The 113,013-nt window shown below is 73.9% G+C and carries 97 protein-coding genes and 3 tRNA genes (2 of these 100 running past the window's edge); 49 read left to right on the top strand and 51 right to left on the bottom strand.

Going from position 1 to position 113,013, the window contains the following annotated elements; genetic code table 11:
* From ACZ514_RS18880 to ACZ514_RS18865, 4 genes are all read right to left on the bottom strand, one after another.
* A protein-coding gene (locus ACZ514_RS18880) for an ABC transporter ATP-binding protein (RefSeq protein ID WP_468172114.1) crosses the window boundary here: on the bottom strand, positions 1–1,885 show its 5' portion. Its footprint begins 38 nt before the window's first position; 1,885 of the gene's 1,923 nt are visible here — the first part of the coding sequence; the start codon lies at positions 1,883–1,885; its stop codon lies off the left edge, out of view.
* A complete protein-coding gene (locus ACZ514_RS18875) occupies positions 1,882–3,615 on the bottom strand; it encodes an ABC transporter ATP-binding protein (protein WP_468700490.1) in 1,734 nt (577 codons plus the stop codon). Before ACZ514_RS18875 ends, ACZ514_RS18880 begins: the two co-directional genes overlap by 4 nt.
* Positions 3,616–3,737: 122 nt before the next feature.
* Positions 3,738–5,183 carry an FGGY family carbohydrate kinase gene (locus ACZ514_RS18870; protein ID WP_468172108.1) on the bottom strand — a complete coding sequence of 482 codons (1,446 nt, stop codon included), beginning with the start codon at positions 5,181–5,183 and terminating at the stop codon, positions 3,738–3,740.
* 40 nt (positions 5,184–5,223) lie between these two features.
* A complete protein-coding gene (locus ACZ514_RS18865; RefSeq protein ID WP_468172105.1) occupies positions 5,224–5,523 on the bottom strand; it encodes a YtxH domain-containing protein in 300 nt (99 codons plus the stop codon).
* A gap of 146 nt (positions 5,524–5,669) precedes the next feature.
* On the opposite strand from ACZ514_RS18865, the gene ACZ514_RS18860 reads away from it, so the two are divergent.
* The 3 genes from ACZ514_RS18860 to ACZ514_RS18850 all read left to right on the top strand — a co-directional run bounded on the left by ACZ514_RS18860 (position 5,670) and on the right by ACZ514_RS18850 (position 6,078).
* Positions 5,670–5,742: transfer RNA gene (locus tag ACZ514_RS18860), tRNA-Asn, on the top strand.
* Between the two features lie 5 nt (positions 5,743–5,747).
* Positions 5,748–5,820 (top strand) — tRNA-Asn (locus ACZ514_RS18855).
* 184 nt (positions 5,821–6,004) lie between these two features.
* A tRNA-Ile gene (locus ACZ514_RS18850) sits at positions 6,005–6,078 on the top strand.
* 86 nt (positions 6,079–6,164) lie between these two features.
* On the opposite strand, the gene ACZ514_RS18845 is transcribed toward ACZ514_RS18850, so the two are convergent.
* Positions 6,165–6,431 (bottom strand): hypothetical protein, encoded by a 267-nt coding sequence (locus ACZ514_RS18845; protein WP_469125192.1) that lies wholly within the window; start codon positions 6,429–6,431, stop codon positions 6,165–6,167.
* A gap of 426 nt (positions 6,432–6,857) precedes the next feature.
* On the opposite strand from ACZ514_RS18845, the gene ACZ514_RS18840 reads away from it, so the two are divergent.
* The gene (locus ACZ514_RS18840; RefSeq protein WP_468172099.1) at positions 6,858–7,844 is read left to right on the top strand and encodes a helix-turn-helix transcriptional regulator; all 987 of its coding nucleotides are present in this window, start codon (positions 6,858–6,860) and stop codon (positions 7,842–7,844) included.
* A 63-nt stretch (positions 7,845–7,907) separates the two neighbouring features.
* On the opposite strand, the gene ACZ514_RS18835 is transcribed toward ACZ514_RS18840, so the two are convergent.
* Positions 7,908–9,017: a carboxylate-amine ligase gene (locus tag ACZ514_RS18835; protein WP_469125191.1), complete on the bottom strand. Its 1,110-nt coding sequence runs from the start codon at positions 9,015–9,017 to the stop codon at positions 7,908–7,910.
* 250 nt (positions 9,018–9,267) lie between these two features.
* Here ACZ514_RS18835 and ACZ514_RS18830 point away from each other — a divergent pair, with 250 nt between their 5' ends.
* Positions 9,268–10,527 (top strand): MFS transporter, encoded by a 1,260-nt coding sequence (locus ACZ514_RS18830; RefSeq protein ID WP_468172093.1) that lies wholly within the window; start codon positions 9,268–9,270, stop codon positions 10,525–10,527.
* A 97-nt stretch (positions 10,528–10,624) separates the two neighbouring features.
* Here the strand turns inward: ACZ514_RS18830 and ACZ514_RS18825 are convergent, their stop codons facing one another.
* Positions 10,625–11,968, bottom strand: coding sequence for a carboxyl transferase domain-containing protein (locus tag ACZ514_RS18825; RefSeq protein ID WP_469125190.1), 1,344 nt, complete (start codon positions 11,966–11,968; stop codon positions 10,625–10,627).
* A gap of 1,494 nt (positions 11,969–13,462) precedes the next feature.
* On the opposite strand from ACZ514_RS18825, the gene ACZ514_RS18820 reads away from it, so the two are divergent.
* On the top strand, positions 13,463–14,104 hold the full coding sequence (locus ACZ514_RS18820) for an HAD family hydrolase (RefSeq protein WP_468701393.1): 642 nt from the start codon (positions 13,463–13,465) through the stop codon (positions 14,102–14,104).
* 77 nt (positions 14,105–14,181) lie between these two features.
* Here ACZ514_RS18820 and ACZ514_RS18815 read toward each other — a convergent pair whose 3' ends face one another.
* Positions 14,182–14,436, bottom strand: a complete 255-nt coding sequence (locus tag ACZ514_RS18815; protein WP_468175105.1) for a hypothetical protein — start codon at positions 14,434–14,436, stop codon at positions 14,182–14,184.
* A gap of 177 nt (positions 14,437–14,613) precedes the next feature.
* On the opposite strand from ACZ514_RS18815, the gene ACZ514_RS18810 reads away from it, so the two are divergent.
* Positions 14,614–14,997 (top strand): cold-shock protein, encoded by a 384-nt coding sequence (locus tag ACZ514_RS18810; protein ID WP_361603696.1) that lies wholly within the window; start codon positions 14,614–14,616, stop codon positions 14,995–14,997.
* A gap of 149 nt (positions 14,998–15,146) precedes the next feature.
* Here ACZ514_RS18810 and ACZ514_RS18805 read toward each other — a convergent pair whose 3' ends face one another.
* The 4 genes from ACZ514_RS18805 to ACZ514_RS18790 all read right to left on the bottom strand — a co-directional run bounded on the left by ACZ514_RS18805 (position 15,147) and on the right by ACZ514_RS18790 (position 18,743).
* Positions 15,147–15,998 carry a 1,4-dihydroxy-6-naphthoate synthase gene (locus ACZ514_RS18805; protein ID WP_468175108.1) on the bottom strand — a complete coding sequence of 284 codons (852 nt, stop codon included), beginning with the start codon at positions 15,996–15,998 and terminating at the stop codon, positions 15,147–15,149.
* On the bottom strand, positions 15,985–16,710 hold the full coding sequence (locus ACZ514_RS18800) for a futalosine hydrolase (RefSeq protein ID WP_468175111.1): 726 nt from the start codon (positions 16,708–16,710) through the stop codon (positions 15,985–15,987). Before ACZ514_RS18800 ends, ACZ514_RS18805 begins: the two co-directional genes overlap by 14 nt.
* 22 nt (positions 16,711–16,732) lie before the next feature.
* Positions 16,733–17,224, bottom strand: a complete 492-nt coding sequence (locus tag ACZ514_RS18795) for a DUF2771 domain-containing protein (RefSeq protein WP_468175114.1) — start codon at positions 17,222–17,224, stop codon at positions 16,733–16,735.
* A 145-nt stretch (positions 17,225–17,369) separates the two neighbouring features.
* Positions 17,370–18,743, bottom strand: a complete 1,374-nt coding sequence (locus ACZ514_RS18790; protein ID WP_469125189.1) for an MFS transporter — start codon at positions 18,741–18,743, stop codon at positions 17,370–17,372.
* Between the two features lie 372 nt (positions 18,744–19,115).
* Between ACZ514_RS18790 and ACZ514_RS18785 the strand changes: the two genes are divergently transcribed.
* Positions 19,116–20,048, top strand: coding sequence for a DUF3027 domain-containing protein (locus tag ACZ514_RS18785; RefSeq protein ID WP_468175120.1), 933 nt, complete (start codon positions 19,116–19,118; stop codon positions 20,046–20,048).
* Positions 20,049–20,105: 57 nt separating this feature from the next.
* On the opposite strand, the gene ACZ514_RS18780 is transcribed toward ACZ514_RS18785, so the two are convergent.
* The 3 genes from ACZ514_RS18780 to ACZ514_RS18770 all read right to left on the bottom strand — a co-directional run bounded on the left by ACZ514_RS18780 (position 20,106) and on the right by ACZ514_RS18770 (position 23,510).
* Positions 20,106–21,020: an RNA polymerase sigma-70 factor gene (locus ACZ514_RS18780; protein WP_468175195.1), complete on the bottom strand. Its 915-nt coding sequence runs from the start codon at positions 21,018–21,020 to the stop codon at positions 20,106–20,108.
* A 110-nt stretch (positions 21,021–21,130) separates the two neighbouring features.
* Entirely contained in the window at positions 21,131–22,324 is a 1,194-nt protein-coding gene (locus ACZ514_RS18775; RefSeq protein WP_469125188.1) for an NAD(P)/FAD-dependent oxidoreductase, read from the bottom strand.
* 139 nt (positions 22,325–22,463) lie between these two features.
* Positions 22,464–23,510, bottom strand: a complete 1,047-nt coding sequence (locus tag ACZ514_RS18770) for a WD40 repeat domain-containing protein (RefSeq protein ID WP_469125187.1) — start codon at positions 23,508–23,510, stop codon at positions 22,464–22,466.
* Between the two features lie 76 nt (positions 23,511–23,586).
* Here ACZ514_RS18770 and ACZ514_RS18765 point away from each other — a divergent pair, with 76 nt between their 5' ends.
* Entirely contained in the window at positions 23,587–24,282 is a 696-nt protein-coding gene (locus ACZ514_RS18765; protein ID WP_468701380.1) for a GDSL-type esterase/lipase family protein, read from the top strand.
* A gap of 60 nt (positions 24,283–24,342) precedes the next feature.
* Positions 24,343–25,332, top strand: a complete 990-nt coding sequence (locus ACZ514_RS18760; protein ID WP_469125186.1) for an aldo/keto reductase — start codon at positions 24,343–24,345, stop codon at positions 25,330–25,332.
* Between the two features lie 314 nt (positions 25,333–25,646).
* Here the strand turns inward: ACZ514_RS18760 and ACZ514_RS18755 are convergent, their stop codons facing one another.
* The 5 genes from ACZ514_RS18755 to ACZ514_RS18735 form a co-directional block, all read right to left on the bottom strand.
* Positions 25,647–26,222 (bottom strand): YbaK/EbsC family protein, encoded by a 576-nt coding sequence (locus ACZ514_RS18755; protein WP_469125185.1) that lies wholly within the window; start codon positions 26,220–26,222, stop codon positions 25,647–25,649.
* A gap of 34 nt (positions 26,223–26,256) precedes the next feature.
* Positions 26,257–27,129, bottom strand: coding sequence for a dimethylargininase (gene ddaH, locus ACZ514_RS18750; protein ID WP_468175138.1), 873 nt, complete (start codon positions 27,127–27,129; stop codon positions 26,257–26,259).
* A gap of 220 nt (positions 27,130–27,349) precedes the next feature.
* Entirely contained in the window at positions 27,350–27,904 is a 555-nt protein-coding gene (gene thpR, locus ACZ514_RS18745) for an RNA 2',3'-cyclic phosphodiesterase (RefSeq protein WP_468175141.1), read from the bottom strand.
* Positions 27,905–28,058: 154 nt separating this feature from the next.
* Positions 28,059–29,420 (bottom strand): MFS transporter, encoded by a 1,362-nt coding sequence (locus tag ACZ514_RS18740; RefSeq protein WP_469125184.1) that lies wholly within the window; start codon positions 29,418–29,420, stop codon positions 28,059–28,061.
* Between the two features lie 25 nt (positions 29,421–29,445).
* Positions 29,446–29,883: a MarR family winged helix-turn-helix transcriptional regulator gene (locus tag ACZ514_RS18735; protein WP_361602399.1), complete on the bottom strand. Its 438-nt coding sequence runs from the start codon at positions 29,881–29,883 to the stop codon at positions 29,446–29,448.
* A 128-nt stretch (positions 29,884–30,011) separates the two neighbouring features.
* On the opposite strand from ACZ514_RS18735, the gene ACZ514_RS18730 reads away from it, so the two are divergent.
* On the top strand, positions 30,012–30,194 hold the full coding sequence (locus tag ACZ514_RS18730; protein ID WP_249767154.1) for a BrnA antitoxin family protein: 183 nt from the start codon (positions 30,012–30,014) through the stop codon (positions 30,192–30,194).
* Here the strand turns inward: ACZ514_RS18730 and ACZ514_RS18725 are convergent.
* Positions 30,187–31,614 carry an NCS2 family permease gene (locus ACZ514_RS18725; protein WP_468175147.1) on the bottom strand — a complete coding sequence of 476 codons (1,428 nt, stop codon included), beginning with the start codon at positions 31,612–31,614 and terminating at the stop codon, positions 30,187–30,189. The two genes, ACZ514_RS18730 and ACZ514_RS18725, sit on opposite strands and share 8 nt — an antisense overlap.
* Positions 31,615–31,752: 138 nt before the next feature.
* On the opposite strand from ACZ514_RS18725, the gene ACZ514_RS18720 reads away from it, so the two are divergent.
* Together ACZ514_RS18720 and ACZ514_RS18715 are read left to right on the top strand one after the other, a co-directional pair.
* Complete coding sequence (locus ACZ514_RS18720; RefSeq protein WP_469125183.1) at positions 31,753–32,118, top strand: DUF2530 domain-containing protein; 366 nt, start codon at positions 31,753–31,755, stop codon at positions 32,116–32,118.
* A gap of 94 nt (positions 32,119–32,212) precedes the next feature.
* The gene (locus ACZ514_RS18715) at positions 32,213–34,669 is read left to right on the top strand and encodes a cation-translocating P-type ATPase (RefSeq protein ID WP_468175153.1); all 2,457 of its coding nucleotides are present in this window, start codon (positions 32,213–32,215) and stop codon (positions 34,667–34,669) included.
* A gap of 113 nt (positions 34,670–34,782) precedes the next feature.
* Here ACZ514_RS18715 and ACZ514_RS18710 read toward each other — a convergent pair whose 3' ends face one another.
* Together ACZ514_RS18710 and serC are read right to left on the bottom strand one after the other, a co-directional pair.
* Positions 34,783–37,893 carry a sacsin N-terminal ATP-binding-like domain-containing protein gene (locus ACZ514_RS18710; protein WP_469125182.1) on the bottom strand — a complete coding sequence of 1,037 codons (3,111 nt, stop codon included), beginning with the start codon at positions 37,891–37,893 and terminating at the stop codon, positions 34,783–34,785.
* 315 nt (positions 37,894–38,208) lie between these two features.
* The gene (serC, locus tag ACZ514_RS18705) at positions 38,209–39,327 is read right to left on the bottom strand and encodes a phosphoserine transaminase (protein ID WP_469125181.1); all 1,119 of its coding nucleotides are present in this window, start codon (positions 39,325–39,327) and stop codon (positions 38,209–38,211) included.
* Here serC and ACZ514_RS18700 point away from each other — a divergent pair.
* A complete protein-coding gene (locus ACZ514_RS18700) occupies positions 39,299–42,244 on the top strand; it encodes an FAD-binding and (Fe-S)-binding domain-containing protein (protein WP_469125180.1) in 2,946 nt (981 codons plus the stop codon). The genes serC and ACZ514_RS18700 overlap by 29 nt on opposite strands.
* Before the next feature lie 73 nt (positions 42,245–42,317).
* A complete protein-coding gene (locus tag ACZ514_RS18695) occupies positions 42,318–43,322 on the top strand; it encodes an EamA family transporter (RefSeq protein WP_469125179.1) in 1,005 nt (334 codons plus the stop codon).
* Between the two features lie 601 nt (positions 43,323–43,923).
* Here the strand turns inward: ACZ514_RS18695 and nadE are convergent.
* The gene (gene nadE, locus ACZ514_RS18690) at positions 43,924–44,745 is read right to left on the bottom strand and encodes an ammonia-dependent NAD(+) synthetase (RefSeq protein ID WP_468175167.1); all 822 of its coding nucleotides are present in this window, start codon (positions 44,743–44,745) and stop codon (positions 43,924–43,926) included.
* 70 nt (positions 44,746–44,815) lie between these two features.
* Here nadE and ACZ514_RS18685 point away from each other — a divergent pair, with 70 nt between their 5' ends.
* The gene (locus ACZ514_RS18685) at positions 44,816–45,079 is read left to right on the top strand and encodes a hypothetical protein (protein WP_469125178.1); all 264 of its coding nucleotides are present in this window, start codon (positions 44,816–44,818) and stop codon (positions 45,077–45,079) included.
* 184 nt (positions 45,080–45,263) lie between these two features.
* On the opposite strand, the gene ACZ514_RS18680 is transcribed toward ACZ514_RS18685, so the two are convergent.
* Both ACZ514_RS18680 and ACZ514_RS18675 read right to left on the bottom strand, forming a co-directional pair.
* Positions 45,264–46,502: an alpha/beta fold hydrolase gene (locus tag ACZ514_RS18680; protein WP_469125177.1), complete on the bottom strand. Its 1,239-nt coding sequence runs from the start codon at positions 46,500–46,502 to the stop codon at positions 45,264–45,266.
* Positions 46,503–46,595: 93 nt separating this feature from the next.
* Positions 46,596–48,329, bottom strand: a complete 1,734-nt coding sequence (locus ACZ514_RS18675) for an alpha/beta fold hydrolase (RefSeq protein ID WP_469125176.1) — start codon at positions 48,327–48,329, stop codon at positions 46,596–46,598.
* Between the two features lie 350 nt (positions 48,330–48,679).
* Here ACZ514_RS18675 and ACZ514_RS18670 point away from each other — a divergent pair, with 350 nt between their 5' ends.
* The 7 genes from ACZ514_RS18670 to ACZ514_RS18640 all read left to right on the top strand — a co-directional run bounded on the left by ACZ514_RS18670 (position 48,680) and on the right by ACZ514_RS18640 (position 57,950).
* On the top strand, positions 48,680–49,570 hold the full coding sequence (locus tag ACZ514_RS18670; RefSeq protein ID WP_469125175.1) for a TIGR03084 family metal-binding protein: 891 nt from the start codon (positions 48,680–48,682) through the stop codon (positions 49,568–49,570).
* 68 nt (positions 49,571–49,638) lie between these two features.
* Positions 49,639–51,342 carry an acyclic terpene utilization AtuA family protein gene (locus ACZ514_RS18665; protein ID WP_469125222.1) on the top strand — a complete coding sequence of 568 codons (1,704 nt, stop codon included), beginning with the start codon at positions 49,639–49,641 and terminating at the stop codon, positions 51,340–51,342.
* Complete coding sequence (locus tag ACZ514_RS18660; protein ID WP_468175179.1) at positions 51,339–52,937, top strand: acyl-CoA carboxylase subunit beta; 1,599 nt, start codon at positions 51,339–51,341, stop codon at positions 52,935–52,937. The genes ACZ514_RS18665 and ACZ514_RS18660 overlap by 4 nt, the downstream gene beginning before the upstream one ends.
* 8 nt (positions 52,938–52,945) lie before the next feature.
* Positions 52,946–54,853 (top strand): acetyl/propionyl/methylcrotonyl-CoA carboxylase subunit alpha, encoded by a 1,908-nt coding sequence (locus tag ACZ514_RS18655; protein ID WP_469125174.1) that lies wholly within the window; start codon positions 52,946–52,948, stop codon positions 54,851–54,853.
* A complete protein-coding gene (locus ACZ514_RS18650; protein WP_469125173.1) occupies positions 54,850–56,001 on the top strand; it encodes an acyl-CoA dehydrogenase family protein in 1,152 nt (383 codons plus the stop codon). The genes ACZ514_RS18655 and ACZ514_RS18650 overlap by 4 nt, the downstream gene beginning before the upstream one ends.
* Positions 56,002–56,619: 618 nt before the next feature.
* Positions 56,620–57,363, top strand: coding sequence for an enoyl-CoA hydratase family protein (locus ACZ514_RS18645; RefSeq protein ID WP_468175188.1), 744 nt, complete (start codon positions 56,620–56,622; stop codon positions 57,361–57,363).
* Positions 57,351–57,950, top strand: coding sequence for a TetR/AcrR family transcriptional regulator (locus ACZ514_RS18640; RefSeq protein WP_468702204.1), 600 nt, complete (start codon positions 57,351–57,353; stop codon positions 57,948–57,950). The genes ACZ514_RS18645 and ACZ514_RS18640 overlap by 13 nt, the downstream gene beginning before the upstream one ends.
* 67 nt (positions 57,951–58,017) lie before the next feature.
* Here the strand turns inward: ACZ514_RS18640 and ACZ514_RS18635 are convergent, their stop codons facing one another.
* A complete protein-coding gene (locus tag ACZ514_RS18635; protein WP_467892470.1) occupies positions 58,018–59,133 on the bottom strand; it encodes a citrate synthase 2 in 1,116 nt (371 codons plus the stop codon).
* 238 nt (positions 59,134–59,371) lie between these two features.
* Between ACZ514_RS18635 and pdxH the strand changes: the two genes are divergently transcribed.
* Both pdxH and ACZ514_RS18625 read left to right on the top strand, forming a co-directional pair.
* Positions 59,372–60,037: a pyridoxamine 5'-phosphate oxidase gene (gene pdxH, locus ACZ514_RS18630; protein WP_469125221.1), complete on the top strand. Its 666-nt coding sequence runs from the start codon at positions 59,372–59,374 to the stop codon at positions 60,035–60,037.
* Positions 60,038–60,495: 458 nt separating this feature from the next.
* Positions 60,496–61,824, top strand: coding sequence for a PAS domain-containing protein (locus tag ACZ514_RS18625; RefSeq protein WP_468702206.1), 1,329 nt, complete (start codon positions 60,496–60,498; stop codon positions 61,822–61,824).
* 438 nt (positions 61,825–62,262) lie between these two features.
* On the opposite strand, the gene ACZ514_RS18620 is transcribed toward ACZ514_RS18625, so the two are convergent.
* On the bottom strand, positions 62,263–63,018 hold the full coding sequence (locus ACZ514_RS18620; RefSeq protein ID WP_468171048.1) for an SIS domain-containing protein: 756 nt from the start codon (positions 63,016–63,018) through the stop codon (positions 62,263–62,265).
* Between the two features lie 227 nt (positions 63,019–63,245).
* On the opposite strand from ACZ514_RS18620, the gene ACZ514_RS18615 reads away from it, so the two are divergent.
* Together ACZ514_RS18615 and ACZ514_RS18610 are read left to right on the top strand one after the other, a co-directional pair.
* Positions 63,246–63,938, top strand: a complete 693-nt coding sequence (locus ACZ514_RS18615) for a metal-dependent transcriptional regulator (protein ID WP_468171051.1) — start codon at positions 63,246–63,248, stop codon at positions 63,936–63,938.
* Between the two features lie 300 nt (positions 63,939–64,238).
* Positions 64,239–65,105 (top strand): alpha/beta fold hydrolase, encoded by an 867-nt coding sequence (locus ACZ514_RS18610; RefSeq protein ID WP_468171054.1) that lies wholly within the window; start codon positions 64,239–64,241, stop codon positions 65,103–65,105.
* Positions 65,106–65,190: 85 nt separating this feature from the next.
* Here the strand turns inward: ACZ514_RS18610 and ACZ514_RS18605 are convergent, their stop codons facing one another.
* Positions 65,191–66,123 carry an NADP-dependent oxidoreductase gene (locus ACZ514_RS18605; protein ID WP_468171057.1) on the bottom strand — a complete coding sequence of 311 codons (933 nt, stop codon included), beginning with the start codon at positions 66,121–66,123 and terminating at the stop codon, positions 65,191–65,193.
* 114 nt (positions 66,124–66,237) lie between these two features.
* Here ACZ514_RS18605 and ACZ514_RS18600 point away from each other — a divergent pair, with 114 nt between their 5' ends.
* Complete coding sequence (locus tag ACZ514_RS18600) at positions 66,238–67,278, top strand: GlxA family transcriptional regulator (protein ID WP_468699808.1); 1,041 nt, start codon at positions 66,238–66,240, stop codon at positions 67,276–67,278.
* Between the two features lie 155 nt (positions 67,279–67,433).
* Here ACZ514_RS18600 and ACZ514_RS18595 read toward each other — a convergent pair whose 3' ends face one another.
* The 3 genes from ACZ514_RS18595 to ACZ514_RS18585 form a co-directional block, all read right to left on the bottom strand.
* Complete coding sequence (locus ACZ514_RS18595) at positions 67,434–69,053, bottom strand: transporter (protein WP_468699809.1); 1,620 nt, start codon at positions 69,051–69,053, stop codon at positions 67,434–67,436.
* Complete coding sequence (locus tag ACZ514_RS18590) at positions 69,050–69,883, bottom strand: ABC transporter ATP-binding protein (RefSeq protein ID WP_469125172.1); 834 nt, start codon at positions 69,881–69,883, stop codon at positions 69,050–69,052. Before ACZ514_RS18590 ends, ACZ514_RS18595 begins: the two co-directional genes overlap by 4 nt.
* 134 nt (positions 69,884–70,017) lie before the next feature.
* Positions 70,018–70,704 carry a bifunctional DNA primase/polymerase gene (locus tag ACZ514_RS18585; protein ID WP_468699811.1) on the bottom strand — a complete coding sequence of 229 codons (687 nt, stop codon included), beginning with the start codon at positions 70,702–70,704 and terminating at the stop codon, positions 70,018–70,020.
* Between the two features lie 214 nt (positions 70,705–70,918).
* On the opposite strand from ACZ514_RS18585, the gene ACZ514_RS18580 reads away from it, so the two are divergent.
* On the top strand, positions 70,919–72,301 hold the full coding sequence (locus ACZ514_RS18580; protein WP_468171070.1) for a transcriptional regulator: 1,383 nt from the start codon (positions 70,919–70,921) through the stop codon (positions 72,299–72,301).
* Between the two features lie 80 nt (positions 72,302–72,381).
* Positions 72,382–74,022: a hypothetical protein gene (locus ACZ514_RS18575; RefSeq protein ID WP_469125171.1), complete on the top strand. Its 1,641-nt coding sequence runs from the start codon at positions 72,382–72,384 to the stop codon at positions 74,020–74,022.
* A gap of 29 nt (positions 74,023–74,051) precedes the next feature.
* Here the strand turns inward: ACZ514_RS18575 and ACZ514_RS18570 are convergent, their stop codons facing one another.
* On the bottom strand, positions 74,052–75,458 hold the full coding sequence (locus tag ACZ514_RS18570; protein WP_468171076.1) for an ABC transporter substrate-binding protein: 1,407 nt from the start codon (positions 75,456–75,458) through the stop codon (positions 74,052–74,054).
* A 196-nt stretch (positions 75,459–75,654) separates the two neighbouring features.
* Between ACZ514_RS18570 and ACZ514_RS18565 the strand changes: the two genes are divergently transcribed.
* Entirely contained in the window at positions 75,655–76,101 is a 447-nt protein-coding gene (locus ACZ514_RS18565; RefSeq protein ID WP_468171552.1) for an SCO4402 family protein, read from the top strand.
* 14 nt (positions 76,102–76,115) lie between these two features.
* Positions 76,116–76,997, top strand: a complete 882-nt coding sequence (purU, locus tag ACZ514_RS18560) for a formyltetrahydrofolate deformylase (RefSeq protein ID WP_468171079.1) — start codon at positions 76,116–76,118, stop codon at positions 76,995–76,997.
* Positions 76,998–77,163: 166 nt separating this feature from the next.
* On the opposite strand, the gene ACZ514_RS18555 is transcribed toward purU, so the two are convergent.
* Entirely contained in the window at positions 77,164–77,679 is a 516-nt protein-coding gene (locus tag ACZ514_RS18555; protein WP_468171082.1) for an EF-hand domain-containing protein, read from the bottom strand.
* Between the two features lie 278 nt (positions 77,680–77,957).
* On the opposite strand from ACZ514_RS18555, the gene ACZ514_RS18550 reads away from it, so the two are divergent.
* On the top strand, positions 77,958–78,536 hold the full coding sequence (locus tag ACZ514_RS18550) for a sigma-70 family RNA polymerase sigma factor (RefSeq protein ID WP_468171086.1): 579 nt from the start codon (positions 77,958–77,960) through the stop codon (positions 78,534–78,536).
* The gene (locus tag ACZ514_RS18545; protein ID WP_468171089.1) at positions 78,533–79,759 is read left to right on the top strand and encodes a maleylpyruvate isomerase N-terminal domain-containing protein; all 1,227 of its coding nucleotides are present in this window, start codon (positions 78,533–78,535) and stop codon (positions 79,757–79,759) included. Before ACZ514_RS18550 ends, ACZ514_RS18545 begins: the two co-directional genes overlap by 4 nt.
* Positions 79,760–79,832: 73 nt before the next feature.
* On the opposite strand, the gene ACZ514_RS18540 is transcribed toward ACZ514_RS18545, so the two are convergent.
* The 4 genes from ACZ514_RS18540 to ACZ514_RS18525 form a co-directional block, all read right to left on the bottom strand.
* A complete protein-coding gene (locus ACZ514_RS18540; protein WP_469125170.1) occupies positions 79,833–81,122 on the bottom strand; it encodes a transglycosylase family protein in 1,290 nt (429 codons plus the stop codon).
* 95 nt (positions 81,123–81,217) lie between these two features.
* A complete protein-coding gene (locus tag ACZ514_RS18535) occupies positions 81,218–82,672 on the bottom strand; it encodes a CHAP domain-containing protein (protein WP_469125169.1) in 1,455 nt (484 codons plus the stop codon).
* A 207-nt stretch (positions 82,673–82,879) separates the two neighbouring features.
* Positions 82,880–83,173: a hypothetical protein gene (locus ACZ514_RS18530; RefSeq protein ID WP_468171095.1), complete on the bottom strand. Its 294-nt coding sequence runs from the start codon at positions 83,171–83,173 to the stop codon at positions 82,880–82,882.
* 271 nt (positions 83,174–83,444) lie between these two features.
* Positions 83,445–85,268, bottom strand: coding sequence for a class I adenylate-forming enzyme family protein (locus ACZ514_RS18525; RefSeq protein WP_469125168.1), 1,824 nt, complete (start codon positions 85,266–85,268; stop codon positions 83,445–83,447).
* A 152-nt stretch (positions 85,269–85,420) separates the two neighbouring features.
* On the opposite strand from ACZ514_RS18525, the gene ACZ514_RS18520 reads away from it, so the two are divergent.
* From ACZ514_RS18520 to ACZ514_RS18505, 4 genes are all read left to right on the top strand, one after another.
* Positions 85,421–86,623 (top strand): amidohydrolase family protein, encoded by a 1,203-nt coding sequence (locus ACZ514_RS18520; protein ID WP_469125220.1) that lies wholly within the window; start codon positions 85,421–85,423, stop codon positions 86,621–86,623.
* Entirely contained in the window at positions 86,623–87,777 is a 1,155-nt protein-coding gene (locus ACZ514_RS18515; protein ID WP_469125167.1) for an acyl-CoA dehydrogenase, read from the top strand. The genes ACZ514_RS18520 and ACZ514_RS18515 overlap by 1 nt, the downstream gene beginning before the upstream one ends.
* Before the next feature lie 6 nt (positions 87,778–87,783).
* Positions 87,784–88,698, top strand: coding sequence for an acyl-CoA dehydrogenase family protein (locus tag ACZ514_RS18510; protein ID WP_469125166.1), 915 nt, complete (start codon positions 87,784–87,786; stop codon positions 88,696–88,698).
* Positions 88,699–89,127: 429 nt separating this feature from the next.
* Positions 89,128–89,580: an ATP-binding protein gene (locus ACZ514_RS18505; RefSeq protein ID WP_468171109.1), complete on the top strand. Its 453-nt coding sequence runs from the start codon at positions 89,128–89,130 to the stop codon at positions 89,578–89,580.
* 168 nt (positions 89,581–89,748) lie between these two features.
* On the opposite strand, the gene ACZ514_RS18500 is transcribed toward ACZ514_RS18505, so the two are convergent.
* Both ACZ514_RS18500 and ACZ514_RS18495 read right to left on the bottom strand, forming a co-directional pair.
* Positions 89,749–91,140, bottom strand: a complete 1,392-nt coding sequence (locus ACZ514_RS18500; RefSeq protein WP_469125165.1) for a pentapeptide repeat-containing protein — start codon at positions 91,138–91,140, stop codon at positions 89,749–89,751.
* Positions 91,137–91,811: a TetR/AcrR family transcriptional regulator gene (locus tag ACZ514_RS18495; RefSeq protein WP_469125164.1), complete on the bottom strand. Its 675-nt coding sequence runs from the start codon at positions 91,809–91,811 to the stop codon at positions 91,137–91,139. The genes ACZ514_RS18500 and ACZ514_RS18495 overlap by 4 nt, the downstream gene beginning before the upstream one ends.
* 68 nt (positions 91,812–91,879) lie before the next feature.
* Between ACZ514_RS18495 and ACZ514_RS18490 the strand changes: the two genes are divergently transcribed.
* Complete coding sequence (locus ACZ514_RS18490) at positions 91,880–93,316, top strand: FAD-dependent monooxygenase (RefSeq protein WP_469125163.1); 1,437 nt, start codon at positions 91,880–91,882, stop codon at positions 93,314–93,316.
* Between the two features lie 165 nt (positions 93,317–93,481).
* A complete protein-coding gene (locus ACZ514_RS18485; protein ID WP_469125162.1) occupies positions 93,482–94,303 on the top strand; it encodes a MerR family transcriptional regulator in 822 nt (273 codons plus the stop codon).
* A 31-nt stretch (positions 94,304–94,334) separates the two neighbouring features.
* On the opposite strand, the gene ACZ514_RS18480 is transcribed toward ACZ514_RS18485, so the two are convergent.
* The 3 genes from ACZ514_RS18480 to ACZ514_RS18470 form a co-directional block, all read right to left on the bottom strand.
* A complete protein-coding gene (locus ACZ514_RS18480) occupies positions 94,335–95,009 on the bottom strand; it encodes a DNA alkylation repair protein (protein WP_469125161.1) in 675 nt (224 codons plus the stop codon).
* A gap of 371 nt (positions 95,010–95,380) precedes the next feature.
* Positions 95,381–95,908 carry a hypothetical protein gene (locus ACZ514_RS18475; RefSeq protein ID WP_469125160.1) on the bottom strand — a complete coding sequence of 176 codons (528 nt, stop codon included), beginning with the start codon at positions 95,906–95,908 and terminating at the stop codon, positions 95,381–95,383.
* Positions 95,909–96,173: 265 nt separating this feature from the next.
* Entirely contained in the window at positions 96,174–97,100 is a 927-nt protein-coding gene (locus ACZ514_RS18470; RefSeq protein ID WP_469125159.1) for a cyclase family protein, read from the bottom strand.
* A gap of 96 nt (positions 97,101–97,196) precedes the next feature.
* On the opposite strand from ACZ514_RS18470, the gene ACZ514_RS18465 reads away from it, so the two are divergent.
* Genes ACZ514_RS18465 through ACZ514_RS18455 form a run of 3 tightly spaced genes read left to right on the top strand, consistent with a single transcriptional unit; the run spans position 97,197 to position 100,413 of the window.
* Positions 97,197–98,108: an SDR family oxidoreductase gene (locus tag ACZ514_RS18465; protein WP_468171126.1), complete on the top strand. Its 912-nt coding sequence runs from the start codon at positions 97,197–97,199 to the stop codon at positions 98,106–98,108.
* 11 nt (positions 98,109–98,119) lie between these two features.
* Positions 98,120–99,349 carry an acyl-CoA dehydrogenase family protein gene (locus tag ACZ514_RS18460; protein ID WP_469125158.1) on the top strand — a complete coding sequence of 410 codons (1,230 nt, stop codon included), beginning with the start codon at positions 98,120–98,122 and terminating at the stop codon, positions 99,347–99,349.
* Entirely contained in the window at positions 99,346–100,413 is a 1,068-nt protein-coding gene (locus tag ACZ514_RS18455) for a Zn-dependent alcohol dehydrogenase (protein ID WP_469125157.1), read from the top strand. Before ACZ514_RS18460 ends, ACZ514_RS18455 begins: the two co-directional genes overlap by 4 nt.
* A gap of 109 nt (positions 100,414–100,522) precedes the next feature.
* Here the strand turns inward: ACZ514_RS18455 and ACZ514_RS18450 are convergent, their stop codons facing one another.
* Both ACZ514_RS18450 and ACZ514_RS18445 read right to left on the bottom strand, forming a co-directional pair.
* Entirely contained in the window at positions 100,523–101,425 is a 903-nt protein-coding gene (locus tag ACZ514_RS18450; protein ID WP_468171135.1) for a hypothetical protein, read from the bottom strand.
* Positions 101,426–101,479: 54 nt separating this feature from the next.
* Positions 101,480–102,106, bottom strand: a complete 627-nt coding sequence (locus tag ACZ514_RS18445) for a flavin reductase family protein (RefSeq protein WP_468171558.1) — start codon at positions 102,104–102,106, stop codon at positions 101,480–101,482.
* Between the two features lie 152 nt (positions 102,107–102,258).
* Between ACZ514_RS18445 and ACZ514_RS18440 the strand changes: the two genes are divergently transcribed.
* Both ACZ514_RS18440 and ACZ514_RS18435 read left to right on the top strand, forming a co-directional pair.
* Complete coding sequence (locus tag ACZ514_RS18440; protein ID WP_469125156.1) at positions 102,259–102,870, top strand: hypothetical protein; 612 nt, start codon at positions 102,259–102,261, stop codon at positions 102,868–102,870.
* A gap of 123 nt (positions 102,871–102,993) precedes the next feature.
* Complete coding sequence (locus ACZ514_RS18435; RefSeq protein WP_468171561.1) at positions 102,994–103,788, top strand: VOC family protein; 795 nt, start codon at positions 102,994–102,996, stop codon at positions 103,786–103,788.
* A gap of 64 nt (positions 103,789–103,852) precedes the next feature.
* Here the strand turns inward: ACZ514_RS18435 and ACZ514_RS18430 are convergent, their stop codons facing one another.
* The 4 genes from ACZ514_RS18430 to ACZ514_RS18415 all read right to left on the bottom strand — a co-directional run bounded on the left by ACZ514_RS18430 (position 103,853) and on the right by ACZ514_RS18415 (position 109,099).
* Positions 103,853–104,638, bottom strand: a complete 786-nt coding sequence (locus ACZ514_RS18430; RefSeq protein WP_469125155.1) for an enoyl-CoA hydratase/isomerase family protein — start codon at positions 104,636–104,638, stop codon at positions 103,853–103,855.
* 231 nt (positions 104,639–104,869) lie between these two features.
* Positions 104,870–107,098 (bottom strand): acetate--CoA ligase family protein, encoded by a 2,229-nt coding sequence (locus ACZ514_RS18425; protein ID WP_468699827.1) that lies wholly within the window; start codon positions 107,096–107,098, stop codon positions 104,870–104,872.
* A 238-nt stretch (positions 107,099–107,336) separates the two neighbouring features.
* Positions 107,337–107,867 carry a GNAT family N-acetyltransferase gene (locus tag ACZ514_RS18420; protein ID WP_469125154.1) on the bottom strand — a complete coding sequence of 177 codons (531 nt, stop codon included), beginning with the start codon at positions 107,865–107,867 and terminating at the stop codon, positions 107,337–107,339.
* Positions 107,868–107,947: 80 nt separating this feature from the next.
* Positions 107,948–109,099 carry a flavin-containing monooxygenase gene (locus ACZ514_RS18415; protein ID WP_468171150.1) on the bottom strand — a complete coding sequence of 384 codons (1,152 nt, stop codon included), beginning with the start codon at positions 109,097–109,099 and terminating at the stop codon, positions 107,948–107,950.
* A gap of 163 nt (positions 109,100–109,262) precedes the next feature.
* Here ACZ514_RS18415 and ACZ514_RS18410 point away from each other — a divergent pair, with 163 nt between their 5' ends.
* The 3 genes from ACZ514_RS18410 (at position 109,263) to ACZ514_RS18400 (ending at position 111,030) form a co-directional block, all read left to right on the top strand.
* On the top strand, positions 109,263–110,033 hold the full coding sequence (locus ACZ514_RS18410) for a maleate cis-trans isomerase family protein (protein ID WP_469125153.1): 771 nt from the start codon (positions 109,263–109,265) through the stop codon (positions 110,031–110,033).
* 74 nt (positions 110,034–110,107) lie between these two features.
* The gene (locus ACZ514_RS18405) at positions 110,108–110,560 is read left to right on the top strand and encodes a DoxX family protein (protein ID WP_469125152.1); all 453 of its coding nucleotides are present in this window, start codon (positions 110,108–110,110) and stop codon (positions 110,558–110,560) included.
* Complete coding sequence (locus tag ACZ514_RS18400) at positions 110,557–111,030, top strand: Zn-ribbon domain-containing OB-fold protein (protein WP_468171159.1); 474 nt, start codon at positions 110,557–110,559, stop codon at positions 111,028–111,030. Before ACZ514_RS18405 ends, ACZ514_RS18400 begins: the two co-directional genes overlap by 4 nt.
* On the opposite strand, the gene ACZ514_RS18395 is transcribed toward ACZ514_RS18400, so the two are convergent.
* Positions 110,979–111,647, bottom strand: coding sequence for a pyridoxal 5'-phosphate synthase (locus ACZ514_RS18395; protein ID WP_469125151.1), 669 nt, complete (start codon positions 111,645–111,647; stop codon positions 110,979–110,981). The two genes, ACZ514_RS18400 and ACZ514_RS18395, sit on opposite strands and share 52 nt — an antisense overlap.
* Positions 111,648–111,785: 138 nt before the next feature.
* Between ACZ514_RS18395 and ACZ514_RS18390 the strand changes: the two genes are divergently transcribed.
* Positions 111,786–112,256, top strand: a complete 471-nt coding sequence (locus ACZ514_RS18390; RefSeq protein ID WP_468171165.1) for a RidA family protein — start codon at positions 111,786–111,788, stop codon at positions 112,254–112,256.
* A 93-nt stretch (positions 112,257–112,349) separates the two neighbouring features.
* Here ACZ514_RS18390 and ACZ514_RS18385 read toward each other — a convergent pair whose 3' ends face one another.
* Positions 112,350–113,013, bottom strand: partial view of a PhzF family phenazine biosynthesis protein gene (locus ACZ514_RS18385; RefSeq protein ID WP_468171168.1) — the 3' portion only. Its footprint extends 176 nt past the window's final position; 664 of the gene's 840 nt are visible here — the last part of the coding sequence; the start codon falls outside the window, past its right edge; its stop codon occupies positions 112,350–112,352.

Raw genomic sequence — 113,013 nt, 5'->3', positions numbered from 1 at the left:
CGTACAGCCGCGCGTACGCGCCGTCCGCCGCCAGCAGCTCCTCGTGCGTGCCCTGCTCCACGATCGAGCCGCTCTCCATCACCAGGATCACGTCGGCGTCACGGATCGTGGACAGCCGGTGCGCGATCACGAAGGACGTACGGCCGTGCGCCAGGCGCGCCATCGCCTTCTGGATCAGCACCTCCGTACGGGTGTCCACCGAGCTCGTCGCCTCGTCGAGCACCAGGATCACCGGGTCCGACAGGAACGCCCGCGCGATGGTGATCAGCTGCTTCTCACCCGCGCTGACCCCCGCGCCCTCGTCGTCCAGCACCGTGTCGTAACCGTCCGGCAGGGTGCGGACGAAGCGGTCCGCGTGCGCCGCCCGCGCGGCCTCCTCGATCTCGGCGCGCGTCACCTCGCGCGCGGCACCGTAGGCGATGTTCTCCGCGATCGTGCCGCCGAACAGCCAGGTGTCCTGGAGCACCATGCCGATCCCGGCGCGCAGCTCCTCGCGGGTCATCTTCGCGATGTCCACCCCGTCCAGGGCGATCTCCCCGCCCGTGACCTCGTAGAACCGCATCAGCAGGTTGACCAGCGTCGTCTTGCCGGCGCCCGTCGGGCCGACGATGGCGACCGTCTGGCCCGGCTCCACCGACAGCGAGAGGTTCTCGATGAGCGGCTTGTCCGGCTCGTAGCGGAAGGCCACCTTGTCGAGGGTGACCCGGCCGCGCAGCTTCTCCGGACGCTCCGGAACCTCGACGTCCGGCTCCTGCTCCGGCGCGTCCAGCAGCTCGTACACCCGCTCCGCCGAGGCGACGCCCGACTGCACGAGGTTCGCCATCGACGCCACCTGCGACAGCGGCATCGAGAACTGGCGCGAGTACTGGATGAAGGCCTGCACGTCACCGATCGACAGGCTGCCCGAGGCCACCCGCAGACCGCCGACGACCGCGACCAGCACGTAGTTGATGTTCGAGATGAAGAACATCACCGGCTGCATGATGCCGCTGACCAGCTGTGCCCTGAAGGAGGCCCGGTACAGCTCCTCGTTCTGCTCGGCGAAGACCGCCGCCGACTCCTTCTGCCGCCCGAAGACCTTCACCAGCGCGTGGCCGGAGTACATCTCCTCGATGTGGGCGTTCAGCGCGCCCGTGCTCTTCCACTGCGCCACGAACTGCGGCTGCGACTTCTTGCCGATCTTCGCCGCGACCACCACCGACAGCGGCACGGTCACCAGCGCGACCAGCGCCAGCAGCGGCGAGATCCAGAACATCATCACCAGCACGCCGACGATCGTGAGCAGCGAGTTCATCAGCTGGCCCATCGTCTGCTGGAGGGTCTGGCCGATGTTGTCGATGTCGTTCGTCGCCCGGCTCAGCACCTCGCCCCGCTTCTGCTGGTCGAAGTACGACAGCGGCAGCCGCGACAGCTTCGCCTGGAGCTCCTCGCGCATCCGGTACACGGTGCCGTTCATCACGTGGTTCGACAGCCGCGTGGCGACCAGCATCAGCAGGCCCGCGAGGGTGAACACCAGCAGCGCCCACAGCGCCATCACCCCGACGGCACCGAAGTCGATGCCCCGCCCCGGGGTGAAGTCGGTGCCGGACAGCATGTCCGCCATGCCGCCCTGGCCCCGGTCGCGCAGCCCGTCCAGCGCCTGCTGCTTGGTCTGGCCGTCCGCCATCTGCCGGCCGACGATCCCCGCGAACACCAGGTCGGTGGCCTCCCCGAGGATCTTCGGCCCGACCACCGCGCAGCCGACGCTGCCGACCACGGCCGCGACCATGCCGCCCAGCTTGGCCCGGTCCTGCGCGAGCTGGCCCAGCAGGCGCTTGCCGGACCCCTTGAAGTCCATGGACCGCTGGCCCGGCCCCATCATCATCCGTCCTCCGGGCCCGCTCATGCGGCCTCCGCCTCCGTCAGCTGGGAGAGCACGATCTCCCGGTAGGTCTCGTTGCCGGCCATCAGCTCGTGGTGGCGCCCCTCGCCCACCACCTGGCCCTCGTCGAGGACGATGATCCGGTCGGCGTCGCGGATCGTGGAGACCCGCTGGGCGACGATGACCACCGTCGCGTCCTCGGTCTCCAGGGCGAGCGCCGCACGCAGCGCCGCGTCCGTGGCGTAGTCCAGGGCCGAGAAGGAGTCGTCGAAGAGATAGATCTCGGGGCGCTGGACGAGCGTCCGGGCGATCGCCAGACGCTGGCGCTGGCCGCCGGAGACGTTCGTCCCGCCCTGGGTGACGGGCGCCTCCAGCCCCCCTTCCAGCGCGGACACGAAGTCCTTGGCCTGCGCCACCTCCAGGGCCCGCCACAGTTCCTCGTCGGTCGCGTCCGGGCGCCCGTAGCGCAGGTTGGAGGCGATGGTCCCGGAGAAGAGGTACGGCTTCTGCGGGACCATGCCGACCGTCCGGGCCAGCAGCTCCGGATCGATCCGGCGTACGTCCTCCCCGTCGACCAGCACCTCGCCGCCGGTCGCGTCGAACAGCCGGGGCACCAGCCCCAGCAGCGTGGACTTGCCGCTGCCGGTGGATCCGATCACCGCGGTGGTCTCGCCGGGGCGGGCCACCAGGTCCACCCCGCGCAGCACCGGGGCCTCGGCGCCCGGGTAGCGGAAGTCGGCGCCGCGCAGCTCCAGCCGCCCGCGCCGGGCGAGCGTACGCACCGGCTCGGCGGGCGGGACCACGCTGGACTCGGTGTCCAGGACCTCCTGGATGCGCTCGGCGCACACCTCCGCGCGCGGCACCATCATGAACATGAAGGTCGCCATCATGACGGCCATCACGATCTGCATCAGGTAGGCGAGGAAGGCCGTCAGCTGGCCGATCTCCATGTCGCCGCCGTCCACGCGCATCGCGCCGAACCAGATGACGGCGACGCTGGAGATGTTCACGACCAGGATGACCACCGGGAACATCAGGGCGAGCAGCCTGCCGGAGGCCAGCGAGACGTCCGTCAGCCCGGTGTTCGCCCGGCGGAAACGCTCCTCCTCGTAGCCGTCGCGGACGAAGGCGCGGATGACGCGGTTGCCGGTGATCTGCTCCCGCAGCACGCGGTTGACGACGTCGAGGCGGTCCTGCATCAGGCGGAACAGGGGCCGCGTCTTCCAGACGATCGCCCCGACCGAGACGCCCAGCACGGGCACCACCGCGAGCAGGACGCCCGACAGCTTCACGTCGAGCGAGAGTGCCATGGCGATACCGCCGACGCACATGATCGGCGCCGAGACCATCAGGGTGAACGTCATCAGGACCAGCATCTGGACCTGCTGGACGTCGTTCGTCGTACGGGTGATCAGCGACGGGGCGCCGAACTGGCCCATCTCCCGCGCGGAGAAGCTCTGCACCCGGTCGAAGACGGAGGCCCGGACGTCGCGGCCGAGAGCGGCCGCGGTGCGCGCCCCGTAGTAGACGGCCCCGGCGTTGCAGACGAGCTGGACGAGGGAGACCGCGAGCATCAGCGCGCCGAAGCGCAGGATGTATCCGGTGTCCCCGTGGACGACACCGTTGTCAATGATGTCCGCGTTGAGCGTGGGCAGGTAGAGGCTCGCACTGGTCTGCAGGAGTTGCAGCAGCACCAGTGCGGCGATGGGTTTCTTGTACGGACCCAGATGGGTCCGCAGCAGTCGTATGAGCACGCGCAGGCTCCGGTAGGCAAGATCGAGGGGGGTTCACTCCATCTTGTGCCAACCGGTGGCCCGATCCCCACCGTTTTTCGCAAAGCCGGGTCAAAAGGATGACGCCACCGTGCGGCGACGGCCTAGAACCCGAACGCCCCCGGGTGGAGCTGCTCGCGCGTCGTCACGTACTGCTGACGGACGGCCTGCCAGGCCGGGTAGTCCTCGCCCGGCTCGAACACCTGGGCCGGCGGGGCCGGCCACAGCGGCGGGACGTGCGGGGCCAGCGTGCCCTGCCGCACCCCCAGCGCCCACGCCGCCTGACGGGCCGCGCCCAGCGCCGCGTAGTCCGCCGGAGCGGGCACGACGACCTGCGTCCCGAACAGCCCCGGCGCGGCGGCCTGTACGGCGGGCAGCTCGGCGGCGGCCCCGAGCAGGAACACCCGGCGGATCTGGGCGCCCCGGTGCCGCAGCACGTCGAGGGCGTCGACCAGCCCGCACAGCATGCCCTCGAAGGCGGCCCGCGCGAGGTGCTCGGGCTTCATCGAGTCCCGGCGCAGCCCGGACAGGGTCCCGGCGGCGTGCGGCAGGTTCGGGGTCCGCTCGCCCTCCAGGTAGGGCAGGAGCACGAGCCCGTGTGCACCCGGGGTCGACTTCAGCGCGAGCGCGCTCAGCCCCTCCAGGTCGGTGCCCAGCATGTCGGCGGTGCCGCGCAGGGCCCGCACGGCGTTGGACGTGTTCACCACCGGCAGGTGCATGCCGGCCGCGTCGGCGAGCGAGGTGATCAGACCCCCCGGGTCGGACAGCGCCTCGTGGTGCACGGCCATCACCGAACCGGAGGCCCCCAGCGAGACCACCGCGTCCCCCGGGCCGACGCCCAGCCCGAGCGCGGCGGCCGTGGTCTCCCCGGTACCGGCGGAGATCAGCAGCCCCTCGGGCGTCATCCCGGCGGCGTCGGCGGGGCCGAGCACCTCGGGCAGCAGCGCCCGGTGCCCGAGCGCCAGCTCGACCAGGTCGGGGCGGTAGGAGCCGGTGGCCGCCGACCAGTAGCCGGTGCCCGAGGCACCCGCCCGGTCGGTGGTGCGGCGCGCGGGCCGGCCGAGCAGCTGCCAGACGAGCCAGTCGTGCGGGGACAGCACCACCGCGACCCGGCGCGCGGCCTCCGGCTCGTTACGGGCCAGCCAGGCGAGCTTCGTGACCGGCTGCGCGGCGTGCGGAACGGAGCCGACGGCCGCGACCCAGGCGGCCTTGCCGCCGAGCGCCTCGACCAGGTCGACCGCGGCGACCTGACCGCGCTTGTCGTTGCCGACCAGCGCGGGGCGGACCAGCGCGCCCTGCGCGTCCAGCGGCAGCACGCCGTGCTGCTGCGCGGAGACGCCGATGGCCTGGACGCCCTCCAGCAGCCCGCCCCCGGCGGCTTCGCCGAGGGAGAGCAGCCAGGCCTGAGGGTCGGTCTCGTGGGGGACGGTCTCGCCGGTGGGCTGTGGATGGGGCGCGTAGCCCTGGCGCAGCACGGCCCCCGTGTCCGTGTCACAGACGACGATGCGAGTGAAGGCGGAAGAGCTGTCCAGCCCGGCGACTATCCCCATGCGGAGAATTCTGCCGCACGCCGGGCCGGACCCGGCCGCCTCAGGTGTTGCTCGTGCCCCATTCGTCCTCGGTGCCCTGCCCGCGGTCCCGCAGCGACCGCACGCGCTTCGCCACGGACTCCGGGACGGCGTCGCCCATCTTGTCGCCCACCACCGTGAACGCCTTGCCCGCGAACTGCCGTCCGGTCTGCCCAGCGGTCTCGGCGGCGTTGCGGACCGCCGGGTTGTGCGCGATCCGCCGGGCGGACTTCTTCATCTCCTCGTACCGTTCCCGGCCCGCGGCCGTGCCCAGTACGTACCCGAGGGCCACTCCGGCGAGGAACGTGACCTTGTAGCGCATGCCTGCCACCCTTCGTTTGTCTCGGTGCCCGGCCTGCTGCGATACCGATTGGCGGAGCACCCCCCTGCTTGCGCTAATCTATGACTCGCAACGGGCGCTCGCCCCCCGGCAAGGCCGGAGGTGGGCTGTTCGGTGCACCGCAGCAATCCCCTGTAGCTCAATTGGCAGAGCAGCCGGCTGTTAACCGGCAGGTTACTGGTTCGAGTCCAGTCGGGGGAGCGCGGTCCCCTGTAGCTCAATTGGCAGAGCAGCCGGCTGTTAACCGGCAGGTTACTGGTTCGAGTCCAGTCGGGGGAGCAGGAAGAGGAGAGGACCCGGGAGGGTCCTCTTTCTTTTTGCCCTGACCGGGGAACCGGGCAGCCTTCGGCGCGGTCTTCCTGAACAAGCGCAGCCGATCATGCGGGGCATCCGAGGCAGGAGATCGTATGAGCGGCTATGCTGCGGCAGACGGCGCGCACACATGTACGCGCCACGCCGTAAAGGGGCGGTAGCTCAGCCGGTTAGAGCAGCGGACTCATAATCCGTCGGCCGTGGGTTCGAGTCCCACCCGCCCCACCGCAGGCCGCAGGTGCAGAAACGATTGCACCTGCGGCTTCGGCGTTTTCCGGGGCCGGGTGGGCGGGCGGGGGAGGAACCGCGGGTCAGTCCCAGCCGATGGTGCGCCCGTCGGTGGCGGCGGAGTCCCAGCCGATCGTCGCGGGGCCGGCCGCCCGGACCGAGTCCCAGCCGATGGTGCCCGGAGCCGTGGCCGCCCGGACCGAGTCCCAGCCGATGGTGCCCGGAGCCGTGGCCGCCCGGACCGAGTCCCAGCCGATGGTGCCCGGGCCGGTGGTGACCGCGACGGCGGCGGTGCAGGACAGCAGGGCGGTGAGGCCGGCGGCAGCCATCAGGCGAGCGGTGCGAGACATGGAATCCCCCTGGAACACGAGCGGTTTCGGCGTGGTGTGGATGGGTGCGCTGCACCGGTCCGGCCTTTCGGCCCTGGCCTGGGGTGGGGCTCCGTGCCCCGCCGTCCCGGTGAGCACCATCCTGCTGGGCGCCGTATAGAGGGAGAAGAGGATTCCGATGGCACCAAGGTGACAGGCACCAAGGTGCCGACCCGATGGCCCTACGGGATTGGCCAGATCCGCTCCGTCCCCGCGGGCGTCGCCCAGGCGTCCGGCCGCTTCCGGCAACCGGTCGTCCCACCCGTCCGTGACGCCCGTCCGCCGGACGGACCGCGGCCCCGGCGGACAAGATCGAAAGAGACTGACTATGGCCCGACCTGCGCACCTTTAGGATCAAGACGCGGCGGAACATCATCTGCCGAGACCAACAAGCCGGGGGGCACAAGCATGCTGGAAGCTTTGGGACTGGATACGCTCGTAGAGGCCGTCTACCGGGAGATGCTCGCCGATCCGACCGGCGGGGTGGCCGAATTGGGCGCACGGCTGGGCCTCACGGAGGCGGAGGTGCGCGAGGGGCTCGACCGGCTCGTCGACCTCGACCTGCTCACCCCGTCGCGCGACCACGCGGGCGGGCTGCGGGCCGTCAGCCCGGAGGCGGGACTGGAGCAGATCCTGCGCCGCCAGGAGGAGGAACTGGTCCGCCGTCAGCAGGAGCTGGCGGCGAGCAAGGCGGCCGCCGCCCGCGCCGTCGCCGAGTTCGCGGGACTGCGGCCGAACACCGAGTCCGACGGCGCCGAACGGCTGGTGGGCCTCGACGCCATCCAGGCCCGGCTGGAGGTCCTCACCCGCGGCCTCACCGTCGAATGCCTCTCGATCATGCCGGGCGGCGCCCAGTCCCAGGCCAGCCTGGACGCCTCGCGGCCGCTGGACGAGGACGCGCTGCGGCGCAAGGTCCAGCTGCGGTCGGTCTACCAGGACAGCGTGCGCAACGACCCCGCCACCCTGGCCTACGTCCAGTGGGAGACCGACCTCGGGGCCCAGGTGCGCACCAGCCCCGTGTTGCCGCCCCGACTGGTGATCTTCGACCGGAAGACCGCCGTGGTCCCCATCGACCCCGCGAACTCCAGGCTCGGCGCCCTCTGCACCACCGCCCCCGGCATCGTGGCCTCCCTCGTCAGCCTCTTCGAGCAGACCTGGGAGCAGGCCGTCCCGCTCGGCGCCGCCCGCGAACACCCCGCCGACGACGGCATCACCGCCGGCGAACGCGAACTGCTCAAGCTGCTGGCCTCCGGCCTGACCGACGAGGCCGCCGGCAAGCGGCTCGGGGTCTCCCTGCGCACCGTCCGCCGCCAGATGGCCGCGCTGATGGAACGCCTCAACGCCAGCAGCCGCTTCGAGGCCGGCCTGCGCGCCGCCCAGCGCGGCTGGCTCTGAGGGGCACCGCGGCCGCGGACGCCCCGAGCGGGCACCCGCGGCCGCGGCCGCAGGGACGACCGGTTAGAAGTTCTCCGTCTCCTCCACCAGGTGGCGCAGCACGTCCGTGAGGTCCCCGCGGCGGGCGAAGACCGCACGCTGCCGGGCTGCCCCCGATCCGTCGCGCAGCAGCCCGCCCAGGGTCTTCGCCGCGTGGTCCAGGTCACCCACGGCGGCCAGGTCCCCGGCCACCAGGTCGAGCAGCGCCTCCGCCAGAGCGGCCGCCGGGATCTCCGCGCCCGTGTACGGGTCCAGGCCGAAGCCCTCCAGGCCGTCGTGCGCCGCCCGCCAGCGCGCGAGACGCAGTACGTCGTCCCGTACGGGCGGGTCCGGCCGACCCTCGGCGATCGCGCGCAGCGCCGACGCCACCAGCGCCCGCCCCAGCTCCGCCTGGAGCACGGCCGTGTCGATGTCCGGGGACATGTCGGGCGCCCGGATCTCGAGCGTGGGCCAGTTCCCGGACGGGCGCAGGTCCCAGTAGACCATCTTGGTGTCCAGGGCCGCCCCGGAGCCGAGCAGGGTCTGCACGGAGTGCCGGAAGTGAGCCGTGGACGTGAAGTGCGGGGGCGGCCCCGCCGAGGGCCAGCCCGACCAGGCCATGGCCCGCCAGCTGGAGTGACCGGTGTCACGGCCGCCCCAGAAGGGGGAATTGGCCGCCAGCGCGATCAGCGTGGGCAGCCATGGTCTGACCCGGTTGGACACGGCCACCGCCGTGTCCACGTCGAGGGTGCCGATGTGGATGTGGCGGCCGCAGCTCACCAGGGTGTCCGTCAGCGCGCCGAACCGCCGGTGCTGCTCCCGCTGGCGCGGCTCGTCGTCGGTCAGGTGCAGGGGCCCCTCCACCGCTATCACGGGCGAGGGGGCGGCCAGCAGCCGGCAGCCGTGTTCGCGCGCCGCCGCGGAGAGGGAACGCCGCAGGACGGCGAGCTCCTCGCGCAGGGTCACCGCCGAATCCGCGACCGGAGTGGAGATCTCCACCTGGTACCGGGTCCCCTCGGCGTGCAGCTGCTGCGGGAGCCCGGCGGCGGTGGCGAGGACGAGCGGAGCGGCGGGGACCACCCGCAAGGTGGTGGCGTCGACGAGCAGGAACTCCTCCTCGACCCCGACCGTGAGGGCGGCGGGAACTCCGCTCACGATGGCGCTCGTTGTGCTGTTGCCAGGTCCGATCACTACGCCTCCCTGGACATACGAGTCTTTTCATCATGAGCCGAACAGGAGGCGTGGAGGGTACGTCGATCCGGTCAAATCTCGGGTGATAGTGGCGGGTTAGCGGTAAGAACGGCCGCGCCCTGGGGCCCCGGATCCGCATGGTGAGGGCGTTGCCGGTGTGCACGCCCGCCGCCGGCTCCAGAGCGGCCCTAGACGGGCCTGGTTACCATCCCGTGTGACTGGTACCGCCTCCCCTCCCCGACCCGCGCGACGCATATTCGCCGACCTGACCCCGCTGCGCACCTCCGCCCACTACCGGCGGCTGTGGGTGGGCGGCACCATCTCCTGGATGGGTCAGGCGATGACCGCCCTCGCGATCTCGCTCCAGGTCTACGAGATCACCGGCTCCAGCTTCTCCGTCGGCCTGGTCGGGCTCTTCTCGCTCGTCCCGCTCGTCGCCTTCGGCCTGTACGGCGGCGCCATCGCCGACACCCTGGACCGGCGCAAGCTCGGCCTCTACAGCCAGAGCGGGCTCACCGTCCTGTCCTTCGGCCTGGCCGCGGCCGCGCTGCTCGACTACCACCGGGTCTGGCTGCTGTACACCGTCGTCGCCCTCCAGGCCGTCTTCGGGGCGCTGAACGGACCCGCCCGCTCGGCCATGATCCCCAAGCTGCTGCCGCCCGAGCAGCTGCCCGCCGCCAACGCCCTGAACTCCGTCACCATGACCTCCGGGACGATGCTGGGGCCGGTGCTGGGCGGCGTGATCGTCGGCTGGTGGGGCTACCAGGCGGCCTACCTGATCGACGCGGTGACCTTCGCCGCCGCCCTGTACGCCATGTGGCGGCTGCCCTCGATGCTGCCGGAGGGCCGCACCAAGGGCGGGCGGGCCTCCGTCCTCGACGGCCTGCGCTTCCTCGGGACCCGCCCCAACATCCGGATGACCTTCTTCGCCGACATGGCCGCCATGGTGCTGGCGCATCCGAGGGCGCTGTTCCCGGCCGTCGCCGTGCTCTGGTACGGCGGCGACGCCAGAACCGTCGGCCTGCTGGTGGCCGCCCCCGCGGTCGGCGCGCTGCTGGGCGGACTGTTCTCCGGCTGGCAGGGCCGGATCCGGCGCCACGGGCTGGCGATCCTGCTCTCCGTCGGGGCGTGGGGGCTGGCCATCGCCGTCTTCGGCCTGACCCGGAACCTCTGGCTGGGACTGGTCTTCCTGGCGGTGGCGGGCTGCGCCGACACCGTCTCGATGGTGTTCCGCAGCACGATGATGCAGGCCGCCACCCCGGACGAGATGCGGGGCCGCCTCCAGGGCGTGTTCATCGTGGTCGTCGCCGGCGGACCCCGGCTGGGGGACTTCCTCGCGGGGACCGTCGCCGACCTGACCTCGCCGACGGTGGCCGTCACGGGCGGGGGACTGGCCTGCGTGCTGGTGCTGTGCGGGCTCGCCGCGCGGTGGCGCTCGTTCGCCCGCTACGACGCGCGCTCGCCCCAGGCGTAGCGTGCGCGCGGGGCGGGCGCCGTACGCGGGCTCGCGGGGCGGGCGCCGTACGCGGGCTCGCGGGGCGGGCGGGATGGGCTCCGCCGGCCGGACGGGCTCAGCTCGCGGGGGCGACGATTCCCCGGGCCACCCCCAGGGCGACCAGGTCCTGCGGCCGGATGCGCAGCTGGCCCGCCGTGGCGGGGGCCTCCTCCGCGGGGCGCTTCAGGATGGCCGCCGCCAGCTCCGGGGCGATCACCGAGAAGTAACTGTCCGGGGTGACCCAGGTGTTCCCGGGCGCGGCCAGGGCCAGCGCCCCGCCCGAACCGCCCTCGCCGATCAGCAGCGTGGTCACCGGTACGGAGGCCTCCGCGAGCGCCGCGAAGGCGTCGGCGATGGCCGGACCCGCGCCGGCGTGTTCGGCGGCGGCGTCGTTGGCCGCGCCCGGGGTGTCCACCAGGGTGAGCACCGGGATTCCCAGCCGGTCCGCGAGGCGGATCACCCGGGCCGCCGTACGGTAGCCCGCCGGGCGGGTCGCGGTGCCGCACTGGGCCGCGTACGCGGCGGCCCGCCCCCCGCGCAGCCCGAACCCGCACAGCATCCCGGGATCGGCGGCCCCCGCCCGGTCACCGCGCAGCGGCAGGCGCAGCTCGAAGTAGGCCCGCAGGTACGCCTCCGCCCGCGGGCGGTCCGGGTGCCGGGCCTGCCGGACGGCGTCCCATCCGGTCTCCGGGGGCGTGGCCCGGGCCAGCGCCGCCGGGGGCTCTACCGCCCCGTCCGGGCGCGGCGCGGTCAGCACCCGCAGCCAGTCCGCGACGGCCGCCGGGAGTTCCGCGGCGGGCACGACGGCGTCGACGTGCCCGGCGGCGTACTGCCCCTCGGCGGTGTAGGCCGCCGGATCGGCGTCCGCCGGCCGCACCCGGGACCCCGCGAAGCCGACCTGCGCCCCCGGCAGCGCCAGCACCACGTCGGCCCCCGCCCCGAGGGTGGCCCACCCGCCGCCGGTGGTCGGGTCGCGCAGCACCGCGATCTGCGGCAGCCCGGCGGCCCGGGTGAGCACGCACTGCCGCGCCACCCGCTGGAGCTGCGTCAGCGCCAGCATCCCCTCCTGCATCCGGGACCCGCCGGTGGCGATCAGGGACACCAGCGGCAGGCGCTGCTCCCGGGCGTGCCGGTACGCGGCCTCGAGCCGGTCTCCGGTGTGCTGCCCGAGGGACCCGCCGAGGAAGCCGAACTCGAAGGAGATCACCGCCGCCGGGCGGCCCCCGATGAGGGCGGTGCCGATGACGACGGACTCCTGCTCACCGGTCCGCGCGGTGGCACGGGCCCGGGAGGCGTCGTAACCGGTCCAGCCGATGGGGCCGTCGTCGGGGGACTCCGCACGGGGGACGGGCAGTTCGGCGAACGTGCCGGGGTCGGTGAGGGCGGCGAGGGCGGCACGGGCCGAGAGGCGGATCGTCACGCGGCCACCCTAGGCGGAGCCTGCTCGCGAGACCATCGACTGGGGGCGGGGTTTCGGGGGGCGGGGGTGTGGGGGCGGGGGTTCGGGGGCGGGGGTTCTGCGGGGCGGTATCAGGGCTGGTTTGGGGGTTTCCCGTCAGTCCCATCGTCCTTCCGTGTCGGGACGGTCCCTCAAGGGCGCTCCTTCGTCGCGTCGCTGCGCGATGGCCTTCGGCCACCCTTGACCGACCGTCCCGCCCCGGAAAGACAAGGACTGCCGAGAACCCCCCAAAGAAACGGGACGGTCCAGAGGAGAAGCACTCCCGTATCAGCGATGAGGCGGGGTGGGCGGGCGTCGGTCCCCCGGGCATCCGGGCCCCTCAGAGACCTTCGGCGGGCCACCCCCACGCACCAGATCGCTAGGCGCTTCCCATGGCTTAGCGTCCGACGACCGTCCGGGGCCGATCCCTGCACGAAATGTCGATCAGAGCCCCTTTCGGGGGCGGTGGGCGCGTCAGATCGCTACACGCTTCCGCCCAGCAGGCGTCTGCGGCCCCGCCTGTGGTCATACGGTCCACCAGGCAGGTGAATTACCCCTTTCGCCACTATTTGGCGACCATGGGTGAGACCTGAAAGGTCTCTGTCGGAGTCTGCCGTTGAAGAAGACAACGCCACACTCCGGCAGACGGTCGAAAGGCCCGCGAAAGGCCTCTGGAGAGCCGGATTTCTCCCTCGAAGCACCCCTGGCACCCCTCGGGCTCCCGTCTCGAGGCCTCTCAGTCCCAGACGGCCAGTAGCCGCCGAAAAATGAGGAGCGCGTAGCGATCTCACGCGCCCACCGCTCCCCAATGGCGCTCATATCGACATCGCGTGCAGGTATCAGCCCATGACGCGGGCCGGACGCTATGCCATGGGGAGCGCGTAGCGATCTGACGCGCCCACCGCTCCCGAAAGGGGCTCTGATCGACATCGCGTGCAGGTATCAGCCCATGACGCGGGCCGGACGCTATGCCGGGAGGAGCGCGTAGCGATCTGACGCGTCCGGGTGGCCCGCCGGGGGTCTCTGGGGGCCCGCATGCAGGTCACGGTCAGGGCCCGCCCACCTCGTCTCATCGCTGATTCGGGAGTCCTTCTCCTCTGGACCGTCCCGTTTCTTTGGGGGGTTCTCGGCAGTCCTTGTCTTTCCGGGGCGGGACGGTCGGTCAAGGGTGGCCGAAGGCCATCGCGTAGCGACGCGACGAAGGAGCGCCCTTGAGGGACCGGCCCGACACGGAAGGACGATGGGACTGACGGGAAACCCCCAAACCGACTGTGACGCCGCCCCGCTGGACTCCGCCCCCGGATCCCGCCGCCACCACCGCACCCCCGCCCCGCCCCACCCCAACCCCGCCCCCGCAGCCCCCGCCCCCCACCCCAGAAACCCCACACAGCCGACATTTCGCCAAATAAGGGCATCTGCTAAGCCAACCTCCGCTTAGCTTCGCTCAGTCCGGTGGAGCCTCGGCACAATGGCGCTATGACCTCCCACATCCCGCAGCAGCTCACCGTCGGTTTCGACCTCGACATGACGCTCATCGACTCCCGCCCCGGCATCAAGGCCGCCTACCTGGCGCTCTCCGCGAAGACCGGGGCGTACATCAACGCCGACGAGGCCATCACGCGCCTCGGGCCGCCGCTGGAGGAGGAACTCGCGTACTGGTTCCCCGAGGAGGAGATACCGGCGATGCGGGACCTCTACCGGGAGCTCTACGTCGACCACGCCATCGAGCCGACGCCCGCGATGCCCGGCGCCCGCGAGGCGATCAAGGCCGTCCAGGCCCTCGGCGGACGGGCGATCGTCGTGACGGCCAAGAACGAGCCCAACGCCCGCCACCACCTGGAGCACCTGGGCATGGAGCCCGACGCCGTCATCGGCTGGCTCTGGGCGGAGGCCAAGGCCGGGGCGCTGCGCGAGTACGGGGCCCAGGTCTACGTCGGCGACCACATCGGGGACGTGCGCGGCGCGCGGACGGCCGGGGCGCTGTCGGTGGTGGTGCCGACCGGGCCGTGCTCGGCGTCGCAGCTGCGGGAGGCCGGGGCGGACGTGGTGCTGGACGACCTCACCGCGCTGCCGCAGTGGCTGGCGGAGTACGAGCGGGTCCGCGCGGGCGCGGCCTGAGGCGCCCCACCGCGACGCCCCACCGCGACGCCCCGCCCCGCCGCCCGGTGCGGGCCGCGGCGGCCGTACGGCGGCCGTCAGGCGGCCTGCGAGGCCCGGGCCGCCCGGCGCTGGGCGGCGGCCGAGCGGAGTACGCCCGCCGCGGAGACGGCGAAGCCGACGCCCATGAGCATGCAGACGGCCCACGCGTACGGCGGGAACGGGTCGGTGCCCAGGAACAGCGGGGCCATCGTCGCGAGGGTCGCCACGGCGCCCACGATGAACACGACGCCGCCGGCCTTGACCAGGCCGTCGCCGGGCCGCGCTTCGTCGGGATGAGGAGTAACAGTCACCCCACCAGGGTAGTTCCCTGGCCGAAGCGGTGGAGCGGGAAGGACCGGGGAACGTCTTGCCAGCGGTTTCTGGACCATTAGCCTGGAGGTGGCGGGTCGGAGGACCCGCTGTACTGCTATCCGGAGCCGTTCACGACGGCCCACCGGACCCGACGAGCACAAGGACAGAGGACGGACGTGCCTACCGGCAAGGTCAAGTGGTTCAACAGCGAGAAGGGCTTCGGCTTTCTCTCCCGTGATGACGGCGGCGACGTCTTCGTGCACTCGTCGGTGCTCCCGGCCGGGGTCGAAGCCCTCAAGCCCGGGCAGCGGGTGGAATTCGGAGTGGTCGCGGGACAGCGCGGTGACCAGGCACTTTCGGTGACGGTGCTGGATCCGGCGCCTTCGGTCGCGGCCGCGCAGCGCCGCAAGCCCGACGAGCTCGCCTCCATCGTGCAGGACCTGACGACCCTGCTGGAGAACATCACCCCGATGCTGGAGCGCGGCCGCTACCCCGACAAGGCGCACGGTACGAAGATCGCCGGCCTGCTGCGCGCGGTGGCCGACCAGCTCGACGTCTGACCCGCCCGTCGTCTGACGAGCCCGACACCCGGCCGGCCCGACACCCGGCCGGCCCGACACCCGGCCGGCCCGACACCCGGCCGGCCCGTCGCGCGACCACGGTGCCCCGCCGCTCCCCGAGCCGCGGGGCACCGGCGCGTCGGGTCAGGTCACGGGAAGCGCAGCGCGTCCGCCGGGATGGCCGGTACCAGACCCTCGGCGGCGGCCCTGGTGAGCAGCCCGCGGACGGCCGCGTACCCGGCGTCGCCGAGGTCGGCGGTGAACTCGTTGACGTACAGCCCGATGTGCTGGTCGGCGACGGCCGGATCCAGTTCCTGCGCGTGGGCGCGTACGTAGGGCCGCGACGCCTCCGGGTCGTCCCAGGCCATGCGCACCGACGCACGCGCCGCCTCGGCCAGCGCGCGCAGCTTCTCCGCGCCCAGCGAGCGCTTGGCGATGATCGCGCCGAGCGGGATCGGCAGGCCGGTGGTGGACTCCCAGTGCTCGCCCATGTCGGCCAGCCGGTGCAGTCCGTAGTCCTGGTAGGTGAACCGGGCCTCGTGGATGACCAGTCCGGCGTCCACCCGCCCGTCGCGCACGGCCGGCATGATCTCGTGGAACGGCAGCACGACCACCTTGCCGACCCCGTCCGGCAGTACGTCCGCCGCCCACAGCCGGAAGAGCAGGTACGCGGTGGAGCGTTCGCTCGGTACCGCCACCGTGCCGGTGCTCAGGTCGACGCCGGGCCCGCGCGTCAGCACGAGGGGGCCGCAGCCGCGTCCCAGCGCCCCGCCGCAGGGCAGCAGCGCGTACTCCTCCAGCACCCAGGGCAGCACGGCGTACGACACCTTCAGCACGTCGAGCTCGCCGCGCTCGGCCATGCCGTTGGTGACGTCGATGTCGGCGAAGGTCACGTCGAGGGCCGGGGCGCCCGGGACGCGTCCGTGCGCCCAGGCGTCGAAGACGAAGGTGTCGTTCGGGCAGGGCGAGTAGGCGATCGCGAGCGGTTCAGCGGTGCTCATGGCGTTCTCCCCAGTGGACGAGTACGGGTCCCAGCGCGCGGAATCCGGCGGTGAGGGCGTCCATCGCCTCCGCGATCCGCCAGGCGGCCCGGTCACGCGGTCCCACGGCGTTGGACACGGCGCGGACCTCCAGTACCGGCAGTCCGTGCGCGGCGGCGGCCTCCGCCACCCCGAAGCCCTCCATCGCCTCGGCCCCCGCGAGCGGGTGGCGGGCGGCGAGCTCGGCGGCACGGGCGGCACTGCCGGTGACGGTGGACACGGTCAGGACGGGCGCCAGCAGGGCCCCGGTGGCCTCGGCGGCGCGGGCGGCGAGCCCGGCGGGCGGCAGGTGCACGTTGCGGCCGAAGCCGAGCTCCTGCACCGGGAGGAAGCCCTCGGGGGTCTCGGCGCCCAGGTCGGCGGCGACGAGCGCGTCGGCGACCACCAGCGAGCCGGGCGGGGCGGCGGGCGCGAACCCGCCGCCGATGCCGGCGGAGACGACGAGGGAGTAGTCGGCCAGCGCGAGCGCGGTGGCCGTGGCGGCCGCGGCGGCGGCCGGGCCGACACCGCCGACGAGGACGTCGGCCGCGAGGCCGGGCAGGTCCCGGCGGGTGATGAGGTACCCGCCGGGCAGGGTGCGCGGCTCGGGCGTGACCGGATCCGGATGAGGGGTCAGGCCGGCGGCCACGGAGTCTGCCTCCGCGGCCACCGCGGTCACGATCAGCGCGCGCACGCCGGCTCCCGCCTCGCGCCCGCTACTTCTTCAGGTTGAGCTTGAACGACCAGACGGAGAGCGGCTTGCCGTCCTCGCCGACCTGGACGAAGCCCAGCAGCTTCGACTGGGGCGCCTCGCCCTGGCCGCCGGTCGCGAAGACGTCGGCGCCCTGGAAGCTGCGGTACGTGTTGGCGGAGGGCTCGGTGATCGGCTGGCCGTCGAGGACCGCCTGCCACTTCTTGCCGTCCTCGACGATCTCGGGCTCGACGCCCAGGCGCAGCGTGTCCCCGCGGCCGTACTCGATGGACTTGGCGTTCTTGGGGTCCGTCAGGCACTCCTGGACCTTGTCCATGGAGAGGTCCTTGCCGTCGGTGCGGCACTCGGACTCGGCGGACACCGACGAGCTGCCGACGGTCACCGTCGCGAGCGGCGTCGGCTTGTCGCAGGCGGACAGGAGGAGGAGGCCGGCGGACACGGCTCCGAGGGCCGCGACGCTGCGGCGGGCCCTACCCGGGAAAAGCGGTGCGGTCATGAGCCGAAGGCTATCGGGCCGGTGGGCCGCACCGCCGCACGGGGGTCCTGCGGCGGGGCGGGCCGCCCCGCCGGCGCTCCCGCGGCGGCTCCGGAACGCCCGCCCCGCGCCCCGGGCGCGCCCCCCGGGGGCCGGACCGGGATCCTTACGCCACCCGAGTGCGGGAGGAACCCTGGTGCCGGTGGTGCGGGGAGGTGAGGAAGCCGCGCAGGGCCATCAGGGTGCCCAGAGCGACCACGGCCGCGGCCACCGCCATGCCGAGGACCCCGTGCAGCGGAAGGGCGATCCCGATCGCCCCGCCCATCACCCACGCCACCTGGAGCAGCGTCTCCGAACGGGCGAAGGCCGACGTGCGCACGGCCTCGGGCACGTCGCGCTGGATCATCGCGTCCAGCGACAGCTTCGCCAGCGCCTGGCAGAAGCCCGCCGTACCGGCCAGGAAGGCCATGAACACGCCGCTGAAGAAGGCCGCCGCCACGATCGCCACGCCCAGGGTGGCCGACAGGACGGCCGCGACGATCGCCTCGGGGGCCCGGGCCCGCAGCCACGCCCCGACCGCCGTCCCGCACGCGTTGCCGATGCCCGCCGCGACACCGACGATGCCCAGCGACACCGCCGCGCTCTGCCCGGCCAGCGGGTGCTCGCGCAGCAGGAACGCCAGGAAGAAGATCAGGAACCCGGACAGCCCGCGCATCGAGGCGTTCGCCAGCAGCCCGCACAGCACCGGACGGCTGACCGTCCGCAGCCCCGGCCGCTTCGAGTGCGCCTCGTGCGTGGACAGCCGCGCCCGGCGCTCGCCCTTCGCCTCGTCCACCTTGTGCGGCAGCTGGAACGCCGCGAAGGTGCCCCAGACGAAGATCGCGCAGGCCCCGTACAGCGGCCACGGAGGCCCGATCGTGTGCAGTCCGGCCGCCACCGGCGCCGCCGCGCCCGTCGCGAGCAGGCCCGCCAGCGTGACCCGGGAGTTCGCCTTGACGAGCGAGAACTTCGGCGGCAGCAGGCGCGGGACCACGGCACTGCGTACGACGCCGTACGCCTTCGAGGCCACCAGGACGCCCAGCGCCGCCGGATACAGCTCCAGCCCGCCCGTGGCGACCGCGCCGGACATCATCACCGCCAGCAGCGCCCGCGTCAGCATCGCGCCCGCCATCGCCGCCCGCCGGCCGTGCGGCAGCCGGTCCAGCAGGGGACCGATCACCGGGGCCAGCAGGGTGAAGGGGGCCATGGTGATCGCCAGGTACAGGGCCACCCGCCCGCGCGCCTCGTCCGTCGGGACGGAGAAGAACACCGTCGAGGCCAGCGCCACGGTGATCATGACGTCCCCGGCGCCGTTGATCGCGTGCAGTTCGATCAGCCGGCCCAGTCCCGACTCGCCGGCCCCGTGGGCGTGCGTGGCACGCCGGATCCCGCGCGCCGTACCGGTGAAGGGCAGGTGCAGGGCACGCCCGACAGCCCGGCCGGCCCGCCTGGCCGGTCCCGAGCCGTCTGCGGACGACCGTGCGGGTGCCACGTGGCCCATAGTGCCCCAAGAGGCCGTCCGGAACCCCACCCGGCGCGTCCCCGGTGCGTTGCCGGGAGGCGCCGCACGGTCCCGGCGCGCCGGCCCCGCGCGCGTGCCGTGTCCGCGAATCGGACCTCGCATGTGGGCCGAAGGCTTCGGAGGAGGTAGCGTGCGTAGCGCGCCACCGGCGGTTGCACTTGGCCGCGCGCCTCTTCGTGATCCCGCAGAATGGATCACAGTGGGGTGCGCCCGAGGCCGATCGGGGCGCGGACGTCGACGCGGCCCTCTGGTCCGCTCCGCCCGCGCTACGTACGGACGAGACCGACGGGTCGTTGTGGACGACAGTACGGACGGCGCACTCGTGAGACGGCGTAGGAGAGAACGAGACCTGTGAGTGCTGCGACGACGCGAAGCCGTACCCCGCGTACCCCGCGTACGCCCGCCCCGGACCGCCTCTGCGCCGAGGCGGTGGAGTTCGCCCGTGCGGCGGCCGAGGAGGCCGCCCACCCCGGTGTGGTGGGCGCGCACGTCTCCGCCGTAGCGGAGGGCGACCGGGTCGTGACGCACTTCTTCGAGTGCAAGGAGCCGGGCTACCGCGGCTGGCGCTGGGCCGTCACCGTGACCCGCGCCTCCCGCGCGAAGAACGTCACCCTCAACGAAACGGTGCTCCTCCCCGGCGACGACGCGCTGCTCGCCCCCGAATGGGTGCCGTGGAGCGACCGGCTGCGCCCGGGCGACCTGGGCCCCGGCGACCTGCTGCCGACGGACGCCGACGACCTGCGCCTGGAGCCCGGCTGGTCCGGTGAGGACACGCCGCCGCCGAACTCGGTGGTCTCCGCCGAGATGGCCGAACTGGTCGAGGCCGAGGACGCCGACGTCACCGACCGGGTGGTCGCCCCGGCGCGCGGCTCCATCACCGCGGTGGCGGAGGAGCTCGGCATGCGCCGCGCCCGCGTCCTGTCGCGGTACGGGCTGCACACGGCGGCCGACCGGTGGGACGAGGCCTTCGGGGCGAAGACCGCGATGGCGCAGGCGGCGCCCGCGTCGTGCGTCTCGTGCGGCTTCCTCGTCGCGATCGGAGGCTCGCTGGGCCAGGCCTTCGGCGTCTGCGCGAACGAGTTCAGCCCGGCGGACGGCCGGCTCGTGTCCCTGTCGTACGGCTGCGGCGGCCACTCGGAGGCCGCCGTCATGCCGAAGCCGCCGCGGCCCGCGCCGCCGGTCCTGGACTCGATGGCGACGGACGAGTTCCCGCTGCGGCCCGTCCCCGACACCGGCTCCGTGCCCGCGGCGGACCTCCCGTCCGCCGACCTGGGGCACTCGTAGCGCGAACGGGGGCGGGCGGGCCGCCGGGAACCGGCACGCCCGCCCGCGCGACCGCCGTCACCGCAGGGTGAGCGGGGTCTCGTCCTCGATCCGGCCCAGCTTCTCGGGGTTGCGGACGTAGTAGATGCCGGTGATGCGGGCGTCCTCCACGTGGAACGCCATGACGCCGTCGAGCTCCCCGTCGAGGTGGGCGAGGAACGCCGGGCTGCCGTTGGCCACCGTCGGGGTGACGGTGAGCCGGCCCGCGACCTTGCCGGCGCCGCCCAGGATGAAGCGGCCGACCTTGCCGGCGCCGACGACGGGGCGCAGCGCGGCCTGTTTGACCCCGCCGCCGTCGCCCACCAGGACCACGTCGGGGGCGAGGACGTCGAGGAGGCCCTGGAGGTCCCCGCTGTCGAGGGCGTGGCGGAACGATTCCATGGCGGCCCGGGTCTGGCTCGCGGACACGGTCCGGCGGGGGCGCCGGGCGTCGACGTGGCGGCGGGCGCGGTGCGCGATCTGCCGTACGGCGGCGGGCGACTTGTCGAGGGCGGCGGCGATCTCGTCGTAGCCGACGTCGAAGGCCTCGCGCAGGACGAAGACGGCGCGTTCGGTCGGCGACAGCGTCTCCAGGACGAGCATCATCGCCATGGACACGCTCTCGGCGAGTTCCACGTCCTGGGCCACGTCCGGCGCGGTGAGCAGCGGCTCGGGGAGCCACTGGCCGACGTACGCCTCTTTGCGGCGGCTCAGGGCGCGCAGCCGGTTCAGGGCCTGCCGGGTCGTGATGCGGACCAGGTAGGCGCGCCGGTCGTCGACCCGCTCCAGGTCGACGCCGGCCCAGCGCAGCCAGGTCTCCTGGAGGACGTCCTCGGCGTCGGAGGCCGATCCGAGCATCTCGTAGGCGACGGTGAAGAGCAGGTTGCGGTGGGCGACGAAGGTCTCGGTCGCCGTTTCGCCGCCGTCGCGGTCCGCGAGGTCCTGCTCGTCCATGCCGGTCGCTCCGTCCGTTCCGTCCGTGCCGTCCATGCCGTCCATGCCGTCCATGCTGCCGGTGCCGTCGTTCCCGCCGGTCGTCCCGGTCCCCGTGTCCGCCGCGCGCATCAGACGGCCGCCGCTTCCGCCGTGCCCCGGGCCTGGAGCTCCTTCTGGCGCGCGGGGCCGCCGGGGAGGCGGTGGAGGCGGTAGCCGCCGGGCTTGCGGGCCTCGTCGGCGAGGTGCTTGACGACGCCCTTGCAGACGGCTTCCTTCATCGTGGCGCCGGGCCGGCCGTCGATGTGGAGCCAGATCGCGGAGTCGCCCCGGTCGGCGAACTGGAAGATGCCGTCGTGGCGGCCCAGGCTGATGCACTGGGCGCCGAAGGCCTGGTTGAGGGTGCCGGGCCGGTCGCCCGCCAGGCGGCTCAGAACGGTGTCGGCGGCCCGCGCGCCCAGGGGCATCGCGGCCTGGCAGCTCATCCGCAGCGGCACGCCCGAAGGCGCGGCCGAGTCCCCGGCCGCCACGATCCGTACGTCGTCCACGCTGGTCAGCGTCTCGTCGGTGAGCAGGCGGCCCGCGTCGTCGGTGGTCAGCCCGCTGCGGGCGGCCAGGTCGGGGACGGCGAAGCCGGCGGTCCAGACGGTGACGTGGCTGGGCAGTTCGCGGCCGTCGGCGAGGCGGACGGCGCGGTCGGTGACGGCGGTGACGGTGCTGCCGGGGCCGTCCACGACGGTGACGCCCAGGCGGGCGAGGCGGCGGGCGACCGAGCGGCGGCCCCGGGGGTGGAGGTAGGGGCCCAGGAGGCCGCCGCAGACCAGGGTGACGGCGCGGCCGGCTTCGGCGAGTTCGGCGGCGGTCTCGATGCCGGTCGGGCCGCCGCCGATGACGGTGAGGGGGGCGGTGGCGGGCGCGGCGTCCAGGACGGGGCGCAGTCGCTGGGCGTCCTCGAGGGTGGCGACGGGGTGGGCGTGCTCGGCGGCTCCGGGCACGCGCGGGTGCGCGCCGGTGCTGCCCACGGCGTAGACGAGGTAGTCGTAGCCGAGGGTGGTGCCGGAGGCGAGGTGCAGGGTGCGGGCGGGGGCGTCGATGCGGTCGACGGTGTCGACGGCCAGCCGTACGCCCCCGGCGAGGACCTCGCGGTAGTCGACGACGGCCGTGCCGGTGCCGCCGACGAGCTGGTGCAGGCGGATGCGGTGGACGAAGGAGGCGCGCGGGTTGACCAGCGTCACCGCCACATCACCGCGCAGCGTCAGGCGGTTCGCCGCCATCACGCCCGCGTAACCTCCGCCGACCACGATCACACCGGTCTTCTCGCTCATCGTGTCCTCCTCCGGTTCAGGGCTTCGGACACAAGACACCGCACGTCCCGCCCGTGTGACGAGATGTGAGGCAGGTCACGTCCGGGCGGCGGCACGCGCCTCCGTGCGCGCCTCCGCGCGGCTCGGGCCTTGGGGCCGCTCAGGCCTTGGGGCGGCGGCGGAACAGGCGCTTGCCCGCCAGGACCACGGCCGTGCCCGCCGCGAGGACGAGCGCCCCCTTGGTGAAGCTGCCCGGGTCCTGCCCGGCGGGCACCCCCCGCGCATCCGGGGCGGCGGAGCCCGGGACCGCGGGCCGCTGTGGGGAGCCGGGACGGGCCGGGTCGGACGGTCCCGCCGCCGGTGCCACCGGTACGGCCACCACCCGGCTGTTCGCGCCCTCCGCGCCGAACATCAGCGTGCGCCCGTCCGGCGTGTACGTCACCGACTCGGCCTGGCCCTGCCAGGGGGCGTCCACCCGCTCACCCGCGCCGTCCGGGCGGCCGTCCCTCCACCCGTACGTACGGGCCGTGAAGTACCCGCGCAGCGTCAGCCGGGTCCCGTCCGGCGAGAACGCCCCGTCCGTCACCCACGGCACCTCCGCGATCCGGCGGAAGACGTTGCGCCCCTCCGCCGACAGCCGCTCGGGGCCCTCGTACAGGCCGCCGCCCTGCTCGTTCTTGCTCGCGATGTACACCCGGCCCGTCACCGGATGCACCATCAGCGCCTCCGCGTTGCGCGGGCCGTCCGCGTAGGACACCGTGAACTGCTCTGCCCTGACGGTCTGGTCGCCCAGTTCCGCCGGCTCCTGGAAGCGATAGATCCACACGCGGTCCCAGGTGCCGTCGCGGTTGTCGCCGATGTCCCCCACGTACAGCCGCCCGTCCGGGCCGAGCGAGATCGCCTCCACGTCGCGCGGGGTCCCGGTCCCCGTCAGCGTCACCCGCGCGACGGTCCTGCCGGTCGCCGAGTCCACCGCGTACACGTACGGGCCGTCGTCGCTGTCGTTGTGCGTCCAGTACACGCCCGGGTGGATCCGGCTGGCCGCGAGCCCGCTCGACTCCTTGATCCGCGGATCGGCGATGGTGAACCCGGAGGCGGAGGCGGGGGCGGACGCGGCGGGGGTTTCGGCCGCGGCCGCGGCGGCCCCCGGCAGCAGGGCGAGCACGAGAGCGGCGGGAACGGCGGTCGACCGGGGCAGCAGGCGCATCCCCCAAGCCTGCCAGCCCCCCGGGGGTGTCCGGCATCACAGGGGTTCCGGCCGTGCGATCCGCGATGATGACCGGATGCGTTTCATGTTCGTCGGCGACTCCATGACCATCGGACGCGCCGGCGACTACACCTGGCGCTACCGGATGTGGCAGCACCTCGGCGCCACCCTGGGCGAGGGCTCGTTCGAGATCGTCGGCCCGCGCACCGGGCTGTACGGCACCGAGGCCGGCACCGGCCCCGGATCCGGCTATGCCGCCGCGGACTTCCCCGAGCCCGCCCGCCGGCACCTCGCGGGCTGGGGCGAGGGCTGGCAGCACATGGCCCCGCTCATCGGGCCCGCCGCCGGGGACGCCCGCGCCGACGTCCTGCTCGTCTCCCTCGGCCTGATCGACCTCGGCTTCTACACCCGGGCCGACCAGACCGCCGACAACGTCCGCCGCTTCGTCGCGGCCGCCCGGGAGGCCCGCCCCGCCGTCCGGATGGTCTTCCTGCCCGTGATCCCCAACGTCCGGGCCGAGGAGGACGCCCCCTTCGCGGAGGAGGTCGCCCGTTTCAACGAGCTGCTCGCGAAGACGGTCGCCGACCTCACCACCGACGCCTCACCGATCCTGCTGGCCGCGCGCCCGGAGGCGTACGACATCCACCGCGACACCTACGACGGCACGCACCCCAACGCCTCGGGCGAGCACCGCCTCGCGGGCGAGTTCGCGGCCGTCCTGCACCAGGCCTGGGGCGTCGGCGGCCCGTACCGCCCCGCGCCGGACGCGTAACTCCCCACCCCGGAAAGGGGTCTTGCCTGGAGTGGACTCGAAGCAGTTGGCTAGTGGCCCATGAAGTACACGCAGCTCGGACGCACCGGTCTCAAAGTCAGCCGCCTCGTACTCGGCACCATGAACTTCGGCCCCCAGACGGGCGAGCCGGAAAGCCACGCGATCATGGACGCGGCCCTCGACGCGGGAATCAACTTCTTCGACACCGCCAACGTCTACGGATGGGGTGAGAACAAGGGCCGCACCGAGGAGATCATCGGCACCTGGTTCGCCCAGGGCGGCGGCCGCCGCGAGAAGACGGTCATCGCCACCAAGGTCTACGGCTCCATGGCCCCCGAGGGCGGGAACTGGCCCAACTACGACCGCCTCTCCGCCCTGAACATCCGCCGGGCGGTGGACGACAGCCTGCGCCGCCTGAAGACGGACCACATCGACGTCTACCAGTTCCACCACGTCGACCGCCGGACCCCCTTCGAGGAGATCTGGCAGGCCATCGAGGTACTGGTCCAGCAGGGCAAGATCCTCTACGCGGGTTCCTCCAACTTCCCCGGCTGGAAGATCGCCCAGGCCAACGAGACGGCCGCCCGGCGCGGCACGCTCGGCCTGGTCAGCGAGCAGTGCCTCTACAACCTCTCCGAGCGGCGCGCCGAGATGGAGGTCATCCCGGCCGCCGAGGCGTACGGGCTCGGGGTCATCCCCTGGTCCCCGCTGCACGGCGGCCTGCTGGGCGGCGTCATCAGGAAGGAGGCCGAGGGCGGCCGCCGCGCCTCCGGGCGCTCCGCCGACGCCCTGGCCAACACCGCGGTACGGGCGCAGATCCAGGCGTACGAGGACCTCCTCGACAAGCACGGCCTGGAGCCCGGCGAGACGGCGCTGGCCTGGCTGCTGACCCGGCCCGGCGTCACCGGCCCCATCGTCGGCCCGCGCACCGCCGGGCAGCTCGACAGCGCCCTGCGCGCGCTGGAACTGGAACTCTCCGAGGAACTGCTGCGCTCCCTCGACGAGATCTTCCCGGGACCGGGCCCCGCCCCGGAGGCCTTCGCCTGGTAACCGCCGCACCCCCCGACGGGCACCGCCCCGCCCGCGCTGCGAGCGCGGACGGGGCGGGCGGTACGGGCGTGCGCGGAGCGGCGGGCGTACGGGTTACCGGCCCACCGCGGCCGCCACCGCCACGACGACGAACATCAACACGAGCACACCGGCCATGACACGGTTCCTGGTCTTCGGGTCCACCCGTCGAGACTAACGCCCTCCCTCCCCCTCCCCCCGCCGGGGGCCGCGAGACTTCCGTCATGGTCACCGTCGAAGACCTACGGCGCCTCGCGCTCGCCCTGCCGGCCCAACGCCCGGGGCTGCCGCGTCCGCTACCCGCGCGCGGGCGAACCGGACCCGCGGGGAACCGGCCCGGGCCCGGGCCGCGCCGATGCCGGCACCAGCGCCGGCTCCTCGCTGATCCGGGCCGTCCTCGGCCGCGCCAGCGCCCGGTAGCCGGCGGTGCGCAGCGCCACCGACACGTCGAGGCGGCCCGCGTTGAACCAGATCTCCTCGTGCTCCAGCAGCGCCGGGTCCACGACCACCTCCACGGCCGGGTCGAAGCTCACCGGCATGATCGAACCGCTGACGCAGCCGGTCAGCTCCTCGGCGACCTCGCGGACGGCGAAGGAGGCGTTCGTGCCGCCGTACTCGGCCCGTACCGCCTCCAGGTCCACGCGGCGGTGTCCCGGCACCACGGCGATCACGTAGCGGCGCTGTTTGCGGCCCAGCGCGACCCTGATGACGAGGCACTTGGCGGCCTGTTCCAGGCGGTGGCCGCGTATCAGGCTGGCGAGGTCGGTACGCCCCTCCGGGGAGTGGCGCAGCAGCCGGTAGTCGGCTCCCGCGTCGGCCAGGAGGCAGAGCAGGCGGGCGTGGCTGTCCGCGATCGCGGTCGCAGAGGTCACAACGGTCCTTTCCGGAAACTACGTCGGTGGTGACTCAGCGGTCGCGCAGCTCCAGGGTGCAGCACTTCACGCTGCCGCCCGCCTTCAGGAGTTCGGAGAGCCCGACCCCCACCGGCTCGAAGCCGCGCGCGCTGAGCTGGGCCATCAGGCCGGTCGCCGCCTCCGGCAGCAGCACGTGGCGGCCGTCGGAGAAGGCGTTCAGCCCGAAGACCGCGGCGTCCTCGGCGGTGGCGAGGATCGCGTCGGGGAACATCGTGCGGAGCACGGCCCGGCTGCCCTCGGAGAAGGCGGCCGGGTAGTACATGACCTCGTCGTCGGAGAGCACGGCCAGGGCCGTGTCCAGGTGGTAGTACTCCGGGTCGACGAGGGTCAGGCTCGTCACCGGCAGGCCGAAGAACTCCTGGGCCTCGGCGTGCGAGCGCGGGTCGGTGCGGAAGCCGGTGCCGGCGAGCAGCCGGCGGCCGACGGTGAGGAAGTCGCCCTCGCCCTCGTTGACGTACTCGGGCCACAGCACCTCGCGGTAGCCGCGGCGCTGGAACCAGCCCAGGTAGGCCGGTCCCTCGGCGGTGCGCTGCGCGTGCCGGAACCGCGCGCCGTAGACCCTGCCGTCGACGACGGTGGCGCCGTTCGCGGCGAACACCATGTCGGGCAGGCCCTCGACGGGGTCGATCTCCTCGACGCAATGGCCCAGTTCGCGGTACAGGCCGCGCAGCCGCTCCCACTGGCGGACGGCGAGGGCGGGGTCGGTGCCGTGCTCCGGGTGCATCCAGGGATTGATCGAGTACGTGACGTCGTAGTGCCGGGGCCGGCACATCAGCAGCCTGCGGCGGGTGGCGACGCGCGCGGGGGTGGCGGGCGCGGTCGCCGTCGTGTGCTGCGCGGCCGTGGTCGGCTCGGTGAACGGCACGGGGACTCCTTCGAGGGTGGCCGGAGGGACTCCGGGCCGCCCCGCGGGGTGGTGGCGGGGCGGCCGGTGGTGCGGTGCGTGCGTGCGTCAGCGGGCGGCTTGCCGGATACGTGTCCGGAGCATGCCGGGATCGCCTCTACTGCTTCTGTTTCACCGGAATCCGGATTCCGTGCCCCGAAGTGCGGGCTGCCGGGGGATGAACCGTGCCCGAACGCCGGGCTCAGCCGGAGAGGGGCCAGGCCTCGACGACCTCGTAGCGGGGCTGCTCGCCGGGGATGCCGGCGGCGGGGAGGTTGCTGCGGACCAGGCTGAGGGTGTCGACCCGCCAGGGGGAGCCCTCGAAGCCGGCGAGGGCGTCGAGGCAGGGCCGCAGGTGGGTGCCGGGGCGGCCGCGGGCGAGGGTGAGGTGCGGGGTGTAGCGGCGGTGGTCCTCCATGGGGACCCCGGCGCGGCGGGCGGCGGCGTGGGTCCGCTCGGCGAGCAGCCGCAGCGCGTCGAGCCCGCCGGCGGCGCCGGTCCACAGGGTGCGCTCGCCGAAGTGGCCGACGCCGTGGAGGCGGAGCGGGAAGGGGGCGGTGCGGTGTGCCGCGCGGGCCAGGCGGGCGTGCAGGTCGGGGAGGAGGGGGCCGGGGACCTCGCCCATGAAGGCGAGCGTGAAGTGCCAGCCCGCCTCGCCGGTCCACCGCAGCCCCTCGGGGCGCGGCGCGTCCGCGAGCGCGGCGCGCAGTTCCGCGGCGGCGTCCGCGGGGGGCAGTACGGCGGCGAACAGTCTCACGCCCGCGACCCTATCCCCGGCGCGGCCCCCGCACAGCCCGGCCCCCGCACAGCCCGGCGCCGCGCGGGCGGGGGCTGTGCGGGGCTGCGTACGGCGGGGAGGGGACGGCTCGCCGGCCGCCCCCGCTTCCCCGCCGGCAGCCGGCCGGCCGCGCTCAGGCGGCGGTGGCCAGCTCGCGGCGCGGGGACGGGACGAAGGTGATGCCGCGGCGGTTCACGCTCAGGCGGAGGTTGCCCACGCGGGAGAGGACCACCGCGACGCCGACCGCCGCCACGAGGGAGATCAGGCCGCCGGAGGCCATGCCGAGACGGGCTCCGTAGGTGTCCGTGATCCATCCCACCAGCGGGGCGCCGACGGGCGTGCCGCCGGTGAAGACCATCATGTACAGGGCCATCACCCGTCCCCGCATCTCGGGGCCGGTGGCCGTCTGGACGCTGGAGTTCGCCACGACGTTGACGGTCAGGCCGAACATCCCGATCGGCACCAGCAGCGCCGCGAACAGCCAGAAGCCGGGTGCGAACGCGGTGACCAGGAGCAGCACCGAGAACAGCACCGCCGCCGTCACCAGCAGCCGCAGGCGCGAGGGTCCCCGGCGGGCCGCCAGCAGGGCGCCGGCGAGGGAGCCGGCCGCGATGAGGGTGTTGAACAGCCCGTACGTGCCCGCGTCCCCGTGGAAGACGTCGTCGACGAAGGCCGAGAGCCAGATCGGGAAGTTGAACCCGAAGGTGCCGATGAACCCGACGAGCACGATCGGCCAGACCAGCTCGGGCCGGCCCGCGACGTACCGCAGGCCTTCGCGCAGCTGTCCCTTGGCGCGCGGCTGCGGGGTGACGGGGCGCAGTTCGCCGGTGCGCATCAGCAGCAGGCCGGCGAGGGGCGCGGCGAAGGACAGGCCGTTCAGCAGGAAGGCCCAGCCGGAGCCGACGGCGGTGATCAGCACGCCCGCGATCGCCGGGCCGACCAGCCGCGCGGACTGGAAGTTCGCCGAGTTCAGGCTGACGGCGTTGGCGAGCTGCTCGGGGCCGACCATCTCGGCGACGAAGGTCTGCCGGGCCGGGTTGTCCACGACGGTGACCAGGCCGGTCAGGAAGGCGGCGAGGTACACGTGCCAGACCTCGACGTGTCCGGCCAGGGTCAGCGCGGCGAGTGCGACGCCGGTGAGGCCCATCGCGCTCTGCGTGACGAGCAGCAGCCGCCGCTTCGGCAGCCGGTCGGCGAGTACGCCTCCGTAGAGCCCGAACAGCAGCATCGGCAGGAACTGCAGCGCGATGGTGATGCCGACGGCCGAGGCGGAGCCGGTCAGGGACAGGACCAGCCAGTCCTGCGCGATGCGCTGAATCCAGGTGCCGGTGTTCGAGACGACCTGGCCGGTGGCGAAGAGCCGGTAGTTGCGGATCCTCAGCGAGCTGAACGTCCCCCGGCCGCCGCCGGGGGGTGTCCCCGGGCGGCCGCCCGGGGTGCGCGTAGTGGTGGATGTATGGCCGGGTGCGGAGTCTGCTCCGGTTCCCGTACTCAAAAGCGGTCGCCTCCTGGCGTCGTTCCTATAGGTGGGCGAGCTTCTCCAGGACGGGTGCGGCCGCGCGCAGCTTGGCCCATTCGTCCTCGGTGAGCTCGGCCGCGAGCCCGGCCAGGAAGGCGTTGCGCTTGCGACGGCTCTCTTCGAGCATCGCCTCGGCCTCCTCGGTCTGGCGGACCACCTTCTGGCGGCGGTCCTCGGGGTGCGGCTCCAGCGTGACCAGTCCCTTGGCTTCCAGCAGCGCGACGATGCGTGTCATCGACGGGGGCTGGACGTGTTCGCGCCGGGCCAGCTCACCGGGGGTGGCGTGGCCGCAGCGGGCGAGGGTGCCGAGCACCGACATCTCGGTCGGGCTGAGCGATTCGTCGACGCGCTGGTGCTTCAGGCGCCGGCCCAGCCGCATCACGGCGGAGCGCAGATCGTTCACGGCGGCGGCGTCGTCGCCATGGGAGAGGTCATGCATGTCTTTAGAATAACTCATTACTCTGTCTAAGGAAAAACGGTTCGAGGGATCCCGCCCCTCACTCGTACGGGTGAGAGGGCGGCGGAAAGTGACCCGTGTCCGCACCGTCTGGCCCGACCCTTTCGGGCATGGGGACACATGTGCTGAGCATGCGCATAGACGGGGAGCTGCTGGACCGGCTCCGGCACCATGCCGCCAAACGCGGAATGAGCGTCCAGGACTATGTCGTCCGGACGCTCATTCGCGATGACTTCGACGAGCGGTTCAAGGCCGCCGTCGACGAGACGGAGAAGTTCTACGGCCTTACGTGAGGCCGAGGGCGGGCATCGCGTAGTAGAAGACGAAGACCGCCGAGACGGCGTACATGGCGGCCGGGACCTCGCGGCCGCGGCCCGTGGCCAGGCGCAGCACGCAGAAGCTGACGAAGCCGATACCGATGCCGTTGGTGATCGAGTAGGTGAACGGCATCATCACCATGGCCATGAAGGCCGGGACGGCGATGGTGAAGTCGCTCCAGTCGATGTCCCGGACCGAGCCCGCCAGGATCAGGAAGCCGACCGCCACGAGGGCGGGGGTGGCGGCCTGCGAGGGGACCATCGTGGCGAGCGGGGTCAGGAAGAGCGAGACGGTGAAGAGGGCGCCGGTCACCACGTTGGCCAGGCCCGTGCGGGCGCCCTCGCCGACGCCGGCCGTGGACTCGACGAAGCAGGTGGTGGCGGACGAGGAGGTCGCGCCGCCGGAGGCGACGGCCAGGCCGTCGACCAGCAGGACCCGGTTGATGCCGGGGAAGGTGCCGTCCGGCCTGGTCAGCTTGGCCTCGTCGCCGACGCCGAGGATGGTGCCCATCGCGTCGAAGAAGCAGGACAGCAGCACGGTGAAGACGAACAGGATGCCCGTGAGCAGGCCGACCTTCCCGAATCCGCCGAAGAGGCTGACCTGTCCGACGAGCCCGAAGTCGGGCGCGGCCACCGGGTTGCCCGGCCACTGCGGCACGGTCAGGCCCCAGGCCAGGGCGGGGAGGTCGGCGGCCAGCTGCACGACCACCGCGATCACCGTCATGACCACGATCGAGATCAGGATGGCGCCGGGCGTCTTGCGGATCAGCAGGGCGAGCGTGAGCAGCACGCCGACGACGAAGACCAGGACCGGCCAGCCGTGCAGGTGGCCGTTGCCGCCGAGCTGGAGCGGGACCGTGGTGTGCGCGGCGTCCGGGATGCGGGTGACGAAGCCGGAGTCGACGAGGCCGATCAGCATGATGAAGAGGCCGATGCCGATGGCGATGCCCTTGCGCAGGCCCAGCGGGACGGCGTTCATCACCCGCTCGCGCAGGCCGGTGGCGACCAGCAGCATCACCACGAAGCCGGCCAGCACCACCATGCCCATGGCGTCGGGCCAGCTCATGCGCGGGGCGAGCTGGAGGGCCACGACGGTGTTGACGCCGAGGCCGGCCGCCAGCGCGATCGGGACGTTGCCGATCACCCCCATGAGGAGGGTGGAGAAGGCGGCCGTCAGCACGGTGGCGGTGACGAGCTGGCCGCCGTCGAGCTGGTGCCCGTACATGTCCTTCGCGCTGCCCAGGATGATCGGGTTCAGCACGATGATGTAGGCCATCGCGAAGAAGGTGGCGAAGCCGCCCCGGACCTCGCGGGCGACGGTCGAGCCGCGCTCGGAGATCTTGAAGTACCGGTCCAGGCCGGTGGTGGGGGCCGCGGCGGGTGCCGAGGTGCTCATGCGGTCCTCAAACGGTTCTATTGGGCGGTTCATACGAACGAATCCGGTCGCAGACAAACCGTTTCAGTATGAACACATGAACGAAGCCCAGTCCATCTCCGCGCGTAGACCTCACGACGCGCCACCTAGACTGACGCCATGGCGAAGTGGACTGCGAAGCACGAGGCGCCCGAGCCCCTGGAGGGCCCGGTTGTCGCCACCATCACCGGCGGCACGGTCCTCTGGTTCGCCCTGTTCCTCGTCCAGCTGCCCTTCTACGGCTGGTTCGCCGACCGCGACCTGCTGTGGTGGGTGTGGGCCTGCGCCGCCGGCGGCGCCCTCGGCCTGATCGGCATCTGGTACGTCCGCGGCCGCGACGCCGCGCTCCGGGCCCACGCGGCCGAGCGGGCCGCCCGCGCCGACGGCGCCGGGGAGGCCGACGGCGCCCGGGAGGCCGGGCCTGCCGGGGAAGCCGGGCGTGCCGGGGAGGCCGGGCCTGCCGCGCGGCCGGGGAACGACGCCTGACGGGACGACCACGGGAGGATCCCGGTCATCCCGAAGTCGGATCTTCCTCCCGCTCGGCGGGTGAAGCGTTCGAACCGCCTTTACCGTCGAAAGCATGACGCAGCGGGCGAGGATCGACCATGACGGGCCGGAACGGGCCGGCGGCGCCGCCATCGACGCGGGAGCCGAGCTCGACCCCGTGCACCCCGTGAAACCCCCCGCCCCGCGGTTCCGGCCGGGCGGCCTCACCACCGCCGAGGTGGCCGAGCGCGTGGCGCGCGGCGACGTCAACGACGTCCCCGTCCGGTCCTCCCGCTCCACCGCCGACATCGTCCGGGCCAACGTCCTCACCCGCTTCAACGCCATCATCGGCGTCCTGTGGGTGATCATGCTGATCGTCGCCCCCATCCAGGACGGCCTCTTCGGCTTCGTGATCCTCGCGAACACCGGCATCGGCATCATCCAGGAACTGCGCGCCAAGAAGACCCTCGACAGCCTCGCCGTCCTCGGCGAGGCAAAACCGAGCGTGCGCCGCGACGGCACCACCGCCGAGGTCTCCACCTCCGAGATCGTCCTCGGCGACGTCATCGAACTCGGCCCCGGCGACAAGGTCGTCGTCGACGGCGCCGTCGGCGAGGCCGACGGGCTGGAGATCGATGAGTCCCTCCTCACCGGCGAGGCCGACCCCGTCCTGAAGAAGCCCGGTGACCAGGTCATGTCCGGCTCCTTCGTGGTCGCCGGCGGCGGCGCCTTCACCGCCACCAAGGTCGGCCGCGAGGCCTACGCCGCCCAGCTGGCCGAAGAGGCCTCGCGCTTCACCCTCGTCCACTCCGAGCTGCGCTCCGGAATCTCCACCATCCTCAAGTACGTCACCTGGATGATGATCCCCACCTCCATCGGCCTGATCATCAGCCAGCTCGTCGTCAAGGACTCCAACCTCAAGGACTCCATCGCCCGCACCGTCGGCGGCATCGTCCCGATGATCCCCGAGGGGCTCGTCCTCCTCACCTCCGTCGCCTTCGCCATCGGCGTCATCCGCCTCGGCCGCAAACAGTGCCTCGTCCAGGAACTGCCCGCCATCGAGGGCCTCGCCCGCGTCGACGTCGTCTGCCTCGACAAGACCGGCACCCTCACCGAGGGCGGCATGGACGTCACCGAGCTGCGCCCGCTCGGCGGCGCGGAACCGGAGTACGTCAAGAAGGTCCTCGGCGCCCTCGGCGAATCCGACCCCCGCCCCAACGCCAGCCTCCAGGCCGTCATCGACGCCTACCCCGACAGCGCCGAATGGCGCTGCACCGAGTCCCTGCCCTTCTCCTCGGCCCGCAAGTACAGCGGCGCCAGCTTCAGCGAGGGCGACGGCGAGAACAACACCTGGCTGCTGGGCGCCCCCGACGTGCTCCTGCCCGCCGGGGACCCGGCGCTCGACGAGATCGACGGCCTCAACGAACAGGGACTGCGGGTCCTGCTGCTGGCCCGCTCCGAGCGCGAGCTCGACGACCCCGCCGTCACCACCGGGGTGCGGCCCACCGCCCTCGTCGTCCTCGAACAGCGGCTGCGCCCCGACGCCGCCGACACCCTGCGCTACTTCGAGGACCAGAAGGTCAGGGCGAAGGTCATCTCCGGTGACAACGCCGTCTCCGTCGGCGCGGTCGCCGGGAAACTCGGCCTGCCGGGCGCGCAGAACACCGTGGACGCCCGCGAGCTGCCCGCGGAACGGGCCGAGATGGCCGAGGTCCTCGACGGGAACTCGGTCTTCGGCCGCGTCACCCCGCAGCAGAAGCGCGACATGGTCGGCGCCCTCCAGTCCCACGGCCACACCGTCGCCATGACCGGCGACGGCGTCAACGACGTCCTCGCCCTCAAGGACGCCGACATCGGCGTCAGCATGGGCTCCGGCTCGGAGGCGACCCGGGCCGTGGCCCAGATCGTGCTGCTGGACAACAGCTTCGCCACCCTCCCCTCGGTGGTCGCCGAGGGCAGGCGGGTCATCGGCAACATCACCCGGGTCGCGACCCTCTTCCTCACCAAGACGGTCTACTCGGTGCTGCTGGCCGTCCTCGTGGTCTGCTCCCAGGTCGAGTACCCCTTCCTGCCGCGCCACCTCACCCTGCTGTCCACCCTCACCATCGGCATCCCGGCCTTCTTCCTGGCCCTCGCTCCGAACAAGGAACGCGCGAAGCCGCACTTCGTGAAACGGGTGATGCGCTACGCGATCCCCGGCGGCGCCATCGCCGCCGTGGCCACCTTCCTCACGTACCTGGTCGCCCGCGCCCACTACAGCGGCCCGGACGCCCTCAAGGCCGAGACCAGCGCGGCGACGCTGGCCCTGTTCCTCACCTCGATGTGGGTCCTGGCGATCATCGCCCGCCCCTACACGTGGTGGCGGGTGGCCCTGGTCGGCGCGATGGGAGCGGCCTTCCTCGTCGTCCTCGTCGTCCCGTGGCTCCAGGACTTCTTCCAGCTCCGGCTGGAGGGCGTGACCATGCCGTGGATCGCGGTGGCGGTCGCGGCGGCGGCCGCCGCGCTGATCGAGCTCGCCTTCCGCTGGGTGGACCGGCGGTTCCCGGCGTAGGGAGGGACTTCGTCTCCGCGCGAGGCCCTCTCCACGGCCTCGCGCGGAGACGAGGCGGAGACGAGACCGTCGCGCGAGCTGCTCGCGGGCCACCGCGTCCGCATCGAGCCCGCCTAGTCGAACCACCTGTCCCGCGCCAGTTCCGCCGTGCGGGACGGGTCCTCCAGCAGGGCCGCCACCTCGAAGCGGCGCGGCCACTGGGCCGCCGCCCAGGCCAGGCCCGCCGCCACGCCCTCCAGGGTCGCCGCGTGCAGGACGCCGTCCGGGGTGAGCCGCCAGTCCAGCTCCGTACCGCCCGCCACCAGCTCCTCGTGCTCCACGTACGTCACCGGCGCCGACGGGCCCAGCAGGACCCGCACCGCGTCCGGCACCTCGCGCTCCTCGCCCGGCGTGCTCACCTCCGCCGGGACCGTCTCCGACAGGCGGCGCACCTGGAGCAGCTCCGCCAGGTCGGCGGCGCGCGCCGGGGACACCGGCAGCAGCGGCAGGCCCCCGGTCAGCGGGAGCAGGTCGGGGGCGTCGGCGACGACCGCCTCGGCCGCGTCCACCACGACCACCTCGCCGTCCACCACCGCCCGCAGCTCGTCCGGCAGGGTGACCTGCTCCGGGTCCAGGTCGGCCAGCGCCCCGTACAGGCCGTGCAGCTGCCGCCCCGACACCTCGCGCTCCGGGTCCGCGAGCCGCGCCAGCAGCTCGGCCGCGCCGCCCGGCTCCTCCAGCAGGGCGCGCACGGAGGTCCGTACCCCCAGGGCCCGCAGGACCTGCTCGTCCTCGAAGCCCGTCGCGTCCGCCGGGGTGTACAGGCCCGCCAGCAGCGGGTCCCCGCCGGCCGCCCGCAGCCCGGCGGGACGGCGGCCGTCCAGCACCGGGTGGTCACGCAGCCACCAGGCGGTGTACGGGCGCACCGACCGGGTCGTGCCGTCCGGGAGCAGGATCCGCACCGGCTGGGTCAGGGCGTCGCGCAGCGGCGGCTGCGCCAGCATCGCCAGCGCCTGCGGCCAGCGGTCGTCGTCGACGAGGTCCAGGTCCCGGACGGCGATCAGCTCGGTGGCCACCGGCGGCACCGGGGTGTCCGGCAACTGGTCGAGCAGGTCCTCGCACCACACGTCGACCGCGTCCAGCAGTCCCGCGTCGTCCGGTTCGGCGAAGTCCCCCTCGCGGGGCTCCAGTTCGTCCGGGTCGAGGACCACGTCCGTCGCGCGGACCAGCTGGAACGCCGTCAGCACCCCGCACGCGGCCAGCGTGTCCGCGTCCCAGCGGGCGGCGAACCCGGCGTCCAGGTACGGGACCTCGTCCTCCCGCAGCACCGACGCCAGCGGGCTCCCGGCGAGCAGCAGTTCCCCGGCCGGGGCCAGCTCGCCGTCCTCGTCCGGCAGGGCCAGCGCGCCCAGCCAGGGCTCCTCGCCGGGGGCCAGCCCGGCGGCCCGGACCAGTGCCAGGACGGTGTCGGCGAGCTCGTCCGGGTCCGGGGCGTCCTCGTCCCAGACCTCGCCCGCGTCCAGGGAGGCGGCCACGGCGGCACGGACCTGCGGCGTCGACAGCACGGCCCGCGCGGTGGCCGGGAGCGCGCCGAGCTTCTCCAGCAGCGGGTGCGCGGCGTCCGGATGGGCCACCTTCAGGCCCAGCCGGGCCAGCTCCGCCGGCGTGTCCGGGCCGGGCAGCAGCACGTGGCGCGGGCCGATGGCGGTGCGGCCGTCGGCGAGCGGCACGGGCAGGCCCGACAGCCGGTCGGGGTCCACCCCGGCCAGGGTGTCGTACAGGCGGTGCCACCAGTCCGGGGTGCGCTCGATGCCCGCGATCCGCTCGATGGCGTCACCGAGCGGGAGCCGGCCCACGCCCAGGGTGCGCAGCTCGGGGCGACGCTCCAGCCCGGCGGGCAGCAGCGTCGGGAGGACCTCCGCGAGGACCCGAACCGTGTCGGCGCCCGCGCCCTCCACCACCTCGGCCTCGAAGGGACGCAGCGCCGGCAGCTCCTCGCTGGGGGCGGCCGGGGCGAGGAAGGCGGTGCGGGGCAGCCGTTCGATCACGGCGGCGCGCAGGGCGCCGTCGAGCGGGCCGCTGCCGAGCGGGCCGGGCACCAGGTCGACCAGGCCGGTGCTCACCGGCTGCCAGGCGGCGAGGAGTTCGGCGTACGCGTCGGCCGCGCGCTCCACGAGGAAGTCGGTCAGCGGACCGGGCGCGGGGTGGCGGCGCGTGGTGTCCAGCGGCAGCGAGGCGATGAGCAGCGCGGGGATGCCGAGGGGCTCGTCGGTCGGGGTCGGGGCGTGCACCACGGGCGCGGTGCGGGGCCGTACGGGTGCGCCGTCGGCGTCGACGGGCGCGGCCCAGGTGACCGTCCAGTCGGGCCGCAGCCGCTCCTCGACGGGCCGGTCCGCGAGCAGCGCCGGCTCGATGGGGCCGGTGTGGCGGACGGTGCGCCAGCGGTGGGTGCCGGAGGCGGAGTCCTCGATGACGGTGTACGGGCCGTCGGTCCGCCGGTAGAGCACCCGGTGCCCGCCGGACGGGGTCTCCACGACGACCTCGCGCAGCCCGGGCAGGGTCAGCAGCAGCGCGTCGTCGATGCCGGACAGCAGGCGCTCGGTGAGGTCCTCGGCGGCGGCGTCGCGCAGCGGGAGGACCACGACGGTGTCGTACCCCTGGGGGGCGCTGCCCTCGGCCGGCAGCGGCAGCCGCAGCAGCGGTACGTGGCCGTCGCGGCGGCGGAGTTCGTCACCGAGGCCGGGGCTGCCGTGGGCGGCGTCCCGGGCCAGCTCGCGGGCCTCGGCGAGGGACCAGCGGACGCCGCCGTGGCGGCCGAGGACCGCCGGCTCGTCGGAGACGGCGAGTACGGCGGCGAAGCCGACGCCGAAGCGGCCGACGGAGCCGTGGCCCGCGTCCCGCTTGGCGGAGGCGCGCAGGGTGCTCAGCGACTCCACGCCCGTCGCGTCCAGCGGGGCACCGGTGTTGGCGGCGGCCAGCACGGCGGGGCCGTCGGGTCCGGCGGGGTGCAGGGTGAGGCGCAGCCGGCCGGGGACCCCGGCGCGGGCCGCGGCGTCGGCGGCGTTCTGCGCCAGCTCGACGACCAGCCGGTCCCGGTAGCCGCCGAGCGCGAGGTCCTCCTCGGCGTTGGCGTCCTCCCGGAACCGGGCCGGCCCCGCACCCCACGCGTCCAGCACCCCGCGCCGCAGCCGGGCGGTACTGAAGGGGTCCACGCCGCTCTGGGCCGCCGTCACTCGCACGTTCACGCCGCTGCCTCCACGATGCCGCTGCCTCTGGAGTGCTGAAGGTACCGCGTGCCGAGGCCGCCCCCCGCCCGTGAGGTGGGCGAACACCGCGACGCCGCGCTCCCGCCGGCGTCCCGCGGCCGGGCCCGGGCACGGGAGCCCCCGGCACGGGAGCCCCCGGCACCGGGAAGGCGCCGGGGGCTCCACGGGCGGGATCAGGTGGGGACCAGGCGGAGGTCGGGACCAGGCGGAGGTCGGGACCCGGCGGAGGTCGGGACCCCGCGGAGGTCGGAACCCGCGTACGTCGGGACCCGCGACGTCAGGACAGCCCTGAGGTCAGAGCCGCTCGATCACGTAGTCGACGCAGGCGGTCAGCGCCTGCACGTCCGCCGGGTCGATCGCCGGGAACATCGCGACGCGCAGCTGGTTGCGGCCCAGCTTGCGGTACGGCTCGGTGTCCACGATGCCGTTGGCGCGCAGCACCTTCGCCACCGCCGCCGCGTCGACGTCGTCGGAGAAGTCGATCGTGCCGATGACCGCGGAGCGCTTGCCGGCGTCCTGGACGAAGGGGCTGGCGTACTTCGACGCCTCCGCCCAGCCGTACAGGTTGCGCGCGCTGGCCGCCGTACGGGAGGTCGTGAACTCCAGGCCGCCCTGGGAGTTCATCCACCGCAGCTGCTGGTCCAGCAGGAACAGCGTGGACAGCGCCGGGGTGTTGTACGTCTGGTTCTTCAGCGAGTTGTCGATCGCCGTCGGCAGGGAGAAGAACTCCGGGATGTGCCGGCCCGAGGCGTGCACGCGCGCGGCACGCTCCAGGGCGGCCGGGGAGAACGCCGCCAGCCACAGGCCGCCCTCCGAGGCGAAGGACTTCTGCGGGGCGAAGTAGTAGACGTCCGTCTCGGTGATGTCCACCGGAAGACCACCGGCACCCGAGGTCGCGTCCACCAGGACGAGGGACCCGGCGTCCGCGCCCGCCACGCGCCGGACCGGAGCCGCCACACCCGTCGAGGTCTCGTTGTGCGTGTACGCGTACACGTCCACGCCCTCCTCGGCGACCGGCTCGGGGTGCGTACCCGGCTCGGAGGAGATCACGGACGGCTCGTCCAGCCACGGCGCGAGCTTCGCGGCCTTGGCGAACTTCGACGAGAACTCGCCGAAGGTGAGGTGCTGGGACTTCCGCTCGATCAGACCGGCGGTCGCGACGTCCCAGAAGGCGGTGGAACCGCCGTTGCCCAGGATCACCTCGTAACCCTCGGGCAGGGAGAAGAGGTCCCGGAGGCCCTGACGCACCGAGCCGACCAGGTTCTTGACCGGGGCCTGGCGGTGCGAGGTGCCGAGCAGGGAGGTACCGGTGGCGGCGAGGGCGTCCAGCGCCTCTGTCCGCACCTTGGAGGGGCCCGCGCCGAAGCGTCCGTCGGCGGGCTTGATGTCAGCGGGAATCTGGATCTCAGCCACGAGCGGAGCGTATCGGGTCCCGGACCGGGCGTCGGAGGCGCGTCCACCCGGTGAGACGGACGGGGGTGGGAAGGTGTGCTCCGTGACGTCTCCAGGGAAACTCGAGCGAACCTTGCGGGCCGAGCTGCGCGGGGAGGTGGACTTCGGCGCCGCCGCACGGGCCCTCGCCACCATGGACGCCTCGAACTACCGGCGGGTACCGGTCGGCGTGGCCGCCCCGCGCGACGCCGACGACGTGGCGGCCGCCCTGCGGATCTGCGCCGACGCCGGCGTGCCCGTCGTACCGCGCGGCGGCGGCACCTCCATCGCCGGGCAGGCGACGGGCGTCGGGGTGGTGCTCGACCTCACCCGGCACATGAACGCCCTCGTCGCCGTCGACCGCGACGCGCGTACCGCCGTCGTCCAGCCCGGCCTGGTGCTGGACCGGCTGCGCGACGCGCTGCGCCCGTACGGGCTGGCCTTCGGACCCGACCCGTCCACGCACTCCCGCTGCACCCTCGGCGGAATGATCGGCAACAACGCGTGCGGCGCCCACTCGGTGGCCTACGGCACCACCGCCGACAACGTGGCGGAGCTGGGCGTCACCCTCTACGGAGGCGCCGCCCACCGGATCGGCACCGGCTGGGACGGAGCCCCGGCGGGACTGCGCGACCTGGTCGAGGGCAACCTCGCCGTACTCCGCACCGGCCTCGCCACCGGCTCCTTCTCCCGCCGCGTCTCCGGCTACGGCGGACTCGACGCCCTGCTCCCCGAACGGGGCGTCCGCCTCGCACGGGCCTTCTGCGGCAGCGAGGGCACCCTCGGCGTGGTCACGGAGGCCGTGGTGCGCCTGGTCGAACCGCCGCCCGCACCGGTCCTCGCGGTCCTCGGCTACCCCGACGAGAGCGCGGCGGCCGACGCCGCGGCCGGACTCCTCGGCCACGGGCCGCTCACCGTCGAGGGCATGGCCGAGGACCTGGTGCGCGGCGCCCGCGGGCTGCCCCGGGGCGGGGCCTGGCTGTTCGTGGAGATGCCGGACGAGGGAGCGGCCCGGCGCCTGCTGCGGGAGGCCGACGCCCTCGACACGGCCCTCGTGACGGACCCGGCGGCGCAGCGCGCCCTGTGGCGGATCCGGGAGGACGCGGCCGGCACCGCCACCCGGACCCCGGACGGCGGCATGGCCTGGCCGGGCTGGGAGGACTGCGCGGTCCCGCCGGCCCGCCTCGGCGCCTACCTGCGCGACTTCCGGGCCCTGCTGGCGCAGCACGGGCTGCACGGAACCCCGTACGGGCACTTCGGGGAGGGCTGCGTCCACGTCCGCATCGACTTCGACCTGGTCTCCGCGGCGGGAGTGGCCCGCTTCCGCTCCTTCTCCGCGGACCTCGCCGACCTGGTCGTCGCGCACGGAGGCTCCCTGTCGGGCGAGCACGGCGACGGACAGGCCCGGGCGGAACTGCTGCCGCGGATGTACGGGCCGCGGGTCATGGAGCTCTTCGGCGCGTACAAGGACGTGTGGGACCCGGCGGGCGGCATGAACCCCGGCATCCTGGTCCGCCCGGCGCGGCTGGACGAGAACCTCCGCTTCGCCGTGGTGGCGCGCGGTGCCCCGCTGGGCGAGGAGGTGGCCCGCTGCGTCGGCGTCGCCAAGTGCCGGACCACGGGACCCTCCGGACCCGGGGTGATGTGCCCGTCGTACCGGGTCACGGGAGAGGAACGGCACTCCACGCGCGGCCGGGCCCGGCTGCTGCACGAGATGCTGGCCGGGGAGATCGTCACCGACGGGTGGCGCTCGGCGGAGGTCGCCGAGGCCCTGGACCTCTGCCTCAGCTGCAAGGGCTGCCGCAGCGACTGCCCGGTGGGCGTGGACATGGCCGCGTACAAGGCGGAGTTCCTGCACCGCCACTGGTCCGGCCGGCTGCGCCCCCTGGCCCATTACACCCTCGGCGGCCTCCCGGCCTGGCTCCGCCTGATCGCCGCCCTGAGGGCGGCGGGCCCCGTCAACGCGGCCGGCCGCGTCCTGCGCGTCCCCGGCCTGGCCCCCGAACGGCAACTGCCGCCCCTGGCCCGGGTGCCGTTCACGCGGGGGTGGGAGCGGGAGCGGGGCCGGGGCGGTGGGGGTCGGGTACGGGAGCGGGGCCGGGGGGAGCGGGAGGCGGGCGCGGCGGGGCCCGGCGGGGTCGGGGCCGGCGTCGGGGCGGTGGCCGAGCCCGTACCCGTGCCCGTGACCGTGACCCTGTGGCCCGACACCTTCACCGAACACCTCGCGCCGGAGGCCGGTCACGCCGCCGTCCGCGTCCTGGAGGCGGCCGGCCTCGGCGTCACCGTCCCCACCCGCCGCCCGGTGTGCTGCGGGCTGACGTACGTCTCCACCGGCCGCCTGGACCGCGCCCGCAAGGTCATGCTGCGCACCCTCGACACCCTGGGGGAGGTACGCGACCCCGTGCTGCTCCTCGAACCCAGCTGCGCGGCGGCCCTGCGCACCGACCTCCCCGCCCTCCTCCCCGACGACCCCCGCGCCCACCGCCTCGCCGCAGCCGTCCGCACCTTCGCGGAGACCCTCGAGGAGTACGCCCCCCACTGGACCCCGCCCCGCCTGGACCGGCCCGTCGCCGGCCAGACCCACTGCCACCAGCACGCCGTCCTCGGGGACGCCGCCGACCGGCGCCTGCGCGAACGCGCCGGGCTGACGGGGGAGCTCAGCGGCGGCTGCTGCGGCCTCGCGGGCAACTTCGGCTTCGAACCCGGCCACCACGCCGTCTCCGTGGCGTGCGCGGAGGAACAACTGCTGCCGTCGCTGCGCGCCGCGCCACCGGAGGCGGCGGTGCTCGCGGACGGGTTCTCCTGCCGCACCCAGATCGCGCAGCTCTCCGGACGCCGGGCGCGGCACCTGGCGGAACTGCTCGCGGAGGGGCTGGGGGAGAGGGCGGGGGAGGGATAAGGGGAGAGGGATGGGCGCGAATGTAAGGCAAAGCACGGCGGGATGGTCCTTACGAACCCCTTAGTCTGGATTCATGCCCGCGCCCTCCTCTTCGTCCCCGACGACCCCCGCCACCTCCGTCTCCGGTCCGGTTTCCGGTTCCGCTTCCGGGCCCGTCTCCGGTTCCGGTTCCGTTTCGGGTGCGGGTTCCCGCCGAGGGGACGGTGTCGCCCGGGACTCGCGGGTCGGGCCGATCGCCTTGGTGGTCGCGGCCGGGGTGTCGGTGCAGTTCGGGGCCGCCCTCGCGGTGATGGTCATGCCCCGGGTGGGTGCGGCGGGCGTGGTCACGCTGCGCCTCGCGGCCGCCGCGCTGGTGCTGCTGGTCCTGTGCCGGCCCAGTGTGCGCGGCTACACGCGTGCCGACTGGGGCACCGTCGTCGCCTTCGGCGCCGCCATGGCCGGCATGAACGGCCTCTTCTACCAGTCCATCGACCGCATCCCGCTCGGCCCCGCCGTCACGCTGGAGGTGCTCGGCCCGCTGGCCCTGTCCGTGATCGTCTCGCGCCGCCTGGTGAACCTGCTGTGGGCCGCCCTGGCCCTGGCCGGCGTCGCCCTGCTGGCCGGGCACGGCGGAGGCGGCATCGGCGGCCTCGACCTGCTCGGCGCGGGCTTCGCGGTGGGCGCGGGCGCCATGTGGGCGGCGTACATCGTCTTCAGCGCCCGTACCGGCCGCCGTTTCCCGCAGGCGGACGGCCTCGCCCTGGCGATGGCGGTGGCCGCTGTCATCTCGCTGCCGCTGGGTGTGGTGGACGCGGGCTCCGCCCTCCTCACCCCGAGCACAATGGCCCTGGGCCTCGGCGTGGCGGTGCTGTCGTCGGTCCTCCCGTACACGCTGGAGCTCCTCGCCCTGCGCCGCCTCCCGGCCCCCACCTTCGCGATCCTGATGAGCCTGGAGCCGGCCATCGCGGCGACCGCGGGCTTCCTGCTCCTGAGCCAGGGCATGTCGGCGCTCGACGCGCTGGCGATCGCCCTGGTGATCACGGCGAGCATGGGCGCGGTCAGGTCGCAGAGGGGGCCGGCACCCCGCGAAGCGGGGTGAGGGCGGGAGCCTGCTGGGCCGCCTCACAGCTGGTTTGGGGGTTTCCCGTCAGTCCCATCGTCCTTCCGTGTCGGGCCGGTCCCTCAAGGGCGCTCCTTCGTCGCGTCGCTGCGCGATGGCCTTCGGCCACCCTTGACCGACCGTCCCGCCCCGGAAAGACAAGGACTGCCGAGAACCCCCCAAAGAAACGGGACGGTCGAAGGGGAAGGGACCCCCGTATCAGCGATGAGACGAGGGGTCGGGCGTCGGCCTGCCGGGCATCCGGGCCCCCAAAGACCCCCGGCGGGGCCACCCTCACGCGTCAGATCGCTACGCGCTCCCCATGGCATAGCGTCCGGCCACCGTCCGGGGCCGATACCCGCACGAAATGACGATCAGAGCCCCGTCCGGGAGCGGTGAGCGCGTCAGATCGCTACGCGCTTCTCCCGGCATAGCGTCCGGCCACCGTCGGGGGCTGATACCTGCACCACATGACGATCAGAGCACCATCCGGGACCGGTGGGCGCATCAGATCGCTACGCGCTCCTCCTGGCTTGGCGTCCGGCGACCGTCCGGGGCTGCTACCTGCACGAAATGTCGATCAGAGCACCATCCGGGAGGGTCAGGGGGCGATGGGGAGCTGGCGCTTGTGCTCGGTGAGGCGGTAGCGGTGGACGATCGTCTCGAAGGTGCGCTCGTTCACCGGCTTGCCCTCGAGGAAGTCGTCGATGTCGTCGTACGTGACGCCCAAGGCGTCCTCGTCGGCCTTGCCCGGGTCGAGGGTCTCCAGGTCGGCCGTCGGGGTCTTCCACACCAGTTCGGCGGGCGCGCCCAGTGCGTCCGCGACGGCGCGCACCCGGCGCTTGGTCAGACCGGTCAGCGGGACCACGTCCGCCGCGCCGTCGCCGAACTTGGTGAAGAAGCCCGAGATGGCCTCGGCGGCGTGATCGGTGCCGACTACGAGACCGGCGTGCGCACCGGCGACCGCGTACTGGGCGATCATCCGCTGGCGGGCCTTGATGTTGCCGTGCACGAAGTCCTGGTGGTGGGCGTCGCGGAAGCTCACACCGGCGGCCAGCGAGGCGTCGAGCGCCGCGTCACTGGCGGGCTTGATGTCCACGGTCAGTACGTGGTCGGCCTGGATGAACGACAGCGCGAGCTGCGCGTCGTGCTCGTCGGCCTGGACACCGTAGGGCAGCCGCATCGCGTAGAACTGTGCCTCGTGCCCGGCCGCACGGGCCCGCTCGACGGCGAGCTGGCAGAGTCGGCCCGTCGTGGTCGAGTCCACGCCGCCGCTGATGCCGAGTACGAGGGACCGCAGACCGGTGGAGGTCAGCCGCTCGGCGAGGAAGGCCGCCCGGCGCTCGATCTCCCGCTCGGCCTCGAAGGTCTCGGCGACCTGGAGTTCCCGCGCGATCTCCTGCTGCAGGGCGATGGCACTCACGTCTGCTCCTTGTTCCGGTTCACGATGTGCCGTTCACCCTAGCCGGAAGAGCGTTTTCCGCGAGGAAGCGGTGGGCAGCCCGCAGACCCGCCTCGTCCCCCGCCCAGAGTCCCCACTGCGCCAGCCGCTCCTGCTCGAGAGCTCCGCGAACGTCCGCCACAGCTGCACCCGGAACCCGTCGGACTCCCACCAGCACTCCGCGTGGCCCGAACCCTCGATCAGCGGCAGCCGTGACGCCGCCTCCCACACCCCCGCCAACGGGGTCCTGTTCGTCATGTGGTGCGGGGACCAGCCCCGGACGGTCGTCGGACGCTATACCGGGAGGAGCGCGTAGCGATCTGATGCGCGCACCGGTCCCGGATGGTGCTCTGATCGACATTCGGTGCGGGGACTAGCCCCGGACGGTCGCCGGACGCTATGCCGTGTGGAGCGCGTAGCGATCTGACGCGCCCACCGCCCCCGAAAGGGGCCCTGATCGACATCGCGTGCAGGTATCAGCCCAGGACGGGGGGCGGACGCTAAGCCATGGGGAGCGCGTAGCGATCTGACGCGTCCGGGTGGATGGCCGGGGGTCTTTGGGGGCCCGGATGCCCGGCAGGCCGACGCCCGACCCCTCGCCTCATCAGTGATACGGGGGTCCCCTGCCCATGGACCGTCCCGTTTCTTTGGGGGGTTCTCGGCAGTCCTTGTCTTTCCGGGGCGGGACGGTCGGTCAAGGGTGGCCGAAGGCCATCGCGTAGCGACGCGACGAAGGAGCGCCCTTGAGGGACCGGCCCGACACGGAAGGACGATGGGACTGACGGGAAACCCCCAAACCAGCTGTGACACCGCCCCGCTGGACCCCGCCCCCGAAGCCCCGCCCACCTCCGCAGCCCCCGCCCCGCCCACCTCCGCAGCCCCCGCCCCGCCCCGCCCCTAAACCCCGCCCCCTCCCGCCCCCTCCAGGAACCGGCGTACCGTCGCCGCGAAGGCGTCGGGGCGGCGGTGTGGACGAAGTGGTCGGTGTCGAGTTCCGTCAGGGTGGTGCCGGGGCGGCGCTCCGTCATCGCCCGGGCCTGGTCGGACGGGATGACCCCCCGGGTGCCCCGGACGAGCAGGGCCGGGCAGGTGCCGGCCGTCCAGTCGGCCCAGTGGTCGCCGTGGACGTGGTGCTCGGAGTCGTACATCTCCGCAGGACGGAACGGCAGGCGCCAGCTGCCGTCGGCGTTCTCCCGGAGCCGGTCGGCGAAGTACGGCGCGGCCGGCCCGAGGCCCGCCAGCAGCGCCTCGCGGGTCGGGGCCTCGTAGGGCAGGTCCAGCAGGAAGCCCAGTGGGTTCGGGCCGTCCAGCCCGAGCGCAGCCGGGCCCTCGGCGTTCACGAGGGCACTCACGCGCTCGGGGTGGCGCGCGGCGAACTGGTAGGCGTTGATGGCGCCGAGGGAGTGCCCGAGCAGGGCGACCCGGTCCAGCTCGAGGTGGTCCAGCAGCGAGCCGATGTCCGAAAGGTAGCCCTCGCGCGTGTAGTCGGCGGCGCTGTCGGACTCGCCCTGGCCCCGCTGGTCGGGGGCGATGACCCGCCACGCGGGGCCGAGGTCCCGGGCGAGGGCGGTGAAGGTCAGGCCCTCGGACAGGTGGCCGTGGAGGGCGATCAGTGGACGGCCGGGGCCGCCGAAGTCCAGGTAGGACAACCGCCTTCCGCCGACGAGGAGTTCGGCGCGGCCTGCGGCGCGGCCTGCGACGGCGGCGGCGGTGGTGTCGGTGGTGGTGTCGGCGGCCATGGGGGTCCCTTCGGGGTTCGTTCACGCCTGGACGTGAGGAACCCTACCCATGATTTATACGCTTGTTCAATACGTATGTATAAACCTCTCCCCTCACCCCACCGGTACCTCCACGTACGACGGCGTCGGCTCCGGCGAGGTGAACGCCAGCGTCGCGCGCGGCAGGTTGGCGTCCCCGTAGAAGGGGTCGCGGGCGGTCGCCACCAGCAGGAGGCGGTGCCCGCGCGGGACGTCGTACGCGGTGGCCTGGAGGTCGATGTCCGCGCCCACCAGGCTGTCGGGCGGGGAGTGCAGGTCGCTGAACGGGGCGTGGGAGATCAGCCGGGCCGAGCCGTCCGGGGCGAGGTCCAGGAGGTACGCGACGAAGGTGGAGCCGGAGTTCGCGGCGCGGTACGTGACGCGCAGGCGCGGGATTCCCCGTACGCGGAGGGTCGCTTCGGCGGCGGGCCCCGTCCAGGCGGCGGTCGCGGACGAGGCGACGGCGGCGTCGATCTCCCCGGCCGGGTACGGCTTCGGCCGGCCGGCCATCTCCGCGTACCCGGAGCCCACGACCGCGTCGGCGGCCGTGACCGGGGTGTCCACCCCGCACAGCAGGCCCGCCGTCCAGCCGTGGTCGGGCTCGCCTGCCAGTTCGCCCTGCCCCGTGAGGTACAGCCGGCGGACCTCGTGACCGGGAGCGTGCAGACCGGGAGCGTGCAGACCGGGAGCGTGGAGACCGGAACCGTGCAGACCGGAACCGTGCAGACCGGAAGCCTGCAGGCCGTCGGCGGGTTCGAGGGTCCGGGTCCACATCACCTCGGCGAGCACCCGCGCCTCCCCGTCCACCCCGTTGGCGGCGTCGCGCAGGTGGTGGTCGAACCAGCGGTGCGCGTCCGTCCACACCGGGCTCGGCAGCCCGAGCAGCCCCGGGCTCTCGGGGCCGGCGTGGTCCCCGATGGACAGGTCGAGGCGCTTGGGGCCGGTGAGTTCGTCGAACAGCCGCAGCGTCTGGTTGGCGGGGAAGAGCGTCTCGTGCCAGGCGTGCGAGAAGAGGACGGGCAGCCGCCGGCGGTTGAACACCTTGACGTGGCCGAAGGGCGAGCGCCGCTGCGCCCAGAGCCGGGTCTCCTCGGCGTCCCGGCCGGCCAGGACGTCCTCCAGGGCCCGTTCGGTCTCCGGGCTCAGCCGGGCCCGTTCCGCCGCCCTGAGCAGGGCGTGCACGGCGGCGGAGCGGCGGGTGGAGTTCTCGTGCAGGACGGCGCCGAGGTCGCCCCAGGTGCTGAGCGCCGCCACCGCGTCGACCCGGGGGTCGTGCGCGGCGGCGAGCAGGCCGACGCCGGCGCCGTAGGAGACGCCGAGGAAGCCGATTCCGGTGACCGGGCCGGCGGCGCGTTCCAGGAGGTGGTCCAGGGCCCGCCGGCCGTCGGCCACGTCCAGCGGGCCGGCGAAGTCGGCCTGGCCGTCGGAGCGGCCGAACCCGCGGACGGTGTAGGCGAGTACGTCGTAGCCGCGCGCCGCGAACGCGGTGGCCTGGACGGCGTACGCGGTCCAGCCCAGGGCGGTCCACGGCGAGGGCATGACCACGGCCGCCCGCGGCCGGGGCCCGGTGTGCCGCCACAGCGCGGCGTCGAGCAGGTCCCCGCAGGCGCCGGTCACCTCGCCCCGGCTGAAGACGGCCACGGCCCGCGACGCCTGGACCTCGGCGGCGCGCGCGGGCGGCAGCGCGCTCAGGTCGCCGCTCTCCAGGGCGGCGGCGAAGGCGGTGAGGGCGGTCGCGTCGAGCTGGGGGTAGAGGGAGGGGGCGTGGGGCGGGGAGGGGAAGGCGGCTGGGGCAGCGGGGTGCTTCACGGCGGACCGTCCTCGTCGTCGGTGGCGTGGAGGGGCGCGTGGAGGGAGGCGGTGCGGAGCCCGGCGCGGCGGCCGCACGGGCGGGAAGCCCCCAGTATCGGCCCGGGCGGGCACCGTCAGGCCGCCTTCCCGGCGTACGGCCGGAACCGTCCCTGATCGTTCCGGACGCGGCCCGCCGCTGTCCTCGGCCGGGCCTCGGTGGATGACCGGCACGCCCAAGTCGTCGCTCCGCGAGGCGTGTTGAGGGCCATGGCGTGAATGCCATCCACTTCAGCCAAATCATGCAAGCACGCTTGATTGTTTTAGTGGAGGCTGCCAGGCTTCCCCGCACGCCGAGAGGGGAGCACGCCGTGCCCGATCCGTCCGCCGTGGCCGCCGCCGCCGTTTTCACCGGTCTTCTCGCCGACCTCCGGGAGGAGGGCCGCGAACTCGACGCGCTCGTCGCCGGGTTGCCCGGCCCCGCCTGGGCGCGGCCGACGCCCGCTCCCCGGTGGAGCATCGCCCACCAGATCGCCCACCTGCACTGGACCGACCGGGCCGCGCTGCTCTCCCTCACCGATGCCGGGGCGTTCGCGCGCGGGGTGGAGGAGGCGCTGGAGTCCCCCGATTCGTTCGTCGACGAGGGCGCCGAGGAGGGGGCGGGGCTGGCGCCCGCCGAGTTGCTGGACCGCTGGCGGGAGGGCCGGGCCGCCCTCGAAGCGGCGCTCGCGGCAGCCTCCCCCGACGCCCGTTTCCCCTGGTACGGGCCCCCGATGAAGGCCGCCTCCATGGCGAGCGCCCGGCTCATGGAGACGTGGGCGCACGGCCAGGACGTCGCCGACGCGCTCGGCGTACGGCGGACCCCCACGGCCCGGCTGCGGCACGTCGCGCGGATCGGGGTGCGGGCGCGCGACTACGCGTACGCCGTCCGGGGCCTGCCGGCGCCGGAGGGCGAGTTCCGGGTCGAGCTGACGGCCCCGGACGGGGGCGGGGTGTGGACGTACGGGCCCGCCGGCGCCCCGCAGCGGATCACCGGACCCGCGCTGGACTTCTGCCTGCTGGTCACGCAGCGCGCCCACCGCGCCGACCTCGGCCTCACCGCCACCGGCCCCGACGCCGAGCGCTGGCTCGGCATCGCCCAAGCCTTCGCCGGTCCGGCGGGCCCGGGCCGGGCGCCGCGGGACAGGGCGGCGCCGCCGGGGGGCCCCGGCGAGACGGCCCGGCCGGGCACCGGGGGGACCGTGCGGGGGAGCGCCCCGTGACGCGCCGGGCCCTGCGCGTCGGCAACGCGTCCGGCTTCTACGGGGACCGGTTCGGCGCCGTGCGCGAGATGCTGACCGGCGGACCGCTGGACGTGCTCACCGGCGACTACCTCGCCGAGCTCACCATGCTGATCCTCGGCCGCGACCGCCTGAAGGACCCCGGCCTCGGCTACGCCAAAACCTTCCTGAGGCAGCTCGAGGAGGGCCTCGGGCTCGCGCACGAGCGGGGCGTGCGGATCGTGACGAACGCCGGCGGGCTGAACCCGGCCGGGCTGGCCGCGGCCGTACGGACGCTCGCGGCCGAGGTGGGGGTGCCCGTCTCCGTCGCGCACGTCGAGGGCGACGACCTGATGCCGTACGGGCAGGACGCGCTCACCGCCAACGCCTACCTGGGCGGCGCCGGGATCACCGCCTGCCTGCGGGCCGGCGCGGACGTGGTCGTGACCGGCCGGGTCACGGACGCGGCCCTGGTGAGCGGGCCGGCCGCCTGGTGGTTCGACTGGGGCCCGCACGAGTACGACCGGCTGGCGGGGGCAGTGGTCGCGGGCCACGTCCTGGAGTGCGGCACGCAGGCCACCGGCGGCAACTACTCCTTCTTCACCGGCCACGACGTACGGCGGCCCGGCTTCCCGCTCGCGGAGGTCTGCGAGGACGGTTCGGCGGTCGTCACCAAGCACCCGGGCAGCGGCGGGGCCGTCACCCCGGGCACCGTCACCGCCCAACTCCTCTACGAGACCCAGGGCGTGCGCTACCTGGGCCCCGACGTCACCGCCCGCCTGGACACCGTCCGCCTCACCCCGGACGGCGAGGACCGGGTCCGGATCAGCGGGGTCCGGGGGGAACCCCCGCCCCCCACCCTCAAGGTCGGCGTCAGCCGCGTCGGCGGCTGGCGCAACGAGGTGGTCTTCGTCCTGACCGGGCTCGACATCGAGGCCAAGGCCGCCCTGGTACGGGCACAGCTCGCCGAAGCACTGCGCGGGGTGGGCTCCGTCCGCTGGACCCTCGCCCGCACGGACCACGCGGACGCCGACACGCAGGAGGCGGCGAGCGCCCTGCTGCGGCTGGTGGTGCGCGACCCCTCCCCGGACCGGGTGGGACGGGCGCTGACCTCGGCGGCGGTGGAGCTGGCCCTCGCCAGCTATCCGGGCTTCCACGTGACGGCTCCGCCGGGCCCCGCGCAGCCGTACGGGGTGTTCACCTCGGCCCTGGTCCCGGCCGGCTCCGTCCCGCACACGGCGGTCCTGGACGACGGCACCCGCCTGCCGGTCCCGGCCGCGGCCCCGCCGCCGCCCGCCGCCCCGGCCCCGCCGCCGCCCGCCCCCGCCCCGCCGCCCGCCCCGCTGCCCGCCGGCGCGGCCCGGGGCGGGCACGGGCCCACCACCCGCGCGCCGCTCGGGTCGGTGGCCGGGGCCCGCAGCGGGGACAAGGGCGGCGACGCCAACGTCGGGGTGTGGGTGGAGGACGACGCCGCCTGGCAGTGGCTGCGCCGCGCCCTGAGCGTGGAGGCGTTCCAGAGCCTGCTCCCGGAGACCCGGGGCCTTGCCGTCGCCCGCCACGAGCTGCCGAACCTGCGCGCCCTGAACTTCACCGTCCCCGGCCTCCTCGGCGACGGCGTCGCCTCCGGCCACCGCTTCGACCCGCAGGCCAAGGCCCTCGGTGAATGGCTGCGCGCCCGCCACCTCGACATCCCGACGCACCTCCTCCCCGCCGGCCCGACCCCGCCCGGGCCTCCCGCCGGCCCGACCCCGCCCGTACCTGAGGGGACCCGATGACCCGCCTCGGCACCACCGTCGACCCGCTCGCCGCCGAGCACACGAAGGCCCGTACCGCCGCCCTGGAGCGGCTCGCGGAACTCGCCGCCGAGCACGCCAAGGCCCTCGCCGGCGGCGGCGAGAAGTACACCGCCCGGCACCGGGACCGCGGCAAGATGCTGCCCCGCGAGCGCGTCGAACTGCTCCTCGACCCCGACACCCCGTTCCTGGAGCTGTCCCCGCTCGCCGCCTGGGGCAGCGACTACCCGGTCGGCGCATCGATGGTCACCGGCATCGGCACCGTCGAGGGCGTCACGTGCCTGATCACCGCCAACGACCCCACCGTGCGCGGCGGCGCCAGCAACCCCTGGACCCTGAAGAAGGCGCTGCGGGCCAACGAGATCGCCCGGCAGAACCGGCTGCCCGTGGTCAGCCTCGTGGAGTCCGGGGGCGCCGACCTGCCCTCCCAGAAGGAGATCTTCATCCCGGGCGGTGCGATCTTCCGCGACCTCACCCGGCTCTCGGCGGAGGGCATCCCCACCGTCGCCGTCGTCTTCGGCAACTCCACCGCGGGCGGCGCCTACGTCCCCGGGATGTCCGACCACACCGTCATGATCAAGGACCGCTCCAAGGTCTTCCTCGGCGGCCCGCCCCTGGTCAAGATGGCCACCGGCGAGGAGAGCGACGACGAGTCCCTCGGCGGCGCCGACATGCACGCCCGCGTCTCCGGCCTCGCCGACCACTACGCCCTCGACGAGTACGACGCCGTCCGCCAGGCCCGCCGCATCGTGGCCCGGCTCAACCACCGCAAGCCGTACGCCGAGCCGCCCCGCGCCGAGGAGCCGCTGTACGACCCGGAGGAGCTCCTCGGGATCGTCCCGGCCGACCTGAAGACCCCCTTCGACCCCCGCGAGGTCATCGCCCGCATCGTCGACGCCTCCGACTTCGACGAGTTCAAGCCCCTCTACGGCACCAGCCTCGTCACCGGCTGGGCCACCCTGCACGGCTACCCGGTCGGCATCCTCGCCAACGCCCAGGGCGTGCTGTTCAGCGCCGAGTCGCAGAAGGCCGCCCAGTTCATCCAGCTCGCCAACCAGCGCGACATCCCGCTGCTCTTCCTCCACAACACCACCGGCTACATGGTGGGCAAGGAGTACGAGCAGGGCGGCATCGTCAAACACGGCTCGATGATGATCAACGCGGTGTCCAACTCCCGCGTCCCGCACCTGTCGGTCCTCATCGGAGCGAGCTACGGGGCCGGTCACTACGGCATGTGCGGACGCGCCTACGAACCCCGCTTCCTCTTCGCCTGGCCCAGCGCCAAGTCCGCCGTCATGGGCCCGCAGCAGCTCGCGGGCGTCCTCTCGATCGTCTCCCGCCAGTCCGCCGCCGCCAAGGGCCTCCCGTACGACGAGGAACAGGATGCCGGGATGCGGGCCTTCGTCGAGGCGCAGATCGAGGCCGAGTCCCTGCCGCTCTTCCTGTCCGGGCGGCTGTACGACGACGGCGTCATCGACCCCCGCGACACCCGCACCGTCCTCGGCCTGTGCCTGTCGGCCGTCCACAACGCCCCCGTCGAGGGCGCCCGCGGCGGCTTCGGCGTCTTCCGGATGTGAGCCCCCAGATGACCGCACCCATCACCTCCCTCCTCGTCGCCAACCGGGGCGAGATCGCCGTCCGGATCTTCCGTACGGCCCGCGACCTGGGCCTGGCCACGGTCGCCGTCCACTCCGACGCCGACGCCGACGCCCTGCACGTCCGCAGCGCCGACGCGGCCGTCCGCCTGCCGGGAACCGCCCCCGCAGACACCTACCTGCGCGGGGACCTGCTGGTCGAGGCGGCCCGCGCGGCCGGCGCGGACGCCGTGCACCCCGGATACGGTTTCCTCTCCGAGAACGCCGACTTCGCCCGCCAGGTCCTGGCCGCCGGCCTGACCTGGGTCGGGCCGCCGCCCGAGGCCATCGAGGCCATGGCCTCCAAGACCCGGGCCAAGGACCTCGTCCGCGCCGCCGGCGTCCCCCTCCTCGACCCCGTCGACCCGGCCGCCGCCACCGCCGCCGACCTGCCCCTCCTCCTCAAGGCGGCCGCGGGCGGCGGAGGCCGCGGGATGCGCGTCGTACGCGGCCTGGACGCCCTCAAGGAGGCGCTGGAGGCGGCCCGCGCCGAGGCGCTGTCGGCCTTCGGCGACGACGAGGTCTTCGCCGAGCCGTACGTGGAGCGCGGCCGCCACGTCGAAGTGCAGGTCCTGGCCGACAGCCACGGCACCGTCTGGGCCCTCGGCACCCGCGACTGCTCCCTCCAGCGACGCCACCAGAAGGTCATCGAGGAGGCCCCGGCCCCCGGCCTGCCCCCAGCGCTGCGCGAGCGGCTCGCCACCGCCGCCGTGGCCGCCGCCCGGGCCGTCTCGTACCGGGGCGCGGGCACCGTCGAGTTCCTCGTCGGCGCCGACGGCCGCCCGTACTTCCTGGAGATGAACACCCGCCTCCAGGTGGAACACCCCGTCACCGAAGCCGTCCACGGCCTCGACCTGGTCGCCCTCCAGCTGCGGATCGCCGAGGGCGCCGCACTGCCCGCCACCCCTCCGGAGCCCGCCGGCCACGCCGTCGAGGCCCGCCTCTACGCGGAGGACCCCGCCCGGGACTGGCGCCCCCAGACCGGCGTCCTGCACACCCTCGACGTGCCCGGCCGCGTCCGCGTCGACTCCGGCTTCGCCGCCGGGGACACCGTCGGCATCCACTACGACCCCCTGCTGGCCAAGGTCGTCGCACACGCCCCCACCCGCGCCGAGGCGGTCCGGATCCTCGCCGACTCCCTGACCCGGGCCCGCATCCACGGGCTCACCACCAACCGCGAACTCCTCGTACGCTCCCTGCGGCACCCGGAGTTCGCCGCCGGCCGGCTCGACACCGGCTTCTACGAACGCCACCTCGCCGCCCTCGTCCAGGACACCCCGGACCCCACGCTCGCCTGCCTCGCCGCAGCGCTCGCCGAAGCGGCCCCGGCCGCCGGCGCCGGCCTCGCCGCCCGCCTCGGCGGCTGGCGCAACCTCCGCTCCCAGCCGCAGAGCCGCCGGTACACGGTGGCCGGCACCGTCCACGAGGCCCGCTACGCACCCGTGGAACTACCGGGTGTCCGCGTCCTGGCCGCCACCCCGGAGGCCGTGACCCTCGAAGTCCACGGTGTCCGGCGGGTGTTTCACGTGAAACACCACGGCCCCCACGAGGTCTACGTGGACTCCCCGCTCGGCTCCCACACCCTCGTGCCCGTTCCCCGGTTCCCCGACCCCCAGGACCGCACCGAACCGGGATCGCTGCTCGCCCCCATGCCCGGCACCGTCGTCCGCATCGCCGAGGGCCTCGCCCCCGGCAGCACCGTCACCGCCGGGCAGCCCCTGCTGTGGCTGGAGGCCATGAAGATGGAACACCGCATCCTCGCCCCCGCCTCCGGCACGCTCACCGCGCTCCACGCCGTCACCGGCCGACAGGTCGAGTTCGGTGCCCTGCTCGCCGTAGTCCAGGAGGAACAGCCGTGATCGAGACCGAAGAGCACCAGGCCCTGCGCACCGCCGTCGCCGCCCTCGGGCAGCGCTACGGCCGCGACTACCTCGCCCGCGTCGCCCGCGAGGGCCGCCACCCCGACGAGCTGTGGGCCGACGCCGCCAAACTCGGCTACCTCGGCGTCAACCTCCCCGAGGAGTACGGGGGAGGGGGCGGCGGCATCGCCGAACTCTCCATCGTCCTGGAAGAACTGGGCGCGGCGGGCTGCCCCCTGCTGATGATGGTCGTCTCACCGGCCATCTGCGGCACGGTCATCGCCCGCTTCGGCACCGAGGCCCAGAAGAGGGCCTGGCTCCCCGGCCTCGCCGACGGCAGCCGCACCATGGCCTTCGGAATCACCGAACCCGACGCCGGCTCCAACTCCCACCGCATCACCACCACCGCCCGGCGCGACGGCGGCGACTGGATCCTCACCGGCCGCAAGGTCTTCATCTCCGGCGTGGACATCGCCGACGCCACCCTCGTCGTCGGCCGCACGGAGGACGCCCGCACGGGCCGCCTCAAGCCCTGCCTGTTCATCGTCCCCCGCGACGCCCCGGGCTTCTCCCGCTCGGTCATCGACATGGAACTCCAGGCGGCGGAGAAACAGTTCGCGCTGGTCATCGACGAGGTCCGGCTGCCCGCCGAAGCCCTCGTCGGCGACGAGGACGCGGGCCTGCTCCAGCTCTTCGCCGGGCTCAACCCCGAGCGCGTCATGACGGCCGCCTTCGCCATCGGCATGGGCCGCCATGCCCTGTCCAAGGCGGTGGAGTACGCGAGGACCCGCCAGGTGTGGAAGGAGCCGATCGGCGCCCACCAGGCCGTCGCCCACCCCTTGGCGGCGGCCCACATCGAGCTGGAACTGGCCCGCCTGATGATGCAGAAGGCGGCGCACCTGTACGACGCGGGGGACGACATGGGAGCCGGCGAGGCGGCGAACATGGCGAAGTACGCGGCGGGGGAGGCGTGCGTCCGCGCGGTGGACCAGGCGGTGCACACCCTCGGGGGCAACGGGCTCACGCGCGAGTACGGGCTGGCGTCGCTGATCACGGCGGCCCGTGTCGCCCGCATCGCCCCGGTGAGCCGGGAGATGATCCTCAACTTCGTCTCCCACCAGACCCTGGGCCTCCCCAAGTCCTACTGACCCCCACCGTCTCCCGCGCCTCAAACGCCGACGAGGCCGCAGCCCGTGCGTCTGCGGACCGTCTCCTGGGGGCCGGCCCCCAGACCCCCGCGCCTCAAACGCCGGCGGGGCTGGAGGTGGCGGCGGAGCCGGAGGTGCCGGGCGGGCTGGAGGTGGCTGCGTGAGGGGGCGGGGACGGGGTGGGGTGTCGTCCGGGGCTAAAACGAGATGAATTCGGCGCGAGCCACCCCACACAACCGGATCCGGAACGGGCGCCGAACATCGAAGCCCGCCCCGGACGACACCCCACCCCGGCACCGACCCCGCCCCGAAGCCACCCCACCGAACCCCCGCCCGGCCAGGGCAACCGCCCGACAGGGCAAACCCCGGCCCGAACCCCCGCCCGGCAGGGCAACCGCCCGACACGGCAACCCCCACCCGAACCCCCGCCCGGCCAGGGCAACCGCCCGACAGGGCAACACCCCAACCGACCCCCCGCCCGGCAGGGCAACCGCCCGACACGGCAACCCCCGCCGCCCCCGAACCGCCCGGCCAGGGCAGGGGCCCGGCCAGGGCAGCCGCGTACCCTCCCCCCAGGGGGTCCGGCCGGGCCCGCCCGCGAACCCCTCCGGAGGAGACATGGCCCCACTCGTGCACGCCGCCCCGCCGGCGACCGGCATCACCACCCTCACCCTGGACTCCCCGGCCAACCGCAACGCGCTCTCCGCACGCCTCGTCGCCGAACTCCGCGAGGCCCTCGCGCAGACGGCCGCCGACCCCCGCACCCGGGCGGTGCTCCTCACCCACACCGGCAACACCTTCTGCGCCGGGGCCGACCTGAAGTCCCCCTGCGACCCCGCCGACTTCCTCGCCCTGCTCCGCGAGGTCACCGCCCTGCCCAAGCCGGTCGTCGCCCGCGTCACCGGGCACGTCCGCGCCGGCGGCCTCGGGCTGCTCGGCGCCTGCGACATCGCCGCCGCAGGGCCCGGGTCCTCGTACGCCTTCACCGAGACGCACCTCGGCCTGGCCCCCGCCGTGATCTCCATGACCGTGCTGCCGCGCCTGGACCCCCGCGCCGCCTCCCGCTACCTCCTGACCGCCGAGCCCTTCGACGCCGCCGAGGCCGCCCGCATCGGTCTGCTGACGCTGCACACCGCGGAGGACGTGGACACCGCCCTGGCCCCCGTCCTCGAGGGCCTGCGCAAGGCCTCCCCGCAGGCCCTCGCCGAGACGAAGGCCATGGTCGCCGCCGGCGTACGGGACGCCCTCGACCGGGACGGCGCCCGCCTGACGGAACTCTCCGCACGCCTCTTCGCCTCCGCCGAGGCCCGCGAGGGCATCACCGCCCGCTTCGAGCGCCGGGACCCGTCATGGGTACGGTGACCGGCGCCGTCCCCAAGCAGGCCCGCAGCCGGGTCACCCGGCGGCACCTGCTGGAGGCGGCCGTGTCCTGCCTCGCCGAGCACGGCTGGGCGGGCTCCACCGTCGCCGTCGTCGCCGAACGCGCCGGGGTGTCGCGGGGCGCCGCCCAGCACCACTTCCCGACCCGCGAGGCCCTCTTCACCGCCGCCGTCGCGTACGTCGCCGAGGAACGCTCCACCGCCCTGCGGGAGCTCTTCGGGACGGCTCCCGCCCCCCGGCCGCGGGCGGCGGTCGTCGAGGCGCTGGTCGACCTGTACACCGGAACCCTGTTCCGTGCCGCGCTCCAGCTGTGGGTCGCCGCCTCCAACGAGGAGCAGCTGCGCCCGCAGGTCATCGAACTCGAAGCCCGGGTCGGCCGTGAGACGCACCGGATCGCCGTGGAGCTGCTGGGCGCGGACGAAGCGCTGCCGGGCGTACGGGAGACCGTGCAGGGCCTGCTCGACATGGCCCGGGGTCTGGGGCTGGCCAACGTCCTGACCGACGACCGGGCGCGCCGGGCCCGGGTGGTGGCCCAGTGGTCCGCGCTCATCGACGCGGCCCTGGGCTGACGGTCCCGGACGTGCGGGGGCGCCGCGTCCCGGACGGGACGCGGCGCCCGGAGGGGGGCCGGGGGCCTCAGCCCGTGGCGGCGGCGTCGGTGATGCCGGCGTACCCCTCGATCTCGCGCGGGTCGCGCGGGCCCGGGCCGACGTAGCGCGCCGACGGCCGCACCAGGCGGCCGGTGCGCTTCTGCTCCAGGATGTGCGCCGACCAGCCGGCGGTACGGGCGCAGCTGAACATGGAGGTGAACATGTGCGCCGGGACCTCCGCGAAGTCCAGCATGATCGCGGCCCAGAACTCCACGTTGGTGGCGAGCACCCGGTCGGGGCGGCGCGCGTGGAGCTCCTCCAGCGCGGCCTTCTCCAGGGCGGCGGCGACCTCGTAGCGCGGGGCGTCGAGTTCCTTGGCGGTGCGGCGCAGGACGCGGGCGCGGGGGTCCTCGGCGCGGTAGACGCGGTGACCGAAGCCCATCAGGCGCTCGCCCTTGTCGAGGGCCTTCTTCACGTACGCGACGGCGTCACCGGTGCGCTCGATCTCCTCGATCATGCCGAGGACGCGGGACGGCGCACCGCCGTGCAGCGGCCCGGACATGGCGCCGACGGCGCCGGACAGCGCCGCGGCGACGTCCGCACCGGTCGAGGCGATGACGCGGGCGGTGAAGGTGGAGGCGTTCATGCCGTGCTCGGCGGCGGACGTCCAGTACGCGTCGACGGCCTTGACGTGCTTGGGGTCGGGCTCGCCCCGCCAGCGGATCATGAACCGCTCGACCACGGACTCGGCCTTGTCGATCTCGCGCTGCGGCACCATCGGCAGGCCCTGGCCGCGGGCGGACTGGGCGACGTACGACAGTGCCATGACGGCGGCGCGCGCCAGGTCGTCGCGGGCGGTCCGCACGTCGATGTCGAGCAGCGGTTTCAGACCCCACACGGGGGCGAGCATCGCGAGTGCGGACTGCACGTCGACGCGGATGTCACCGGAGTGGACCGGGATGGGGAAGGGTTCGGCGGCCGGCAGGCCGGGGTTGAACGCACCGTCGACCAGCAGGCCCCAGACGTTCCCGAAGGACACGTGGCCGACGAGGTCTTCGATGTCGACGCCCCGGTAGCGGAGCGATCCGCCTTCCTTGTCAGGCTCGGCGATCTCCGTCTCGAACGCGACGACCCCTTCGAGTCCGGGTACGAAATCGGACATCAGGCGGCTCCTCAGGTAGTGCGAACACGCGCGGCTCCCGGCGTGATTCGCGGTCCGGCGCGGTCATCCCCGTTGATGCCCGGCAGGGCCGAAGGTCATCCGTGCGGGAACCCTCGGACCGGCCCCAAGATTTTGTCCGTTCCGGTGGGCCTGCGGAAGCGTGACATACGGCACACCGGTGCCCGGCGTGCTGCGGCAGGATGACCGTGTGACCGATCAGGACATTGACCCCGCCGTCATGCGCAAGCAGTACCGCTCCGAGATCGTCGAGGAGGCGAGCCTCGCCGACGACCCGATGGCGCAGTTCGCCCTGTGGTTCCAGCAGGCGGCCGACTCGCACCTCTTCGAGCCCAACGCGATGGTCGTCTCGACCGCCACCGCCCAGGGGCGTCCGAGTTCCCGGACGGTCCTGCTGAAGCAGTTCGACTCGCGGGGCTTCGTCTTCTTCACCAACTACGGCTCCCGCAAGGTGCGGGAGATCGACGAGAACCCGTACGTCTCGCTGCTCTTCCCCTGGCATCCGATCGCCCGGCAGGTCATCGTGACGGGCCGGGCGGAGCGGATCGGCCGGGACGAGACGGCCGCCTACTTCCGTTCCCGTCCGCACGGCTCGCAGCTGGGCGCGTGGGCGAGCGCGCAGTCCCGGGTGATCGGCTCGCGCGCGGAGCTGGACCGCCGTTACGCGGAGCTGGCGGAGCGCTACCCGGAGGGCGAGCAGGTGCCGGTGCCGCCGGAGTGGGGCGGGCTGCGGGTGCTGCCCGACGCGATGGAGTTCTGGCAGGGCCACGAGAACCGCCTGCACGACCGGCTGCGGTACGTCCTGGACGAGGACGAGGACGAGGACGAGGACGGGGGCGGGGACGGTCACGGTCACGGGTGGCGCGTCGAGCGCCTCTGCCCGTAGGGGCGGCGGGTCCTCCGCCGCGGAGGACCCCGGCGCGCGGGTCCTGGGTCCGGGGCCCCGGGCCCCGACGCAGACGACCCGCGGGCTCGGGTTCCTCTCCTGCAGTGAGAGGAGCCGGCCGGACGTGCCGGCGAGCCCGCGGGTCGGGTGACTGCTGTGGATTGGCGCCGGGCGATTCCGCCGGGCACCGCACTGGGTGCGCTGCTGACGACGGGCCCTTAGCCCGCAGCCACCTCACGCGTCCGGTTTCCGTACATTTCGGGAACCACCTCCCTTCTCGTGTACGGCTGAGCCTAGGTCGGCCCCTCCCGGGCCCTCAAGTGATTTATCGAGTGGATTCCGGAGCCCCCTCCGGGGGGACATTCCGGGAGGTTTCCGGGAAGCGGGTGTGGCCTGGGTCACGTTCGAGTTCAATGATCTGACGTGCCGCACACGCGAACACCTGCAGGGGGTGCCAGGTGAGGGCTTCCGGACGTAGTGAGACCGCCGACGATCTGCTCGCAGCGCTGCTCGACGGGATGGACGCCGCCCTGTGCGCGTTCGACGCCGACGGCGTGATCACCCACTGGAACCGCGAGGCCGAACGGATCCTCGGCTGGACCGCCGCCGATGCGGTGGGCCGGGCCGGATTCGCGGGCTGGGCGGTGCGCGCCGCGGACGCGGACGACGTACAGGACCGCCTGATGTCGGCGCAGGACGCGCCGGGCCGGCAGGTCCACGAGTTCGCGCTGCTGACCAAGGACGGCGGGCGCGTCCTCGTACGCACCCAGTCCGCCGCGGTGCCCGGAGCCGACGGGAAGCCCGCCGGGGTGTACTGCGCCTTCAGCGAGGTCCACGCGCAGATCGACCTCGAGCGGTCCATCGCCCTCAGCGAGGCGTTGATGGACGACGCCTCCTGGGGCGTCGTGCTCGTCGACGTGGACCTGCGCCCCGCGGTGGTCAACGCGCACGCCGCCGACGCCTTCGGAGCCGGACGCAGCGCGCTGCTCGGGCGGCCGCTCGGCGACTTGCTGGAGCAGGGCGTGGAGGAACTGGAGGGCGCGCTCCAGCACGTGCTGGCGGAGGGCGCGCCGCCGGCGCCGGTGGAGCTGTGGGTGTCGGTGCGGACCCCGGAGGGGGTGCGGCGGCGGTGCTGGCGGTGCGGGTTCCTGCGGCTGGGGTCGCCGCTCGCGGAGGAGCCGGTGCCGTTGGGGGTGGGCTGGCTGTTCCAGGACGTCACCGAGGCCCGGCAGGCCGAGATGGACACCGGGCAGCTGCGGTTCCGGACCAACCAGCTGTACCGGGCGGGGCGGGCCGCCGCCGAGTGCGAGGACCCGGCGGAGGCGGCCGCCGTCCGGCTGGACTTCGCTCTGGCCGGCTTCGCGGAGCACGCGCTGGTCGACGTACTGGAACCCGGGCCGGGGCGGCGTCTGGTCCGCTCGGCGGTGTCCCCGTCGGGGCTGGCGCTGGTGCTGCCCGGGCCGGGGGCGATCCCGGTCCGCTACGAGGCCGCGCACCCGGCGTTCCAGGCCCTCGACCGGATCGGCCCGGTGCGGGCCAGCGCCCCGGCCGGCGAGGCGGCCGCGGCGTGGGCCGCGGCCCGGCAGTGGCCCCCGGGTGCCACGCACGCCCTGTGCGCGGTGCTCCGCAGCCGCGGCCGCACCCTGGGCGCGCTCACCTTCCTGCGCGGCTCGTCGCGCCCGGCGTTCGAGCGGGCGGACGCGCTGTACGCGGAGGAGGTGGCGGCCCGTGTGGCAGCGGACCTGGACCTGGCGACCCGCTGCCCGGGGCGGGGGGAGTACGGCTGACCCTTGCCCTGGCCGGGCGGGGGTCCGGGTTGGGGTGTTGCCCTGTCGGGCAGTTGCCCTGGCCGGGCGGGGGGTCGGGCCGGGGGTGGCCCTGTCGGGCGGTTGCCCTGCCGGGCGGGGGTCCGGTCGGGGTGTTGCCCTGTCGGGCGGTTGCCTGCCGGGCGGGGGTTCGGTGGGGTGGCTTCGGGGCGGGGTCGGTGCCGGGGTGGGGTGTCGTCCGGGGCGGGCTTCGATGTTCGGCGCCCGTTCCGGATCTGCGTTGTGCGGGGTGGCTCGCGCCGAATTCATCTCGTTTTAGCCCCGGACGACACCCCACCCCGTCCCCGCCCCCTCACGCAGCCGCCTCCCGCTCGCCCGGCACCTCCGGCTCCGCCGCAAAAGCCAGCCCCGCCGGCGTTTGAGGCGCGGGGCCGGGCGGAGTCCGGGGAGGGCGGCCCCTCAGTGCCGGAAGAAGATGCGGTCCCCGTACTCCCGGATGACCCGTCCGTTCCACTCGTGCCCACCGTCCACGTTCCCCGACCGCAGCAACGGCGGCTCCACGCCCCGCGCCACCAGCTCGCCCGCCGCCGCCGCCATCACCGCCTGCATGATCGCGCTGGTCACCACCGTCGACGCGGGAGCGAACGGCGCGTCGATGCCGTCCGCCGACAGCTCCGCGTCCCCGACCGCGATCTTGCTGTCCAGCACGATGTCGCAGTGGTCCTTCAGGTAGGTGCCCGAGACGTGCCGCGACTTGGTCTCCGTCGCGTACGCCACCGACGTCACGCCGATGACCTTCAGGCCGAGCGCGCGCGCGTTCATCGCCATCTCGACCGGCAGCGCGTTGCGTCCGGAGAGGGAGATGACGACCAGTACGTCACCGGCGGAGGCCGGGCTGCTGTCCAGGACCGCGCCGGCGAGGCCGTCGACCCGCTCCAGCGCGCTGCCCAGGGTGGCGGGCATGACGTCGACGCCGACCGTGCCCGGGACGGCCAGGAAGTTCATCAGGGCGAGGCCGCCGGCCCGGTAGACCACGTCCTGTGCGGGCAGCGAGGAGTGCCCGGCGCCGAAGGCGAACAGCCGGTTCCCGGAGGCGACGGCCCGGGCGATCACGGCTCCGGCCTCGGCGATCCGTGAGCCCTCCTCGTCGCGTACCCGCTCCAGCAGGCCGATGGCCGCGTCGAAGAACTGCCCGGCCAGCTTGCTCTCGCTCATACGCCGTAGGCCCTTCCAGGGTGGGGGTGCTGTCCGCCGCTCACCGTGCGGTCTGGACCAAGGGCGTGTCAATACGGACGTCAATCCGGGAGCCGTCGCGCTCCTCGCTGCACCGATGCGCTCCCGCCGATGTCCCGTACATGCCTTGACGCTCGGCGCGGGACGGTTGTCGGCCCGATGCGTCAGAATTGGGGGCAGGGCCAGCGCACGCAATCCGAGGGGCACGAATGTCCGGACTGATCGACACCACGGAGATGTACCTCCGCACCATCCTGGAGCTGGAAGAGGAAGGTGTGGTCCCCATGCGCGCCCGGATCGCGGAGCGGCTGGACCAGAGCGGCCCGACGGTGAGCCAGACCGTGGCGCGCATGGAGCGCGACGGTCTGGTCGCGGTGGCCAGTGACCGGCACCTGGAGCTGACCGACGAGGGCCGCAAGCTCGCGACGCGGGTGATGCGCAAGCACCGCCTCGCGGAGTGCCTGCTGGTCGACGTCATCGGCCTGGAGTGGGAGCAGGTGCACGCCGAGGCCTGCCGCTGGGAGCACGTGATGAGCGAGGCGGTGGAGCGGCGGGTGCTGGAGCTGCTGCGCCACCCGACCGAGTCGCCGTACGGGAACCCGATCCCGGGGCTGGAGGAGCTGGGGGAGAAGGCCGAGGCGGATCCGTTCCTGGAGGACGGCATGCTCAGCCTGTCCGAGCTGGATCCGGGTACCGAGGGCAAGACGGTCGTCATCCGGCGGATCGGGGAGCCGATCCAGACCGACGCCCAGCTGATGTACACGCTGCGCCGGGCGGGCGTGCAGCCCGGTTCGGTGGTGAGCGTGACGGAGTCGCCGGGCGGGGTGCTGGTCGGCAGCGGCGGGGAGGCCGCGGAGCTGGACGCGGACATCGCGTCGCACGTGTTCGTCGCCAAGCGCTGACGTTCCCGGGGATGGACGGCCTCGGCGCCCCGGCGCCGGCGGCCGGACGCAAGGCGGTCCCGGCGCCTTTCGGCGCCGGGACCGGTCCTCCCCTTGCTGACCTGGAGCCCCGAGCTCTCAAGGTCATCCCCTTCGGACCGTCTTCCCCGAGCGGCCCGCCTCCCTGCTGAAAGGATCTCCCTCGGCAGCGGCGGCCAATCCTTGAGCAAGGTCACTCGAAAGAGCGGTGTTGTCGGCGAGACGCCCGTTTTCGAATGCGGGTTCGATAGTCTGGCCGGGAGCGAAGGGGGTGCATCTCCGGTGGTACAGCGGATCGATGTCACGGGTGCCGACGGCGTACGCCTGGCCGCCTGGGAGTTCCGGGAGCCGCCTGCGGAGCCCCGGAAACCGGCGGTGCTGTTACTCCACGGCCTGATGGGCCGCGCCCTCCACTGGGCCGGCACCGCGCGCTGGCTGGGCGAGCACCGCCGCGTCATCGCCCTCGACCAGCGCGGGCACGGCCACAGCGGCCACCCCGCGACCGGACCCGAGCGGGCCGCGCGCCTGGGCCGCGAGGCCTTCGTCGCCGACGCCGAGGCCGTGATCGAGCAGCTGGGCCTCGGCCCCGCCGTCGTCATCGGCCACTCCATGGGCGCCCTCACCGGCTGGCAGCTCGCCGCCCGGCGCCCGGAGCTGGTCCAGGCCCTCGTCATCTGCGACATGCGCGCCTCCGCGCTCGGCGAGGCCTCGCAGCGGGACTGGCAGGAGTGGTTCCGGCGCTGGCCGCTGCCCTTCCCCACCCAGGACGCCGCGCGCCGCTGGTTCGGCGAGGACGATCCCCGGGTGGAGCGCCCCGACCCCGGCCGCGGGGCCTTCTTCGCCGAGGTGATGCACGAGGCGCCGGACGGCTGGCGCCCGCTCTTCTCCCCCAGCCAGATGCTGACCGTCCGCGAGACCTGGGTGCACGACGCGCACTGGGAGGAGCTGGCCCAGGTCCGCTGCCCCACCCTCGTCGTGCGCGGCCTGGACGGCGAGCTGGGCCGGGCGGAGGCCCAGGAGATGGTCCGCGTCCTCCCGGCCGGCCAGTACGCCGAGATCCCGGACGCCGGGCACTACGTCCACTACGACCAGCCGGCCGCCCTGCGTGCGGCGCTGGAGCCCTTCCTGGAGGCGGTGGCCGTCTCCTAACCGGGCCCTCTCCCCGCCGCCGGGGCGGGGAGAGGGGGCCGAAGGCCCGGTGCCGCCGGTCACGGGCGCCGGGCGGCGGGTCCGGTCAGTCGACGACGGACAGGACGATCTTCCCCGTGGTGCGGCCGCTGTCGCTCAACTCGTGCGCCTTCCCCGCCAGTTCCAGCGGCAGCACCGTGTCGATCTCCGGCCTCAGCAGCCCGGCCTCCGCCAGCGCGGTGATCTCCCGCATCCCCGCCTGGTCGGCCTCCACCGCCATGAAGGCGGCCCGCAGTCCCAGCGGGCGGGCCTCCTCCGCGAGGCGGGCCTCGGCCGGGGAGGCGAGGGAGACCACGATGCCGCCGGGGCGCAGGGCGCGCAGCGAACGCGGCCCGTACTCCCCGCCGACGGCGTCGACCACGACGTCGACGGGCGGGACGGCCGTCTCGAAGGCGACGGCGGTGTAGTCGACCACCTCGTCCGCGCCAAGCCCGCGCAGGAACGCGTGCTTGGCCGCGCGGGCCGTACCGATGACGTGCGCGCCGCGCGCCTTGGCGATCTGCACGGCGAGGTGCCCGACCCCGCCGGCCGCCGCGTGGACCAGCACCCGCTGGCCGGGGCGCAGGTCGGCGGTGTCCACGAGGGCCTGCCAGGCGGTGAGCGCGGCCAGCGGCAGCGCGGCGGCCCGGACGTGGCTCAGCGCGGCGGGCTTGCGGACCAGGTGCCGGGCGGGGGAGGTGACGTACTCCGCGTAGGTGCCCGCCGGAACGGGGTGGCGCGGCATGCCGAAGACCTCGTCGCCCGGGGCGAGGGTGGTGACGCCGAGCCCCACCGCCTCGACGGTCCCGGAGACGTCCCAGCCGAGCCGGACGACCTCGCCGGCGAGCCCGCCGGTGGCCCGGTGCCAGGAGTCCGTCGGGTTGACCCCCGCCGCGTGGACCCGTACGAGCACCTCGGCCGGCCCCGGCTCCGGCCGCTCCACCTCGACGACCTTCAGCACCCCGGGCCCGCCGAACCCGTCCTGAGCCACCGCACGCATGACGCCACCCCCGCTCCCGGCGGGGCCCCCGCGGCCCCGTCCCGGGGTCAAGGTTTCCGTACGGTCCCCACCCGAACGAGTGGCAAGACTGCCACCCTGTGGAAGGATCTTGCCATGGCTCCTGCGCTGCACCGTGTCGTGGTCCTGGCCCTGGAGGGCGTCTACCCCTTCGAACTCAGCATCCCCGTACGCATCTTCGGCACTGCCGAAGGCCCGGACGGCGAGCCTCTGTACGAGGTCACCACCTGCGGCCTGACCAGCGGCCCGGTCACCACGAGCGCGGACTTCACCCTCACGGTGCCCTGCGGCAGCGAGGCCCTGCGCACGGCGGACACCCTGGTCATCCCGCCTTTCACCTGCGGCCCGGACGCCTCCCGCGCGTGGCTGCCCGACGAGCTCGCCGAGGCCCTCGCCCTCCTCCCGCCGCACGCCCGCATCGTGTCGATCTGCACGGCCTCGTACGTACTCGCCGCCGCGGGGCTGCTCGACGGCCGGCGCGCCACCACGCACTGGAACGAGGCGAGCCGCTTCCAGCGGGCCTTCCCGAGGATCCAGGTCGACGAGAACGTCCTCTTCGTCGACGACGGCCGCGTCCTGACGGCCGCCGGTGTCGCCGCGGGGGTGGACCTGTGCCTGCACCTGCTCCGCCGGGACCACGGCAGCGAGATCGCCAACCGGGTGGCGCGCCTGTGCGTGGTCCCGCCGTGGCGGGAGGGGGGCCAGGCCCAGTACATCGAACGCCCCATGCCGGAGCCGGAGGCCGCCACGACGGCCGCGACCCGGAGCTGGGCCCTGCGCCACCTGGACGAGCCGCTGTCCCTCGCGCAGCTGGCCGACCACGCCGGAATGAGCGTCCGCACCTTCTGCCGCCGCTTCGCCGAGGAGGTCGGCACGCCCCCGGGCCAGTGGCTGTCCCGACGCCGCGTCGACCATGCCCGCCGCCTCCTGGAAACCACCGCCCTCCCGGTGGACCAGGTCGCCGCCGAGGCGGGCTTCGGCACGGCGGCCTCCCTGCGCCAGCACCTCGCGGCCACTCTGGGCACCTCCCCGACGGCCTACCGCCGGGCGTTCAGGCGCATCGGCGGCGCCGACGCGGCGGCCGGAGGCGGCGAGGGACGGGGAAGCCGCCCCACCTCACCTCGGGGGACCATCTGAAAAAGGGGACCGCCCCGCGCGGGTGCCCCTGCACACCCGCCTGCTCAACCGCCTCCCACCCCCGACCGGGGCCCGTGGGAAGGAGACCGGGGCGGGAGCGGCCGCGGGGGGCGGCGGGCGCGTTCCGCCGGCCCCGCTTCCGTGCGCGAGGACGATCAGCCCTTGCTGACCGCGGTCAGGATCTCCGGGAGCTTGCGGGCCACCGCCGGGGCCGCCACGCGCAGGCCCGTCCAGGTGGCCGCGCAGCCCCAGGCGATCCCGATGGGGAGGGCGAGCAGGCCCAGGGTGCCCGGGTCGTCCGTCAGGCTGATGTACACCGTCAGGCCGATCACCGGCGAGCAGATCACCGCCGAGGCGAGCATGCCGCAGGCGATGCCCAGCCAGGCCAGGCCGGCCTGGCCCGGGGCGACGTTCTTGAACGCCCCCTCCGACGGGATGGAGTACGCGAAGTGCGCCGAGACCAGCGCGCCCGTGCACAGCATCGAGCCGAGCAGGGCCAGCGCCAGGCCCAGGGCCGACGGGAACCCGGTCCAGTCGCCCACCAGGGCGGCGGTGACGACCGTGACGAGGACGGTGTACGGGACGGTGACGAGGGCCAGCGCGGCGGCGCGGGCGCGCAGTTCGCCGTACGCGTCGCGCGTGGTGGAGATGGTCTGGGCGACCATCCAGAACGCGGAGGTGTCCTGCCCGAACTGGTTGTACATCTGCACGCCGAGCATCCCCGCGCCGAAGCAGGCGAGGTAGACCGAGCCGGTGCCCTGGAGGGCGTTGAAGACGGGGACGATCAGGCCGATCGCCAGCGACGACACCCAGGCGGACTTCGTCTTCGGGTCGCGGACGGCGTAGCGCAGGGTGCGCTGGATGACGGCTCCGGTGCGTCCGCCCGGCAGGAGGGACCAGAAGCCGCCGGCGCCGCCCCGGTCCTTCTCGGGCTTCGAGGCCGCGAGGGTGGAGCCGTCCGGGCTGACCATCAGGCTGGTCAGGCTGCGCTCCCAGAACCACAGGAGGGCCGCCAGGGCGCCGAGGGTCAGGGCCAGCTGGGCCGCGGCGGTGCCGTACGCGCCCTCGCTCACGGAGTCCACCATGCCGACGGCCGTCGCCGGCGGCAGCCAGCGCACGATCGCCTCGACCGGCTCCAGCTGGGCCAGGCCCCCCTCCTGGAACAGGCGCTGGCTGCCGAAGTTGACGACCTGGGCGCCTATCGCGATCAGCAGCCCGCTGAGCACCGCGAGGTCGCGTCCCTTGCGGCTGGACAGGAGCCGTACGTTCGCCGTGGCCACGGCACGGGCCAGCGTCACGCAGACGAGCAGCAGGAGCGGGGCGCCGACCACGGCCGCCGCGACGCCCGCCGGGCCGTGGGCGACCGCCGCCACCGAGCCGGCGGCGATGCAGAGCGTGAATAGCGGGCCGGTGCCGACCAGCGAGGAGGCCAGCAGGGCGCGGACGAGCGGACGCGGCCGCAGCGGCAGCATCACGAGCCGGCTCGGGTCGAGGGTCTCGTCGCCGGTCGGGAAGAAGAGCGGCATCACGGTCCAGCCGAGGGCGAGGATCGCGGTCAGCAGGACGACCACGGTCCCGGCGTGGAGGTGGCCGTGCAGCATCGCCAGGCCCAGGGTGACGAAGAGGGAGAAGACCAGCGAGATCACCAGGCTGATGATCCAGACGGCCTTGCGCTTCGACGACCCCTTGAGGCCGTTGCGCATCAGGGACAGCTTCAGGCGGACGAAGAGCGAGGTGACGGAGGCCCCGGAGGGGGCGGCGGTGGCGCTGCTCATCGGGCGCCGCCGAGCCAGTCGAGGGAGTCGCCGGCCGCGTGGTCGCGGGCACCGACGAGTTCGAGGAAGGCTGCCTGGAGGGAGGGCGCGGAGCCCCGTACGTCGGCGAGCGGGCCGGCGGCGCGGATCTGTCCGCCCGCCATGACGGCCACCCAGTCGCAGAGCGATTCGACGAGCTCCATCACGTGGGAGGAGAACACGACGGTCGCACCGGACGCGGTGTAACGTTCCAGCACCCCGCGGATGGTCTGCGCGGACACCGGGTCCACGCCCTCGAACGGCTCGTCCAGGAAGAGGACTTCGGGGTTGTGCAGGAGCGCCGCCGCGAGGCCGATCTTCTTGCGCATGCCCGTCGAGTAGTCCACGACCAGCTTGTGCTGGGAGCCCGCGAGGTCCAGTACGTCCAGCAGCTGCGTCGCCCGCTTGTCGGTCTCCTCGCCGGGCAGGCCGCGCAGACGGCCCATGTAGCCGAGGAGTTCACGCCCGGAGAGGCGCTCGAACATCCGCAGTCCCTCGGGCAGGACGCCGATGCGGGACTTCACCTCGACGGGGTCGGCCCACACGTCGTGTCCGGCGACGACCACCCGGCCCATGTCCGGGCGCAGCAGCCCGGTCACCATGGACAGCGTGGTCGTCTTCCCGGCACCGTTCGGCCCGACGAGCCCGACGAAGCGGCCGGCCGGCAGCTCCAGGTCGACCCCCGCGACGGCCACCTGCTCGCCGAAGCGCTTCCACAGTCCTTCCACCCGCACGGCGGCCACGGGCTGCGCGGATCGCGCGCCCCCGCCCGTACCGCCCGTACCGCCCGTCGCATAACCCTGGTCCGGCATGCGCCTGCCTCTCGTTCTGTTCCCCGTGGTCGTACCGTCCTCACGATAGGAGGAAGGGGAGAGGCCCCAGCAGTTACGAATGTCATGAACTTGCGGACACGTATGTCAGGCGCCGGCCGCGGCAAAGGCAGAGGTCAGGGCTTGCGCCGGCCGCGGGCCGCCGCCGCCTCGCTGCCGCAGGCGTACGCGATCGCGTCGATCAGTTCCTCGGCGTCCGGCAGCCACCGGTTCGCCGGCGTGGGCTTGCGGGCCCACTGCACCGGCCCCTTGCCGCCGAAGCGGGTCGGCGGCGCGGCCACGTACTGCCCCTCGCCCCGCGTGACGAGGTCGATGGCGTGCGGCAGCCAGCCCAGCTTGCGCACCAGGTCCGGCACTTTCGCCCCGGCGCCCGGCAGGACGAAGAACAGCATCCTGTGGTCGGGGGTCAGCGCGACCGGCCCGAGCGTCCGCTCGGTGCGCTCCAGCCGCGCCAGCGCGAGGAACCCGGCGGAGTCCGGTACGTCGAGCGCGTCGAAGGTGCGGCCCGTCGGCATCAGGATCGAGGCGCCGGGGTGCTTGCCCCAGATCCGCCGCACGCCCACCGCGCTGCCCGAGGCCAGCGACGCCCAGTCCTTCACCGCCGGATGCGCGCCGGGCGCCGGGCAGTCGGCCTCCCCGCAGGAACACACCTCCCGGCCGTCGCCGGGCTCCAGCCACGTGCCGGCGAAGACGTCCCAGTGCCGTTCTTCCACGTACCGGACGGCATGGTCGAGCAGTTGATCCCCGCGCTGCTGGGGAATGGGCGCGTTCTCCGTGACTGTGATGGTCTCTTCCACGCCCATCACAACTCCCGCCGTCACGCCGGGTTACGGCCGTAAACCGGCCTGTGGGCGCTGCATCGATCCTGCATACGGGGCGCACGGGTGCATCAGCGGGGGCGCGTGGGAGGGCGGGGCGCGGTCGTTGGGTAACGACACGTCGCAGAGCGGAAGATTCTCCGCACTTCAGGCGGGAAGTGATCATTCCATCGATCACCCGCGGCCTCAGGGGGTTTTCATGGCAGCCAGGCCTCTCGTAGCGCGCCAGCCGAACGAACGGCTGCAAGCGCTCATCCAGGAAGCCGGGTGCTCCAACGCCGGGCTCGCTCGGCGCGTCAACATGTGCGGGGCCGAGCACGGCCTCGATCTCCGCTACGACAAGACCTCGGTCGCCCGCTGGCTGCGCGGTCAGCAGCCGCGCGGCCGGGCGCCCGGCATCATCGCGGAGGCCCTCGGCCGCAAGCTGGGCCGGACCGTCACCATCGACGAGATCGGCATGGCCAACGGGAAGAACCTCGCCTCCGGCGTGGGCCTGCACTTCTCCCCGACGGTCATCGGCGCCATCGAGCAGGTCTGCGAGCTGTGGCGCAGCGACGTGGGGCGCCGCGACTTCCTGTCCGGGTCGAGCGTGGCGGCCTCCGCCCTGGTCGAGCCGAGCCGGGACTGGCTGATCACCGGCGCCGACCCGCAGGTGGCGCGCAGCGGCGGCGCGCGGGTGGGAATGCCGGACGTGGAGGCGGTGCGGGCGACCACCGAGGCCCTGACCGACCTCGACCACCGCTTCGGCAGCGGGCACGTGCGGCCCGTGGTGGTGCACTACCTCAACTCCGTGGTGTCGGGCCTGATCGCGGGCTCCTACCGGGAGCCGGTGGGGCGGGCCCTGTTCGCGGCGGTGGCCCGGCTCACCGAGCTGGCCGGCTACATGGCGGTGGACACCGGCCAGCCGGCCCTGGCCCAGCGCTACTACATCCAGGCCCTGCGGATGGCGCAGGCCGCGGGCGACCGCGCGTACGGGGGCTACGTACTGGCCGCGTCCATGAGCCACCTCGCCGCCGAGCTGGGCAATCCGCGGGAGATCGCGCAGCTGGCGCGGGCCGCGCAGGAGGGCACGCGCGGGCAGGTCACCCCGCGGGTCGAGGCGATGTTCTACGCCGCCGAGGCGCGTGGGCACGCGCTGCTCGGCGACGCCAGGGCGACGGCGGTGCTGTCGGGGCGGGCGGTGACGGCGCTGGAGCGGGCCGAGCCGGAGTCCGGCGACGACCCGGTGTGGATCCGCCACTTCGACCAGGCCTACCTGGCGGACGAACTCGCGCACTGCCACCGGGACCTGGGGCAGGCCGACGCGGCGGGCAGGCGCGCGGAGGAGGCGCTGCGGCACCTGCCCGCGACGAAGGCCCGCCGCCGGGCCATCGGGCTGCTGCTGCTCGCGGCCTCGCAGGTGCAGCGGCGGGAGGTGGAGCAGGCCTGCCAGACGGCGACGACGGCGGCCGAACTGCTGGGGTCGCTGCGTTCGCGGCGGGGCGCGGAGTACCTGGAGGACTTCCGGGCGCGGCTGGAACCGTACCGGGAGGAACCGGCCGTGCGGGAGTTCGGGGCGCGGCTGGAGGTTCAGGCGGCCTGACGTGCGCGTGGCGCGACCGGGTAGCGTGACCCGACGGTTCCGTGGGTTCGGACGAGTCGGAGAAGGCAGAAGGAGTCCCGGTGACGGAGAACGGACAAGGGGGCGTCCCCCAGCCCGGGACGCCGCATCAGGCACAGCCGGAGCCGGCTCCCGGCTACCCGCGGCAGCCGGGGCCGCGGGCCGGGGAGGCGTGGGGAGAACCTCCGGCACCTCCGGGGCCCCCGGCGTCCCCGGCGTACGGGTACCCGGCGGAGCCGGACACCGGGGCACCGCAGCAGTACGCGGGGCCGTACGAGCCCGCGTACGAGCCCCCGTACGCGCAGCCGTCCCAGCCCGGCCGGCCCGCGTACGGGTATCCGCCGCCGGCGGGCCACGTCGTGGGCCCGGGCTTCGAAGGGCCGGGGGACCCGCACGGCTACGGCTACCCGCCGCTGCCGGACGCGGCGACGCAGTACATCCCGCCGGTCCGGGCGGCGGAGCACGACCAGGCGACGCAGTACATCCCGCCCGTGCCGGCGGATCCGCACGAGCAGGCGACGCAGTACATTCCGCCCGTGCCGGCCGATCCGCACGAGCCGGCGACCCAGTACATCCCGCCGGTCCCGGCGCACGAGCAGGCGACCCAGTACATGGCCCCCGTCCCGGCGCCGGAGCACGACCAGGCGACGCAGTACATCCCGCCCGTGCCGGCGGATCCGCACGACCAGGCGACGCAGTACGTCCCGCCCGTGCCGGCGGCGGAGCACGAGCAGGCGACGCAGTACATCCCGCCCGTCCCGGCGGATCCGCACGAGCAGGCGACCCAGTACGTGCCGCCCGTCCCCGGCGGTGGCGCGGCCCCGGCGAACGCCGCCGAGGGTTTCGACGCGCTGTTCCGGGCCCACGGCGACGCCCCCGGCCCCGACGCCCCCGGGCACGGCCGGCAGCAGCCGCCGCCCGTCCCCGATCCGGGGTCCCACCGGACCCCGCCGCCCGCGCCGGCGCGGCGCGGCGGACCGCTCCGGGCCCGGCAGCCCCAGCCTCCGCAGCCGTTCCCCCAGCCGCAGCAGGCCCAGCAGTACGCCCCCCCGCCCCCGGCGCCCGCGCGCCGGATCCCGCCGGCCGTCATAGCGGCCGCCGTCTTCGGGCTGGTCGTGGCCGGGCTCGGGGTGGGCGCGATGCTCGGCGACGGCAAGGCCCAGAACACCGACCCGGGAGCGGTGGCCCCCGCCGCCAGCGGCTCCGCCGGCTCGGGGGCGGCGCCCGGCGAGGCGGCGGTGGACCCGGCCCGGCCGCAGGCCGTGCAGCTCGACAAGCTGCTCGCGGACGCCAGTGACAGCCGGGCCTCGGTGATCAAGGCCGTGGACGACATCAAGGACTGCAAGAACCTGGGCCAGGCCGCCCAGGACCTGCGCGCCGCCGCCCGTCAGCGCGAGGAGCTGGTCACCCGGCTCCAGGAGCTCAAGGTGGACCTGCTCCCGAACCACGCCCGCCTGTCGGCCGCGCTCACGAAGGCCTGGAAGGCTTCGGCGGACGCCGACACCAGCTACGCGGCCTGGGCGGACGACGTCGGCCGGGACAAGGGCGGCTGCAAGGACGGCAAGGCCAAGAACACGGACGACGCGGCCGACGGCAACAAGGCGAGCGGCGAGGCCACCAAGGCCAAGGAGTCGGCGGCGGCCATGTGGAACACGATCGCCGCCAAGTACGGTCTGACGAAGCGGGACAAGTCCCAGCTCTGAAGGGCGCCGGGGCGGCCCCGCCCGGGTGGTCAGGCGGAGCGGGGGGCCTGCTCCAGGGTCGGGGTCATGTCGAGGTTCTGCTCGCCGGGCTGGGCGACGAGGCGGCCCGACTGGACGGTCTGGAAGCTGACCCGGCCGTTGACCAGGCGCGGGAACCCGGCGACGGCGCGCATGTCCTGGTAGCGCCAGCTCAGGTCGGGGGTGAGGTTGCCGGTGTGGACGCCCGGGGACTGGTTGAGGGCCCGGGCCAGCTTGCGGGCGGTGATCTCCTCGTCGCTCTTGAACCGCTGGACGATCCGGTCGAGGACGCTGTACGCGATCCAGGTGGTCTGGGCCCCGCTGTCGTCGGGGTCCACGGTGTCGTCGCCGAAGGCCTGCTCGCTGATCACCTTGCGCATCGGCGCCCACAGCGGGTCCGTCGACACGGGGTACCAGCTGGTGACGTAGGCGCCCTCGAAGGGGCTGTCCTTGCCGCCGGTGCGGTCCACCAGGGCCTGGCTGACGCTGCCGAGGACGGACGAGATCTGCGTCCTGCGCTGGGTGTCGACGCGGCGGAAGGCGTCGAAGAAGATCTCGGTGCGTTCGCCGAGGACCGCCGTCACGCAGCTCTTGTCCTTGGCCGGGTCGGCGGCCGGGGCCTTCGGTGCCCCGGGGGCCTTCGGGTTCCTGGCCGTGGAAGGCGTGGCGGATGCCGGGCCGGCGGGCGTCGGGGAGGCGGGGGTGGCCGTCGCCGTGCCGGCCGGGGCGGCCGGAGCCGCCGGGGTGGTGCCGAGTGCCTCGCGGGCCTGCGGTTTGAAGTCGGCGGAGTCCTCGGCGGCCCGGATGTCGGAGGCCTCCGGCATGCTGTTGGCCCTGAGCCCCGCGTTCAGCAGGACCGGCATCGTGTCGCCCGCGAGGGTGTCCGGGCGGACGAGGGAGACCTGGGAGCAGGCCTTGCCGAGCTGGTGGCCGGCCCCGGCGAGCAGTGCGGGCTGCCCGCCGTTGACCGGGTAGGACAGGGTGCTCTGGAACTCCTCGGCGGACACCCCGTAGCCGCCGATGAACGGGATGCCCTCGGCCTCCAGCGGGGCCATGAAGGCGCGGCCGTGCTGGCTGTACGAGCCGACGACCGCGACGGCCTTCTCGGTGATGGCCTTGCGGGCGCAGTCGGCGGCGCCGGTGGCGGTGTTCTTCTCGTTGCAGGTGATCACGCGCAGTTTGCGGCCCTTCATGCCGCCGTTGGCGTTCACCCAGCGTTCGTAGGCCTTGGCCATGCCCGGCATACCCGGCATGTTGGTCGCTTTGGTGCCGATGGGTGCGAAGGTCATGACCGTGAGCGAGTCCCCGGAGCCCCCCGGACCACCGGGGACCACCCCACACGCCGTCGTGAGACACGCGCCCGTCGCCGTGGCAACGAGCAGGCGAGTCAGGGCAGTTGCGCGTCGGTGAGGCGTCATGTCCACCGACCCTTCCGCCCCGCGGGTAACTCGGCGATGAGATGGACACAACAGCGGGTGACGCCCGGGTGAATTGCCGGGGGCCGGTCGTCCACAGGTGCTTCAAGATCGCAGGTGGGGGGAACGTACGATCGAAAGCGTGACATTCGCCCAAGGTTCGAAGAACTCTTCCCGCCGCGGCGGCCGCTCCTCCACCATGGGCGGCATGCCCCTCAACGACATGCCGTGGTGGCGCTGGCGCGGCAACGTGCGCTCGGCGCTGCACATGCTTTCCGACCCGGTCTTCCAGGAGGAGGTCTGGCTGGCGGGCGTCGAAGGGTACGGGGACGTCACCGACGCCGTGTACCGGCTCGTCGAGGACACCTGGCTCGACAGCTGGTCCGCCGACAAGTACGTCGGCACGATCTTCCGGGACGCGCAGGAGGCGGCCCTGGTCGACCTCGCCGTCCTGCGGGTGCTGCGGATCCTGCACCAGGTCGGCCCGGACGCCCCCGTGTCCGCGTACCTCGGCCACCCGGACTGGCCCGAGGCGGTGCGGGCCTCGCGCGAGGCGCACGTACGGATGTCGACGGCGGACGGGGAGGACCCGGACGACCGGCCGAGCTCCGTCGACGTGCTGAAAACGCTGACCCGCGTGGTGTGAAAGGCTGTGCCGTCATGAGCGAACACCCACAGCCCCGGGCCGAGGCCCAGGCCCAGTACGTCCTGACCGTCTCCTGCCCCGACAAGCAGGGCATCGTGCACGCCGTGTCGAGCTACCTCTTCATGACCGGCTGCAACATCGTGGACAGCCAGCAGTTCGGAGACCGCGAGACCGGGCTCTTCTTCATGCGGGTGCACTTCGAGGCCGAGCCCGCCGTGACGGTGGAGAAGCTGCGCGCGAGCTTCGCCGCGATCGGCGACTCCTTCCGGATGGACTGGCAGATCCACCGCTCCGACGAGCGGATGCGGATCGTGCTGATGGTGTCGAAGTTCGGCCACTGCCTGAACGACCTGCTGTTCCGCTCCCGGATCGGCGCGCTGCCGGTGGAGATCGCGGCCGTGGTCTCGAACCACACCGACTTCGCCGAGCTGGTCGGTTCGTACGACATCCCCTTCGTGCACATCCCGGTGACCAAGGAGACGAAGGCGGACGCGGAGGCGCGGCTGCTGGAGCTGGTGCGCGAGCAGAACGTCGAGCTGGTGGTGCTCGCCCGGTACATGCAGGTCCTGTCGGACACCCTGTGCAAGGAACTGAGCGGGCGGATCATCAACATCCACCACTCCTTCCTGCCGAGCTTCAAGGGCGCGAAGCCGTACCACCAGGCGCACGCGCGCGGTGTGAAGCTGATCGGCGCCACCGCCCACTACGTGACCGCCGACCTCGACGAGGGCCCGATCATCGAGCAGGAGGTCGAGCGGGTCGGCCACGACGTCACCCCCGACCAGCTGGTCGCCATCGGGCGGGACGTGGAGTGCCAGGCGCTGGCGCGGGCCGTGAAGTGGCACAGCGAGCACCGGGTGCTGCTCAACGGCTCGCGGACGGTCGTCTTCGCGTAGGCCGGGGCGGACGCGGGGCACGCCGTACGGGTGCCCCCGCGCGCCCTCGCCGGTGATCCTCCCGGCCGGACGAGCACGCCGCCGGCGGGGCCGGACGGCGCCCGGGGCGGTGGCCCCGGGCGGGCGGGGGCGCCGCGCTGCGGGTCGCGCGCGGCGGCGTCCGGTCTCAGGCGTCGGGGTCGACGCCGCAGTAGCCGGCGAAGGCGGCCAGGATCTCGTCCTCCGAGATGCGGCCGTCGCCGTCCGTGTCCAGGGCCCCCGCCACCTGCGCGGCCAGGCCCGGCTCGGTGCCGAGGACGCGCAGCACGCGGGCCGCCGCCGCCGGGGTCGCGCCCGCGCCGTCCTCGTCCGCCACCGCGATCACGGCGGCCAGGAACGGCCGGGCGATCTCCGCGAACCGCTGCGGGTTGTCCCGCAGCCGCTTCGCCGCGCCCGTGACGAACTCCTCGCGGGAGACGCGCTGGTTGCCGTTGACGTCGGCGATCCCGGCCATGCCCTGCCAGAACGCCTCGGCGCCGCTGAAGACCGCCTGACCCTTGACCGAGCGCGCGGCCGTACCGAATTCGGCCAGCACGGCCCTCGCCGCGGTACTGAAGTCCTCCCGGTCGATATAGCCGGAACCGTCCTGGTCGAAGGTGGCGAATCGAGCGGCGATCTTGCGCTCGTACTCTGCGCTGTCCATGTTCGGCTTCCGCCTTCACGTGTGCGTTGGGGTGCGGTTGGGGGTGCAGATCAAGACAGGCAGGAGCGTAAGGCCTCGGTGGCCTGCGCGTTAAGCGAAGCGGTCAAGGAGGTGGCCGCATCGAACCCGCGCACGGGAAGCGCGCCGGGGCGCGTACGCGTGTACCAGCGCGCCGCCTACCACGGGGGTCCCGCCCGCGGTGCGAGGTTCTCGCAAAACCGGCGCGTTCCCTCCGACGGACACTACATTTGACGGGTCGACACACGGCTGGAGGCATGATGGCGAAGGACGTTCCACCGCGCTGGGACCGTCGCATGCAGCAGCGCCTCGCCCGCGGTGAGGCCGCCGCGCTGGGGGAGCTCTACGACCGTTTCGCCTCGCTTGTCCACAGCCTGGCCCACCGGGTCCTCGGCGACGAGACGGCCGCGGACCGGATCACCCGCGAGGTCTTCGGCTACATCTGGGAGAACCCGGACGCCTACGACCCCAAGCAGGGCTCCATGCGCTCCTGGGTCGCCCGGATCACCCAGGGCCAGGCCGTCGCCCGGCTGCGCCAGGCCGAACTGGGCCGGGGCTCGCGCGAGGAACTCGAACAGAAGGTGCGCAGCGCCAACGCTGCCGCCCGCGCGGACTACATCGTCACGTCCATGCCCGCGCCGTTGCGGGCCGCCCTGGAGCTGGCGTACTTCAAGCGCCGCGACTACCGCCAGGCCGCCGCCGACCTGCAGATCAGCGAGGACGAGGCCCGGCGCAGGCTGCGGCTCGGCCTCCAGCTGCTGTCGACCGCCAACGTCCTCCCCCGGGAGGACACCGCCCCGCCCGGATACGGCCCACGCGGATACGGAACTCCCCGATGACCGGACCTTCCGAAGACACCCCCGACGACGCGTACGAGCGGCGGACGGGCGGTCACGCACGGATACCGGGTCCCCGCGCGGCCGGTGACGACCTGAACGCCCCCGAGACGCTGCCGCCCGCACCGCCCTCGCACGGGGTACTGAAGTCCCTGCTCGGGGCGTGGGCGCTCGCCGCCTGCTCCACCGAGGAGACCCAGGCCGTCGAGGACCACCTCACCGAGTGCGCTCCCTGCGCCGAGGAGGCGCTGCGGCTGCGCGACGCCGTGGGTCTGCTGCACCCCGAGGAGAGCCTCGACCTGAAACCGCTGCTGCGTTCGCGGGTCCTGGAGGACTGCCTCGGCAAGCGCCCCGCCCGCATCCCCGTACCGGCGTGGGCGGCTCCGTACGACACCGAGACGGCGCGCCTGGACGCCCTGCTGCGGGACTTCGGCGACTCCGAGTGGCACACCCCGGTGCGGCTGAAATGGTTCGAGGAGGAACGCCGGCGCTCGCACCGCACCACGGTCGCCGGGGTGATCGGGCACCTCCTCACGGTGGACGGGCTGATCGCCACCGCGCTGGGACTGGACGATCCGCTGGGCCCCCAGGCGCCGCCGGGCGGCCCCACGGACCGCACCGAGCACTTCTGGAACTCCTCCCGCCACCCCGTCACCCGTCAGGTCCGCGAACCGTGGCGGTCCCAGGGGCACACGCTGGTCCGTACCGTGTCCTTCGCCGGCCGGGGCGTGGCCGAACTGTCCGTGGACTACGGGGGTTTCGCCCTGCCCCTGGGCGACGCCTTCCTGGAGCGGGCCTTCGAGTGCTGGGTGCACGCCTGGGACATCGCGGAGGCGGTGGACTACCCGTACGAACCCCCGTCGGGGCCGAACCTGCACCGGATGATCGACCTCGCGGCCCGGCTGCTGCCCGGTGCCCTGGCGGGCCGGCGCCGCTCGGGACTGGCGGCGCCGGCGCGCGGCCTCGTCGCGGCGGGCGCTCCGGGGCGGACCCTGCACCTGGAGATCGAGGGCGCGGGCGGGGGCGGCTGGGACATCGCCCTGGACTCCCCGGCGGCCAAGCCCTCGCGGGAGCACACGGTGGCGGAGGTCGCGCTGGACGGACTGGAGTTCTGCCAGCTCACCGCCGGGCACATCTCCCCGGAGGAGGCCGCCGTCGGCCAGACCGGCGACCGCGAGGCGATCCGCGACGTGCTGTTCGCCGCGGCGTCCCTGAGCCGGCTGTAGGAGCACGCGTACGCGGCTCCGTGGGTACGGAGCCGCGTACGGGGTGGTCAGCCGGTGCCGGATCCGGCCGGGGTCAGCTGCGGGTGACGAGCATCTGGGCGTCGCCGCTCGGCGTGCCGGTCAGGCCCGCCTTCTGGGCTCCGAAGCCGGTGCTCTTCCAGCCCTGCCAGGTGCCGTCGGCCTTGCGGATGTTGTGCCAGGCCTTGCCGTCGTTGCCGACGGCGAGGAGTTGGGCGTCGCCGTTGGGCAGGCCGGTGATGGCGACGCTGCTCGCGGCGAACGTGGCGGCGCCGTTGGCGCCGTCCATGCGGTTCCAGCCCTGCCAGGTGCCGTCGGCCTTGCGGATGTTGTGCCAGGTGTTCCCGTCGTTGCCGACGGCGAGGAGCTGGGCGTCGCCGTTGGGCAGGCCGGCGATGGCGATGTTGCTCGCGGCGAAGCTGGTGGCGGTGCCCGCGCCGTCGACGGCGTTCCAGCCCTGCCAGGTGCCGTCGGCCTTGCGGACGTTGTGGTAGACACTGCCGTTCATCCCGACGATCAGGACCTGGAGGTCCCCGTTGGGGAGCGCGGACGCCGCGATCCGCTGGGCCTGCCAGTCGCCGACCTGGTTCCAGCCCTGCCAGGTTCCGTTCACGTAGCGGGCGTTGTGGTGGATCCGGCCGTCTTCGCCGATCGCCATGACCTGGGCGTCGCCGTTCGGCATGCCGGCGATGGCCTCGCCCCGGGCGGCGAAGGAGGCCGCGCCGTTCGCGCCGGGCATGCGGTTCCAGCTCTGCCAGCTGCCGTCCGGGTAGCGGGCCGTGTGGTAGAGGTCGCCGTCCTTGCCGGTGCCGAGGACCTGGACCGAGCCGTCCGGGGTGGCGGTGATGGCTTCCTGGGAACCGTTGAAGAACGCGGCGCCGTTCGCCCCGGCCAGCGGCTTGAAGCCCGTCCAGCTGCCGTCGGCGGCACGTATCGCGTGGTAGAAGTCCCCGGCCTGGCTGACGGGCGTCGACGGGTACGGGTCGGCGTGGTCGTAGGCCAGGCCGGCGGCCGAGCCGCAGCTGCCCCAGGCGCCCGCGCCCTGGCCGGCGAGGATCTTCTCGGCGGTGAGGATCTGCTGCTGCTTGGTGGCCTGGTGCGGATAGGCCGCGTACTGGGTGCCGCCGTACGCGTCCCAGGTGCTCTTCAGGATCTGGAGGCCGCCGTAGTAGCCGTTGCCGGTGTTGATGCTCCAGTTGTTGGTGCTTTCGCACTGCGCCACCTTGTCCCAGGTGGCGACCGAGGCGGCCTGTGCGGAGCCGGCTCCGACCGTCGACAGGGCGAGGGCGGCGAGCGCGGTGGCGGTGATGACGGAGAGGCGGGGGCGGCGGGCGGTGCGGGACATCGCGAAGGGTCTCTCTCTGCTGCTGGCGGGAAGGGCGGGAGCGCGGGCGGCGCGGTCAGGGCCGGCCCACCGGTGCGGGTGGGCCGGCCGTGTGCTCAGCTGCGGGTGATGAGCATCTGGGCGTCACCGTCCGGGGTGCCGGTCAGGCTGACCTCGTGGGCGCCCTGCCCGGTGCTCTTCCAGCCCTGCCAGGTGCCGTCGGCCTTGCGGATGTTGTGCCAGGCCTTGCCGTCGTTGCCGACGGCGAGGAGTTGGGCGTCGCCGTTGGGCAGGCCGGTGATGGCGACGCTGCTCGCGGCGAACGTGGCGGCGCCGTTGGCGCCGTCCATGCGGTTCCAGCCCTGCCAGGTGCCGTCGGCCTTGCGGATGTTGTGCCAGGTGTTCCCGTCGTTGCCGACGGCGAGGAGCTGGGCGTCGCCGTTGGGCAGGCCGGCGATGGCGATGTTGCTCGCGGCGAAGCTGGTGGCGGTGCCCGCGCCGTCGACGGCGTTCCAGCCCTGCCAGGTGCCGTCGGCCTTGCGGACGGTGTGGTAGACGTTCCCGTTCATCCCGACGATCAGCGACTGCATGCTGCCGTCGGCCATGCCCGTGGCGGAGATCTTCTTGGCCTGCCAGTCGCCGACCTGGTTCCAGCCCTGCCAGGTGCGGTCCGCGTGGCGGGCGTTGTGGTAGATGTAGCCGTTGTTGCCGATGGCCATGGTCTGCGCGTCACCGTTGGGCATGCCGGCGAGTGCCTGGTCCTGCGCGGCGAAGGTGGTGGCGCCGTTCGCGCCGTCCATGCGGTTCCAGCCCTGCCAGGTGCCGTCCGGGTAACGGATGGTGTGGTACAGGTTGCCGTCCTTGCCGGTCGCGAGCGTCTGCGTCGCGCCGTCCGGGGTCGCGGTGATCGACTCCTGGGAGGCGTTGAAGTAGGTCGCGCCGCCGAAGCCGTTCAGGGGCTGGAAGGACGTCCAGGTGCCGCCGGCATCGCGGATGGAGTGGTAGAGGTCGCCGCCCTGGCTGACCGGGGTGTCGGGCGTCTCGGCCAGACCGGCCGGGCCGACGAAGGCGAGGGCGCGGCCGGCGCCGACGGGGCTGGAGTTGGTCTTCCAGTTGAACCACTCGCGGAAGCGCACGCCTCCGCTCTCGTTGCCGCCGACCGTCTGGATGTTGTCACCGCTGACCGCGACGACGATGTTGACGTGGTCGGCCTCACCGTCGTTCAGGTTGCCGTCCCTGTCGTACAGGACCGCGTCACCGACCTGCGGGGTGCTGTGCAGCGTCCCCTTGTTCTTGCCGTACTGGTAGATGCTGACCGCCGCGGCGCTGATGCCCGAGGTGTTCGCACCGGCCTTGTTCCACACCCATCGGGTGAACTCGGCGCACCAGGCGGTGGGGTACTGGCAGTTGTAGTCGCTGCACGTGCCGCCGACCTCGTTGCGGGCGATCGAGGCGACCGTCTGGGACTCGGCGTGCGCCGTCACCGCGGGCAGGGCGACGGCCAGCATCGGGGCTGCCACGAAGGTGGTGAGGGCGGTGGTGAGCATGCGGGAGGAGCGGCGCGAGGTCATGGTGTGTCTCCAAGAGGACATGGCGGCCCGAGGCGTCAGGGCCGGGGAAGTGTGTGTGCGGCGGTGCCGCGGAGCGGAGCGGGCCTGGCCGCGCGTCGCCGGGAGTCCCGGGGACGGGGGAGGGCGGGCGCGGTGGCCGGTCGCCGCGGGTGACAGCTGCCCTGCAGGAGCAGCGGTCGGAGCGGCGGTGAAGGCTGTGGGCGCAGGTCAGTTCGAGATCAGCGGGCCCAGCGAGTAGTGGCGGGCCGCACCCGTCGCGAGGACGGTGGCGAGGAGGGCGCGGGCCTTCTCACGGGCCTGGGTGTCGTCCTCGGCCCGGACGAAGAGGGCCACGCTCATCCCCTCCGGCAGGGGGCGCACCCGTACGTGCTCGAGGGCGTGCTGCGGGCCGGCGTGGGCCCAGAGTGCGTCCTGGAGCAGGCTCGCCCCGCTGTCCGTACCGGGCGCCCCGGTGTGGCTGACGAGGGGGAGCCGGACGAGGAGCATGCCGATCAGTCCCACCCGATGGTGCGGTCCGCGCGGATGCCGGCGGCGGTACTCGGAGTGGTTTTCGACATGGCGGTGCCCCCTGGCTGATGACGGTTCCTGGTGGATCCGGACGGCGGATGTCCGGGCCGTGGGAGGCGTGTTGCCCCTGGTGGCCCCGGCTCCGGGTTTCGTTCCCGCCGCCGTTCCGGTGAGCACCATCCTGCTCGGCCGGGAACCCCCGTGGAAGGTTTCCGGACCGGCACCAAGGGGCCTGACACCTTGGTGCCAGCAGCGGCGGCCGCGGTCAGGCGTACCGCTCGCGCAGCCGGTACTTCAGCACCTTGCGCAGGGCGTCGTTGCGGGGCAGGGCGTCGACCAGTTCCAGCTGTTCGGGGAGCTTGTGCGGGGCGAGTCCGCGCGTGCGCAGGTACGCCGTGACCTGCGGCAGGGTGAGCGGCGCGGCCCCGTGCGGCTGCTCGACGACGGCGCAGACGCGTTCGCCGCGCTCTTCGTCCGGCAGGCCGATGACGGCGACGTCACCGACGCCGGGGAACTGGTGGAGGAGGTCCTCGATCTCCTTCGCGGAGATGTTCTCCCCCTTGCGGATGATCACGTCCTTGGCCCGTCCCGTGAGGACGAGGTGGCCGGACGGGGTGAGGTGCCCGAGGTCGCCGGTGATCAGGTAGCCGTCGGCGTCGAAGGCCTCCTCCCCGGTGTCCGGCCGGTTCAGGTAGCCCTGGCAGACCGCCTCGCCGCGCAGCCGGACCTCACCGTCGGTTCCGGCGGGCAGGACGGTGCCGTCGGGGGTGGTGATGCGGACGGACATGCCCTGCGGGGGGCGCCCTTCGGTGGTGGCCAGGTTCTCCGGGGTGTCGTCCGGGGACCCCATGGTGATCATCGGGACCTCGGTCATGCCGTAGCCGTGGGCGAGCCGGCAGCCCAGTTCGCGCACCACCGCGTGGTAGATCTCGGGGGGCTTGGGGGCGCCGCCGCCCGCCAGGAGCCGCAGGCGGGGCAGGAGCGGGGTGGCGGGGTCCTTGCGCTGCTCGGCGAGGAACAGGGAGTAGAACGCGGTGGAGCCGCCGGCGATGGTGACCCCGTGGCGGCGGTAGCCGTCCAGCGCGTCCGGCATCGCGAAATTCTCGAAGAGCACCGCCGGGAAGCCGTACAGGAGCAGCATCACCAGGTAGTCCGGGCCGCCTATGTGCGCGTACGGGAAGGCGATCGAGCCGACGTCGTCCGGGGCCGGGCGCAGGGCGTGGGCGAGGCAGGAGCCGCCGGCGATCAGGGAGCGGTCGGTGTGCAGGACGCCCTTGGGGTCGGAGGTGGTGCCGGAGGTCCAGTAGATCCAGCGCACGGTGGTGCCGTCGGCGGGCGGCGGGGGCAGTACGGCCGGGTCGCCGTCGGGCAGGCCGGCGTACGCCTCGAAGACCCCGCGCGCGCCGAGCCGGTGGGCCATCGCGGTGTGGTCGAAGCCGCGCCAGAAGCCGGGTACGGCGAAGTACTCCGCCTTGGACTCGCGCAGCGCGAAGCCGACCTCGCGGTCGCGGTAGAAGGGGATCACGGGGGACTGGACGGCGCCGAGGCGGGCGAGGGCGGCCGAGAGCAGGACGCTCTCGACGCGGGTCGGCAGCTGCCAGGCGACGACCGTGCCGGGGCGCACGCCCATGCCGTACAGGCCCGCCGCGACGCGTTCGGCGCGTTCGCGCAGGGCGCCGAAGGTGAGCGTGCGGTCGGCGGCGGGGTCCTCGGCGGCCTGGACGAGGGCCGGGGCGGCGGGGGTGAGGCCGGCCCGGCGGGAGATCAGCTCCCACAGGGTCGCGGACCGGCTGAGTCCGGTGGCGACGGCCGTCAGGCGGTCGGCGGGGCCGGCGGGGGGCCGCGGGGCGGATGCCGGGGGCTGGGGGGATCCCGGGGATCCCGGGGATTCCGGGGTTGAACGCGGTTCCTCGGGTCCCGGGATTCGCGGCGCGTCCGCCGGCGCTTCCCCGATCGCGTCTGCCGCCGTTTCCCCGGCCGCGTCCGCCGCCGTTTCCCCGGCCGCGTCCGCCGCCGTTTCCCCGGCCGTCTCCGTGGTCGTTTCCGCCGCCGTTTCCCCGGCCGTCTCCGTGGTCGTTTCCGCCGTCATCCCGGACCTCCCCTGGGCGCGCCGCGCCACACGAACTGACGGTGAGTCAGATCAAGGCCAGAGCGTAGGGCTCCGCCGCTTGTCGGTCCAGGGGTGGCGGGGCTAGCTTGTTTCTGACGATGCATCAGATTTGGGTGAAGGAGCGCGAGCACATGGCCCTGGAACTGCCTCGGATCATCAGCGTCGACGACCACGTGATCGAGCCCGCCCACCTCTTCGACGTGTGGCTGCCCGCCAAGTACCGCGACCGCGGGCCCAAGCCACTCACCGCCGGGATCGGCGAACTGCGCTACACCGGCGGCAAGTACGTCATCTCCATGGACCCCGACGGCCCGCCGGCCGACTGGTGGGTCTACGAGGACCTCAGGTTCCCGTACAAGCGCAACATCGCCGCCGTCGGCTTCGACCGCGACGACATGACCCTGGAGGGCATCACCCGCCAGGAGATGCGGCGCGGCTGCTGGGACCCCGGGGCGCGGCTCCTCGACATGGACCTCAACCACGTCGAGGCCTCGCTGTGCTTCCCGACCTTCCCGCGTTTCTGCGGGCAGACCTTCGCCGAGGCCAAGGACAAGGAAGTGGCCCTCGCCTGCGTCCGCGCGTACAACGACTGGATGGTCGAGGAATGGTGCGGGGACAGCGGCGGCCGCCTGATCCCGCTGTGCATCATTCCGCTCTGGGACATCGGGCTGGCCGTCGCCGAGGTCCGCCGCAACGCCGCGCGCGGGGTCAGGGCCGTCACCTTCTCCGAGATCCCCACCCACCTGGGGCTGCCGTCCATCCACTCCGGCTACTGGGACCCCTTCTTCGCCGTCTGCGAGGAGACCGGCACGGTCGTGAACATGCACATCGGGTCCTCGTCCCAGATGCCCGCCGCCTCCCCCGACGCCCCGCCCGCCGTCCAGGCCGCGCTGAGCTTCAACAACGCCATGGCCTCGATGATGGACTTCCTCTTCAGCGGCGTACTGGTGAGGTTCCCGGCGCTGAAGCTGGCCTACAGCGAGGGCCAGATGGGCTGGATCCCGTACGCGCTGGAGCGCGCGGACGACGTCTGGCAGGAGCACCGCGCCTGGGGCGGGGTGCGCGACCTCGTCCCCGAGCCGCCGTCCACGTACTACTACCGGCAGATCTACTGCTGCTTCTTCCGCGACAAGCACGGCATCGCCTCGCTCGACGTCGTCGGCCGCGACAACGCCACCTTCGAGACCGACTACCCGCACGTCGACTCGACCTTCCCGCACACCAAGGAGGTCGCCCTCGACCACGTCGAGGGCCTCGACGAGGAGACCGTCTACAAGCTGATGCGCGGCAACGCCATCCGCATGCTCGGCCTGCCCCTCGACCAGGACCGCTGATGGACCTCTCCTACACCGAGGAGGAACAGGACTTCCGGGCCCGGCTGCGCGCGTGGCTCGCCGAGGTGCTGCCCGGACTGCCCGCCCGGCCCTCCCCCGACGACTGGCCCGGCCGGCGCGCGTACGACCTGGGCTGGCAGCGCAGGCTGTACGACGCCGGGTACGCGGGCCTGCACTGGCCCGTCGACGCCGGCGGGCGCGGCGCCACCCCGACCCAACACCTGATCTTCCTGGAGGAGACCGAGCGCGCGGGGGCCCCGTACGTCGGCGCGAACTTCGTCGGCCTGCTGCACGCGGGACCGACGATCGCCGCCGAGGGCACCCCCGCGCAGCGGGCGCGCTGGCTGCCCCCGGTACTGCGCGGGGACGAGGTGTGGTGCCAGGGCTTCAGCGAGCCCGGCGCCGGATCCGACCTGGCCTCGCTGCGCACCCGGGCGGTGCGCGACGGGGACGCGTACGTCGTCACCGGCTCCAAGATCTGGACCTCGCACGCCGAGATCGCCGACTGGTGCGAGCTGCTGGTGCGCACCGACCCGGCGGCGCCCCGGCACCGGGGGATCTCCTGGCTGGCGATGCCGATGGACGCGCCCGGCATCACGGTACGGCCGCTGCGCACCCTCGCCGGGTCCGCGGAGTTCGCGGAGGTGTTCCTGGACGAGGTGCGGGTGCCGGTGGAGAACCGGGTCGGCGCCGAGAACGACGGCTGGCGGGTCACGATGGTGACCCTGTCCTTCGAGCGCGGCACCGCCTTCGTCGGCGAGGTCGTCGCCTGCCGGCGCACCCTGTCCCGGCTGGCCCGCACCGCGAAGGAGAACGGGCGCTGGGACGACCCCGTCGTACGCCGCACCCTCGGACGGCTCCACGGGGAATTCGGGGCCCTGTGGAGGCTGACGCAGTGGAACGTCAGCGAGTCACAGCGCTCGGGCGGCGTCCCGGGCGCGGGCGGCAGCGTCTTCAAGCTGGCGTACTCGCACGCGCGGCAGGAACTGTACGAGGCGGCCGCGGCGGTCCTGGGAGCGGAATCCCTGTCCCTGGAGGCGGAGTGGACGGCGGAGCGGCTCTCCTCGCTCTCGTACACCATCGCGGCGGGCACCACGGAGATCCAGCACAACATCGTGGCCGAGCGGATCCTCGGCCTCCCGAAGGGGCGGTGAGCGGCCGTGGACTTCCGGCTGACGCAGGACCAGCGGGACGTGCGGGCGGGCATCCGGGACCTCCTCGCCGGACGGTACGGGCGCGAGGCGCTGCGGTCGGCCGTGGACGGGGCGCCGGTGCCGGTGGACCGGGGGCTGTGGCGGGAGCTGGGCGGGGCGGGGTTCTTCTCGCTGCGGCTCCCGGAGTCCGGGGGCGGAGCGGGGCTCGGCCTGCCGGAGGCGGTGCTGGTCTTCGAGGAGGCGGGGCGGGTGCTGCTGCCGGGGCCGCTGGTCGCCACGCACCTGGCCGCCGGAGTGGTCCCGGGGGCGGCGTCGGGGGAGGCGGTGGTGACCGCGTTCGACCTGGACGGACCGCTGGTGGCGCACCTGGGGGAGGCCGACGCCGTGCTGGGGATGCCGGAGGTCCCGACCGGGGTGCCGGTGCGCTCGGCGGACCCGCTGACCCCCCTGTGGCGGGCCGACGGGGTGCTCCCGGGCGGATACCGGGACACGGGGGCGCTGCTGACGGCGGCGCTCCAGCTCGGGAGCGCGCTGCGGACGGTGGAGCTGGCGGTGCGGTACGCGGGGCAGCGCGAGCAGTTCGGGCAGGCCATCGGGGGCTTCCAGGCCGTCAAGCACCTGTGCTCGCGGATGCTGGTGCGGGCCGAGGTGGCCCGTACGGCGGTCTACGCGGCGGCGGTGACGGGGGATCCCGCCGAGACCGCCGCCGCCAAGCTGCTCGCGGACGCGGCGGCGGTGCGGGGCGCGCGGGACTGCCTCCAGGTGCACGGCGGGATGGGCTTCACGTGGGAGGCGGACGTGCACCTGCACCTGAAGCGGGCCTGGGTGCGGGCGGAGCAGTGGCGCACGGCGGACCGGGCGGAGGAACTGCTGGCGGAGGCGCTGCTGGCGGAGGCGGTGTCGCCCGATGCCACGGGGTGAGCGGGCCGGGCGCGGGCGGTGATCGGGGGTCGCGGGGCGGTGGCAGTGCGTCACGGGACGTGTTCGCGCCGTGTTACGGGACGGCGGGGGAGGGGTACGGAAAGCCACGGGAGGGCCACGGGAGGGGTACGGGAAGGACGGTGCGGGACGCATGTCCGATTACAGAGAGTTGATATCGGTTTGTGTCCTTCGCCCAGCCCGATGCGGCCCGGAGACGGGGGCGTGCCACGGTACGCTCCGACGATGCGAGCGGTTGAGCGGCGTGAGCGTCGCACAGTATGCACCACGCCTACTCCTTCGCGCTGGAATATGCCCGAAGCGCTTGTTGTGGTGACTGTATGTCAACCATGCTGCTGGGCAAGGGGGTCACGGTCGGTGATCCCATCCTGTCGCGAGGCGAAGTGTCCGCCGGTTCGGATGGTGTGAGCGGTGCAGGTGCTTCAGGTGCAGCTGGAGGTAGGACCGGACCCCGCCGAGGTCGGCCGGGCGCGCCGGTGGGCGCGGTCCCGGCTGGCGGGGTCCGGAATAGGGGACGACGAGCCGCTCGCCGAGACGCTGATCCTGCTGATCTCCGAGCTGGTCACGAACGCGGTCGTGCACACGGGCTGCCCGGCCGTGCTGCGGATGCTGTTCGGGGGACCGGGGGTACGGGTCGAGGTGGCGGACGCCAGCGACCGCGCCCCGGCCCGGCGGCAGGCGTGCGGCGACGACACCGGCGGGCGCGGCCTGGAGCTGGTGGACGGCCTCGCGGACCGGTGGGGCTGGCAGCGCGAGGGCGCGGGCAAACGCATCTGGTGCGAGATCGACCGCGCGGCGGCGGAGGCCGCGGACGGGGCTCCGAAAAATTTCGGGCTGATGCGGGAACCGAGCGTGTACCTCTAACGAGGTGTTGACGGTTCGTCACGCGTTGATCACCCTGGTGGTGAGCGATTCGTCGCGAGGGGACGCCAAGGGTCCTGTGCCTTGACGAGTGCGGGTCGTGGGGTGGCGGCTGCCGTGCCGCGCTCGGGGCGCGCACGACCGCACGCCGCCACCCGCAGGTTTTCCGGGTCAGGGCCGGGGCCCGCGGGGTGGGATGACGCGTACGGTTCCTCCGCGTGCGGCGATCCAGTCCTCCAGGGCCGTCCCGGCGAGGGTGGTGCGGGTGCCGTCCGGGGCGAGGTGTTCCGCCGGGCCGAAGACGGTTCCGGTCAGGCCCGTCACGCGGGTGCTGTCGTCCAGGACCACCTTGAAGCCGTTCTCCCGGAGCACCGCGCCGCTCAGGTCCGCCCCGCGCAGGTCGGTCCCCAGCAGGGCCGCGCCCAGGATGCGGGCGCCGCGCAGGCTCGCGCCGCGCGCGTCGGCCTCGTACAGTCCGGCCCGGACGAGGTCGGCGCCGTCGAGGACGGTGCCGCGCAGGACGGCTTCGTCCAGGTCGGCCCGTACGAAGCAGGCGCCGGTGGCGTCGGCGCCGCTGAGGTCGGCGCCCTTGAGGTGGGCGCGGGAGAAGCAGGTTCCGACCAGGCGGGCGCCGGTGAGCCGGGCGTCGTGGGCCCAGGAGCCGCTGAGGTCGGCGCCGTCCAGGACCGCACCGCCGAAGTCGAGTCCCATGAAGTCCTCCCCGCCCGAGGCGCCGTCACGGACCCACTCCCACAGCCGGTCGGCGGCGTCGGGGTCCGCGGGCGCCAGCACCCGCCAGGGCAGGACGGCGGGCCGCCGGAGCCGGTACCAGGGCGCGGTCGCCGGGTCGGCGCCGGTCTCCTCGCCGCCGTCGTCCACGGTCACGGCCCGGAAGCGGGCGTCGAGGGCCTCGAGGCGGGGGTCGCCCTCCAGGTCGCGCAGCGCGTCCCGGGCGTCGAGGTCCTCCGCGTACATGTCGGCCCCGTACCAGCGCAGCGGCGTCCACCCGGCCTCCATGCGGCCGATCAGGTCGGCCCAGTGCCACAGGCGGCGGTCGGTGTCCGCAGGTGCGCAGGGCACGGTGCGCACGGCCTCGGGCAGTCCGCGCACGGTGGCGTCGGGGAAGGCCTCGACGCGGGCCTGGGTGACGGTGACGCGGAGGGCGGGGCCGTCGGTTCCGCCGTCGCCGTCGCCGTCGCCGATGGCGGCCCAGGTGGACCCGCCGCCGGGGGTGAACACGCGGTAGAGCCACGGCGTGCCCGGGTGGTCCGTCAGCACCGCCGTCCCCAGCCCGCGGGCCAGGGCCCGTCCGACGGCCTCGTCGGACGGCGGGTCCGGGACGGCCGGGCCGGCGTAGAGGAGGAGCCGGCAGGAGATGTCCCCGGGCTCCGACCACGTGATCCCGCACTGCACCGGGGTGTCCCACCGCCAGCCCTCGTCCGTTCCCTCGAGGCCGACCTCGACGGCGCCCTCGCCGACGGCGAAGACGGCGTCGAGTACCGGTCCGAGGGCGGCCGGGTCCGGTTCCGCCGCGACGAGGAAGCCGTAGGCGCGTCCGGTCATCGGGCGGTTCCGCCGGGGCGGGGGGCGTACCGGGCCTCGATGCCGGCGATCACGAGGCGCAGGCCCTCCTCGAAGCCCTGGTCGTAGTCCTGGAAGAGGTCGGCTCCGGCCTCGGCGGACAGCGGGAAGCCGGCGAGGCGCTCGGCGCGCTCGGCGACGTCGTAGCCCTCGCGGCGTTCGCCGGGGAGCGGCTCGACGCCCTGTTCCTCCGTGACGAAGCCGAGGGTGAAGAGGTAGGCGGTGGTGGTGGCGCGGACGGCCTGGGGGAGCGTGAACCCGGCGCCGGTGAGCGCCCGCAGGTGTTCCTCCAGCCAGACGGCGTGCTCGGTGCCGGTGAAGCGGGACCCGCTGAAGACCCTCGCGCCGTCGCGGTAGCGCAGCAGGGTGGCGCGCAGACGGCGGTTGGCGGCGAGGAGGCGGTCCTGCCAGGGGAGGTCCGGGGGGAGGGCGGCGCCGGCGCCGGCGGTCATCCGGCGGTAGATCTCCGTCGCCATCTCGTCGAGGAGTTCCTGCTTGTTCTTGAAGTGCCAGTACAGGGCGGGTGCCTGGACGTCGAGCTCCTTGGCGATGGCGCGCAGGCTGAGCCCGTCGAGGCCGAGGTCGTTCAGCAGGCGGAGGGAGGCCTCCACGGCCTGCTTCTTGTCCAGCTTGGGGGTTCTGCGGGTAGCCACGCTTGACAGCTTAACAGTGTTAAGGGCACGCTCGTCGGCAGCTGCTTAACAGCGTTAAGGAGAAGTGGATGAACCAGGACGTACTGATCGTCGGCGCGGGTCCCGCCGGCCTGGCGCTCGCCGTCGACCTCGCCCGCCGCGACGTCCGCGCACTCGTCGTGGAACGCTCCGCCGGGCTCTTCCCCGGCTCGCGCGGCAAGGGCATCCAGCCGCGCACGCTGGAGGTCTTCGACGACCTCGGCGTCTACGACGCGGTCCGCGCGGCGGGCGGCCCGTACCCGGTCGGGATGATCTGGCAGGACGGCGTACGGGTGGGCGAGCACGCCATCCTCGACCCCGACGAGACCGCGACGGCCGACGAGGGCACCCCCTACGCCGAACCCTGGATGGTCCCGCAATGGCGCACCCAGGAGATCCTGCTGGCACGGCTCGCCGAACTGGGCGGCGAGGTCGCCTTCGGCCGGGAGCTGGCCGGCATCACGCAGGACGCGGACGGGGTGACCGCCGAGTTCGCCTCCGGCGCCCCGGTGCGCGCGCGGTACGCGGTGGCCGCCGACGGCGGCCGCTCCACGGTGCGGCGGGCGCTCGGCATCGTAATGACGGGCGAAACCGTCGACCCGGCGCCGATGCTGGTGGCCGACGTACGCATCACCGGCCTCGACCGCGACCACTGGCACGTCTTCCCGCCGGCCGGAGGCGCGGGCTTCCTCGCCCTCTGCCCGCTGGCCGGCACGCGGGACTTCCAGGTGACGGCCGCGCTCCCGCACACCGACGGCCCCGTCGACCTCTCGCCGTCCGCCGTCCGGGCCCTGATCGCCGCCCGCACGCACGTGTCCGCCGAGGCCGTGACGGAGGTCCGCTGGGCGTCGGACTTCCGGCCGCGGGCGGCGATGGCCGACCGGTTCCGGGAGGGGCGGATCTTCCTCGTCGGCGACGCGGCGCACGTCCACTCGCCGGCGGGCGGGCAGGGCCTCAACACCAGCGTGCAGGACGCGTACAACCTGGGCTGGAAGCTCGCGGCGGTCCTGAGCGGGGCGGCCCCCGAGACCCTCCTCGCCACGTACGAGGAGGAACGGATGCCCGTCGCCGCCGAGATGCTCGGCCTGTCGACCCGCATCCACCGCGGCGAGGCCCGCCGCGGCGCGGCCACCCGCCAGCTCGGCCTCGGCTACCGGGACTCCTCCCTGGCGGTGGAGACCCGCCCCGGCCTCCCGGCCGACGCCCTCCAGGCCGGCGACCGCGCCCCGGACGGCCACCGCGGCGGCACCCGCCTCTTCGACGCCTTCCGCGGCCCGCACTGGACCCTGCTCACGGTCGGCACCGCCGAGCCGGGCCCCCTCACCGGCGCCCGCACGGTCCGGATCCCGGCGTACGGGGCGTACGGCGACGGCGTGTTCCTGATCCGCCCGGACGGCTACGTGGCCTGGGCGGGCGGCGCGACGGGCGCGGCGGAGGACCTGGCGGCGTACGCGGCGGGGGTGGGGCTGTCATGCGTGGGCGAATAGCGCCAGCTCCTCGAATGCCCCCGCCCCAGCGGCCGCATCCGGCACCGGCCGTCCCGCCACGGGGTCCCCGGGACTCGCGCCCAGCGCGGCGAGGGCCGCGCTGGGGGACTGACCCCGGTCGGTCTTGACCCTCACACCGTGTCAGGTGGTCAGCTCGGAGACATCATGTTCACCATCGGAGACTTCGCCCGGCACGGCCGCGTTTCGGTCCGGATGCTGCGTCACTACGACGCGACCGGTCTGCTGCGCCCTGCCCACGTCGACCCTGCCAGCGGCTATCGCCACTACACCGCCGCGCAGCTCGCCCGCCTCAACCGGATCATCGCGCTCAAGGACCTCGGATTCACCCTCCAGCAGGTCCGGGACATCGTGGACGAGAAGGTCGGCGCCGAGGAACTGCGCGGCATGCTGCGGCTGCGGCAGGCCGAACTGGAGACTGCCGTGGCCGCCGCACGAAGGCGGATGGCGCAGGTCGAGGCGAGGCTCCGAGCGATCGAGAGCGAGGGGCACATGCCCACGAACGACGTCGTCATCAAGAGCGTCCCCACGGTCCGGGTGGCGGAGCTGACCGCGACCGCCGCGAGTTACGAGCCGGCGGACATCGGGCCGGTCGTCGGGCCGCTCTACGAGGAGCTGTTCCGGTACCTGGGAGCGGCGGGCATCAGCCCCACGGGCCCCGGTGTCGCCTCCTACGAGGACGCCCCGGAGGGGGGCGGCAGGATCACCGTCCATGCCGCCGTCCAGGTGTCCGCACCTCTCCAGAACGGCGTCTTCCGCGTCCACGACCTGCCGTCCCTCGACCAGGCGGCGACCATCGTGCACCGCGGTTCCATGGACACCGTGCTCCCCACCGCCCAGACCCTGGCCCGCTGGATCGATGCCAACGGCTACCTGTCGAGCGGCTACCCCCGCGAGGTCAACCTGGAATGCCCCGAGAACCGCGACGACTGGGTGACGGAACTGCAGGTACCGGTGACCCCGGCCTGACAGCTGTCGACGTCTCGAGCCGGGACAGGGGTCAGCGGGTGGTGGAGCGGCGGACCATTTCGGCGATCCAGGCGGGCGCGTACGGGGACGTGCAGCCCGGGGAGGTCGGGTAGTCCTTCAGGACCTCCAGGCGTTCCCCGATGGCGACCGCGCGGGCGCGGTGTTCGGGGTGCTCGATGCCGATCTGGGCCAGGCAGTGGTTCATCGCCCACTGGAGGCGGTCCGGGGCGTCCTTCATCCGCGCCTCGATGAGGTCCAGCAACCCGGCCAGGTCGAGTCCCTCGGGCCGCTTCGCCACCCGGTCGGTGGTCAGGGCCCAGCCGGCGCTCGCGACCACCGGGTCCGGATCCGCGAACCAGGCCTCCCTCAGTTCCTCGGCGTGCGGGCTCTTCTTGACGACGTAGCCGACGAGCCAGTCCTGCACCTTGGGCGTGCGCGCCCCGCGCAGCATGGCGTCCAGCTCGTCCCGGCCGTACGCCTTCGGGCGGGAGATCAGGAGGGCGAGGAGCCGCGCGGCGGTGTCGCCCGTCGCCCAGAGGTCGCGGGCGAGGTCCTGCTGCGTCCTGAGGCGTTTGGCGACGGCGCGCAGCTTGGCGAGGTTCACGCCGTGGTCGTCGCCGTGCCGCTCGTTCACGGCGCGGATCCTCGGGTCCTCCAGCGCGGCCAGTTCCGCCAGCACCTCGGCGGTCGTCGTCGTACCGGTCATCTCGGCCGCCTCCTGTGCGTCGCGTACGGATGCAGCGTACGAGGCGCCCACGACGGCCCCGGCCCGGCGCGCCCGGTCCGGGAGCACCCCGGGCACGTGCTCGGGCAGGTGGCGGGACTCGGCGTTGACGGGGATGCCGCTGTCGTAGCCGAGGCAAGGCGAGGGCGGGGCTCGAGACCGGCACCCGGCCCTCGTGTACGTCTACGACCGCGCGCCCGAGCGGTGGCCCGCAGGAGGCTCCGGCGGCGGGGGAGCGCGTCAAGGTCGTCTGGTTCGGCTTCGGGGCAGGGGCGTGAGGGGGCCGCCTGCGCGAAGGCCGCCCGCGCCGCCGCCGGTGGGGCGGGGTGCGGGCGGCCCGGTCGGAGGTCGGGTCAGCAGGGGCGGATGTGGTAGACCGGGGTCCAGGACGCCGTGCCGGTGCCCTTGGCCACGTGCGACCAGCGCTCGCTGCCGTCGGAGTTGTAGAAGCGGGCCCGGGTCCCGGAGGTCTGGTTGTTGTTGAAGGTGCCGTCGCCGATGCCGTTGAAGTCGTAGTAGCCGCAGCGGTAGTAGTCGTAGGCGTAGCCGCGGCCGTCCACGATGCACAGGTGGCCGCTGTTGCAGGCCAGCGCCGTGTCCGGGGCCGCCAGGTCGCGGGTCTCGGTCTGGCCGGGGGCCCTGACGACGAGCTCGCCGCCGGCGACGGTCAGTTTGTTCGCGGAGATCTGGCGGGCCCGCGGGTCCGACGCCAGGACGGCGTCGACGCGCTGCTGGAGTTCGGCCGCCTGCGGGGCCGTCAGCCCGGCGGCGCGGGTCTGCTGGGAGAAGGCGGTCGAGGTGGAGGCTTCGGCTGTCAGTACCGGGCCCGCCATCAGGGCCGCGGTCGCGGTCATCATCGCCAGGATCTTGCGCGGTGACATGGGTGTTCCCCTTTTCGTCTTCGGCAGCCAGGTGGACGCCGCTCGTGGCGGCGGTCTGGGAGTCGCGGGACTCATCGTTCCGAAGTCCGGTCGGGTGCATGAAGGGGTGATTCGGCCGGGTTGCGGCTCTTGTGTGGATAACTGCTGTGTGCACCAGCATCGGGTGGCACAGGCGTATCCGATCAGGTGTGTGGTCAATGCACCGTTTCTGCTGGCGGGGCGGCGTTTCCAGCCCGGCTCGCCGGCCGTGGCGTGATGGGGCGGGTCACAGGACCGCCACCGGGGCCACCGGGGTGCCGGTGCCGCCGACGAAAGGTTCCGGCATGGCGGAGAGGAGGAAGGAGTACCGGCCCTCTTCCGCACAGGCTGTGGACAGTTCCTCCAGGTTCCAGTTCTGGCCCTGGTGCATGCCCATCTCGACCAGGTCCAGCGCGTGCACCGGCAGCCAGAGGTCCTCGATCTCCGGCGGGAAGATCTCGAAGGTGAGGGTGTCGTTCGCGACGGCCGCCACGTCCCGCGCGTGGAACCACCGCGGGGTGCGGACGGACAGGCCGGGGGAGGGGAACCCGTAGCCGTGCTTGTCGCCCGCCAGGTAGACCTGGACCTGGCCGGTGCGGACGAGGACGACATCGCCCGCGCGGACCGTGACGCCGCCGAACTCCTCCGCCTCCGCGAGGTCCTCCGGGGTGACCGCGTGGTCCCCCGGGAGGCGGTCCAGGCCCTTGGCGCGGGCCACGTCCAGCAGGACGCCGCGCGAGACGATGTGCCGCGCCTTGTCGATGCCGCTGAACTCCGCGCGCCCGTGCGCGGTGATCGTCGACGCCGGGCGGCCGTTGTAGATGCGGCCCGAGTGGGAGACGTGGGTCAGGGCGTCCCAGTGGGTGGCCGACTGGAGGCCCATCGTCACGGCGTCGTCGCTGCACGCCACCGTGCCCGGGCCGAAGAGCTCCTGGTTGATCTGGACCATGGTGTGGAGGGGGTTGACCCGGCCCGGGATGAGTCCGGCCTGGACGCCGTCCTCCTTCAGGGGGAGCGCGAGGGGGACCCGGCGGCCCGTACGGATCTCCGCGGCGGCGGCGCGCACCACCTCGTCGGTGATCAGGTTCAGGGTGCCGATCTCGTCGTCGGCGCCCCAGCGGCCCCAGTTGTTGACGCGCTCGGCGATGTCGTGGAACTCGGGAGGGAGGGTCACCGGCCATCAGCTCCTAGGGGCGCGGGGCTTGTGTGAAGGGATCCGACTGGCCATAGAATCTAACGGTCCGTCAGAAAACACGGGAAGGGGTCGGCCGTGGGGAACTTCTTGGCAGGCAAGGTGGTCGCCGTCACCGGCGCGGGCCGGGGCATCGGCCGGGCGGTGGCGCTCGCCGCCGCCGCCGAGGGCGCCAAGGTCGTCGTCAACGACTACGGGGTCGGGATCGGGGGCGGCCAACCGACCAGCGAGGTCGCGCAGGACGTGGCCGAGGAGATCCACGCCGGCGGCGGCGAGGCCGTCGCCGTCGCCGACGACATCTCCGCCATGGCCGGCGGTCAGCGCGTGGTGGACACCGCCCTCGCCGAGTACGGACGCCTCGACGGCGTCGTCTGCGTCGCCGGGATCCTGCGCGAGCGGATGCTGTTCAACATGTCCGAGGAGGAGTGGGACCCCGTCCTCGCCACCCACCTCAAGGGCACCTTCACCGTCTTCCGCGCCGCCTCCGCCGTCATGCGCCGGCAGGGCTCCGGCACGCTCATCGGCTTCACCAGCGGCAACCACGCCGGATCCGTCGCCCAGGCCAACTACAGCGCAGCCAAGGGCGGGATCATCTCCCTCGTCCGCAGCGCCGCCCTCGGCCTCAACAAGTACGGGGTCACCGCCAACGCCGTCGCACCCGTCGCCCGGACCCGGATGTCGGCCAACGTGCCCATGGAACTCAAGGAGATCGGCGAGCCCGAGGACGTCGCCGCGCTCGTCACCTACCTCCTCAGCGACCGCGCCAAGGCCGCGGACATCACCGGGCAGGTCTACACGATCGCCGGCCCCAAGATCGCCGTCTGGGCCCAGCCGCGCGAACTCCGCGCCGCGTACGCCGAAGGCACCTGGACCCCCGAGAAGATCGCCGACTTCCTCCCCGGAACCGTCGGCACCGACCCCATGCCGATGCTCGCCCAGCTCGAAGCCATGGCCAAGGCCGCCGCCGCCAAGGACCGGCCCAACGCCTGAGAAGGAGCGCCGTGGACTTCAGCTTCGAACCCGAGGACGAAGAACTGCGCGCCCGCGCCCGCGCCTGGCTCACCGGGCACCTCGTGGGCCCGTACGCGCGGGCCGCCGGCCTCGGCGGACCGGGCAGCGAACACGAAGGCGCCGCGATCCGCCGCGACTGGGAACGCGAGCTGGGCCGCGGCGGCTGGATCGGCCAGGGCTGGCAGGAGGAGGGCTACGGCAACCGGCGGCTCTCCCTCACCGGACAGGTGGTGTGGGCCGAGGAGTACGCGGCGCAGCGCGCCCCCGCCCGGGTCGGCCACATCGGCGAGAACCTCCTCGCCCCCACCCTGATCGCCTACGGCAGCCGCGAGCAGAAGGACCGCTACCTGCCCCCGATCGCCCGCGGCGAGGAGCTGTGGTGCCAGGGCTACAGCGAGCCCGGCGCCGGATCCGACCTCGCCGGGGTGCGCACGACCGCGGTGCGCGACACCGCCGACGGGCTGCCACGCGTCACCGGGCAGAAGATCTGGACCTCCCTGGCCCGCGAGGCCGACTGGTGCTTCGTCCTGGCCCGCACCGAGGCCGGCTCCCGCCGCCACCGGGGGCTGTCCTTCCTCCTCGTCCCCATGGACCAGCCGGGCCGGGTGGAGGTCCGGCCGATCCGGCAGATGTCCGGGACGGCGGAGTTCAACGAGGTGTTCTTCGACGGGGCCGTCGCGCGGGAGGTCGTCGGCGGCGAGGGCAACGGCTGGGCCGTCGCCATGGGCCTGCTCGCCCTGGAACGCGGCGTCTCCACCCTCGTCCAGCAGATCGGCTTCGCCGCCGAACTGGAGCGCGTGGTCCGGGCGTACGCGGCTTCGGGCGCGCCGGATCCGGTCCTGCGCGAACGCCTCGTACGGCAGTGGGCGGAGCTGCGCACCATGCGCTGGAACGCCCTGCGGACGCTGGGGACCACCGGGGCCGCCGGAGCCGCCGGAGCCGCGGGCGGTGCGGGCCGTGCGGGGGCGCCCAGCGTGGCGAAGCTGCTGTGGGGCGGCTGGCACCGGCGGCTCGGGGAACTGGCCGTCCAGGTACGGGGTGCGGCCGCGACGGCCGGGCCCGGGCTCTGGGCGCGGGGGGACCCGTACGAGGACGGGCTCGACGAGGAACAGCGCCTCTTCCTGTTCACCCGGGCCGACACGATCTACGGCGGCTCGGACGAGATCCAGCGGAACATCATCGCCGAGCGGGTGCTCGGCCTGCCTAAGGAGCCCAGGTGAGAGGTGTCGTGTTCGACGGCAAGCAGGCCCAGGTGGTCGGGGACCTGAAGGTCCGGGACCCGGGGCCGGGGGAGGTGCTGGTCGCGATGGCGGCGGCCGGGCTGTGCCACAGCGACCTGTCGGTCATCGACGGGACGATCCCCTTCCCGCCGCCGGTCGTGCTCGGGCACGAGGGCGCGGGCGTGGTCGAGGCCGTGGGGGCGGGGGTGACGCACGTGGCACCGGGGGACCACGTGGCACTGTCGACCCTCGCCAACTGCGGGACCTGCGCCGACTGCGACCGGGGCCGCCCGACGATGTGCCGCAAGGCGATCGGGATGCCGGACCGGCCCTTCTCGCGGGCCGGGAAGCCGCTGTTCCAGTTCGCCTCCAACTCGGCGTTCGCGGAGCGGACCCTGGTCAAGGCCGTGCAGGCGGTGAAGGTCCCGGAGGACGTCCCGCTGACCTCGGCCGCGCTGATCGGCTGCGGGGTGCTCACCGGCGTGGGCGCGGTCCTCAACCGGGCGAAGGTGGGCCTCGGTGAGACGGTCGTCGTGATCGGGACCGGCGGGATCGGGCTCAACGTCATCCAGGGCGCCCGGATCGCGGGCGCGGCGGTCATCGTCGCGGTGGACGCGAACCCGGCGAAGGAGGCGGTGGCCCGGCAGTTCGGCGCCACCCACTTCGTGGACGCCTCGGCCGCGGCCGACACCTCGGCGGCCGTCCGGGAGGTCCTCCCGACGGGCGCGGACCACGCCTTCGAGTGCGTGGGCGACGTCAAGCTGATCCGGCAGGCCGTCGACCTCCTCGACCGGCACGGGCAGGCGGTGCTGCTCGGGGTGCCCGGCTTCAAGGAGGAGGCGTCCTTCCTGGTGTCCTCCCTGTACCTGGACAAGACGGTCATGGGCTGCCGGTACGGGTCCTCGCGCCCCCAGCACGACATCGCGCTCTACGCGGCGCTCTACCGGCAGGGAAGGCTGCTGCTGGACGAACTGGTCACGGAGGTCTACCCGGTGGAGGACTTCGCGAAGGCCGTGGACGACGCCCGCCACGGGCGGGTCGCGCGCGGGGTGCTCACGTTCTGATCCGGGCGGCCCGGAGCGTGCGTACGGCGTCCGGGATCCGGAGTCCGGGGGTGTCGTCCCGCCGGTGGCGCGGAGCCCCGAGCGGGCGGCACATCCCCGACTCGGGCCGCTAGAGGCGCCGGGCCGTCCAGGTGAGCGCCAGTGCCGGCGCGGGGAGCGCGAGGAGGGCCCACGCGCGGGTGGAACCCGCCACCGGCACGTCCAGGGCCAGCGGCAGCAGCGCGGCCACGCCGAGGAGCAGCAGGCCGAGGGCGGGCAGGTGCGTGCCGGGGTCGAAGCGGCGGATCCGCTCGACGGCGCCCGGCTCCATGTACGACTTGATCGCGGCGCCCGCGATCAGGGGCCACGGGCCGAGCACCAACAGGAAGATCACGACGATCAGCCGGCCGGCCGCGGGGCGGGCGGGCGAGGTGCCCACGCCGACCTCGGGGTGGGCGGGGGCGAACCAGACCTCGGCCGTGGTGCCGGGCTCCGGGCGTTCGCCGGTGGTCACGCCCGCGACGGCGACGTCCCGGGAGCCGCCCTCGTACGGCACGCTGAGGACCACGTCGGTGCTGTAGTACGCGTTGCCGTCGTCCGTGGCCGGGTTGTGCTCCGGTTCGCCGGTGAGCCGGACGATCCGGGCCTCGTGGCGGTCGTAGCCGGCCCGTTCCAGCTGTTCCGCGCGCCTGCCCACCTCGCCGGTGTCGGTGAAGCACACGACGAGGGCGGCGAAGGTGGCGAGGGGGACCCCGAAGGCGAGCAGGACGCGCAGCACGCGTCCGCGCGGCCGTCCCGGCGGCCTCTTGCGGAGGTCCGCCCCGGGCGGGACGCGGCGGGCGTGCAGGGACGCCGCCACCCAGCACGCGGCGAAGAGGGCGGAGGCGCCGGCGAGGGAGGCCTCCGCCACCAGCGGCGGGTACGGGCTCACTCGGACGAGTGCGCACAGGAGCGCGGCCACGGCGCTCCCGACCATCAGCCACCCGGTGATGCCGGTCCACCGGGTGCGCCCCGGCCCGTACGTGTTCCCCATGCCCCCACCGCCCTGACGTCGACCGCAGGATAACGGCGGGCCGGGCGGGAGCGGTCAGTCGGCCAGGCGGGCGAAGCGGCCCTTGTGGAAGAGCAGCGGGTCGCCCTCGCCGGCCGCGCCCATGGCTTCGACCCGGCCCACGACGATGAGGTGGTCGCCGCCGGTGTGGACGGCGTGGATCCGGCAGTCGATCCAGGCCGGTACGTCGTCCAGCACCGGGGATCCGGTCGCCGGGGCGGGCCGGTGCGCGACCCCGGCGAACTTGTCGGCGCCGCTGACCGCGAAGGCCCGGCACAGCCCGCCCTGCCCGGCTCCGAGGATGTTGACGCAGAACACCCCGGCGCGGGCGATGCGCGGCCAGGTGGCCGACGTGCGCGCCACCATGAAGGTGACCAGGGGCGGGTCGAGGGAGAGCGAGGCGAAGGACTGGCAGGCGAAGCCGGCCGGGCCCTCCCCGCCGTCGGCGGGCGGGGCGGTGACGACGGTGACCCCGCTCGCGAAGTTGCCCAGGACGGCCCGGAACTCGGCGGGACTGACGGGCGCGCGTTCGTCCTCGCCGACGGCCCGCAGGCCGGGGCGGGGCCGGGGGTACCCCGGGGCGGGGTCCGGGGGAGCGCCGGTCCGCACGCCGGAGGTGGGGGAGCCGGCCGACCTGAGGTATCGGACGACGGTGGCCGCCATCCCTGCGTGTCCCATCACACCGACGATTGAAGCTGACGGAGTGTCAGATGGGAAGGGGGGCGGGGGCCCGGCCGGGCGCGGGAGGAGGGGACCGGGTGCGGGGTGTAGGGTGCCGGGCGATTGAACATGTTCAAGCGGGAGGGGTGGGGGCGATGGCGCACGAGGTGCGGGAGCTGGGCGTGGTGCGCCGGCCGCGCGTGCGCGGGGCGGGCGCACCGGGCGCCGTGCGCGGCGCGGGCCGGAGCGGGGCGGCGTCCGTCTGGAGCCGGGAGCTGCCGGGGGCGGTGGCGCCGGCGGCCGGGCAGCCGTTGCTGCTGCTGGGGATCTCGGTGCTGCACGCCTCGCGGCAGCCGGAGTGGGACCCCGCCGACGGCGGGGCCTTCGGGCTGCTGTTCCTGCTCTGCTTCGGGATCGTGCTGTTCCCGCTGCTCGGGCTGCTGCACACGGCCCTGTTCTCGCTGCCCGTCACCGCCGCGGCCCGGGCGCTGGGCCGCCGCACCGGCCTGCCCGGCGCCGCCCTCGCCGTCCCGCTCGGAGCGGCCCTCGCCGCGCTGTACGCGGCCGGGGGATGGTGGCGCGGGCTGCCCTTCGGGCCGACCTGGGCGTGGGTGGCCGGGCTCGCGGTGCTGCCGGTGACCGGGGCGCTGTACGCCCGCGCGCGGGACGCGGGACCGCTGACGATGATCGCGTGGGGCGTCCGCGTCACGGTGGCCGGCCTGCTGGTGCTGCTGCTGTTCGGCGTCGGGCTCGCCCTCGGGGACTGAGGCGCCGCCCGCGACCCCCGTACGGGTGAATCCGCCCGGCCTCGGGCGGCCGTACGCCGTCGCGTGCGCGAGCCGTGGGCAAGGTGGCCAGCGACCGTGTCGCCCCACCCGCTGGAGGACCCCATGCTCGGCACCGCCTTCCGTACCGGCTCACCCAACTGGCTCGACCTCGGCAGCCCCGACACCGGCGCGGCCGCGGCCTTCTACCGGGCGGTCTTCGGCTGGGAGTTCGTCCCCGCCGGACCCGAGGCGGGCGGGTACGGCTTCTTCCGGCTCGGCGGGAAGACCGTGGCCGCGCTCGGTCCGCTCACCGAGGAGGGCGCGCGGTCGGCGTGGATGGTGCACTTCCAGAGCCCCGACGTGCGGGCCACGGCCGAAGCGGTGCGGGCCGGGGGCGGGCGGGTACGGATGGAACCCATGGACGTCATGGGCGAGGGCTGGCTGGCCCAGTTCACCGACCCGCAGGGCGCGCAGTTCGCCTCCTGGCAGCCCGGGAAGACCGGCGGGCTCGAAGTGGCCTCCGAGGAGAACACGCTGGTGTGGGTGGAGCTCCACGTGCCGGACCCGGTCGCCGCGATCCGCTTCTACACCGGGGTGTTCGGCTGGCGGTACGCCGAGATGGAGGCGCCGGGGATGACGTACCGGGTGCTGAGCGTCGGCGACGGGGACCAGGAGGAAGGGTCCTTCGGCGGGGTCGCGCCGCAGGGCGAGGGCGCGGGCGGCGCGTCGACGATGGTGCCGCGGTGGGTGCCGTACTTCCACGTGGCGGACGTGGACGCCACCGTCGCGACGGCCGAGGAGAACGGCGGCGCGGTGCTGATGCCGGCGGAGGACCTGCCCGAGGTCGGCCGGATCGCCTGGGCCTCCGACCCGGCCGGAGCGGTGTTCGCGCTGCTGAGGCCGGAGCCGCGGATGTAGCGCGGGGCGGGGGCCGCGGGTCGGGGGCCGGCCGGCGGGGTGCGCGCCCCGCCGGACGGGCCCGTCAGCGGCCCAGGTACTTCGGGGCGCGGCGCTCCACGAAGCTGGCCACGCCCTCGTTCGCGTCGAGGGTGGTCATGTTGAGCTCCTGGGCGGTGGCCTCGGCGGCCAGCGCGGTGGCGCGGTCGCCGTCGAGGGAGGCGTTGACCAGCTGCTTCGTGAGCGCGAGGGCGCGCGTGGGGCCCTGCGCGAGGCGCTCCGCCCACGCGCGGGCGGCGGACTCCAGCCCGTCGGCCGGGACCACCCGGTTGACCAGGCCGAGGCGGGCGGCCTCCTCGGCGGGGACGGCGTCGCCGAAGAACATCAGCTCCTTGGCCTTCTGGGGGCCGAGGAGGCGGGGCAGGAGGTAGGCGCCGGCGCCGTCGGGGACGAGGCCGCGGCGGACGAACACCTCGATGAAGCGGGCCGTGTCGGCGGCGATGACGAGATCGCAGGCGAGGGCGAGGTGGGCGCCGATGCCGGCGGCGGTGCCGTTGACCGCGGCGATGACGGGCTTCTCGCAGTCGAGGACCGCGGTGATCAGGCGCTGGGCGCCGAGGCGGATCATACGGGCGACGTCACCGGCGACGCGGTCGCCGGTGACCGGGCCGCCGCGGAGGTCGGCGCCCGCGCAGAAGCCCTTGCCGGTGGCGGTGAGGACGACGGCGCGGATGGCGGGGTCGGCGGAGGCGGTGCCCAGGAGGGAGACGACGCGGTCGCGCTGGTCCGGGGTGAGGGCGTTCATGGCATCGGGGCGGTTGAGGGTGATCCAGCTGACGCTGGCCTCGACGCGGTGCAGGATCTCGTCCATGGGGTGCGGGGCTCCTGTGGGGGTGGGGTCCGGTTCCCGGGTCTCTGCCCGGGCCTCTGCCCTGACCGGGCGGTTCGGGGAGGGGGGTTGCCTTGTCGGGCGCGGGTTCGGTGGGGTGGCCCCGGACGGCACCCCACCCCGTCCCCGCCCCCTCACGTCCGTTTTCCGGCCGCCCCGCCGGCGTGTGAGGAGCGGCGTCCGGGGCGGAGTGCCGGGGCGCGCGTAGCGGTGTCAGAGGCAGACGGCCAGCGCGTCCAGCGCCACCGCGCCCTGGCCGCGGGGGAGGACCATCAGCGGGTTGATGTCCAGCTCGGAGAGCTCGTCGCCCAGTTCCAGCGCCATCCGCTGCACCCGCAGGACGACCTCCACCAGCGCGTCCACGTCCGCCGGTGGTGCCCCGCGCACGCCTTCCAGCAGGGCGTGCCCGCGCAGTTCGCGGAGCATCGTGCGGGCCTGGTCCTCCCCGAAGGGGGGTACGCGGACCGCCGCGTCGCCCAGGACCTCCACCAGGACGCCGCCCAGGCCGACCGTGACGGTGGGGCCGAAGAGGGGGTCCTGGGTGACGCCGACGACCATTTCGACGCCGCGTTCGATCATCTGGCAGACCAGGATGCCGTCCAGGGGGACGTTCTCGTAGCGGGCTGTGTCCGTCAGTTCGCGGTAGGCGTCGCGGATCTGGCTCGCCGAGGTGAGGCCGACCTTGACCAGGCCGAGTTCCGTCTTGTGGGCCAGCTGGGGGGCCGAGGCCTTCATGACGACCGGGTAGCCGACCAGGCCTGCCGCGCGGACGGCGGCGGCCGCGCTGGTCACCAGCTGCTCGCGCGGGACGCGGATGCCGTAGGCGCGCAGCAGCTGCTTGGCGGCGTGTTCGCTGAGCTGCTGGCCGGGGCGCATCAGGGCCCGGGCCTTGCGGTGGGAGGGGGAGGGGGTGCGGGGGGCGTCGGCGAAGGGGGAGCGGTAGGAGGCGGTGAAGCGGTGGTGTCCGAGGTAGGCGCGGACGGCGGTGATGCAGTTGCCGAAGGTGCGGAAGGTGGCCACGCGGGAGGAGCCGAGGAGGGTGGTGCGGTAGGCGTCCTCGGTGCCGACGGGGGAGCCCCAGATGACGCAGACCAGCTTGTCGGTCGCTTCGGCGGCGTCGACGAGGTCCTGGGCGAGCCGGTCGCTCATCGGGGGGAAGGGGCCGGTGATCGGGCAGATGAGGACGCCGACCGAGGGGTCGGCGAGGAGCGCGTCGATGATCTTGCGGCCGCGCCAGTCGCCCACCGGGTGGCCGCCGTTGTCGACGGGGTTGGCGACGTCGAGGTAGGAGGGGATCCACTGGTGGAGCTCGGCCTGTTTGGCCTCCGAGAGGGTCGGCAGGGTCAGGCCCGCCTCGGTGGCGAGGTCGGAGAAGTGGGCGCCGGTGCCGCCGGAGATGGAGTAGACGACGACCCCGTCGGCCCGGGGCGGCCGGGCGCGGGCCAGGAGGGCGGCGGTGTCCTGGAGCTCGTCCAGCCCGTCGACCCGGATGACCCCGAACTGCCGCATGGCGGCGTCCACGACGGTGTCGGCCCCGGTGAGCTTGCCGGTGTGGGAGGCGGCCGTGCGGGCTCCGGTCTCGGTGCGGCCGACCTTGACGGCGACGACGGGGACCTTGTTGCGGGCGGCGCGGTCGGCCGCCAGGAGGAAGGCGCGGCCGTCCTTGAGGCCTTCGACGTAGCAGGCGATGGCACCGACCTCGGGCCGCTCGGCGAAGTAGGAGAGGAAGTCGGAGGTTTCGAGATCGGCCTCGTTGCCGGTCGGGGCCCAGTGGGAGAGGCGGATGCCCAGCTCCTGGAGGGTGTAGACGGGCCGCCCCTGGTGGCCGGACTGGGTGATGAGGGCGATGGCGGGACCCTCGAGGTCGTCGCGGAACTCCTGGAAGGCGTTGAGGTTGGTGTTGGGGCCGAGCAGGCGCAGTCCGGAGCGGCGGACGGCGGCGGTGAGACGGGCCTGGGCGGCGGCGCCCGCGTCGCCCGTCTCGGCGAAGCCGGAGGCGAAGGCGACGGCGAACTTGACCTTGGTGTCGGCGAGTTCCTCGATGACGGGGACCGGGTCCGCGACGAGGAGCACCGCGAGGTCGACCTGTTCCGGCAGCGCGGCCACGGAGGGGTGGCAGGGCAGGCCGAAGACGGTGGTGCGGGTGGGGTGGACGGGGTGGACGCGGGCGCCGACGCGTTCGGCCCAGGCGATCAGCTGGCGGGTGATGCCGGTGTTGGGCCTGCCCTCGGCGTCGGAGGCGCCGACGACCGCCACGGACTCGGGCCGGAAGAACCGGTCCAGGTCGGGCACGTCGGAGTGCAGGGGCCGTCCGCTGACGTCCAGCGCGTCCGGGTCCTCGGCGGTGGCCGTGGAGTGGACGGCCGTCCTGGGGGTCTCCCCGCAGGCCTCGACGCGTGCGCGGAAGTCGGTGGTGAGGGTGCCGTGAGTAGATCCAAGCATCGCTTCGCCCGCCCTGCTCGATGAGTCCCTAGCTGACGCGTAGTCAGATTACTGAACTGACGCGCCGTCAGGAACAGGGAAGTGCAGGAAAGGTGGTGGAGGTGGTGTGCTTGAACGGTGGCAGAGGCGCCGGGGACGGTACAGGGGTGATTTCGGCCCTTGCGGCGTTGGTGCGCGATCGGGGTGGGGACGTGCCGGCCTGAGGGGCCTGGTCCCCGCGCGGGCCGCCGTCGGCGCGTCAGGGCCTCAGCAGTCCGCCCACCCACCAGTCGTGCGGCTCGCCGTCGTTGGCGATGCTGCGGTTGCGCAGCGTCCCTTCGACGGTGAAGCCGAGTTTCTCGGCGACGGCGCGCGAGCCGGTGTTCCCGACCATGGCCCACCACTCGATGCGGTGCACGTCGAGCGTGGCCCAGCCCCAGTCGCACAGGGCCTGAGCGGCCTCCACCGAGTACCCGCGTCCGCGCTGGTCCCTGACCGCCCAGTAACCGAGCTCCCAGACGCCGCGGCTGATGCGGGTCAGGCAGTACGAGCCGACCAGGGCGCCGGTGTCCTTGCGGAACGCGCCGAGGGTGTAGTCCTTGTCCGCGGACCACTGGGCGGGCAGCTCCTCGCCGACGAGCCTCTCCGCGTCCGCGCGGCGGTACGGCACCGGCACCGGGGTGTAGAACTGGATGTCCTCGTCCTGGCAGGCTTCGTACACCGCGTCCACGTCGGCGGGCGTGAAGGCCCGCAGCAGCAGACGGTCGGTCTCGAGGGTCACTGGATCCATCGCGGCAGTATGACCACCACCGGCGGGCGGCGGCCAGCGAATAACCCGGCCGGGCACCCCGCCGGTCGCGGACCGGGCCCTCAGCGGCGCGAGAGCGCCCTGGCTATGCGTACGGCGTCGAGGGACAGTTCGCGGAACATGCCGCTGATCGGGTTCGTGTAGCCGGTGAAGTGGAGGCCCGGGGCGTTCCGCGGGGCGCGGGCGCCGTGGGCGACGGGGCGGCCGCGGTCGTCCAGTACGTCCAGGTGCCCCACCAGCCCCTCCAGCCCGCGCCGGTAGCCCGTCGCCGCCACCACCGCGTCCGGGGTGATCCGGGTGCCGTCGGCGAGCACCACCTCGGCTCCGTCGAAGGCGGTCACGGCGGCCACCGGTTCCACCCGGCCCGTGCGCACGGCCTTGACCAGGCCGACGTCCTGCACCGGCACCGCCCCCTGCCGGACCCTGCTGTACAGGCCGGTGTCCGGGCGCGGGAGTCCGTACGCCGACAGGTCGGGCACGGTCCTGGCCGCGAGCGCCCCCAGTCGGTCCACCAGCCGGACGGGGAGCCGGCGCACCAGGATCCCGGTGCGCTGCGCCGGCCAGCCGAGAGTGGAGCGGCGCACGATGTGCGGGGCGGTGCGCACGGCGAGCCGCACCCGGGCGGCCCCGCCCTCGGCGAGGTCCACGGCTATCTCGGCGCCGGTGTTGCCGACGCCGACGACGAGCACGTCCTGCCCGGCGTAGGGGGCCGGGTCGCGGTAGTCGCGGGCGTGCAGCAGCCGTCCGGTGTACGTGTCGCGGCCCGGCCAGTCGGGGAGCGCCGGGGTGTGGTTGTAGCCCGTCGCCACCACCACCGCGCGCGCCGCGAGCAGGCGTCCGCCGGAGGCGTGCAGGGTCCAGCCGTCCCCGTCGGCGGCGGGCTCGATCCGGGTCACCTCGACCCCGGTCACCAGCTCCAGCTCGTGGAACTCGGCGTACTTCTCCAGGTACCGGACGACGTCCGCCCGCGCGACCCAGCGTCCGAACCGGCGCGGGATCGCCAGCCCCGGCAGGGCCGACAGCCGCCGGGTGGTGTGCAGCCGCAGCCGTTCGTAGTGGCCGCGCCAGGAGGCGCCGACCGCGCCGGAGCGCTCGACGACCACCGCGCGCACCCCGCGGGCGCGCAGTGCGGCGGCGACGGCGAGGCCGCCGGGGCCCGCGCCGATCACGTACACGGGGCGGGGCTCGGTGGAGGTCAGGTCGGTCTCGGACATGGGCAGTGAGCGTATCGACACCCAGCGTTGACGGGTCTCGGACGAGGAGGGAATCGATTGCGGATCGATCACGGGCGGGCGCGGGCCCGGCGCGGCCCACCGCCATGGCGGTACGGGTGGTGACAAAGTGGGGCATCCGTTCCCGGAGAGGAGTGCGTGCGCGATGTGGCAGCCCGACGGGTGGGACGTGCGCGTCCGCCTCGGTGTCCTCACCCCCCACGCCGACGTGGGCCCCGAATCGGAGCTGCGCGCCATGGCCCCGTCGGACGTGGGCCTGCACACCGCCCGGGTGCCGTTCGCCGCGATGGGACCCGGTGGTGCGATGGGCCCGACCGTGCCGCTCGCCCCGGTGCGGGCCTTCGCCGAGCCGCCGCACGTGGACGACGCGGCGGAGCTGCTCGCCGCCGCGCCGGTGGCGGCGATCGCCTACGCCTTCACCAGCTCCGCGTACGTGATCGGCGCCCGCGGGGAGGCGTACATGCTCGACCGGCTGCGCGAGCGGGCCGGCGGGCTGCCCGTGGTCGCCACCTGCGCCGCCGCCGTCGAGGCGCTGCGGGCGCTCGAGGTCGCGCGGCTCGCCCTGGTCGATCCGCCCTGGTTCGACGCCACCCTGAGCGACCTGGGGCGGGGCTACTACGAGGAGGCCGGGTTCGGGGTTCCGTACGCCGCTCCGTGCGGGCTGCCCAGCGGGCAGGCGCTGATCCGGCCGGACGCCCTGTACGGCTGGGTGGTGGAGCAGGTCCCCGACGGGGCCGAGGCGGTGGTCGTCGGCGGCAACGGCTTCCGGGCCGTCGGGGTGATCGAGGCCCTGGAGGCGGAGCTGGGCCGGCCGGTGCTGACCGCGAACCAGGTGCTGCTGTGGGCCGCCCTGCGCGCGGCGGGCGAGCCGACGGGCGGGGTCGCCGGGTACGGGCGGCTGTTCTCGGTGCCCTGAGTCCGGGGCCTTGCGGGATCCGCTCCGATCCGCTGAACTGACGTACCGTCAGATCGAGGGGTGGGGGGCGAACCGTGCAGACCATCTGGCTCACCGGCGCCGAATGGCTCGCCGTGCTGCGGATAGGCCTCGGCCTGTGGTGGCTGGAGAGCTGGCGGCACAAGGACAAGAAGGGCTGGTTCGAACGCGGCACCGGCATCGCCTGGGCCGCCGGCGTCGCCGGCGAACACCGCTGGCCCTTCGTCAGGACCGGCTTCGACAAGGTCGTCCGGCCCCGGCCGAGACTGATGGCGTACACCGTCGTCTACGCCGAACTCGCCCTCGGGCTGGGCCTGGTGCTCGGCTTCCTCACCCCGGTCGCCCTCGTCGGCGGGCTGCTCCTGAACCTGCTCTACCTCGTCCTGATGATCCACGACTGGGCCGAGCAGGGGCAGAACGCGATGATGGCGCTCATCTCGCTCGTCGCGCTCCTCGCCATGTCCTGGCAGACCTGGTCCCTCGACGCCACGACCGGGATCCTGCGGTGAACGCCGCACGGTACGACCTCCCCGAGCCGGACGGGTTCACCCGCCCCTACTGGGACGCCGCCGCCGAAGGCCGCCTCCTGCTGCGCCGCTGCGCCGACTGCGGGCGCGCCCACCACTACCCGCGCGAGTTCTGCCCCCTGTGCTGGGCCGGCGAGGACCGCGTCACCTGGGAACCGGCGAGCGGCCGCGCCACCCTCTACACCTGGTCCGTCGTCCACCGCAACGACCTCCCGCCCTTCGGGGCGCGCGTCCCCTACGCGGCCGCCGTCGTCGACCTCGCGGAGGGCCCCCGGATGATGACCGAGGTCGTCGACTGCCCGTACGGGGACCTGCGCGTCGGCATGCCCCTGCGGGTCGCCTTCCGGGAGGCCGCGGACGGGGTGCGGGTGGCGGTGTTCCGGCCGGACGGGCCCGCCGCTCAGGGCCAGAGCAGCTCCCGCAGCCAGGAGTCCCCGGCCGAGCGGCGGTAGCGCAGGCGGATGTGCCGGCGCGCGGCGTCGCCCTGGAAGAACTCCGCCTCCGCGGGCTCCAGTACGTACCGCGTCCAGGTCGGCGCCGGCGCGTCCGGCTCCGCCGCGGCCCGCTCCCACGCCGCCGCCGAGGCCCGCGCCAGCTCCTCGGCGGAGCCCAGAACCTCGCTCTGCCGGCCGGTCAGCGCGGCCGCCAGCGCCCCGCGCGAACGCACCGCCAGGTCCGCCCGGCTCTCCTCGGGCCCGCAGGCCACGACCCGGCCCCGCACCCGCACCTGGCGGCCCACCGACGGCCAGTAGAAGCCCAGCGCCGCGTCGGCCCGGCCGGCCAGCTGGCGGCCCTTGGCGCTCGTGGAGTGGGAGGCGAAGTGCCAGCCCCGCTCGTCGGCGTCGTGCAGCATCAGCACGCGCACGTCCGGCCGCCCCTCGGCGTCGGCCGTCGCCAGGCTCATCGTGTGCGGCTCGGGCTGCCCCGCCCGGGCGGCGTGCAGGAACCACTGCCGGAACAGCTCCAGCGGCGCGGCGGGGGCCCCGGCCGGATCGAAACCGGGAAGCGGCGCCTCCCACACCCGCAGGGAGTGCAGGACCTCGTGGAACTCGCTGCTGCTGTCACTCATGCCGCCCAGGCTAGGCCCGGCCGCTAGCAGATCGGCACCGGATCCGGGCCACAAGGGCGGAGCCCGCCCCAACGGGCCCCGCGCGGTGGGACGATGGCGTGAGCCGACGAGGTCGGGTCGAGGTCACCAGGGGGTGCCATGAGCGTGGACGTCCGCGAAAGGCTAGCCGAGCTCGGATTACGGCTGCCGGAGGTGAGCGCCCCCAAGGGGGCCTACGTACCCGCCGTGCGCAGCGGCATCCACGTCTTCGTCGCGGGACAGATCCCGCTCAGCGGCGGGGAACTGACCCGGACGGGCAGGGTCGGCGCGGAGGTGTCCCCGGAGCGGGCCAGGGAGCTGAGCCGGCAGTGCGCGCTGGCGGCACTGGCCGCCGCGGACTCGGTGACGCCGCTGGAGGCCGTGGTGCGGGTGGTGAAGGTGGTCGGGTACGTCTCCTCCGCGCCCGGGTTCACCCGGCAGGCGTCCGTGGTCGACGGGGCGAGCGAGCTGCTGGTGGAGGTGTTCGGCGAGGCGGGCCGGCACGCGCGCAGCGCCGTCGGGATGGACATCCTGCCGCTCGACGCACCGGTGGAGATCGAGGTCCTCCTCGAGGTCTCCGACGGGGCGTAGGGGAAGCCGTCCGGCCGGGCGGGCGGCCCGTCCGGCCGGGGCCGGCTCGTGGCCGGCCCCGCCCGGGTCACGCGATCGGGAGCGGCGCCCGGGTCAGGCGATCGGGACCGCCGTGCCCGTCACCTCGATGCCCGCCGCCGGATCCGCCGGTACGCCCACCGTGATCAGGCTCGGCCGGCCCATGTCGACGCCCTGGTGGACGGTCAGCAGCGCGGGCGGCTCGACCAGGCCCAGGCTCCGCAGGTACCCGCCGAGGGCGGCGGCGGCCGCACCGGTCGCCGGGTCCTCCACCACCCCGCCGGGCGGGAAGGGATTGCGGGCGTGGAAGACGTCCGCCGACTCGCGGTGCACCAGGGCGACCGTGGCCCAGCCGCGGCGCGCCATCAGGTCGCCGAGGGCGGTCATGTCGTAGTCCAGGTCGGCCAGCCGGGCCCGGGTCGCCGCCGCGATCACCGGGTGCCAGGCCCCGGCGTACGCGGCGCGGGGCGGCAGCGCCGGGTCGAGCTCGCCGGCGGACCAGCGCAGCGCGGCCAGCAGCTCCGCGAGGTCGGCGTCGGCGAGGGCCTCCGTACGCGGTGCCACGCTCACCAGGGTCGCGACGACGCCGCCGTCCGGGCCGGCCGAGGTGGTCACCGGGACGGGGCCCGCCTGCGTGTGCAGCAGCAGGTCCCCGACGCCGTGCCGCTCGGCGTGGGCCACGGCGGTCGCGATGGTCGCGTGCCCGCAGAAGGGCACCTCGGTCTGCGGGCTGAAGTAG

Source organism: Streptomyces sp. NPDC034086 (assembly GCF_055575515.1).
The sequence above is the reverse complement of the archived record's forward strand: the minus strand, read 5'-3'. Positions and strand labels throughout refer to the sequence as shown.

Bases quoted from the DNA above. Each gene is read 5' to 3' on its own strand.
- ACZ514_RS18870 (WP_468172108.1), bottom strand. From the start codon at position 5,183: ATGGGGATAGTCGCCGGGCTGGACAGCTCTTCCGCCTTCACTCGCATC.
- ACZ514_RS18865 (WP_468172105.1), bottom strand. From the start codon at position 5,523: ATGCGCTACAAGGTCACGTTCCTCGCCGGAGTGGCCCTCGGGTACGTA.
- ACZ514_RS18845 (WP_469125192.1), bottom strand. From the start codon at position 6,431: ATGTCTCGCACCGCTCGCCTGATGGCTGCCGCCGGCCTCACCGCCCTG.
- ACZ514_RS18840 (WP_468172099.1), top strand. From the start codon at position 6,858: ATGCTGGAAGCTTTGGGACTGGATACGCTCGTAGAGGCCGTCTACCGG.
- ACZ514_RS18820 (WP_468701393.1), top strand. From the start codon at position 13,463: ATGACCTCCCACATCCCGCAGCAGCTCACCGTCGGTTTCGACCTCGAC.
- ACZ514_RS18805 (WP_468175108.1), bottom strand. From the start codon at position 15,998: ATGAGCACCGCTGAACCGCTCGCGATCGCCTACTCGCCCTGCCCGAAC.
- ACZ514_RS18795 (WP_468175114.1), bottom strand. From the start codon at position 17,224: ATGACCGCACCGCTTTTCCCGGGTAGGGCCCGCCGCAGCGTCGCGGCC.
- ACZ514_RS18790 (WP_469125189.1), bottom strand. From the start codon at position 18,743: ATGGGCCACGTGGCACCCGCACGGTCGTCCGCAGACGGCTCGGGACCG.
- ACZ514_RS18780 (WP_468175195.1), bottom strand. From the start codon at position 21,020: ATGGACGAGCAGGACCTCGCGGACCGCGACGGCGGCGAAACGGCGACC.
- ACZ514_RS18775 (WP_469125188.1), bottom strand. From the start codon at position 22,324: ATGAGCGAGAAGACCGGTGTGATCGTGGTCGGCGGAGGTTACGCGGGC.
- ACZ514_RS18770 (WP_469125187.1), bottom strand. From the start codon at position 23,510: ATGCGCCTGCTGCCCCGGTCGACCGCCGTTCCCGCCGCTCTCGTGCTC.
- ACZ514_RS18765 (WP_468701380.1), top strand. From the start codon at position 23,587: ATGCGTTTCATGTTCGTCGGCGACTCCATGACCATCGGACGCGCCGGC.
- ACZ514_RS18760 (WP_469125186.1), top strand. From the start codon at position 24,343: ATGAAGTACACGCAGCTCGGACGCACCGGTCTCAAAGTCAGCCGCCTC.
- ACZ514_RS18735 (WP_361602399.1), bottom strand. From the start codon at position 29,883: ATGCATGACCTCTCCCATGGCGACGACGCCGCCGCCGTGAACGATCTG.
- ACZ514_RS18730 (WP_249767154.1), top strand. From the start codon at position 30,012: ATGGGGACACATGTGCTGAGCATGCGCATAGACGGGGAGCTGCTGGAC.
- ACZ514_RS18725 (WP_468175147.1), bottom strand. From the start codon at position 31,614: ATGAGCACCTCGGCACCCGCCGCGGCCCCCACCACCGGCCTGGACCGG.
- ACZ514_RS18720 (WP_469125183.1), top strand. From the start codon at position 31,753: ATGGCGAAGTGGACTGCGAAGCACGAGGCGCCCGAGCCCCTGGAGGGC.
- ACZ514_RS18715 (WP_468175153.1), top strand. From the start codon at position 32,213: ATGACGCAGCGGGCGAGGATCGACCATGACGGGCCGGAACGGGCCGGC.
- ACZ514_RS18700 (WP_469125180.1), top strand. From the start codon at position 39,299: ATGTCAGCGGGAATCTGGATCTCAGCCACGAGCGGAGCGTATCGGGTC.
- ACZ514_RS18695 (WP_469125179.1), top strand. From the start codon at position 42,318: ATGCCCGCGCCCTCCTCTTCGTCCCCGACGACCCCCGCCACCTCCGTC.
- ACZ514_RS18680 (WP_469125177.1), bottom strand. From the start codon at position 46,502: ATGGCCGCCGACACCACCACCGACACCACCGCCGCCGCCGTCGCAGGC.
- ACZ514_RS18665 (WP_469125222.1), top strand. From the start codon at position 49,639: ATGCTGACCGGCGGACCGCTGGACGTGCTCACCGGCGACTACCTCGCC.
- ACZ514_RS18660 (WP_468175179.1), top strand. From the start codon at position 51,339: ATGACCCGCCTCGGCACCACCGTCGACCCGCTCGCCGCCGAGCACACG.
- ACZ514_RS18655 (WP_469125174.1), top strand. From the start codon at position 52,946: ATGACCGCACCCATCACCTCCCTCCTCGTCGCCAACCGGGGCGAGATC.
- ACZ514_RS18645 (WP_468175188.1), top strand. From the start codon at position 56,620: ATGGCCCCACTCGTGCACGCCGCCCCGCCGGCGACCGGCATCACCACC.
- ACZ514_RS18640 (WP_468702204.1), top strand. From the start codon at position 57,351: ATGGGTACGGTGACCGGCGCCGTCCCCAAGCAGGCCCGCAGCCGGGTC.
- ACZ514_RS18635 (WP_467892470.1), bottom strand. From the start codon at position 59,133: ATGTCCGATTTCGTACCCGGACTCGAAGGGGTCGTCGCGTTCGAGACG.
- pdxH (WP_469125221.1), top strand. From the start codon at position 59,372: ATGCGCAAGCAGTACCGCTCCGAGATCGTCGAGGAGGCGAGCCTCGCC.
- ACZ514_RS18620 (WP_468171048.1), bottom strand. From the start codon at position 63,018: ATGAGCGAGAGCAAGCTGGCCGGGCAGTTCTTCGACGCGGCCATCGGC.
- ACZ514_RS18615 (WP_468171051.1), top strand. From the start codon at position 63,246: ATGTCCGGACTGATCGACACCACGGAGATGTACCTCCGCACCATCCTG.
- ACZ514_RS18605 (WP_468171057.1), bottom strand. From the start codon at position 66,123: ATGCGTGCGGTGGCTCAGGACGGGTTCGGCGGGCCCGGGGTGCTGAAG.
- ACZ514_RS18600 (WP_468699808.1), top strand. From the start codon at position 66,238: ATGGCTCCTGCGCTGCACCGTGTCGTGGTCCTGGCCCTGGAGGGCGTC.
- ACZ514_RS18595 (WP_468699809.1), bottom strand. From the start codon at position 69,053: ATGAGCAGCGCCACCGCCGCCCCCTCCGGGGCCTCCGTCACCTCGCTC.
- ACZ514_RS18590 (WP_469125172.1), bottom strand. From the start codon at position 69,883: ATGCCGGACCAGGGTTATGCGACGGGCGGTACGGGCGGTACGGGCGGG.
- ACZ514_RS18585 (WP_468699811.1), bottom strand. From the start codon at position 70,704: ATGGGCGTGGAAGAGACCATCACAGTCACGGAGAACGCGCCCATTCCC.
- ACZ514_RS18580 (WP_468171070.1), top strand. From the start codon at position 70,919: ATGGCAGCCAGGCCTCTCGTAGCGCGCCAGCCGAACGAACGGCTGCAA.
- ACZ514_RS18570 (WP_468171076.1), bottom strand. From the start codon at position 75,458: ATGACGCCTCACCGACGCGCAACTGCCCTGACTCGCCTGCTCGTTGCC.
- ACZ514_RS18565 (WP_468171552.1), top strand. From the start codon at position 75,655: ATGGGCGGCATGCCCCTCAACGACATGCCGTGGTGGCGCTGGCGCGGC.
- purU (WP_468171079.1), top strand. From the start codon at position 76,116: ATGAGCGAACACCCACAGCCCCGGGCCGAGGCCCAGGCCCAGTACGTC.
- ACZ514_RS18555 (WP_468171082.1), bottom strand. From the start codon at position 77,679: ATGGACAGCGCAGAGTACGAGCGCAAGATCGCCGCTCGATTCGCCACC.
- ACZ514_RS18550 (WP_468171086.1), top strand. From the start codon at position 77,958: ATGGCGAAGGACGTTCCACCGCGCTGGGACCGTCGCATGCAGCAGCGC.
- ACZ514_RS18545 (WP_468171089.1), top strand. From the start codon at position 78,533: ATGACCGGACCTTCCGAAGACACCCCCGACGACGCGTACGAGCGGCGG.
- ACZ514_RS18540 (WP_469125170.1), bottom strand. From the start codon at position 81,122: ATGTCCCGCACCGCCCGCCGCCCCCGCCTCTCCGTCATCACCGCCACC.
- ACZ514_RS18535 (WP_469125169.1), bottom strand. From the start codon at position 82,672: ATGACCTCGCGCCGCTCCTCCCGCATGCTCACCACCGCCCTCACCACC.
- ACZ514_RS18525 (WP_469125168.1), bottom strand. From the start codon at position 85,268: ATGACGGCGGAAACGACCACGGAGACGGCCGGGGAAACGGCGGCGGAA.
- ACZ514_RS18520 (WP_469125220.1), top strand. From the start codon at position 85,421: ATGGCCCTGGAACTGCCTCGGATCATCAGCGTCGACGACCACGTGATC.
- ACZ514_RS18515 (WP_469125167.1), top strand. From the start codon at position 86,623: ATGGACCTCTCCTACACCGAGGAGGAACAGGACTTCCGGGCCCGGCTG.
- ACZ514_RS18500 (WP_469125165.1), bottom strand. From the start codon at position 91,140: ATGACCGGACGCGCCTACGGCTTCCTCGTCGCGGCGGAACCGGACCCG.
- ACZ514_RS18490 (WP_469125163.1), top strand. From the start codon at position 91,880: ATGAACCAGGACGTACTGATCGTCGGCGCGGGTCCCGCCGGCCTGGCG.
- ACZ514_RS18485 (WP_469125162.1), top strand. From the start codon at position 93,482: ATGTTCACCATCGGAGACTTCGCCCGGCACGGCCGCGTTTCGGTCCGG.
- ACZ514_RS18480 (WP_469125161.1), bottom strand. From the start codon at position 95,009: ATGACCGGTACGACGACGACCGCCGAGGTGCTGGCGGAACTGGCCGCG.
- ACZ514_RS18475 (WP_469125160.1), bottom strand. From the start codon at position 95,908: ATGTCACCGCGCAAGATCCTGGCGATGATGACCGCGACCGCGGCCCTG.
- ACZ514_RS18450 (WP_468171135.1), bottom strand. From the start codon at position 101,425: ATGGGGAACACGTACGGGCCGGGGCGCACCCGGTGGACCGGCATCACC.
- ACZ514_RS18445 (WP_468171558.1), bottom strand. From the start codon at position 102,106: ATGGCGGCCACCGTCGTCCGATACCTCAGGTCGGCCGGCTCCCCCACC.
- ACZ514_RS18440 (WP_469125156.1), top strand. From the start codon at position 102,259: ATGGCGCACGAGGTGCGGGAGCTGGGCGTGGTGCGCCGGCCGCGCGTG.
- ACZ514_RS18435 (WP_468171561.1), top strand. From the start codon at position 102,994: ATGCTCGGCACCGCCTTCCGTACCGGCTCACCCAACTGGCTCGACCTC.
- ACZ514_RS18430 (WP_469125155.1), bottom strand. From the start codon at position 104,638: ATGGACGAGATCCTGCACCGCGTCGAGGCCAGCGTCAGCTGGATCACC.
- ACZ514_RS18425 (WP_468699827.1), bottom strand. From the start codon at position 107,098: ATGCTTGGATCTACTCACGGCACCCTCACCACCGACTTCCGCGCACGC.
- ACZ514_RS18420 (WP_469125154.1), bottom strand. From the start codon at position 107,867: ATGGATCCAGTGACCCTCGAGACCGACCGTCTGCTGCTGCGGGCCTTC.
- ACZ514_RS18415 (WP_468171150.1), bottom strand. From the start codon at position 109,099: ATGTCCGAGACCGACCTGACCTCCACCGAGCCCCGCCCCGTGTACGTG.
- ACZ514_RS18410 (WP_469125153.1), top strand. From the start codon at position 109,263: ATGTGGCAGCCCGACGGGTGGGACGTGCGCGTCCGCCTCGGTGTCCTC.
- ACZ514_RS18395 (WP_469125151.1), bottom strand. From the start codon at position 111,647: ATGAGTGACAGCAGCAGCGAGTTCCACGAGGTCCTGCACTCCCTGCGG.
- ACZ514_RS18390 (WP_468171165.1), top strand. From the start codon at position 111,786: ATGAGCGTGGACGTCCGCGAAAGGCTAGCCGAGCTCGGATTACGGCTG.